The sequence below is a fragment of the Streptomyces hokutonensis genome (assembly GCF_042751305.1).
GTDB lineage: Bacteria > Actinomycetota > Actinomycetes > Streptomycetales > Streptomycetaceae > Streptomyces > Streptomyces hokutonensis_A.
Window position 1 is genome coordinate 683,545 of sequence record NZ_JBHYWD010000001.1, and the last position, 110,855, is coordinate 794,399.

Here is a 110,855-nt window from a genome sequence, read left to right on the forward strand (position 1 = left end):
ATCACCCGAGGCTCGGTGACCAGCGCGCGGGCGATCGCGACCCGCTGCCGCTGACCGCCGGAGAGCTGGTCGGGGCGGTGGCCGAGCCGGTCCCCGAGACCGACCGCCGTCAGCACCTCCCGGGCCCGCTCCCGGTCGACGCGCCGCCCGGCCAGCTTCAGCGGCAGCACGGTGTTCTGCGCCACGGTGAGCGTGTCGAGGAGGTTGTACTGCTGGAACACGAACCCGATCCGCCCCCGCCGGAACCTCGTCAGCTCGGCCTCGCTTCCGCCCGTCAGCTCCGCGCCGTCGACCATCACGATCCCGCCGTCCGGCCGGTCGAGCCCCGCCGCGCACTGCAACAGCGTCGACTTGCCGGACCCCGAAGGCCCCATCACCGCCGTGAAAGTGCCGCGCTCCAGGCTCAGCGTGACCCCGTCCAGCGCGGTCACCGCGCTGTCGTCATGGCCGTACGTCCTACTGACCTTGACCAGCCGCAGCGCCTCGGCGGCGGGTCCCTTGTCGTGTGTCCGTCGTGCGGTGCGAAACATCGCCATCACCCTCCGTGCGGCACGCCCTGTGCCTCGCCGACGACGCTACGGAGAGGACGGCCAAGGCACATTGGGCGCAGAACCCGTATCCCGGGGTGTACCCAGCGACACCCCGTACGGGTCACCAGAACGAGCCGCCCCACGGCCCGCCCGATGCAATGGTGAGGTGACCGCGCCCCCGGACGACTGCCTCGCCCGCAACGAGTGGATCTGCGGCGAATACCTCAGCACCCGCCGCCACATCCTCCTCGACGCGGTCGGCCAGCACCTCCAGTTGACCGCGATCTCGGTGCTCATCGGTCTGGCCGTCGCCCTGCCCCTCGCGGTGGTGGCCCGCCGCTGGGGCTGGGCCGCGGGACCCGTGCTCGCCGTCACGACGATCCTCTACACGATCCCGTCCCTGGCGATGTTCTCCCTGCTCCTGCCCGTCTACGGCCTCTCGGCCACCCTCGTCGTCGCCGGACTGGTCCTGTACTCGCTCACTCTGCTCGTCCGCAACATCCTCGCGGGCCTGCGCGCCGTACCCCAGGAGACCCGACAGGCCGCACGCGGCATGGGCTACGGCCCGATCCGCCTCCTTCTCACCGTGGAACTGCCCCTAGCGCTCCCCGCCGCGATGGCCGGTCTGCGCATCGCCACCGTCTCGGCGGTCTCGCTGGTCACGGTCGGCGCGATCGTCGGCTTCGGGGGACTCGGCAACCTCATCTACGCGGGCATGAACACCTACTTCAAGGCACAGGTGCTCACGGCGTCCGTGCTGTGCGTGGTGATCGCGATCGTCGCCGACCTGCTCCTGCTGCTCGTGCAACGACTCATCACCCCCTGGACCAGGGCGGTGCGCGGATGAACACCCTGACCGACGCCTGGCACTGGCTCACCGACCCCGCCCACTGGTCGGGCGACGACGGCATCTGGCACCGGCTCGCACAACACCTCGTCCTCACCGTCGTCTGCCTGGTCATCAGCTGTCTGATCGCGCTGCCGGTCGCGCTCGTCCTCGGGCACCTCGGCAAGGGCGGCGCGCTCGCCGTCAACATCTCCAACATCGGGCGCGCGGTGCCCACCTTCGCCGTCCTGGTCCTGCTGCTCCTGACCCCGATCGGCAAGTGGGGCGAGGGGCCCACGGTCGTCGCCCTCGTCCTGTTCGCCGTACCGCCGCTGCTCACCAACGCGTACGTCGGCATGCGCGAGGTCGACCGCGATGTGGTGCGGGCCGCGCGAGGCATGGGAATGACGGGACGTCAGATGCTGTTCCGCGTCGAACTGCCGCTCTCCCTGCCGCTGTTGATGAACGGCGTACGGATCGCGGCCGTCCAACTCGTCGCGACCGCCACGATCGCCGCACTGGCGGGCGGCGGCGGACTCGGCCGTATCATCACGGCCGGCTTCAACCTCGCCAACACGGCACAGGTGGTCGCCGGAGCCATCCTCGTCGCCGTGTTCGCCCTGCTCGTCGAAGGCGTCTTCGAGGTCGCCGAGCGACTGTCCCCCCGCTGGGCGAGGGGAGCGCGATGAGGCGGCACATGGCCGCGGCGGCCGTGCTGCTCCTGGCCGCCACCGGCTGCTCGACCGGACCCTCCCTGGAGAACCAGGGCGCCGTCACCGAGCCACCCGGCGACAGCCACCACCTCACCATCGGCTCGGCCGGATTCACCGAGAGCGACCTGCTCGCCCAGATGTACGCGCTGCTCCTGAAGCAGGCCGGCTACAAGACCTCCCTGCTCACCGTCGCCAACCGCGAACTCTACGAACCCGCCCTGGAATCAGGGCAGATCGACGTCGTACCCGAGTACGCGGCCACCTTCGCCGACTGGCTCAACGCCAAGACCAACGGCCCCGACGCCCCGGCCGTCGGCTCACCCGACCTCGCCACCACGGTGAAGGCACTGCGTCAACTCGCCACCCCACGTGGGCTGACCGTCCTCGACCCCGGAAAGGCCGTCGACCAGAACGCCTTCGCGGTGGCCCGCTCGTACGCCCGCGAGCACCACCTCAAGACCCTCAGCGACCTCGGCGCCTCGGGACTGAAGGTGCGGCTCGCGGCGGGCGACGAGTGCGTCCAACGGCCGTACTGCGAACCGGGGTTGAAGAAGACCTACGGCATCGACGTCGCCGCCGTCGATCCCAAGGGCGTCGGTACGACCCAGGCCAAGAGCGCGGTGCAGAGCGGTCAGGACCAGATGGTGCTGACCACGACCACCGACGCCACCCTCGACGACTTCGGCCTGGTCCTCCTCGCCGACGACAAGCACCTCCAGAACGCCGACTACGTCGTCCCGGTCGTCAACCGCTCCCGCGCGGGCAGCCCCGGCGTGACCAAGGCGCTGGGGAAGCTCAACGACGTCCTCACCACGGCCGACCTGGCATCGATGAATCAACAGGTCGACAGCTGGCGGCGGTTGGCGCAGGACGTGGCGCGGACGTATCTGAAGGACAAGGGTCTGTTGAGGTGAAGCTCGGAGGATTGTCAGTGGTGGCTTGTACCGTTCGGGCATGGGTGTCTATCTGATCGATGTCGGTGTTGGAGAGTGGCTGCGTGAGGACACGGGGGAAGGGGGAATGGGTGCGATCGCCAAGGGGCTCGACGCGGAGTTGGCCCGGCGAGGGCTGCCGCCGTACGCAGCCGCGCCTGAGCGGGACGGGCTGGGCTTCGAGGAGAAACTGAGCCCTTCCATGAAGGGTTTCGACGCGCTCTGCCGTGCTCGACTCACGCCTGGGGAACGTGAGTTGATCGGCGACTGGACGGTGCTGGTGCCGGTCTCGCTCGACGCGGAGATACGACTGCCGATCGGCTCCGCGTACGCGGACGAGACGGTGATCGCGGGAGCGCCCCAGGTGCTCGCCCTCGCCGAACGACTGGCGGCGGCCCTGGAGTTGCCCGCCGAGGTACCGGAGGCGACCGAGAACCTCGCGCTCACCTTCTGGTTCCTGGAGGGCGAGGCGGAGGAACTGGCCGCCACCCGCCCGGGCCGCTGGAGCGAGGACCTGGACACGGCCTTCTACGTGGCCCTGTACCTGCGAGCCGCCCAGCACTCACTGCGACTGGGCTGCCCCATCACCTACTCCTGAGCCGCGAAGCGACCCTCACGCGTCGGCCACCGAGTCGAAGTCCACCTGCCCGCGCGGCACTCCGAGTGCGTCCGCGTCCACGGAGCGCCGCAAGGCCTCGTGCAGCTTCGCCGGAGTCAGCACACCGAGGAAGCGCGCCCCGTCCAGCACGGCGACCCACCCGGCGTCGTGCTGGAGCATCACACCGAACGCCTGCTTCAGCGGGGCGCCCACCGGCACCCACGCGTTCATCCGGTGCGCGCGTTCGCCGACCGTGCCGCCGGCCGTGAGTTCGTCGGCCTTGACCCACCCCTGCAGTTCACCCTGCTCGTCGAGGACCACGGCCCACCGCGCGCCTTCGACCCGCAGGCGCTCGGCCGCCCGCGAGGCCTGTTCGTCGACCCGGGCGACCGGCGGCTGCTCCAGGTCCTCGGGTTCGATCGCGGTGACCGACAGCCGCTTCAGTCCCCGGTCCGCGCCCACGAACGACGCGACATAAGGCGTCGCCGGCTTGCCGAGCACCGCGCCGGGGGTGTCGTACTGCTCGATCCGCCCCTGCCCGTACACGGCGATACGGTCCCCGAGCCGCACCGCCTCCTCGATGTCGTGCGTGACCAGCAGCACCGTCTTGCGCACGGTGGCCTGCATCCGCAGGAACTCGTCCTGCAACTGCTCCCGCACCACGGGGTCGACGGCGCCGAACGGCTCGTCCATCAGCAGCACCGGCGGATCGGCGGCCAGCGCCCGGGCCACCCCGACCCGCTGCCGCTGACCGCCCGACAACTGCTCCGGGTAGCGCGATCCGTACGTCTTCGGGTCCAGGCCCACCAGATCGAGCAGCTCGGCGGCCCGCGCCCGCGCCTTCGCCCGCTTCCAGCCGACCAGGGACGGCACGGTCGCCGTGTTGTCGAGCACCGTGCGGTGCGGGAAGAGCCCCACCTGCTGGATGACATAGCCGATACGGCGGCGCAGTTGCACCGGGTCGACGGAGGCGATGTCCTCGCCGTTCACGAGGATCCGGCCGGAGGTGGGCTCGATGAGCCGGTTGACCATCATCATGGTCGTCGTCTTGCCGCAGCCGGACGGGCCCACGAGCGTGACGAGTTCGCCCTCGGACACCTCGAAGGACAGCCCGTCCACGGCCGTCGTACCGTCCGGATACCGCTTGCTGACCTGCTCGAACCGGATCATGACCTCACGCTAACGGCGCCGGTCCGACACCGCCCATCAACAGGGGCCTACTGGCTGGTGAGGTACTCGCTCCGGTTTTGAAATGTTTCAAATCCTGTGCCGTCAGGGATGTGGACACCTACCTTCAACCCCACTATTTTCGACCATCGAGCGAACTGAACCGATACAACTCCAGCGCTCGGCGGGCCGAAGGGACAGGGCATGAACGACGGAGTCACCGTTGCCGCCACCACGGTGTCGGGCCTCACGGTGGAGCACCGCACCGACCCCCTCGGCGTGGACGCGGACCACCCGAGGTTCGGGTGGCGCATGACGTCCGACGCGCGTGGCCGGCGCCAGACCGCGTACCGCATCCAGGTCGCCTCCTCACCCGCGCACCTGGCCGACGACCGGGCCGACGTCTGGGACAGCGGTCGCGTCGACTCGGCGGACTCGGTCGCGATCCGCTACGCGGGCCCCGGACTCCAGGCCTCGACCCGCTACCACTGGACGGTGACGGTGTGGGACGAGCACGGCCGAGCCACCCCCGCCACCGCCCATTTCGAGACCGGCCTGCTCAGCACCGACGGAGTCACCGGCTGGGACGGCGCACGGTGGATCGGCATGGCCGGCAAGTGTCCGAACAGCGCGGGCGCGCCCCTCCTGCGCCGCCAGACCGCGCTGACCGGCGAACGGGTGAGCGAGGCTCGGCTGTACGTGTCCGCACTCGGCGTGTACGAGGCCTACGTCAACGGCCGAAGGGTCGCGGTGCCGCACGACGGCGGCACGACCCACGAACTCCTCACCCCCGGCTGGACCAACTACGAGACCACCGTCGACTACTTCACCTACGACGTCACCGACCTGCTGACGGACCCGTCACAGGACCCCTCCCAGGTCACCCTCGCGGCCGTGCTCGGCAACGGCTGGTACAACAGCCGCATCTCCGAGAACAGCCCCTACTACTCGGCGGACGGCAACTCCCTTGCCCTGAAGGCGAAACTGCTCGTCCGCTACGCCGACGGCTCCACCCGGACGATCGTCACCGCACCCGGCGAGGACTGGCGAGCCACCGACACCGGCCCCTACCGCGCCGACGACATCTACGACGGCCAGACCTACGACGCCCGCAAGGAACTCCCGGGCTGGACGGCCAACGGCTACGACACCACCGCCTGGTCCGCCGTCGAGGAGCACAACCACCCTTTCCCCGAAGCCCGGTTGGTCGCCCATTCCGGCGAGAGTGCCCGCCTGGTGCCGAGTTGGGACCGCGAGCCGCGCTCGGTCACCGTCTACACGGGTGTGACCGACCAGCAGGGCAGCGCGAACGGCAGGGGCCGGATCGTCGTCGACCCCGCCCGCACGGTCACCGACCCCGACCTGGCGGCCACCGCCTCCGTCACCCTGCACCCCGGCGACACCGCCGTCATCGACCTCGGCCAGAACCTCGTCGGCGTGCCCCGCTACACCCTGCGCGGCCCGGTGGGCGCCCAAGTCGTCTGCGAACCGGGGGAGATGCTCAACGACGACAGCGCGGGCGCCGACGGTCCAATCGGTTCGGTCTACCGCGCCAACCTGCGCACCGCCCGCGCCACCAGCACCTACATCCTCAAGGGCGACCCGGCCGGTGAGACGCACGAGGACTCGCTGACCTTCTACGGCTTCCGCTATGTCTCGGTCACCGCGACCGACACCGTCACCCTCTCCGGACTCACGGGCCGGGTCGCCACCTCCGCCCTCCGTGACATCGGCACCGTCACCACCGACGACACCGACGTCAACCAGCTGATCAGCAACGTCCGTTGGGGCCAGCGCGGCAACTACCTCTGGATCCCCACCGACTGCCCCCAGCGCGACGAGCGCCTCGGCTGGACCGGTGACACCCAGCTCTTCGCCAACACCGGTCTCTACAACGCCGATTCGGTCACCTTCCTCAGCCACTTCCAGGACACCCTGATCGACTCACAGCACCGCTACGGCGCGAACGGCGCCCAGTTCCCCTGGGTCGCCCCCGGCCACCGCTACAGCCAGCCGCTCCCGGCGAGTGGCTGGGCGGACTGCGGAGTGGTCGTGCCCTGGACGGTGTGGCAGATGACCGGCGACACCTCGATCATCGACCGCAGTTGGGCGGCGATGACCAAGTACGTCGACTGGATCCGGCACCGCACCGGCGACACCTATGCAGGCCAGGGTGCGATCTTCGGCGACTGGCTCGCCTTCCAGATCACCAGCACCCAGCTCATCAGCGACGCCTACTACGGCTACAGCGCCCGCCTGATGGCCGACATGGCCCACGCCACCGGCCGCACCGCCGAGGCCGCCGCCCACGAGGAACTCTTCACCCGCATCAAGCGCGCCTTCATCACCAAGTACCTTGCGACCGACCCCGGTTCGGGCCGGATCACCGTCCGCTCCAGCCTCGGCGGCCCACCGCCGTACACACCCGGCAACAGCGCGGGCAAGACCGAGGACGACACCCAGACCGCCCTCCTCTGGATCCTCAAACTCGGCTTCTACGACACGGAGGACCAGCACCGCCAACTGGTCGCCCTGCTCGCCGACAACATCGGCAACAGCGAGGCCTACAAGGCGGCCCACCCCGACAGCACCCGCGTCGAGTACGCCGAGAACACCCTCTCCGTAGGCTTCCTCGGCGTGAACGTCATCGCGCCCGTCCTCACCGACGAGGGCCGCGTCGACCTGGCGTACCGGCTCCTCCACCAGAACGCGATGCCGTCCTGGCTCTACTCGGTGGCGAACGGCGCCACCACCGTCTGGGAGCGCTGGAACTCGTACTCCGAGGAGGACGGCTTCGGCCCGGTCGACATGAACTCCTTCAACCACTACTCCTACGGCGCGATCATGGAGTGGATGTACGAGAGCATGGCCGGCATCGCCAAGGACCCGACCCACCCCGGCTTCCGCCACTTCTTCCTCCGGCCGCACCTCGACCCCACCGGCAGGATCACCCATGTGACCGGATCGCACATTTCACCCTACGGCGAGATCTTCAGTGAATGGGCAGTGAGGGAGGGGGAGTTGGCGTACCGAGCGGTCGTCCCCGCCAACAGCACGGCGACCCTGCGCATCCCCGCCGCCGACCCGTCCACCGTCCGTGAGCACGGAACGCCCTTGGCCGAGGCAGCGGGCGTTCAGTTCCTCGGGTTCGCGGACGGCACCGCCTGCTTCGAACTCCCCTCGGGGCGCTACGAGTTGACCTCCGCGCTCGGCTGATCGCTCACCAGCACCACCTCCAGGGTGCGCGGACCGTGCACCCCCTCGACCCGGTCCAGCTCGATGTCACTGGTCGCCGACGGACCGGAGATCCAGGTCAACGGGCGGGTGGGGTCGAGGCGTTGGAGCGCCTGGGGCACCGAGGAGACCACCTGGTCCGGGACCCGTACGACACAGATGTGGTGGTCGGGGACGAGCGTGATCCGGCGGCGGCCCTGGTCGGGGCCGCCGTCCAGGACGATGGTGCCGGTCTCGGCGGCGGCCACCGCGCATGCGGTGACCACACTGTCGATCCGGTCCAGCTCGTGCGGGGTGTTCTCGGCCCGGTCCTCGATCTGCTCGACGTCGGAAGCGGCGAGCCAGGAAGGCTCCAGACCCGGCGGCACGACGACCGTCCTCGAACCCCGTCCGGCGAGCAACCCGGCGATCGTGGCGGCCAGTTCGGCCTCGGTGCACCGGTGCACGAGAGCCCGGTAGTCTGCCAGGTTCTCGGCGAGCAACTCCACCGTCTCGGCGACACTCCGGTCCCCGTGCTCCCGCAGATAGTCCCGCCGAACCGCCTCCTCGTACGGCGTGTCGTCCTCGCGCACATCCCCGAGCGCGCGCTGCACACGGCCCAGAATCCGTTCCCGGCTGCTCACTTGGCACCGTCCTTTCCGCCGTGCGTGCGCTGCCACCAGTCGCGGAACGGCTCCGCGGGCACGGCAGGCAGCTCCCGGGTACCGCTCCACGCCCTGCCGGGGCCGGGCAGCGTCCGGGGATGAAAGCGGCGGGTGCGGGAGGCGAGCCGCTGGCCGGTGCGCAGGGCGCCCGGGCGGGCGAACGTCCAGCGCGCCGCCCGCATGGCGGCCCGTTCGGCGGCATGCCCCTTCGCGGGCCGCAGCACCACCCTGTTCCCCTCGCGGGTGACCGGCCCGCCCTCCACGACCCGCTCCCGCAGATGCACCAGCACCTCGGGGATGTCGATGGCGACCGGACACACCTCGTAGCAGGCACCGCACAGCGACGAGGCGTACGGCAGCGAGGCGTCGATCTCGCTTGCCGTGCCCCGGAGTTGGGGGCTGAGGATCGCACCGATCGGCCCGGGGTAGACCGAGCCGTAGGCGTGGCCGCCGGCCCGCTCGTACACCGGGCAGACATTGAGGCATGCCGAGCAGCGGATGCAGCGCAGGGCCTGGCGGCCGACCTCGTCGGCCAGGGTGTCGCTGCGGCCGTTGTCGAGCAGCACCAGGTGGAAGACGCGCGGTCCGTCGCCGTCGGTCGTACCCGTCCAGGTGCTGGTGTACGGGTTCATGCGCTCGGCGGTCGAGGAGCGGGGGAGGGTCTGCAGGAACACCTCCAGGTCCTGCCAGGTGGGCACGATCTTCTCGATGCCGACGACCGAGATCAGCGTCTCGGGGAGGGTGAGGCACATCCGGCCGTTGCCCTCGGACTCGACGACGACGAGGGTGCCGGTGTCGGCGACCATGAAGTTGGCGCCGGAGACGCCGACCTTGGCGCGCAGGAACTTCTCGCGGAGGTGCAGGCGCGCGGCCTCGGCGAGTTCGGCCGGTGTGTCCGTCAGGCCTTCCGGGGCCGGGCGCCCCCACTCGCTCATCTCGCGGGCGAAGATCTCCCGGATCTCCCCGCGGTTGCGATGGATCGCGGGGACCAGGATGTGCGAGGGGCGGTCCTTGCCCAACTGCACGATCAGCTCGGCGAGATCGGTCTCGTAGGCGCGGATGCCCTCCGCCTCAAGCGCCTCGTTGAGCCCGATCTCCTGCGTGGCCATCGACTTGACCTTGACGACCTCCGACTCGCCCGTCTCCTGGACCAGTTGGACGACGATCCGGTTGGCCTCCTCCGCGTCGGCGGCCCAGTGGACGACACCGCCGGCCGCCGTCACCGACTCCTCCAACTGGACCAGATAACGGTCGAGATGACGGAGCGTTTGGTCCTTGATCTGCTTGCCGGCCTCGCGCAGCTCGGCCCAGTCCGACATCTCCGCCACGGCCTTGGCGCGTTTGGCGCGGATCGTGTGGGTGGCGTGCCGCAGGTTTCCGCGCAGGGTCTGGTTGTTGACGGCCTCGTGCGCGGCCACGGGGAAGGCCGGGAACGCGGGCATACCGACGAACGTGCCGCTCATGAGCGTGAGTCCTCTTCCGTGGCGGCCAGGATCTCGGCGATGTGCACGGGCCGCATCTCGGTGTGGAGCCGGGCCATCGTGCCCCCGATGTGCATCAGGCAGGAGTTGTCCGCGGCGCACAGCACCTCCGCGCCCGTCGACTGGGCATTGCGCACCTTGTCGGCGCCCATCGCCGCCGAGACATCGGCGTTCTTCACGGCGAACGTCCCGCCGAAGCCGCAGCACTCGTCGGCACCCGGCAGCTCGACCAACTCCAGCCCCTTGACGGCCTGGAGGAGCCTGAGCGGCCGGTCACCGAGCCCCAGACTGCGCAGCCCGTGGCAGGTGGGGTGATAGGTCACCCTGTGCGGATAGCAGGCACCGACATCCGTCACCCCGAGCACATCCACGAGGAACTCGGTCAGCTCGTACGTCTTCGGCACGACCGGCGCCAACGTGGCCGCGAGGGTGTCCCCGCGCCCCTCGGCCCGGGCCCTTTCCCCCATCCGGGGATACAGCTCCCGCACCATCGCCCCGCACGACCCGGACGGCGTGACGATCGCCTCGTACTCCCCGAAGACATCGGAGAAATGCCGGGCGAGCGGCTCGGCCTCATGGCGGTAGCCGGTGTTGTAGTGCGCCTGTCCGCAGCAGGTCTGCGCCATCGGGAAGTCGACCTCGACGCCCAGTCTGGTCAGCAGTTTCACCACGGCGCGCCCGGTATCCGGATACAGCGTGTCGTTGACGCAAGTCAGGAACAGGGCGACACGCATCGCGGCTCCTTAGTGGTCGATCATCGGATGGATGCAGCGTAGTCGGAGGTCGCCGTCTGGGGGAGCCCCCGGCCCAGCGAACGGCGAGCCGGAGGGCGTTGTCCCCGGGCCCTGATTCACCGCGCGGCGAGCCGGGCCTCCGCGGCCCGCCAGCGGGCGGTGTCGCCCTGCGGTTCGTACCGGGTCGACGGCTGGGTACGGGCGAGCAGCCCCCGCATCCCGGCCAGGTCACCGACGAGCCCGTGGGCCCGCGCCTGAACGAGCACGTTACCCAGCGCGGCGGCTTCCGTGGGCCCCGCCACCACAGGCAAGCCGCAGGCGTCGGCGGTCAGTTGGCACAGCAGCGCGTTGCGCGTACCGCCCCCGACGATGTGCACGACATCGACCGGATGGTCGGCGAGCACCCGGGCCTCGTCGACCGCTCGCCGATGAGCGAGCGCGAGCGAGTCGAGAATGCAACGTGTGATCTCGGCCCGGGACTCCGGCACCGGTTGCCCCGAGCCGCGGCAGGCATCCGCGATCCGCTCCGGCATCCGCCCCGGCGCCAGAAACACCGCGTCACCCGCGTCCACCACCGACCGCAGCGCCGGCACCCCGGCCGCCGCGCGCAGCAACTCGCCCAACTCCGGCTCGCCCCAGGCCCGTACACACTCCTGAAGCAGCCACAGCCCCATGATGTTGCGCAGATAGCGGACCGTACCGTCGAGCCCCAGCTCGTTGGTGAAGTTGGCGGCCCGGCTTGCTTCGCCGAGTACGGGCGCGTCGAGCTCAAGACCGGCCAGGGACCAGGTCCCGGTGCAGATGAAGGCGAACCGTTCCTCAACCGCGGGGACGGCGGCGACGGCTGACGCGGTGTCATGCGACCCGACCGCCGTCACCGGCACCGGTCCGCTCAGTCCCGTCTCCTCCAGCACCTCGGCCCGCAACACCCCCGCCGGATCGCCCGGCTGCCGCAGGGGCGCGAACAGCCCGAGGTCGATGCCGAGCCGCGAGGCGATGTCGTACGACCAGTCGCGCGTCCGGGGATCGATGAGTTGGGTGGTGGAGGCGTTGGTCAGCTCGGTGCCCTGCTCCCCGGTGAGCCAGTAGGACAGCAGATCGGGAATGAGCAACAGCCGATCAGCATAAGCGAGTTGAGCCGAATCACGAGCGGCCGTCAGCTGGTACAGGGTGTTGAAGGGCGCGTACTGCAGCCCGGTCGACGCGTACAACTCGCCCGGGGGAACGGTCGCCCAGACCTTCTCCGCGATCCCCTCCGTGCGAGGGTCCCGGTAGTGCACGGGATTGCCCAGCAAGGCCCCGTCCGTGTCCAACAGCCCGTAGTCCACGGCCCAGCTGTCGATGCCGACGGAGTCGAGAACCGGTCCCGCCGCCCGGAGCCCGTCGAGGACCCCCGCGTACAGCGCGAGGATGTCCCAGCGGAGCCCCTCGGGAGTGCGGACGGGCCGGTTGGGAAAGCGATGGGCCTCCGCCAACTCCAGGGAGTCCGGCCCCACACGGCCGACCATGACCCGCCCACTGGACGCACCGAGGTCGACCGCGGCGTACGTCTTCACGTCGGCGCTCACCGAAGGAAGGCTGCCGCAACGCCGGCGTCGACCGGGACGTGCAGTCCGGTGGTGTGGGTCAAGTCCCCACCGGTGAGGGCGAAGACGGCGTTGGCGACATGCTCGGGCAGCACCTCCCGCTTGAGGATGGTGCGCTGGGCGTAGAACTCGCCGAGCTTCTCCTCCTCGATCCCGTAGGTCGCCGCCCGCTGCGCACCCCAGCCGCCCGCGAAGATGCCCGAGCCGCGCACGACACCGTCCGGGTTGATCCCGTTGACCCGGATCCCGTGTTCGCCCAACTCGGCGGCCAGCAGCCGTACTTGATGGGCCTGGTCGGCCTTGGTGGCGGAGTAGGCGATGTTGTTGGGACCGGCGAACACGGCGTTCTTGGACGCGATGTAGAGGATGTCGCCGCCGAGCCCCTGCGCGATCATCGCCCGCGCAGCCTCACGCGAGACGAGGAACGAACCCCGCGCCATGATGTCGTGCTGCAGGTCCCAGTCCCGCGCCGACGTCTCCAGCAGGGGCTTGGAGATGGAGATCCCCGCGTTGTTGACGACGAGATCGACTCCACCGAAGGCGAGCAGCGCGGCCTTGAAGGCGTCGGCGATCTGCCCTTCATCCGTCACGTCGACAGTCACGGCGACGGCCTTGTCGGGCCCGCCCAACTCCTCCGAAACGGCCTGCGCACTCTCGGAGTTGAGATCCGCGACGACAACACACGCGCCCTCGTCGACCAGCCGCCGGGCGATCGCCTTCCCGATCCCACTCCCGGCACCCGTGACGAGCGCGACCCGAGTGGCGAGCGGCTTGGGCTTAGGCAACCGCTGCAACTTGGCCTCTTCCAGGGCCCAGTACTCGATGCGGAACTTCTCCGACTCCTCGATCGGCGCGTACGACGACACCGCCTCGGCTCCGCGCATCACATTGATGGCGTTGACGTAGAACTCGCCGGCCACGCGCGCCGTCTGCTTGTCCTTGCCGAAGGAGAACATGCCCACGCCCGGGATCAGCACGATCGCCGGGTCGGCGCCGCGCATCGCGGGGGAGTCGGGCAGGGCGTGCCGCTGGTAGTAGGCGGCATACTCCTCGCGATAGGCGGCGTGGAGTTCCTTCAGCCGCGCGATCGCCTCGTCCAGCGGAGCGGTGGGCGGCAGATCGAGAACGAGCGGCCTGACCTTGGTCCGCAGAAAGTGGTCGGGGCACGAGGTCCCGAGCGCCGAGAGTCGGGGGTGCTCGGCCCGCGCGAGGAAATCAAGCACGGCATCGGAATCGGTGAAGTGCCCCACCTGCGGCCGGTCTTGAGAGGCGACAGCACGAACGTACGGCGCGAGCGCGGCGGCCCGCTCCCGCCGCTCACCGTCGTCGAGCGGACCGTACCCCTCGACGACAGGCCCGAAGGGCTCGGGCCTCCCGCGCTCGACAAGGAACGCCTCGGCGGTACGAATGATGTGCAACGAGTTCCGCTCGCACTCCTCGGAACTCGCCCCCCAAGCGGTGATCCCATGCCCTCCGAGCACACAACCGATGGCCTGCGGATTGGCTTCCTTGACGGCGGCGATGTCCAGCCCCAGCTGGAACCCGGGCCGCCGCCACGGCACCCACACGACCGTGTCCCCGAAACACTCGGCGGTCAGCTTCTCCCCGTCGGCGGCACAGGCGAGCGCGATCCCGGAATCGGGATGCAGATGATCGACATGAGCCGCGTCCACGAGCCCATGCATGGCGGTGTCGATGGAGGGCGCCGCACCCCCCTTGCCATGCAGGCAGTAGTCGAACGCGGCGACCATCTCGTCCTCGCGGTCCACACCCGGGTACACGTCGACGAGCGCCCGCATCCGGTCCAGCCGCAACACGGCTAGCCCGCCCTCGGTGAGCGTCCCGAGGTCACCCCCGGACCCCTTCACCCACATCAACTCGACATCACCCCCGGTGACGGGGTCCGTGTCGGTGCCCTTGGCGGAAGCGTTCCCGCCGGCGTAGTTGGTGTTACGAGGGTCAGCGCCAAGCCGATGAGAACGGGCGAGGAGGTCGGCGGCTTCGGGGTGCGGTGCCATGACGTTCGGTCCTTTTCGAGAGAGGTGAGTCTTGTCCCCTAGGGGCGCGGGGCTGTATCTGTATGCGGCTCCGCCGCGTGGGCGCGACCAGCCACAACGGGCCCGCACCCGCAAACAACGAATTGCCGGCAGACGCTTACGCCCCCCACCCGGCCTGCTGCCCCCCAACCCGCTCAGCGACAATCCGCTCCTGCCACCCGCTGGAGCGATACGCCGCGATCGGGTCAGGGGCAAGTCCCTGCTCCTCCCGCAACTCCCGCAGCAGAGGCCGTACATCCGTGTTGTACGCGTCCATGATCACGGCGTTCGCGCCCAGCACATCCCCAGCCCGCTGCGCCGCACCCAGCGCATCCCGGTCCACAAGCAACGCCTTCGCCGTCGCTTCCTGCACGTTCATCACCGACCGGATGATCGCCGGAATCTTCGCCTCGATGTTGTGGCACTGATCCAGCATGAACGCCACATCGGCGGTGAACCCCCCACCCCGGATCACCTCGTACATGATCCGGAACAACTGGAAGGGATCCGCCGCCCCCACCATCAGATCGTCGTCCGCGTAGAAGCGCGAGTTGAAGTCGAACGCCCCGAGCTTCCCCTCCCGGAGCAGCGTCGCCACGATGAACTCGATGTTCGTGCCGGGCGCGTGATGCCCCGTGTCGACCACGACCTGTGCCTTCGGCCCGAGCTTCAGGCAATGGGCGTAGGCCGTCCCCCAGTCGGGAACATCGGTCGCATAGAACGCCGGCTCGAAGAACTTGTACTCCAGCAGCATCCGCTGCCCGTCCCCGAGCCGCTCGTACACCGCGGCCAGCGCCTCCGCCAACCGGTCCTGGCGCGCGCTCAGATCGTCCTGCCCGGGATAGTTCGTCCCGTCCGCGAACCACAGCTTCAGGTCGGCGGACCCCGTCGCGTCCATGATGTCGACGCACTCCAGCAGATGGTCGAGCGCCTTGCGCCGCACCGCCGCGTCGGGATGGCAGACGCTGCCGAGCCGGTAGTCGTCGTCCTGGAAGGTGTTGGAGTTGATCGCGCCGAGCTTCAGCCCGTGGTCGTCCGCGAACTTGGCCAGCGCCCCGAAGTCGTCGACCCGGTCCCAGGGAATGTGCAGGGCCACCGTCGGCGCCACGCCCGTGAACTCGTGGACCTTGGCGGCGTCCTCCAGTTTCTCCTGCGGAGTCCGCGGAACGCCCTCCTGGGCGAAGACCTTGAAACGGGTCCCCGAGTTCCCGTACGCCCACGACGGCGTCTCGACTGCCTGGGTCCTGAGAGCGGCCTTCACCGCGGCGAGATCGGTCACTTGTGGGCTCCTGTGACATGCGACGAAACGACGTGTGTATGAAACGATTCAGAGAGCGAAGTTATGAGCCTCCCGAAGGGGTGTCAAGCCCTACGGCGAAGCCCGTGCTCCGTGACTCCAATGTGACCTTTGGCTATCGAAAGTTTTTCGATGCGGACCCATTGACGTGACAAGGCTGGCGCGCCTAACGTCCCGGCAACCAAGTTGAAACCTTTCACGACGTCTGGACGGCTCTCCGCCGACGTCGTCGAGGAGCCCCTCATGACCCACCCGTCAGACGCGGGTCCGGCCCCGGTGCTCGCGCTCAAGGGCATCTCCAAGTCCTTCGGCGCGGTACGCGCCCTGCGGGACGTGTCCCTCGAACTGTTCCCAGGTGAGGTGCACGCACTCGCCGGTGAGAACGGCGCGGGCAAGTCCACTCTCATCAAGACCCTCGCCGGTGTGCACCGGCCCGACGCCGGCCAGGTGCTGCTCGACGGCGAACCCGTCCTCTTCCACGGCCCCGGTGACGCCCGCGACGCGGGAATCGCCGTGATCTACCAGGAACCGACCCTCTTCCCCGACCTGTCGATCGCCGAGAACATCTTCATGGGCCGCCAGCCCCGCCGCGCGCTGGGCCGGATCGACCACAAGGCCACGCATGCGGCGACCGCGGAGCTGATGAAGCGGCTCGGGGTGGAGCTGGATCCCGACCGCCCGGCGCGCGGCCTGTCCATCGCGGACCAGCAGATCGTGGAGATCGCCAAGGCGCTCTCCTTCGACGCCCGCGTCCTGATCATGGACGAGCCGACGGCCGCCCTCACCGGCAGCGAGGTGGCCCGCCTCTTCGGTGTCGTCCGCACGTTGCGCGAACAGGGCGCCGCCGTCCTGTTCATCTCGCACCGCCTGGAGGAGATCTTCCAGATCTGCCAGCAGGTCACCACCCTCCGCGACGGCGCCTGGATCTCCAGCGAGCCGGTCGAGGGAATGACCGAGGACGATCTCGTACGGCGCATGGTGGGCCGCGAGCTCGACGAGCTGTATCCCAAGCAGGACGTCGAACCGGGTGAAGTCGCCCTGAGCGTCAAGCGGTTGACCCGCGAGGGCGTCTTCACCGACGTCTCCTTCGACGTACGGCGCGGGGAGATCGTCGGTCTCGCCGGGCTGGTCGGCGCCGGCCGGACCGAGGTGGCGCGAGCCGTCTTCGGCATCGACCGCTGGGACGCCGGCGGCGTCGAGGTCGACGGGAAGGCGCTGACGAACGGCGCCCCCTCCACCGCGATGGCCGCGGGGCTCGCCCTGGTCCCCGAGGACCGGCGGGCCCAGGGCCTGGTGATGGACATGTCGATCGAGCGCAACATCGGACTCACGGGGCTTCGTACGACCGTGAAGGCCGGCCTCGTGGACCGGGGTGCCGAACGCAGCCGTTCCCTCGACTGGGCGGTGAAGCTGCACGTCAAGTACGCGCGGATCGCCGACACCGTCAACACCCTGTCCGGCGGCAACCAGCAGAAGGTCGTCCTCGCCAAGTGGCTCGCCACCGGCCCCAAGGTGCTGATCGTGGACGAGCCGACCCGTGGCATCGATGTCGGCACCAAGGCCGAAGTGCACCGGCTGCTCAGCGAGTTGGCCGCCGACGGCGTCGCCGTCCTGATGATCTCCTCCGATCTGCCCGAGATCCTCGGCATGGCCGACCGCGTGCTGGTGATGCACGAGGGCCGGCTCACCGCAGAGATCCCCCGTTCCGAAGCCACCGAGGAATCCGTGATGGCCGCAGCCACCGGGAGGGCCGCCGCATGAGCACGGCCTTCACGACGATCGAGTCCTTCGGGAGGGCCGCCGTATGACGGTCACGGCTCCCAACCCCGCGCCCGCCGCCGAGGCCCCAGGGTCGAGCGGTACCCGGCTGGTCGACCGGGTCTTCAAGATGCGCGAACTCGCCATCCTGGTCGTCTTTCTGGTGATGATCGGCATCACCCAGGCCGGCAACAGCCAGTTCCTGTCCGAGCAGGGCATCAAGGACCTGCTCCTCAACGCGACCATCCTGGTCCTGGTCGCCACCGGCCAGTCGCTGGTCGTCATCACCCGCAACGTCGACCTGTCGGTCGGCTCCACCCTCGGCATCACCGCCTTCGCCACCGGCGACTACCTCCACAGCGGCGGCAACGCGGTCGTCGCGATCCTGCTGGCGGTACTGCTCGGCATCGGACTCGGCCTGGTCAATGGGCTGTTGGTGAGTCTGGGGCAGGTGCCCGCCCTGGTCGTCACGCTCGGCACGCTCTACATCATCCGGGGCGTCGACTCCATCTGGGTCGGCTCACGGCAGATCACGGCCGCCGATCTCCCGGGCGGATTCGTGGACTTCGGCTCAGGCGGCCTCTCGGCCGTGCCCTGGCTGGCGCTGATCGCGCTCGCCGTACTCATCGTCACCGCCTACTACCTCAAACACTTCGGCAGCGGACGGGAGTTGTACGCCCTCGGCTCCAACCCCGAGGCCGCCAGACTCGCCGGCATCCCGGTCCGCAAGCGGATCCTCGCCGCGTACACCTTCTGCGGCGGGCTGACCGGACTCGCCGGCGCGATGTACCTGGCCCGCTTCGGCAACGTCGACTCCGGCACCGGCACCGGCTACGAACTCACCGTCGTCAGCGCGGTGGTTGTCGGTGGCGTGGTCTTCACCGGCGGCTCCGGCAGCGTCTACGGCGCGGCCCTCGGCGCGCTCCTGCTGACCTCCATCAACAGTGTGCTGCCCGCCCTCGGCGTCAGCTCCGTCTGGGTGCTCGCCATCAACGGCATCCTGCTCATCCTCGCCATCGCCGTCGACCGGATCGTCGCCCTGCGCGTGGCCACCGCACTGAAGAAGAGGAACGCCCGCCATGCCTGAGTCGTTGACGCGCGCGATCCGCTGGGACACGGTCGTCGGCGCCCTCCTCGTCGTCCTGCTGCTGTTCTCGTTCACCTCCGTCGACGGCTTCGGCAACGCGCTGAACCTGTCGTTCCTGATCGGCAACACCCTTCCCATCGCCCTGGTCGCGCTCCCGATGACCCTCTTGGTCGTCTCCGGCGAGATCGACCTGTCGGTCGCCTCCACGGCCGGCCTGTCCGGCGCGGTGATGGGCAAACTGTGGAACGACGGCATGGCGATCGAGACGATCATCCCGATCTGCCTGCTCCTGGGCCTGGCCTGCGGCCTGGTCAACGGGCTGCTCGTCACCCGGCTCGGACTGCCGTCCCTCGCCGTCACGATCGGCACGCTGGCCGCGTACCGGGGCATCGCGCAGATCGTGCTCGGTTCCGACGCGGTCACCGACTTCCCCACGCAGTACCTGGACTTCGCGGCCGGACGGCTCGGCAACACGTTCCTGCCGCGGGCCTTCCTGCCCTTCCTGGTGCTGCTCGCCATCGCCGTCGTGGCTCTGCATGCCACCCCGTTCGGGCGGTCGTTGTTCGCGATCGGGGCGAACGAGGAGGCGGCGCGGTTTGCCGGTATCCGGGTCAAGCGGCAGAAGCTGATCCTGTTCACCGTGACCGGGCTGATGGCTTCTCTCACCGGGATCTTCTGGGCGCTGCACTACGCCAGCGCTCGCTATGACAACGCGACCGGCCTCGAACTGTCCGTCGTGGCCGCGGTGTTGCTCGGTGGGATCGACTTCGACGGCGGGAAGGGGACGCTCGGCGGGGCGATCGCCGGGGTGTTTCTGCTCGGTGCGCTGCAGAACGTGATGAGCCTGCTGAATGTCTCCGCGCAGTCGCAGATCGTCGTCACCGGTGTGTTGCTCGTTGTTTCGGTGCTTGGGCCTCGGGTTGCTCGGCAAGTTGCTGTCGCCAGGGCCGCGGCTCGTTCCACTGGATAGGCCGTATCGCGGCTGCCGGCCTGTTGTGGCTGGTCGCGCCGTTCCCCGCGCCCCTTCGGGGCGCGCTTCCGCTCACCTTCGTATCAAAGGACCCCATGCCATGCGCAAAGCATCCCTTCGTCGTGCCTGTGCGGCCGTCGTCGCCGTCACTTCGCTCACCCTCGTCGCCACCGCCTGCGGTGGTACCACCAAGAAGGATGTGAAGGACGAGAACACCGGGTCGGCCGTCACCGGGGGCAAGGCGGACCCGAATGCCGCCCTCAAGAAGGGGCTCACCGTCGGGTTCCTGCCCAAGCAGGTCAACAACCCGTACTTCACCACGTCCGACAAGGGCGGCGAGAAGGCCCTCACCGAACTGGGCGAGAAGTACAAGGAGGTCGGACCGAGCAGCGCCACCGACACGGCGGGACAGGTGAGTTACGTCAACACGCTCACCCAGCAGCAGGTGAACGCGATCGCCGTCTCCGCGCAGGACCCGGGCGCCCTGTGCACCGCGCTCAAGCAGGCGATGAGCAACAAGATCAAGGTCGTCACCTACGACTCCGACACCAACCCCGAGTGCCGCAACGCCTTCGTCTCGCAGGCCAGCGCCGAGGACCTCGGCCGTACCCAGGTGCAGTTGCTCGCCCAGCAGATCGGCTACAAGGGCGAGATCGCGATCCTGTCGGCCGCGCAGACCGCGACGAACCAGAACACCTGGATCGGCTTCATGAAGGACGAGCTGAAGGACCCCAAGTACAAGAACATCAAGCTGGTCAAGGTCGCCTACGGCAACGACGACGCCCAGCAGTCCTTCCAGCAGACCCAGGGCCTCCTCCAGGAGCACCCGAACCTGAAGGGGATCATCTCCCCGACCACCGTCGGCATCAAGGCCGCCGCCCAGTACCTGTCCGGCTCCCAGTACAAGGGCAAGGTCAAGCTGACCGGCCTCGGCACCCCCAACGACATGCGCAAGTACGTCAAGAACGGCACCGTCGACGGCTTCGAGCTGTGGGACCCGGCGAAGCTCGGCGCCCTCGCCGCGCAGACGGCGGTGGCGCTGGTCTCGGGGCAGATCACCGGCAAGGAGGGCGAGACCTTCAAGGCCGGCGGGACGTCGTACACCATCGGCAAGGACGGCGTGATCAACCTCGGCAAGCCGACCGTCTTCGACGCGAAGAACATCGACCAGTTCAACTTCTAGCATTCATAGGGGTGTTGATGCAGCGCGTGTGTTTCCTGCTGAAGGTCCGGGCGGACCGCCTCGACGAGTACCGCGAGCGGCACGCCACCGTGTGGCCCGAGATGCTCGACGCGCTCTCGGCCACCGGCTGGCACAACTACTCGCTCTTCCTGCGCGAAGACGGCCTGCTGGTCGGCTACTTGGAGACCGAGGACTTCGCCGCCGCCCAGGCCGGCATGGAAGCCACCGACATCAACTCCCGCTGGCAGGCGGAGATGGCGCCGTTCTTCGAGTCCCTGGACGGCGCCCGTCCCGACGAAGCGATGAAGCCCCTCACCGAGGTCTTCCACCTCGCGTGATCCCCCCCACAGGAGCCGCTCACATGAGAAGACGCGCCGTGCTCGCGACCGCCATACTTGCGGCCGTGGCAACGCCGGGCATCGCACGGGCGGCCGACCCCGGCCCGTCCGTCACCAAGAAGAGCACCACCCAACTCGACGCCCAGGCCGTCTACTTCGTCTCCTACGACGGCCTGGTCAACAACAACTCGTTCCAGAAGAACGGCCTGTTGACCTACAAGGGCTACCAGTACGCGGCCTGGTACACGTCCACCAAGTACGCCGTCGTCGCCCGGCGAGTGCTCGGCGCCACCACCTGGTCGACGATCACCCTCTCGCACCAGCTCAAGAGCGACGACTCCCACAACGTCATCTCGATGGGTGTCTCGCGGGTCGACGGCCGTCTTCACCTCAACATGGACTCCCACAGCGACGGCTTCTTCTACGTCAAGTCGGTCGCCGGCCTCCTCGACAACCCGGCGTCCACCGCCTGGACTTCGGCCGTCCTCGGCGCCGTGCAGACCTCGCTGGACGGTGTGGCACTCACCTCGCAGTTCACCTACCCCCAGTTCATCGCCACCCCCGAAGGGGGGCTGCAACTCAGCTACCGCGTCGGGATCTCCGGCAACGGCCGCAACGCCCTTGCGGAGTACGACGGTTCGGCCTGGACCGCGCTGGGGGAGTGGAGTGCCTCGACCGGCACCTACACCAGCACGCACGGCTCCAGCACCGCCCGCAACATGTACCTCCACGGCATCGACTACGACGTCAACGGCCGCCTGCACTCCTTCTTCACCTGGCGCGAGCAGTCCGCCGCGGTGATGTGCAACAGCGGCGGCATCACCAACCACGACACCGGCTACGTCTACTCGACCGACCGGGGCCGCAGTTGGCGCAACGACGCCGGAACTGTCGTAGGGACGACAGGCAGTTCGGACACCGTCGCCGTCACGGACGCCGGACTCGTCGTCGACTCCCTCAACCCCGACCACTCCCTGATGAACCAGGAGAGCCAGACCACCGACTCGGCCGGCCTCCCGCACGCGATCATCAGCTACGTGCCCGGCCGCTTCGGCCAGTGCACCACCAACTACGTCACCGACCGCACCGCGAACGGCCGCGCCTTCCACGTCCGCAAGAACGCGTCGGGCACCTGGCAGAAGACCGAGATCCCCATCGCCCTCAACTCCAGCCAGCGCACCAAGCTGGTCCTGGACAAGTACGACAACGCCTACGCGGTCCTGCCCTACGGCCGTATCGCCGCCGCCTCGAAGGCCTCCGGGTACTCCGACTGGGCGCTGCTGTACGACGGGAGCGACCTGAACGCGTTCGGCGAGGTCGTCATCGACGAGCTGCGGGTGAAGGCGGACAACGTGCTGTCGTTCATGTACCAGGAGAAGTCGAGCGGTACGACCCCCTCGGCACTCCACGTCGTCGACTTCGCCCTGCCCGCGTGACCGGGACGGTCGCCGGAGTCGGCGAAGGTCATGACGGTAATGTGAAGACCTTCCCGCCGTCCCACGTCACCCTGGAGGTCTCCGCCTGATGGCCCAGCCGGTGGGTATCAAGGACGTCGCCCGCGCCGCCGGAGTCTCGGTCGGCACGGTCTCGAACGTCATCAACCGCCCGGACACCGTCGCCACGGAGACCCGGGCCCGGGTGCTGTCCGCGATCGACCGGCTCGGCTATGTCCGCAGCGAGTCGGCGCGCCAGCTGCGCGCGGGGCGCAGCCGGATCATGGGGCTGCTCGTCCTCGACATGGGCAACCCGTTCTTCGTGGACGTCGCCCGCGGCGCCGAGCGGGCCGCGCGCGAGGCCGGGCTCGGGGTGATGGTCTGCAACAGCGCGCAGAGTCCCGGCGAGGAGGCCGAGTACCTGTCGCTCTTCGCCGAACAGCGGGTGCGGGGCGTGCTGTTGACCCCGGCCGACGCGACCGGACGCAACATCGAGTCGTTCCGCCGGCACGGCATCCCCTTCGTGCTCGTCGACCGCGTCGCCGAGGGCACCACCGAGTGCTCGGTCTCCGTCGACGACGTCGCGGGCGGTGCGCTCGCCGTGCGGCACCTGATCGACGCCGGGCACCGCTCCATCGCGTACGTGAGCGGTCCGCCCGGCTTCAACCAGGTGCGGGACCGCCGTACGGGCGCAAAGAACGCGCTCGCGGAGGCCGGTCTCGACCCCGGCACGCTGCGCGAGCTGCCCACCGACCGGCTCGACGTGGCCGCCGGGCGGGACGCCGGCGCCCGGCTGCTGGGCCTCGCCGACCGGCCCACCGCCGTCTTCTGTGCCAACGACCTGCTCGCCCTCGGCGTGCTCCAGGCCATGTTCGCGGCCGGGGTCGGCGTCCCGGACGACCTCGCGATCGTCGGCTACGACGACATCGAGTTCGCCGCGGCGGCCGCCGTACCGCTCACCTCGGTCCGGCAGCCCGCCGTCACCATGGGCGCCCTGGCCGCCGAACTGCTCCTGGAGGAGACCGAGGCGGAGGCGGACACGACGGCTCGCCCGCACGAGCACCGGCGGGTCGTGCTCCAGCCGGAACTGGTGGTGCGCCGCTCCAGCCTCGCCGCCCGCTGATCCACCGGTCAGTAGGATTTCATGATCCAGGGGGTCGGATATCGGACGCACATGTGCTGGACTGTGACGCGGCCCGTCATTCGTCCGTACCAGGAGTCGCGTTGTCCGTCAGCTACCGTCAGCCCGGCGTCGTCCTCACCGACCGCCGCTTCACCGTGCCCCTCGACCACGAGGACCCCACGGGCGAGACCATCGAGCTCTACGCCCGTGAGGTCGTCGCGAGCGACAAGACGGACCGGGAGGACCTGCCGTGGCTGCTCTACCTCCAGGGCGGACCCGGATTCGGGGCGAATCGTTTCGTCGGGAGACAGGCCTGGCTCGGCCGCGCGCTTGACGAGTACCGCGTGCTCCTTCTCGACCAGCGCGGCACCGGTCACTCCACCCCGCTCAACCGGCAGACGCTCCCGCTGCGCGGCGGCCCCGCCGAGCAGGCCGAGCACCTCACGCATTTCCGCTCCGACTCCATCGTCAGGGACTGCGAGACCATCCGCCCGGCCCTCACCGGCGGCGCGCCCTGGACCGTCCTCGGCCAGAGTTTCGGCGGCTTCTGCACGGTGAACTACCTGTCCACCGCCCCCGAAGGCCTGCGCACCGCCCTGCTCACCGGCGGCCTGCCGTCCCTCGACGCGCACGCCGACGACGTCTACCGGGCGGCCTACCCGCGCATCGAACGCAAGGTCGCCGCCCACTACGACCGCTACCCGCAGGACGTGGAGCGCGCCCGCCGCATCGCCGAGTACCTGCTGAGCCACGAGCCGGTCCTCCCGAACGGCTACCGGCTCACCGCCGAGGCCTTCCAGTCCCTCGGCATCATGCTCGGCGGCAGCGAGGGCAGCCACCGCCTCCACTTCCTCCTCGAGAACGCCTTCGTCCGTACCCCGCAGGGCTTCGAGCTCTCCGACGCCTTCCAGGAAGAGGTCCAGAACTCCCTGTCGTACGCCGGGCACCCCCTCTACGCCCTCGTCCACGAGGCGTGCTACGCCCAGGACGCCCGCCCCACCGCCTGGTCGGCGGAGCGCGTCCGCGGCGAGTTCCCGCAGTTCGACGCGGCCAAGACCCTCGCGGGCGACGGCCCCCTCCTCTTCACCGGTGAGACCATCCACCCCTGGATGTTCGACTGCGACCCCGCGCTGCGGCCGCTCCGCGAGACCGCCGAACTCCTCGCCGCCCGCACCGACTGGCAGCCGCTCTACGACCCGGCGCGTCTCGCCGCCAACGAGGTGCCGGTCGCCGCGGCCGTCTACCACGACGACATGTACGTCGACGCGACCCACTCGCTCCGGACCGCCCGCTCCATCCGGGGCCTGCGCACCTGGGTCACCGACGAGTTCGAGCACGACGGCGTACGGGCCGGCGGCACGCGTGTCCTGGACCGGCTGCTGGCCCTCACGCGCGACGAGGTCTGAGTCCGCCGACGGGAGGTGGGTCCGGCGACGAGATGTGACTCGGTGATTTCCGACATAAGGTTCATTTCGATGAATACCAAGTCACTCCGCCGGGCCCGCCCGGCCGCACTGGTCCTCGCCTTCGTCGCGGTGGGCACCGTCGCGCTGGTGTCCTGCGGCGACGACAACAACAGCTCCGGCAGCAGCTCAGGGACCCCGACCCCGGACAAGGCCTCCTTCTCCGGAATGACACCGTCGGCCCTGAAGTCGGCCGCCTCCTCGGCGGTCGCGTCGGCCCGAGCCCAGGCCTCCGCGGCGGCGTCCTCCGCCTCGGCCGCCGCGTCCTCCTTCGAGGCCTCCGTGTCGGCCGAGGTCGCCCGCGCCGGCAAGGACGCGCAGAACGAACTCAAGAACGTCACCGGCCAGGGCAACGCGATGTCGGAGGTCGCCCTGACCGGCAAACCGCGCGCCCAGACCGGCGGGCTCCTCGCCGCCCTCGTCACCATCACCAACAAGACAGACAAGAAGGCGTCCTACGCCGTCCAGGTCGACTTCCTCGACTCCTCGGGGAAGGTGGTGGAGACGCGCTATGTCGGCGCCGAGAACCTCGCCCCCGGCGCGAAGGCCCAGCCGGTCGCCATCAGCACCAAGCCGCCGGAGCCGGTGCTGACCCCCAAGTTGGCCAAGGCGCAACGCTATTGACCAACGGGCGCTTCACCGCTCGGAGTTGAGCGCCGCCACCGCGCCGCCCGCGTCCCCGATCGTCGCGTAGTCCACGGCGACGAAGTTCACCGGCCGACCGCGCTCCCGCTCACAGCGGTGGACGCGGTCGAGCACGAACTGCCGGGCGTTGACCTCGCCCGCGTCCAGGCGGCTGCCGCCGTCGATGGTGATGAAGTGGTTGAGCAGGAACAGCCGTTTGTCGCTGCCACCGCGATGCGGAACGCAACTCATCGCGTCCGGCGTGCGGAACGCGAACGGGGTCTCCATGCCGTAGTCGTAGAAGTTGCGGTACCAGGGCGCCGGACCGTCGGCCTGCTCGGCGAAGACCACGAGCCTTCGGCCGCTGTCGATCAGGTCGCCCAGGGTCGGCCACGGCTTCGCGGGGTCCGGGTCGGGGGTGTGCAGCAGGTCGCTCAACCCGGCCTGCGCGAAGGCCCGTTGAGTGTCCTCGCCGCTGATCTCGTCCTGCACGATCAGGGTGATCACCTCGGTCGGATGGGCGCGCATCCAGTCCCCGATCTCGCGCAGCTCGGGCACCAGCGCGATCGCCCCCGCCCGGCACACCGAGTGGCACAACCACAGCCCCTCGCGCGGCGGGTTGACCTTGTTGACGGCCGCGGCGATGAACTTCCGCTGTTCCGCGGTGAAGTCGGACTCGGCGAGCCGAGCGGTGATCTCGTCCGGGCGCTCCCACCGGTAGGTGTCGATCTGCAGGGCGCGCACCCCGTCGTCCAACTGGGCGGTGATTCCCGGGTCCTGGAGCGGGCCGATGAACCGGTCGACGGTGGTGGACATCGCGTTGTGCGAGGTGAGGTAGGCGACCTCGTCGTAGGGCCGGTCGCAGAGGTCGGCGCCGCCCTCGCAGGTGCGGGACGCGGTGGGTGTGACGGCGTAGGGGATCAGCAGGACGCCGGCGACGGCGGCGCCGCCCGTGGCGAGGGCCAGCCGGCGGAGGCGGGGGAGGGCGGGGACGTGCGGCCGGACCTGGAGGGCCCAGCCCACGCCGGTCAGGAGGGCACCGGCCAGGACGGGGACGAGGGCGGTCGCCAGGGCGGTGGCCGTGAGCCGGTCAAGGGCGGTGCGCTGTACGTCGTCGACCAGCCGGGCCAGGCTCGGCGGCCAGGAACCCGGCGGATCGATCACCCGCCCCCCGCTGACCAGCCGGAAGAGGACGGCTATGAGACCGGCCAGCAGTCCACCGGCCGCGAGCGACCAGCCCACGGGGAGGAGCCGGCGGCCCGGGGACGTCGAGCCGCCGCCGATCCACAGCACCGCCAGCGCGGCGACGAGGAGCGCCGAGGCCAGGGCCTCCGCGAGGCCGAGGCCGACCGCCGTGTAGGTGTGGGCGCGGTGGATCGCGGCCAGGTCGAGGGTGCTCGTGAGGTTCCAGGTGCCGCCGCCCACGCTCGCCCGCAGCCGGTCGGCGGCCGTACGGGTGCGGTCCGACACGGCGGCGGGGGCCACGGTGGCGAGCGCGGTCGCGACATCGCCGTCCCGCAGCGCGGCCTCGACCGCCGGGCGCAGGGCGTCCCGGCCGGCGGCGGGCAGTCCGCTCACCAGCGTCGCGGCCGCCTGCTCCGCCTGTGCCTCGGACAGCTGGAGGGCGGGCAGCCCCTTAGGGATGTGCCCGGCGGTCACGGCTCCCAGGGCGGTGGACAGGTCGGCCGAGAAGCGCTCGAAGTCGGGCTCGGGCCGGTTCTGCACCGAGGCGACGAGATCGCCGAAGTAGATCTGCGCGAGGTCGTTGAGGTTGGCCAGCACCGGCCGCAGATCGACCTTGAGGACCAGCGAGTCGCGCTCGCCGCCCAGATAGCCCACCACGGCGTCGATCTGCTGCTGGGTGAGATCGCGGACCGTCTCCGGCGGCAGGACCAGCTTGAGGTTGGAGGTGACCTGCGCCTCCGGCACGGGCAGCCGGGCCAGCAGCCCCCGGGTGACCGCAGCAGTGCGTGGATCCACCAGCACCTGGCTGTAGAGCCGGTCGTAGGCCTTCTCCTCGTCCAGCGCCGACCGGTAGAAACCCGGTGAGACCACGGTCGAGCGGGCCGTGGCCGCGAGGGTGAGGACCGCCGTCGCGAGGACGGCCAGGACCAGGGCCGCGACACGCGGCAGTCTGCGGGACGCGATGCCGACCGGGTCCATGATTTCCCATCGTCGTCCCGCCCCACCCGCCCCGCAAACGGACACGGGACGCCGGAAATGGCGTGGCCGTGGCAGGGGGTGGACGTGTTGGGTGGGCGGTATGAACGACACGGAAGTCCTGGCGGACCGCTTCGAGGAACACCGCGGCCGGCTGCGCGCGGTGGCCTACCGCATGCTCGGCTCGCTGCCGGAGGCGGAGGACGCCGTCCAGGAGACCTGGCTGAAGCTGAGCCGCACCGACGCGGACGAGATCAGGAACCTCGGCGGCTGGCTCACCACGGTCACCGGCCGGGTCTGCCTCGACCTGCTGCGCGCCCGCACCGCGCGCCGCGAGGACCCCATCGACGAGACCTTCGTCCCGGACCCGCTGCTCAGACCCCTGACGGACCTGGACCCCGAGGAGGAGGTGTTCCAGGCCGACTCGGTGGGCCTTGCCCTCCTCGTCGTCCTGGAGACCCTGGAGCCCGCCGAACGGCTCGCCTTCGTCCTGCACGACCTGTTCGCGGTGCCCTTCGACGACATCGCCCCGATCGTGGAACGCAGCTCCGCCGCCACCCGCCAACTGGCCAGCAGGGCCCGCCGTCGGGTCCAGGGCGCTAGTCCGTCGACCGACCCGGATCTCGGCCGGCAGCGCGAGATCGTCGAGGCGTTCCTCGCCGCCGCACGCGAGGGAGACTTCGACGCCCTCGTCGCACTTCTGCACCCGGACGTGGCACTGCGCGCCGACTCCGGGGCCCTGGTGCGCGGCGCGGCGGCCTCCAAGGCGATGCGCGGAGCGCGCGCGATCGCCGAACAGGCCCTCATGTTCGCGCCGTTCGCCCGCCTCACCCAACTCGCCCTGGTCAACGGCTCGGTGGGTGTCGTCAACGCCCCCGATGGACAGCTGCTCTCCGTCATGGGCGTCACGATCGCCGACGGCCTGATCACCGAGATGTACATCCTGTCCGACCCGGACCGGCTGGCCCGCCTCGATGTGAACGGGTCAGTACGCTGAACGGCATGGAAGATCACATAGTTGACCGGGCCGAGCTGCGCGGCGACTGCGAGCGGTGTTTCGGGCTGTGCTGTGTCGCGCTGCCCTTCACCGCCGCGACGGACTTCGCGATCGACAAAGCGGCGGGGACACCGTGCCCGAACCTCCTGGGTGATCACCGCTGCGGAATCCACGCGAAGCTCCGGCAGACCGGCTTCACCGGCTGCACGGTCTACGACTGCTTCGGCGCCGGCCAGAAGGTCTCGCAGGTCACCTTCGGCGGGCGGGACTGGCGCACGGTCCCGAAGGCGGAGTCCCGTCGGATGTTCGACGTGTTCCCCGTCGTACGACAGCTGCACGAACTGCTCTGGTATCTGACCGAGGCGCTCACCCTGCCGGCCGCGGCGCCGGTCCACCCCGCGGTGCGCGAGGCGCTGCGCACGACCGACGCGCTCACGCGCGGCACGCCCGAAGAGCTCGGCGCGCTCGACGTGGGCGCCCACCGGCAGGAGGTCAATGTGCTGCTGCTGCGGACCAGCGAGCTGATGCGGGCCGGCGCGAAGGGGAAGAAGAAGGACCGGCGCGGTGCCGACCTCATGGGCGCCAGCCTCAAGGGCGCCGATCTGAGCCGGGCCAACCTGCGCGGCGCCTACCTCATCGCCGCCGATCTCACCGGGGCCGACCTGCGCGGCGCGGATCTGATCGGCGCCGATCTGCGGGACGCCGATCTCACGGACGCCGACCTGACCGGCGCGTTCTTCCTCACGCAGCCTCAGGTCAACGCGGCCCGGGGGAGCGCGGGGACCAGGCTGCCGGGGTCAGTCGTCCGCCCTGTGCACTGGGCAGCGGGCCTCTGAGGGGACCTCGTCCGGGACCGTGACCGGCGCGGTCACCGGCCCGGACGGGGTGCGCCGGTCCAGGTGGAGCCGCAGTCCCTCCGGCATCAGCGTCAGGCGCTCGGCCACGCGCAACCGGTAGGCGGGGTCCGGGCGCAGTTCGTAGCGGCGCAGCAGCAGGCCCAGGACGAGCGTTGCCTCGTGCAGCGCGAACTGGCGGCCGATGCACGCCCGCGCTCCCGTGCCGAACGGCTTGAAGGTGTGCGGGGCGCGGGAGCGGACGGCCTTGGCGTCGAAGCGGTCCGGGTCGAACTCCTCGGCGTCGGCGCCCCACACCTCGGGGTCGCGGTGCAGCATCGGCGTGAGGATCAGCGCCCAGGCGCCCCGCCGCACCGGGTGGTCCCCGGCGAGCTCGGTGTCGCGGGTGGCCTCGCGGGCGTAGGCGGGCGCGGTCGGCCACAGCCGCAGCGACTCGTCGAGCACCCGGCGGACGTAGCGCAGCTTGGCGACCTGCTCGTAGCCCGGCACCTCCGCGTCGCCCCAGACCTGGTCGATCTCCGCGCGGGCGCGGGCCGCGACCTCCGGGTGGCGGGCGAGGTAGTGCAGCGCGAAGGACAGGGAACCCGAGGTCGTCTCGTGGCCGGCGACCAGGAAGGTGATGACCTGGCGGCGGACGTTCTCGGCGGACAGCCGCTCGCCGGTCTCCGGGTGGGTCGTCTCCAGCATCCGGTCGAGCAGGTCGCCGTCACCGCCGTTCGTCGTACGGCGGGTGCGCACCATGTCGTCGACCGTGCGGTTGAGGTAGGCGATGTCGGCCTCGTTGCGCCGGGTCGCGGTGCGCAGGAGGAGCGGGGCCAGCGGTCCGGGCACGGAGTTGAGGCGCTGCGCGTAGCTGAGGGTGCCCACCATCGAGGTGACGAAGGGGTGCGGGCGGTCGCGTTCGAAGGAGCCGAAGTCATGGCCGAAGCCGGTGCGCGCGATCGTCTCCAGGGTCAGCTTGGTCATGTCGCCGGGCACGTCCACCGAGCGTCCGGCGGCCAGTTCGCGGTCCCAGTGGTCCGTCAGGCGCTCGGCCACGGCCAGCATCATCGGGTGGTAGCCGGCCATCGCCTCGCGGCTGAAACCGGGGGCCAGGACGTCGTGCGCCAGCTGCCAGTTGGGCTCGTGGTTGTACGCCGTGAACAGGCCGTCCCCGGCGATCGGCCGCAGATTGGCGACGCCGAGGCCGACGTGTTTCGCGAACCGCGACTCGTCCGCCATGTCGGCCACCAGGTCGGCGCCCCACACGAACACGAACTCCTTGCCGAAGGCCCTCCGGCGGAAGATCGGGCCCAGCTGGCGGGCGAAGCGCAGCGAGTCCTGGAGCGGGGTGCGCCGGTCGGCGCCGATGACGTCACCGAGGAACGGCAGCCGACGCGGCGGATGCGGGATCCGGTCCAGCTGGGGCCAGCCCTGCTCGGCGCCCCGGAATCCCTTCGGCAGCGCGGTCGGCGTCACCGTCGTCGTCTCCGCCATGACGCGATCTCCCTTGATCCACTCGCGGGTTCAGCCTGTTGTACGTGGGTTCAATAGCGGGTTTCAGTGTGATCCCGCTGTTGAACCGACGTCAAGTAAAGTGCGGGAATGGCCGCCAACCAGGGAGAGCGCACACGCCGCCGGCTCAGCACCGGTGAGCGTCGGGAGCAACTCCTCACGGTGGGCGCGCGGTTGTTCTCGGAGAGCCCCTACGACGAGGTGTGGATCGAGCAGGTCGCCGAGATCGCCGGGGTCTCCCGGGGGCTGCTCTACCACTACTTCCCGACCAAGCGGGACTTCTTCGCGGCCGTCGTCGAGCGCGAGAGCGAGCGGATGCTGCAGATGACGGCGGCCGTACCGGGCGTACCGGCCCGCGAACAGCTCGCCGCCGCCCTCGACACCTATCTGGAGTACGTGCACGCCCACGCCCACGGCTACCGCGCCTTCCATCGCGCCGACGCGGCCGGGGACCAGACCGTACGGCGGGTCTACCAGCGGGCGCTGGCGGCGCAGGAGCGGCAGATCCTGGCCGCGCTCGCCGCCGATCCCGAGTTCGGTCCTGCCGTGGAGGAGCGGCCCGACACGAAGCTCGCGGTGCGCGGCTGGCTGGCCTTCACCACCGCCGTCTGTCTGGAGTGGCTGCGCGGACCGGAGTTGAGCCGCGAGCAGGTGCGCGATCTGTGCGCGCGGGCGCTGTTGGGCGTCCTCGCTCCCTGAAGAGCGGTTGTGGAAATCGCGTGGCGTGGTTGGCGCGCGCCCCGATCTTCGGTAAGTTAGGCAAGGCTTACCTAAGGAGGTTCAGGGATGGGTGACAGCCAGACGTGGACGGCCGTGCCTGCCGCGGCCGAGCGGGCCCGCTCGGTGCTCGCCGCCGCATGGTCCTGCGCGGTGACCGCGGAGGGCGGTCGCGAGGAGTTCGTCGGCGCCCACAGCGTGGACGACGACGGCCGGGTACTCCTTCAAGTGCCCGAGGACAGCGCCCTGTTGGCCGCCGCGATCTGCGCGCCGCGCGGCGAGCCGTCCGCGGTGCTCGAGTTCGCGGACGTCGCACCCGTCCCCGTGCGCAACCGCATCCGGGCCCGGCTGTGGCTCGCCGGCTGGTTCGTCCCCGAGGACGGCCGACTGGCGTTCAGCCCCACGCGCGTGGTGCTGCGTCCGGCGACCGGCGCGGTGGTCATCGACCTCGACGAGTTCGCCGCCGCCGAACCCGACCCGCTGGCCCTCGCCGAGGCCCAGCTGCTGACCCACCTCGCCGACTGCCACTCCGACGCGGTCGAACGGCTCACCCGGCTCGTCGAGCCCGACAGCCTGCACGGCGCCGTCCGTGTCCAGCCACTCGCCGTCGACCGGCACGGACTGACCCTGCGCATCGAGCGCGCCCGCGCCCACGGCGACGTACGACTGCCGTTTCACGCGCCCGCCGACACGGTCGCGCACCTCACCGAACGGATGCATGTGCTGCTCACCCAGGCCAGTGCCGCGTCCTGCCCGCGTCCCCTACAGCGGCAGCGCACAGACGGCGACCGGTGACGCGAACGGCTCGCCCGCGAGCCGCAGTTGACCGGTCGCGCCGTCCACGTGGAACACACTGACCGTGCCCGACTTCTGGTTCGCGGCGAACAGCAGTGTCCCGTCCGGCGAGAAGGCGATCTGCCGGGGGAAGTCGCCGCTCACCGGCACGGTGTCGAGCAGTCGGAGCCGGGCGCCGTCCGCCTCGACGGCGTACCGCGCCAGGGTGTTGTCGCCCCTGTTGGCGAGATAGGCGTACGAACCGTTCGGCGTCACCAGGATCTGCGCCGGGTAGTTGGTGGTGCTGCCCGTGCTCCCGCTGGACTGCGGGCCGCCGATCGTGAGGGCGCCCGTGGCCGGGTCGTAGGCGCAGACCGCGACGGTGTCGTCGACCTCGTTGGCCAGGTAGGCGTACCGGCCGCCGGGGTGGAACGTGAGGTGGCGCGGGCCCGCACCCGCGCGGGTGTGCGCCTGGGAGACCTCGGTGAGCGTGCCCTTCGTGGTGTCCAGGCGGTAGGTGTAGACCGTGTCGGTGCCCAGGTCGACGGCGAGGACATGGCCGCCGTCGGGACTCGTCACGAACTGGTGCGCGTGCGGGCCGTCCTGGCCCGGGCCCGGCTGCGGACTGGAGTGCTTGACCAGAGCCGTGCGCTCGCCGAGCGCGCCCGACGTGCCGATCGGGTGCACGGCCACGCTGCCGGACGTGTAGTTGGCGCTGAGCAGCCAACGCCCGGTGGGATGCACCGAGAGATGGCAGGGGCCCGCGCCGCCGGTACTCCGCGAGCCGAGCACCTTGCGGTCCGCCAGGCGTACGGCGGTCACCGCGCCGGCGGTCTGTTCGTCGACCGCGTACAGCGTGCGGCCGTCGGGGTGCACGGCGAGGTACGACGGGTCGGCGACTCCGGTGAGCGTTCCGGCGCCGGTGATCTGGCCGGTCGCCGGGTCGTAGGTGGCCAGGCCGATGCCCGTGCCGCCGCCGTCGACCGAGGTGTAGGTGCCGAGGTAGAGGGGGTGGGGGCCGCCGGCCTTGCCGGCGGGGTGGGTGCTGGGGGCCGGCGCCGGGGTCGCCGCGGGAGTGGATTCGGGGTCTGCCGGGGCCGAGGCCGGTGCGGGAACCGCGACCACGGCCGCGGTTCCGCCCAGGGCGCCCAGGAAACGGCGTCGACTCCAACCGCCCTGTGACGCGTCCGCACCACTGCTCATGCCCACACCCTCAGGTCGTCGCTTGCCCCGGTCGTCACAGCAACCTTGGCTTGTGCGGCCCATCGAGCGCAAGAACGGCAACGTGCGTTGCGCAGGGTGCAATGAATGGGTGGTCTACCAGTCGCCGTCCTCCACCGGCTTGCCCTTGGCGTCCTTGAGAGGCTGCACCTGGCCGGGCGCGGGTTGCTGCCAGGGTTCGTGGTCGTCGCCGAGCCAGTCGCCCACCGGTTTCACCGCCCCCAGGGTGTCGGTGGGGGCGAGGTCCTCGGCGTCCTCGTCGTAGTAGTCGAACCAGGGCAGGCCCGCCTGGGTGTACGCGGCCCGGTCCACCGGAGACCGCGGCGGCTCCTCGCCGGTGATGCGGCGCCACTCCGGGGGCGTCACGAGGTGCACGAAGACCCGTCCGGCGGGCTCCTTCGCCCAGGACGTCAGCGGGCGGTCGTCCTCGTAGACCTCCTGGCGCATCGAACCGCCGACGCCGAGACCCATCCGAGGAGAGGCCCCCGGAGCGCTGCGCATGGGGGCGGCCGATGCGGCCATCGGCATGGGGGGTGCGCCGTAGCGTCCGGACGGCATGGTGATCGCCCTTGCCCTCTCCGACCGGCGCCGCTCGTCCTCGCGCCACTTGGCCAACTCCCGCTCGGTGAGCGGGAAGGACTGGAGCTGGACGCCGCCCCACACCTCCTCGCCCGTGACCTGCCCCTCGACCGTCGCGCCGAGGCCCAGCGGTACGGCCACGAACTGGCGGACCGTCCCCTTGCCGGAGTTGATGCCGTCGAGCCAGGGCTGACGCGGAAGTACGAGGTAGTTCTGCGGGTCGCGGGAGAGCCGGTCGCTCCACGGCTTCCCGGAGATCGCGCACACCTTGCCCACGCCGACCTGGAGGGCGGCGGGCTCCGCCGTGCCCGCGAAGCTCAGCCACATCGCCTCACGCAGATACACCGGCAGCATCACCCCGCCCCGCGCCCGCCACTCCTCGGGCACCGTGTCAGGGAAGTCCGCGACCCGCCGGACCGGGAACTCGCCGAGCCCGGGCGGCAGCGGATGCGTGCCCGTCTCGGGCAGGCGGAGCGTGCGGATGAACCGCACCGCCACCCCACCGGGCAGCCGCAAGGTGTTCCCGTCGATCCGTACGGTGCTGTCGGTCATGCGTCCGCCCCCGTCGCCGCGCTGCCGGAGGCGGTCCGCCCCCGGGTGACTCCGTCACCTAGAACGTTCGGCGCCCGTGCCCCGGTTCCTGCGCAGCCGCTCCGGCACACCCACCCGCTCCCGTAGCCACATCAGCCACGGCAGACGTTCGCGCTGCTCACCGGCGCACCGGTCGAGTTCCTCCAGCAGCCGACGAGACCGGTGCTCGGTGTCCAGTTCGTCCAGCATGCGGTTGACCTCGGTCAGCATGGCGCCCAGCAGCTGCCACTGGGCCGCGTCGCGCTGGACCTCCTCCAGGAGCAGCTGCGCCAGCTTGTCGCGGGTGGCCGCGGCCGTGTGCAGCTCGGCGGTGAGCCGTGACTCCGCCGACTCGGCGCTCACACTCACATCGGTGGTCACCAGCACCGCGAAACTGACCACGGCGTCCCCGACCTCGGACAGCAACTGTTCTACGGCGGCGCCTGTGGGCGGCGTGAACAGCGGCTCGGGGTCGCGCTGCTTCGCCAGGTCGGTGAAGGTGCGCGCGAGGACCCGCAGCACTACCGTGCAGATCTCCAGGGTGTCCAGGCCGGTCCGCAGCACCACCCGGTGCAGCAGCCCCTCCCGTACACGCGGATTGAGCCGCAGGCTGTCCTCGGCCTGCCGCAGGGCCGCGTCGACTTCGACGATGTCGTGGTCGAGACGGCGGGCCTCGTGCAGCCGCGCGGTGGCGTGGTCGACGGGGGTGCGGCCCGCCGCCTCCTCGCCCATGCGCCGCATCAGCCGCCGCAGCCGACGGGCCAGGCCCTCGATGGACTCGCCGGCCTCGTCCACCCACACGGGGGGAGCCAGCAGCAGATTGCAGCCGAACCCCACGACCGCGCCGATCAGGGTCTCCACCACCCGCGCCCACGCCGTGTTCCCGACCGTGGTGACCCCGAGGACCAGCATCGCGCTGATCGCCACCTCGGGAACGTACTCGTCAACTTTGACCAGTCGGCCGACGACCAGCGAGGCCACGATCAGCAGCGCCAGGCTCCACCAGGTCAGACCGACCAGCAGACTGAACGCGATGGCGACGAGCACGCCCGCGACCACGGCGTTCACTCGGCGGATGCCGTTGGTGAGGGTGGCGTAGAGCGTGACCTGGACGACGAGGAGTGCGGTCAGGGGAGCGGTCAGCGGGGCGGGCTCCGGGCTCAGGCGCAGCGCGACGACGTAGGCGATCGTCGCCGCGATCGCCGACCGCAGCGTCTGGACGATCACCGGGTCCCGGTACCGCCCCACGAACCGCACCAGTGGCGCGGTCCACTCCCGGACATCTCGCATCCTTGGCCTATTCCCTCCTCGCGGATCCGCTGAACGTACCCATTGCGGACCGAAACTGTCCGCATGACCTCCTAGATTGTCAGCACCGGACGGGACGAAGGGGAGGCCGACAGTTATGACGAACATCCAGGGCATCGAGGTACTGACCCGCTCGCACGACTACCTGCGCGAGGTGATCGCCGCCGTGCCCGGAAGCACGTGGTCGGCACCCACGCCGTGCACCGAGTGGACCGTACGCCAGGTTCTCAACCACGCCCGCATCGACCAGCAGGCCTACGGCCTGGTCCTCACCGGCGACCGGCCCGACTCCGACCCCTTCCACCCGGCGGACGCCCTGGACGGGGACCCGGTCGCCGAACTCGACCAGGTGCTCCGCGCGGTCGCCGAGGGCTATGCCGCACTGCCCGCCGACGCCGACCGGGTGCCGACCCCGCTCGGCCCGATGCCCCTCCCGATCGCCGCGGCGACAGCCGCCATGGACGCGGCCGTGCACGCCTGGGACATCGCCGTGGCCACCGGCCAGAACCGGCCACTGGCGGCGGACCTGGCGGAAGGCATCTGGCCGGCCGCGGACCGACTCGTCGACCAACTCCGCGACGCCTACCGGGTGTTCGCCCCCGCGCTCGAGGTGACGGCCGAGTACGACCGGGCCGAGACACTCCTCGCCTTCCTCGGCCGCGACCCGCACTGGACGCCTGCCGCGTCCTGACCCGGCTTCACCTGGTCACGGCCGCCCGGCTGCGCGACCGATAACCCGCGATCTTCGCGAGGTTGCCGCAGCGGTCCATCGAGCACCAGCGGCGGCGGCGGGCCTGGGAGTCGTCCAGGAACAGCAGGGAACACTCCGGGTTCTCGCACTCCTTGACCCGCTCCAGCAGCGGACCGCCCACCAGCAGGACGCCGTCCCGGGCCACCGTCGCCAGCGCCGCGCGCGCCGGATGCGCCGACTTCCAGCGCCGCTCGCCCAGTTGGGGCGCGAGATCCGGCCGTGCGGCGGCCTCGTTGACCCGCTCGACATCGGCCGCCGCCGGTTCCCGCCCGGCCATCGTGTCCCGTACGACCCGGTAGAGCGCCTCGCGCAGGATGCGCGCGTCGGCCAGCTCCCGGGCCGTGACCCGCACCGGATCCGTGTCCGTCGACAGCTCCGCCTCCGTGATCCAGGCGGCCAGGGCGGCCGGATCGGCGAGCCGTTCGACGGGGGTGGCGTGCCGTTTGCCGAGCGTCGCCACGAAGTTCAGGCACGGGCGTCCGCCGATGAACGGGAAGACGGGCGGGGTGGTCATGACAGCGAGGCTACCTCGCGCACACCGGTTCATGCGGTGTGTGCGAGGAATGTCGGCCGGCCTTGACACCGGTTCGTCCGGTGTCGCATGGTGACACCAGTTCAAGCGGTGTCGGCCGGGTTCGGTGGCCGCGACAGGGAGTGGGTGGCGGTATGCGTGCGGTACGGATCGACGAGTTCGGCGGGCCCGAGGTGCTGGTGCCGGTCGAGGTGCCCGACCCGGTCGCGGGTCCGGGCCAGGTGCTGGTGCGGCTCGCCGCGGCGGGCGTGAACCGCGCGGACGCCCTGATCAGGTCCGGCAATTACCACCGGGCCGGGCGCCCGCCGCTGATCCCGGGTGTCGAAGGGGCCGGAATCGTCGCCGCGTTGGGGGAGGGCGTCACCGGATTCTCGGTCGGTCAGCGGGTCGTGGCCCTCGACGGCGTGAACTCACCCGGTTTCTACGCCGAGTTGGCGGCCGTGCCCGCGACCCAGGTGGCCACCCTGCCCGACGGGATCGAGCTCGCGCACGCCGCCGCGCTGCCCGTCGCCTGGCTGTCGGCCTGGTACTGCCTGCGGCATCTCGCCCGGGTCACCAAGGAGGACACGGTGGTCGTGAAGGCCGCCGCGAGCGGGGTCGGCAGCGCGGCCGTACAGATCGCGGCCGAGGCCGGCGCCCGGGTTGTCGCACTCGCCGGATCACCCGAAAAGGCCGCCTGGGCGGGGGAGTTCGGTGCCCACGCGACCATCGACACCTCGGCGCACCCGGACGACGCCGAGGTCGACGAAGTGCTGCGGCTCACCGACGGGCGCGGCGCGGACGTCGTCCTCGACACCGTCGGCGGCCGGGCCTTCGGACGCAGCCTGCGCGAGATCGGGCACGGCGGCCGGGTCGTCGCCCTCGCCAATGTCGCCCTGGAGGCAAGCACCGTCGACACCCGCGACTTCTACCCGAAGAACGCGTCGATCCTCGGCTTCCAGCTCACCAACCTCCAGGTCCACGGCGGCTACGACCCCCGCCCCGACCTGCGTGAACTGGCCGAGCGGGTCGCCGCCGGCACCTACCGAGTGCCGATCGAGACCGTCGTACCCCTCGCCGAGGCACGTGCCGCCCACGAGCGGCTGGAGCGCCGCGACAACCGGGGCAAGATCGTCATCGCGGTACCGGGCGACTGACCTCAGACGTACAGCTTGTCGAGGAAGGCGGTCAGATTGCCCATCGTCCGCTCGATCTGCTGCTCCACGGTGAGGCTCTCCTCGATCCGGATCCCCGACTCGGGGATCTTCCGGCCGCGCACATAGAGGGAACAGGCGAGGTCGGTGCACATGTACAGGCCGACCGAGTTGCCCTCACGGCCCGCCGGGCCCGCCTTGCGCGCGGTCATCAGGGAGACGCCGCCGCCCGGGTGGGTCGTCACGCACAGCGAACACATGCTCCGGTGCAGAAAGCCGCGCTGCGCGGACGGGAACCGCAGGGTGACCCCGACCGGCCCGTCCGCCCGCTCGGCGACGAGACAGCTGCGGTCGGGCGCCCCCGGATCCCGCCAGCCCAGGAAGTCGAGATCGTCCCAGGGGCGGCTCTCGAGATCGCGGGGGACCGCCAGCCGCTTCGCCTCGCCCTTCGAGCAGTTGACAAATGAGTTGCGGATGTCCTGCTCGGTGAGTGATCTCATGGGGGAGTCTCCTGGGGCGGTGGCCGTAACCGAAACCTAGGGGGTCTAGGTTTCGGTCCAGGGTAGTGAGGTGAGCGGTGGGGGAGCCAATGGATTTCGGGGACGTCGGGGCACGCCGGACGCGGGCGTTGAGCCATGTCGCGGCCAGGTCGTCGGGCCCGGCCGTCGACTCGCGACTGCGCATCACCCTCAACTTCCACCCCGACCGTACGGCGGCCGGACGCCCGATCCTCGACGCGCTGGCCCAGGAGGGCACGTACCACTCGCAGTTCGTGACCGGCACCAGCAACGGCGGCCTCACCGCCCGCCCCGGCGGCGATCGCTGGCGCTGGGAGAGCCGGATCTTCGGCGGTGCCTACGACGGGGCGCCCGCCGCCGAGCGACCGGTGTACGGCGCGCTGAACTTCCGGCGTCAACTGGTTGGCGCCGCCCCGAGGTTCGGCTCCTCGCACCTCCGGCTGTCCGGCGCGGCCCTGGCCCGCGCCACCTTCTGCTACCCCGACAGCGCCGCCGGGCCGACCGACTTCGGCGTCGCCGCCGGCATGTCGCTGATCGCGCTCGCCGAGGCGGACGAGCAGGACGCCCTCAACGACTACATCGAGGCACAGGTGCACGGCGGTGTCGTTCTCGCCAGGGACGCCGAGGCCCTTGTCCTGGACGCGAGTTACCGCGGCACCCCCGTCGAGACCGCCGCCCGCCGCCTGCCCTGCCCGGTCGAATGGCACCCCGGATACCGGCTCACCGTGGGCGAGTTGAGGCGGCACGCGGACTACCGGGGCCAGGAGTACGCCGAACTCGGCGCCCGTATCGCGGAGAAGGGTGTCCTCGACCCCCGGATCATCGGGGACGCGGCCCGCACCGGCCGCCATGAACTCCAGGACCTGAAGATGGTCTGGCACACCCTGGCCCGCTTCGGGGCGCCGGCGGGAGCGGGGACCGCGGTGGACGAGGTGGACGGGCGCGGTCAGCCGGTGGCGTAGACGCGTTCGTGGATCCGCTCGGCGACCATGATGACGGTGACGTTGGTGGTGGACGAGGGCACCTCGGGGATGATCGACGTGTCGACGACCCGCAGTCCGTCCACCCCCTTGACCGCGCCGACGGAATCGACGACGGCCCGCGGATCGCCGGGCCCGCCCATCGGCACCGTCGAGGTGGGGTGGCCGTAGATCGCGGGGTTCGCGGCGATGATCCCGGACAGCGCCTTGTCGTCGGTCGCCGTGTCGCCGGGGCCGGCTCCGCCGCGACGAAGGGCGTGAAGAGCGGGTCGCGGGCGTTGGCGCGGCCGAGCTTGACGCCTTCGAGCAGGCGGCGGGAATCGCGGGCGGTGCCGAGGAAGTTCGCGTCGATGAGCGGGGCGAGGTCCGGGTCCCGGCCGGCCGGTTTCAGTGTTCCCGTGGACTCGCCGGCGGCTTCGCCGGAGGCGGTCCAGAGGAGGGAGCCGACCGCTCGGGCAAGGGCGTGTACCGGGGGACCGGTTCCGGCCACCTCGCTACCACTGCGGTGGGCGACACCGTGTACGCCCGCGTCCAGCCGTGCTGCGAGGCCTTCCGCATCGACGGCTCCACCCCGGTCGTGATGATCGCGGCGGGCACCGGGCTGGCCCCCTTCCGCGGCACCATCGCCGACCGCACGGCCGCCCTCGCCGGCGGCGCCCAACTCGCCCCCGCCCTCTGCTACTTCGGCTCCGACGCCCCCGACGCCGACTACCTCCACGCCGCCGAACTCCGCGCCGCCGAGGCCGACGAAGTGTGGGCCCTGCTGGACAAAGGTGCCCGGGTGTTCGTGTGCGGCGACGGAGCGCGCATGGCACCGGGCGTGCGGGAGGCGTTCCGTACCCTGTACCGGGAGCGCACGCCCGGCGCCGACGACCCGGCCGCCGAGCGGTGGCTCAACGGACTGGTGGCGGACGGGCGTTACGTCGAGGACGTGTACGCGGCCGGCTGACCGAACGGGAGAGGTGGGCGCACGGTGACGGACTCCTGGGAGCGGGCCCGGAGGATCCTCGGCGCGGCGGGCATCCCGCCGGACCGCCTCGCCCGCCTCCGCCCGATGGGCGGCGGCACCTACAACACCGTCGAGGACCTCACCCTCACCGACGGCACCCGCTACGTCCTCAAGACCGCCCCCACCGCCCCCGGCCTCGCCCACGAGCGCCAACTCCTCGTCTCCGAGGCCGACTTCTACGGAGCCGCCGCCAAGGCCGGGGTGGCGGCGCCGCGCGTGGTGGTCCTGGACGGCGACACCCTGCTCATGACGCTCTGCCCGGGCGAGCCCTGGGACGACTCCCTCACGGACGCCGAAGTACCACTCCTGCGCACGGAGTTGGGGCGACAGCTCGCCCGCCTGCACGAGATCACCGGCCCCGGCTTCGGCTACCCCTCCGGTGCCCTCGGCCCTCTCGCCCCCGACTGGCGGACCGCGTTCACCACGCTCTACGACGCCGTCCTCGACGACGCCCGCCGCTACCGGGCCTGGCTGCCGCTCCCCGCCGACGACATCGCCGGCACGGCCCGCTCCGCCTACGCCGCCCTGGACGAGATCACCGTCCCGCGTGCCGTCCACTTCGACCTCTGGCAGGGCAACATCCTGGTCGACCGCGCCTCCGGAACGCCCCGGATCGGCGGACTCATCGACGGCGAGCGCATGTTCTGGGGCGATCCCCTCGCCGACTTCGTGTCCGTGGCGCTGCTCGGCGACATCAGGAAGGACGACGCGTTCCTCGCGGGCTACCGGGAAGCGGGCGGCCGGGCCGAGTTCGACCGGCCTGCCTGCCTGCGCTACGCCCTCTACCGCAGCTACCTCTACCTGATCATGCTCGCCGAGGCGGTCCCCAGGGAGTTCGGCGCGGAGGAGAACCGCTGGCGGCGCGAGCGGGTCGGCCCCGAGCTGCTCGCCGCCCTCGGAGAGATCGACGGGACGGCTTCCACCACGTAGTGTGCATTCCACCGCCCCTTAGTTCAGGGCGTGAATTAAGAGGGTGCAGGGTTCGGAGGGAGCCATATGGCGGGGCGGAACGGGCGCACGGTACGCGACCTGAGGCGGGCCAACCGCACGGCCGTGCTGCAACGGCTGTACTTCGACGGACCCCTCAGCCGCTTCGAACTGGGCCCGGTGACCGGACTCAGCTCCGGCTCGGTCAGCAATGTCGTCGCGGACCTCGTCGCCGACGGCCTGGTCGAGGAGGCCGGCAGCGTCGACTCCGACGGCGGCCGTCCCCGCACCCTCCTCCAGGTCGCCCCGCACAGCGGCCACATGATCGGCGTCGACGTCGGCGAGACCCGGGTCCGCGTCGAGCTGTTCGACCTCACCCTCACCGAACTCGCCCGCGCCGAACGCCCGTTGGAGCAGCAGCGGTACGAGGTCGAGGTCATCGTCGGCCACATCCGCGACGGCATAGCCGAAGTCCTCGCCGCCGCCGACATCGCACCCGGACAGCTCCTCGGCGTAGGCATCGGCGTCCCCGGCATAGTCGAACACACCCCGGACCACGGCGCGGTGGTCCATGGCCAGACGATCGGCTGGGACGCGGTCCCCCTCGAGGAACTCCTCCGTTCCACCTCCCAACTCCCCGACGCCGTCCCGTACTTCATCGACAACGGGGCCAAGACCCTCGGCCAGGCCGAGATGTGGTTCGGCGGCGGGCGCGGCGCGCGCAACGCGATCGTCGTCCTCTTCGGCTCCGGCGTCGGCGCCTGCCTCGTGACCCCCGAGGTGGAGAACGGCCGGGCCGTCGAGTGGGGCCATCTGACCGTACGGGTCCGCGGTCGCCGCTGCCGCTGCGGAGCGCTCGGCTGTCTGGAGGCGTACGCGGGCGCCGAGTCGCTCCTCGACCGCTGGCGCGAGCAGGGCGGACGCCCGCCCGAGGGCACCGACGAGGAGACCGCGATGACCGCGCTGCTGGTCGCCGCCTACCCGGCGGACGGCGCCGAGGCCGACCCCGTCGCGCTCGCCGTCCTGGAGGAGACCGCCGAATACCTCGGCGCCGGCCTCTCCGATCTGATCAACCTCTTCCAGCCCGAGCGCATCCTCATCGGCGGCTGGGCCGGACTCCAGCTCGGCTCCCGCTTCCTGCCCGCCGTCCGCCACCACGCGATGGCATACGCCCTGCGCCATCCCGCCGGCCGCGTGACCATCGACCTGGGCCGCCTCGGCCCCGACGCGGTCACCGTCGGCGCCGCGATCCTCCCCCTCGCCGACTTCTTCGCCCGAGGCGGCCGCCGAGCCGAGCCCGAACCGGAGGGCCCACCGCCCGCCTGGCGCACGGCGCTGGAGGAGCGGGCCCCGCACTGAGGCGACGGCGGGTCGGGGGATGATCACCCCATGCGCGAAATCATCCTGATGTCCGACGCCCGGGTCGCCGCCGTCCCCGTCGAGGAGTGCGGGGAGGCCCTGGTGGACGTGAGCGGCGTACTGCTGGTCGACGGCCGCAAGAACAAGGACTCGGACAGCGGCGCCGAACTCCTCCTCCGCCGGGGCGTGTTGGACCGCCTCCTGAAGGCGGAGGCCCTGCTGCCCGCCGGCCTGCGCCTGCTGTTCGTCGAGGGGTACCGGCCGCCGGCCCTCCAGCGTCGCTACTTCGAGAGCTACGGCGCCGAGCTGCGCGCCGCCAACCCGGACTGGTCCGCCGAGCGGATCCGGACCGCCGCCAGTCGCTATGTGTCGCCGCCCGAGATCGCCCCACACACCGCCGGCGCGGCCGTCGACCTGACGCTCGCCGGTGCCGACGGGCGCGAACTCGACCTCGGTACCGCGATGAACGCCAACCCGGAGCAGAGTGACGGGGCCTGCTACACCGACGCCGAGAACATCACCGCCGAGGCCCGGGCCAACCGCACCGTACTGGGCAAGGCCCTCGGCGCGGTCGGTCTCGTCAACTACCCGACGGAGTGGTGGCATTGGTCCTACGGGGATCGCTACTGGGCGCTGGCGACCGGTACGCCCGCCGCCCTGTACGGGCCGCAGTAGACCCCGTAGAAACGGTGTGCTCGGGACTAACCCGCGAAAGCGTCCACACCGGTTAGGTCGGCGGACAGCTTCCAGAGACGTGCCGCCTGCTCGGGGTCGGTCGCCCAGGACTTGACGCCGGAGCGCTCCTCGCCGTCGGGGGCGGGCTCCGCGATGTCGCAGTCCTCGAGGTAGACGCCGCCCATGTCGGCCAGTTGGGGCGAGGTCGCCGCCCAGACCTCGGTGGCCGCGCCCTGCTGCGGGGTCTTGAAGCCCTCGGGGTTCAGCACGTTGCCCTGCTCGTCGATCCAGCCGCGCTCGACCATCTCCTCCTTCGGGAGGTGGCGCTGCAGCGGGGTGATGATGCCGCCGGGGTGGAGCGAGAAAGCCCGGACGCCGCGGTCGGCGGCGAGCCTGTCGAGGTGGACGGCGAAGAGGACGTTCGCGGTCTTCGCCTGGCCGTACGCCTCCCACTTGTCGTAGCCGCGGTTCCACTGGACGTCGTCCCAGCGCATCCCGGAGAAGTGATGGGCGCGCGAGGACACCGAGACCACGCGGGCGCCGCCCGGCTCGATGGCCGGCCACAGGCGGTTGACGAGGGCGAAGTGGCCGAGGTGGTTGGTGGCGAACTGCGCCTCCCAGCCGGGCCCGACCCGGGTCTCCGGGCAGGCCATGATCCCGGCGTTGTCGATCATGTAGTCGACGGTGCGGCCGGAGGCGAGGAACCGCTCGGCGAAGCCGCGCACGCTCTCCAGGTCGGCGAGGTCCAGCTCGTCCACCTCGACGCCGGGCAACCCGGCCACGGCCTCCCGGGCGGCGTCGGGGCGGCGCGCGGGGACGACCACGCGGGCTCCCGCCTTGGTGAGGGCGCGGGTGGCCTCCAGGCCGAGGCCCGAGTATCCGCCGGTGAGGATCGCGAGCTTCCCGCCGAGGTCGAGGCCCTCCAGGACGTCGTCGGCGGTGCTCTGCGCGTCGAATCCGGAACCGATCTTGTGCTGTGCAGTGGTCATACCTGGAACGCTACGAATTGAAGTGCGCTCGAAGTCAAGCGGAGCAGCCGCGCGCACCCGGACATGGGGAAGCCCCGACCGCGACGGGGGAATCACGGCCGGGGCGGCCAGGTGGTGGGCACGGAAGGCGGTCGCCTCGCGGCGAAAGGCTCCACAGGGCTTCAGCCGAACGATCTTCCCTGTGGGCGGAGGTTGAGGCCCGGGGACACTGTTCCCTCCGCACCCACGGTCTGTTCAACGGTGAACTGCCGACGAGTGTTCCTGTGCGGTCCGCCATGAGCGGTGATGTGCATCACTTGCCAGTGGTCCAGTCCAGTAGCTCGTCCGCGGACCAGGTCGTCAGCACCCGTTCGGCGGGCACTCCGCACTCCTCCGCCCGCGCACAGCCGTTGATCTGCCAGTCGAGCTGACCGGGCGCGTGCGCGTCGGTGTCGACCGAGAACAGCGCGCCCGCGTCCACCGCCTTTCGCAGCAGCCGCCGCGGCGGGTCGAGCCGCTCCGGACGGCTGTTGATCTCCACGGCCGTGCCCGACTCGGCACACGCGGCGAACACCTCGTCCGCGTCGAACGCCGACTCTGGCCGCGCGGCACCCCCGTCCCGCCCGACGAGCAGCCGCCCGGTGCAGTGCCCGAGGATGTCCGCGTGCGGATTCCGTACGGCGGCCACCATGCGGCGGGTCATGGCGCGGGCCTCCATACGCAGCTTGGAGTGCACGGAGACCACCACCACGTCGAGCCGCTCCAGCAGCTCCGGTTCCTGGTCCAGCGAGCCGTCGTCGAGGATGTCGCACTCGATGCCCGTGAGCAGCCGGAAGGGTGCCCAGGTCTCGTTCAGCGCGGCCACCGCGTCCAGCTGTTCGCGCAGCCGCTCGGGGGAGAGTCCGCGGGCCACGGTCAGCCGGGGCGAGTGGTCGGTCAGTACGGCCCACTCGTGGCCGAGCCGGGCCGCCGTACGGCCCATCTCCTCGATCGGGCTGCCGCCGTCCGACCAGTCGGAGTGGAGGTGGCAGTCCCCGCGCAGCAGGGCCCGCAGCTCTTCGCCGCCGGGCCCGGCCGGCGCGGGGGCTTCGGCCTCCAGTTGCTCCAGATAGGCGGGGACCTGTCCGTCCAGGGCCTCGCGGGTCACCTGCGCGGTCTTCGGGCCGATGCCTTTGAGGGACTCCAGCGTCCCGGCCGCCGCGCGTTCGGCGACCTCGCCCTCGGGGAGCTCCGCCAGGACCCTGGCCGCCGTACGGAAGGCGCGTACGCGGTAGGTCGGAGCCAGGGAGCGTTCCAGCAGGAAGGCGATCCGGTCCAGCGCCTGCACGGGATCCATCGGGCCTCCTCCCGCGAGAGGCCCCTGGCCAGGCACCTTGGACCACTCGCGACCGCGTGATGCGTTCTAGGCTCTATTGCATGACCGAAATCGCCAGCCCGCACATCTCGACTCCGCGGATCATGGTGCTCAAGGTGCAGCCGGGCACCCCGCCGTTCCGCATCGTGCAGATCGACGGGGAGATGGTCTGCGAGGCCACCGGGATCACCGATGTCCTGGAGGTCGCGGCCGTGTGCGGCATCACGGTCCGCGACCTGGACGACCCGGACGTGGTCCGCTGGGTCGGCGGGGACAAATTCACCTGGTTGCCGCACTAGCCCCTACGGATTCAGCCGACCGTCCACTTCTGGTTGGCGCCGCCGGAGCAGGTCCAGATCTGCAGCGGGGTGCCGTTGGCCGAGTTGTTTCCGGTGACGTCCAGGCACTTGTTGGCCTGCGGGTTGACGATGTCGTTCGCAGAGCTGACGGCCCACTTCTGGGCGGCGCTGCCGTTGCAGTCGTAGAGCTGGACCTTGGTGCCGTCCGCGGTGCCGCCGGCGTTCACGTCCAGGCACTTGCCGAGCGCGCGGATCGTGCCGTCGGAGCCGACGGTCCACTGCTGGGCGGCGGAGCCGTTGCAGTCGTAGAGCTGTACGGCGGTCCCGTTGGCGGAGTTCGCGCCGTTGACGTCGACGCACTTGCCGGCGAGGCCCTTGATCGCCACCCCGGTGGCCGTGTCGCTCGTGGTGACCGATACCGAGTCCACCACCAGCTGGGCCGGGAAGGCTGTGGCGCTGTTCGGGTCGCCCGGCCAGTCGCCGCCGACCGCGAGGTTGAGGATCAGGAAGAACGGCTTGTTGAACGCCCAGGTGTTGCCGCCCACGTCGGCGGGTGTGCGCGTCTCGTAGACGACACCGTCGACCGACCACTTGATCGAGTTGGGCGCCCAGTCGACGGCGAAGGTGTGGAAGGCGTCCGCGAAGGCGGCGCCGTTCGCGAGCGTGTAGGCGGCGCCTATGCCGTTGGCGCCGGAGTAGCCCGGACCGTGGATGGTGCCGTGGATCGTGGACGGCTCGTAGCCGACGTTCTCCATGACGTCGATCTCACCCGAGTTGGGCCAGCCGACCGAGCCGATGTCGGTACCGAGCATCCAGAACGCGGGCCACATGCCCTGCCCGCGCGGGATCTTCATCCGGGCCTCGACATGCCCGTACTGCGCGCTGAACTTCCCGGAGGTGTTCATCCGGGCCGAGGTGTACTGACAAGTGCCGTACCAGCACTGGTAGTTGGCGGGGTTCTCCTTCTTGGCCGTGATCACCAGATGGCCCTGGCCGTCCAGGGCCGCGTTGTTGGTGCCGGACGTGTAGTACTCACGCTCGTGGTTGTTGACGTTGTCGCCGGTCTCCAGTGTCCACTTCGAGGAGTTGACGGCACTGCCGGCCGCTCCGTCGAAGGTGTCGGAGAACGTGACGGCGTCGGCCTGCGCGTCCGACGTGGAGGCCGCCTGCGCCGGACCGATCGCGGCGGACGCGACCAGTACGGCGGACAGGGCGGCGAAGAGGCATCTGCGGAGTACGCGTGGGGAGGCCACGGCATTCCCTTCTGTGCGGCGGACGTGGGGACCGACACGCCGACTGAGGTGGGGGGTGAAAGCGTCGCCTCTTGATTTAAGGAGTGAGATAAGAAGAGCGTCAATACCTTGGTACGGACCAGTAGTTGAAAGTCACGGGCCAGTAGTTGATCGTTACGAAGCGGCCTTCGGTGCTTTGGGCGCCTTCGCTGCCTTTGACGTCCTCGCCGCCTTCTCGGCGGGCTTCCGCGCGTGTACCGCCCGGCCGAGCCGGCGCCCCAGCAGGACCCAACCGATCAGCGCGCCAGTGGTGTTGAGGATGACGTCGTCGATGTCGAAGGCCCGCCCGGTGATCAGCGCGCCCTGCGCGAACTCCACCAGGAGCATCACGGTCGCCGTCAGCAGCAGCACCTTCAGGATTCCGCGCGCCCGGGGTGCGAACACGGGCACCAGCACGCCGAACGGGATGCCGAGCACCACGTTCCCGCCGATCTGCTTGATGGCGTCGCGCATGGCCGGCTGGTCGAGATAGGCCTTCAGGGAGCGGCCGGGGTGCAGATTGGTGTGCACCAGCGCCTTCGACGCGGGGGACGGCTCCAGGGTCAGCTTGGCCAGTACGACGGCGAACGCCACCATGAAGACGAAGCCCAGCAGCATGGCCAACAGGCGGAGCGGGAGGGGGAGTCGGTGACGCTGGGGAGGTTCGGGCTTCGACTGTCGCGGGGCGCGGGCCGCTTTCGGCCCGGCCTCGGTCTTCGGCTCGGTCCTGATGCGGCGCAGACGTGCGGCGGTACGGCCCATGCGTGAGATCCTCCGGTCTTCAACTGCTCTGTCTCGCAGGGCGGTTACCCCCGATTCGGCGGAGGATGCGGTGGCGGGCGGACGGAACCCGTGTGCGGCGGACGTGCCCGCACACGGGTCTCCGGCGGCTGTTCAGGACGCGTACGAGATGGTCACGGTCGTGAAGCCCAGCGAGCCGAGCAGGCCCTTGAGCATGTTGGTGGTGTTGGTCTCGGCGCGGGTGGTCAGACCGCTGGTCTTCGCCGCCTCGGCGATGTGCTTGGAGGCGAGCTTCTGCACGGCCTGCTCGCTGTTGGGGTTGTCGGAGAAGATGTCGCCCAGGCGGTCCAGCAGACCGCGCTGCTTGGAGACCGTGTACGAGTGGTCCGGGTCCAGCGCCGGCTTGCCGAGCGTCGCGTGCGGCAGCTTGATGCTGGCCGAGGTGCGGTCGCCGTTGACCGTCACGTCCTGCTTGCCGAGCTTGCCCAGGTCGACATAGCCCTCCACGGTGCCCGCGCCGACGTACAGCGTGCGGGTGCCGCGGATCGCCTGGGGCAGGAACTTGGCGTCCTTCTCCAGGTCCACCACGACCTGGAAGTTGCCTGAGGCCGCGTCGTAACGGCTCATGTCCTGGATGGACTTGAGCAGCGCCGGACCCGAACGGTCGTGGGTCTCGGTGCCGAAGATGTCCCGCAGGCCCGGGAGCACGGCAAGCCGGAGCCCCGCGAACAGCACGGCGATCACAACGACGACGGCGGTGAGCACCTTCGCCCAGCCCGGCATGCGCCGGGTCGTACGGCTGATGGAAGTCGTCATGGGGACGGCCCTCCCTTCCTCGGTATCCGCATGCCCCTCAAATGCCCTGTCAGACCGACGCGTTGGTGGATCGGTCGCGCTGACGGGGGCACGGAGGGCGCACAAGCGGGAAAAGTCACTGTTCCGGCCCGCCAGGAGCCCTGGTCGACCGCGCAGACAGCATTTCCCGGCCGCCTCACCCCATGCGTCCCGTGACCTTTCCGGATCACGGTCCGCTCCATGTTGTGACACTGGCCGCGGACACCCCCAACACCCCTCAGTGCGAACGCAGTTCACGGTCACCGGACGGACGCGACCACCACACCCCCTCACCGTGCGTGAGACCGGGCAGGGCCGACTCCACGTCCCGTACCCGCCGGGCCGGCAGCTCACCGGTGATCAGCCAGGAGCCGACGCCCCCGGTCGTCCCCGTGAACTCGGCGCGACAGGACGCGAGGTGCGAGGTCACCGGCGCCAGCGCGTCCTGCGGGACCTCCGTCTCGAACGCGACGTACGGCTCGTACAGCCGCGTCCCCGCCAGCCGCAGCGCCCGGCGCAGCACGATCGGGGTGAGGCCCCGGAAGTCGCCGGCCGTGCTGAGCGGGCCGACGAAGCCGGACCGGGTGAGGGTGACCCGGTAGTCCGTCACGGGCGCGCCGTGCAGCCCGCCGAGCAGGGTCGCGTGGACGGTGTCCTCGACGGCCTGGTGGAACGCCCGGGGGAGCGCCCCGAGCTCGGTCTCGTACGCGAAGACCCCGCCGGAGCCTTGCTCTCCCGGTTCGACGCGCAGCCCGATCGTCGCCCAGTAGCGGGTGCCGTCGTGCCACGGCAGCTCGTCGCAGGCCTCGCCGGTCCCGGCCGGGCGTTCCAGGAACCGCACCCGGCTCGGCTCGAAGTCGGCCTCGACGCCGAAGTCCTGCACGAGGGTCGCCGCCAGGACCTCCTTCTGGACCTCGCCGTACAGCAGCAGCACGGTCGCCCCGGAGGCGGCGGGCCGCGCGTGCAGCAGCGGGTCCTGGTCGGCCAGCGCCAGCAGCGCCGAGCGCAGCGCCGCCGCCTGTTCGGGCCGCCGCGCCCGTACGACAGTCTCCAGCGTCGGCGGCGCGAACTGCGGTGTCCGTTCGGTGAGTTCGCCGAGCCGGTCGCCGACCCGGATGTCCTTGAGGCCGGTCAGCGCGCCGATGTTCCCGGCGGTGAGCGGGCCGGACCGGCCGATCACGTCGAGCCGCGTGACCCGTCCGGAGACCTCGACGGTCCGGCCGTCCGCCCCGCGCCGGCGGAACGTGAGCCGCTGCTGTGGGGCCACCTCACCGTCGTAGAGCCGCAGATACGCCGTCCGTTCGCGGCCGGGACCGGGACGGACCGCGAACACCGTGCCGCGAGGGGTGCCCGGGCGGCCCGGTGCGGGCGGGATCAACTGGACCAGTCGCGCGACGAGTTCGGGGATTCCCTGGCCGCCGAGGGCCGAGCCGAAGAGGAGTGGGTGGATCGAGCCGTCGGCGGTGCGGGTGGCGAGGACCTTGGTCAGGTCGTCCGGTGTGGGGTGCGGGCCGTCGACGACCGCCGCGAGGACGGACGGGTCGACGTCGGCGAGCGCCTCGGCCAGGCCCGGGTCGCCTGGCGGGCGCGGCAGCACGCGGGCGCCGGGTGTGCCGAGGCCCGTGACGTCCGTCAGCGGTACGACGTGCGGGGTCATCCGGCGCCGGATGTCCGTAAGAAGGTCCTCGGCGCGGGCGCCCGACCGGTCGATCTTGTTGACGAAGACGAGCGTGGGCAGCCTTAGCCGCCGCAGGGTCCGCAGCAGGACGCGGGTCTGCGCCTGGACACCCTCCACGGCGGACAGCAGCAGCACCGCGCCGTCGAGGACTTCCAGGGCGCGCTCGACCTCGGCGACGAAGTCCGCGTGGCCGGGGGTGTCGATCAGATTGATCTGGGTGTCGCCGACGGTGAACGCGGCGACGGCCGAGCGGATGGTGATCCCGCGCTGTCGCTCGATCGCGCCGTCGTCCGTACGGGTGTCACCGGTGTCGACGCTGCCGAGCCGGTCGATCGCGCCGTGGTCGAACAGCAGCCGCTCGGTGAGGCTGGTCTTACCGGCGTCGACGTGGGCCAGAATTCCGATGTTCAGGGTGTGCATGCGTGGTCGAGTCCTCGAGAACCGTCGTCCAGTGGGAAGGCTGGTGGATTCCGAGGCGTCGGCGCATCTGGGGCTCCTGACATGCGGGGGAATACTGGCGCCGCCATCATGGCGTGCAGGAGTGGGCGGCACGCAACCCGTTTTCGCGGGTCAGTAGCATGAACCACGGCCGGGAATGATCATGCGAGGAGCAGATCGTGCGAGACATCGCCGTGTTCAGCGGGAGTGCCCATCCCGAGTTGGCCAAGGAGGTCTGCGCGCATCTCGGTGTTCCGCTCAGTCCCACCCGGGTCAGCCGGTTCGCCAACGACTGCCTGGAGGTACAGCTCCAGGCCAACTGCCGGGAACGGGACGTCTTTCTGATCCAGCCGCTTGTCAAACCGGTTCAGGAGAACCTGGTGGAGCTGCTGTTGATGTGCGACGCGGCGCGCGGTGCCTCCGCCGGGCGGATCACCGTCGTCATGCCGCACTACTCCTACGCCCGCTCCGACAAGAAGGACGCCCCGCGCATCTCGCTCGGCGGACGGCTGGTCGCCGACCTGATGGTGGCGGCGGGCGCGAGCCGCGTCCTCGCCATGACCCTGCACTCGCCGCAGGTGCACGGCTTCTTCTCGGTGCCGGTCGACCATCTGCACGCGCTGCGCGAACTCGCCGCGCACTTCCGGCAGTACGACCTCTCCCGCACCACCGTCGTCTCCCCGGACCTCGGCAACGCCAAGGAGGCCGCCGCGTTCGCGCGGCTGATCGGCGCCCAGGTGGCGGCCGGCGCCAAGCAGCGGTACGCCGACGACCGGGTCGTCATCAGCTCCGTCATCGGTGAGATCGCCGACCGGGACGTGATCGTCCTGGACGACGAGATCGCCAAGGGCAGCACCGTGCTCGAACTCCTGGACCGGCTGCGGGACTTGGGCCCGCGCTCGATCCGGGTGGCCTGTACCCACGGCCTGTTCGCGGCGGGCGCGCTCAAGCGGATCGGGGAGCAGCCCGACGTACTGGAGATCGTCTGCACCAACACGGTGCCGGTGCCCGAGGAGGAGCGCACCGAGAAGCTGCGCATCCTGTCCATCGCCCCCGCGCTCGCCGAGGCCGTACGCCGCATTCACAACGGTGAGTCCGTCAGCGCCCTGTTCGACGCGCCGCCGAACGAATAGACATGAGGGGACGGAGCAACGCTCGGCAGCACCGAGGTGATCAGGAGGACTCGCCGTGGCGAAGGCGAAGTTCGAGCGGACGAAACCCCATGTGAACGTCGGCACCATCGGTCACATCGACCACGGCAAGACCACTCTCACGGCGGCCATCACGAAAGTGCTGCACGACCGGTTCCCCGACCTCAACCCCTTCACGCCGTTCGACCAGATCGACAAGGCGCCCGAGGAGCGGCAGCGCGGCATCACGATCTCGATCGCCCATGTCGAGTACCAGACCGAGCGCCGGCACTACGCGCACGTCGACTGCCCCGGGCACGCCGACTACATCAAGAACATGATCACCGGCGCCGCCCAGATGGACGGCGCGATCCTGGTCGTCGCTGCCACCGACGGACCCATGCCCCAGACCAAGGAACACGTGCTGCTGGCCCGGCAGGTCGGAGTGCCGTACATCGTCGTCGCCCTCAACAAGACGGACATGGTCGACGACGAGGAGATCCTGGAACTGGTCGAGCTGGAGGTGCGGGAGCTGCTCACCGAGTACGAGTTCCCCGGCGACGACCTCCCGGTGGTCAAGGTGTCCGCGCTGAAGGCCCTTGAGGGGGACCCCGAGTGGACCGCCTCGGTGCTCGAACTCCTCGACGCCGTGGACGAGTTCGTGCCCCAGCCGGTACGGGACGTGGACCGGCCGTTCCTGCTGCCGATCGAGGACGTCTTCACCATCACCGGACGCGGCACGGTCGTCACCGGCCGGATCGAGCGCGGGGTGCTGAAGGTCAACAACGAGGTGGAGATCATCGGCATCCACCCGCAGAAGACGAGGACGACCGTCACCGGCATCGAGATGTTCCGCAAACTCCTCGACGAGGGCCGGGCCGGCGAGAACGTCGGACTGCTGCTGCGCGGCGTGAAGCGCGAGGACGTGGAGCGCGGCCAGGTCGTCATCAAGCCCGGATCGGTCACCCCGCACGTGGAGTTCGAGGCCCGCGCCTACATCCTCTCCAAGGACGAGGGCGGCCGGCACACGCCCTTCTTCCACAACTACCGGCCGCAGTTCTACTTCCGCACGACGGACGTGACCGGTGTGGTGACCCTGCCGAAGGGCACCGAGATGGTCATGCCGGGCGACAACACGACCATGCACGTCGAGCTGATCCAGCCCATCGCGATGGAGGAGGGGCTGAAGTTCGCGATCCGTGAGGGCGGGCGGACGGTCGGCGCCGGTCAGGTCACCCGCATCGTCAGGTAGGCGTGGTCTCCGTCTGCTCCAGGGCCGCGTCCAGCGTGGGACGGGGCGGCAGGAGCTGCGCGAGTCCGGTGATCCGGAGGATGCGCAGCGTCAGCGGATGGGTGCAGACGAGGTGCAGCCTGCCGCCCCGGTCGAGCACCCGGAGCCGGGCACGGAAGAGCAGGCGGAGGCCCGAGCAGTCGAAGAACTCGACCTGCCGCAGGTCCAGCACCACACGTGCGCCCGGCCTGCCGGTCACCCGGTCCAGATACGGGATGATCTCCATCGCCGCGGCGATGTCGATCTCCCCGCGGAACTCCAGCACCGTGAACCCACGATCCTGGTGGATACGCAGATGCCGGGTGAGCGGCGCGGGTTCCTGCTGCACGACCACATCCCCTCCAACCGGCCCTCGGTGAAGCGGGGTTGAGCACAAAACCGTTCCCCGCCCTGCAAGTTACCCTCGATGGAGTGAATTTGAGCATGTTCGATTGACATATGTCTTCGAATCGAGCCAGAGCTTTCTGAGATGTTCCCGGTAGCCCTACGACAGCGCGTGCCAGGCCTTGGAAAGTGCCTGGCGGAACTGCTCGCTCTGGTGCGCTGTGAGCTCGCGCACCATCCGCTCCTCCAGCTCCCGCACCGGCCCCGCGCAACCCGCCAGCAGCTCGCGCCCCTCGCCGGTCAGCAGGATCAGCAGCTCCCGCCTGTTGCGCGGATTGCGCTCGCGGCGGATCAGTCCGCGGCCCTCCAGTGAGCGCACGAGGTCGGCGATGGACTGCGCGGTGACGAAGGAATCGCGGGCCAGCTGCGCCGCCGACAGGCCGTCGTGTCGCTCCAGGACCGTGAGCGCGGTGTACTGGAGTGCGGTGACGCCGTAGGGCCTGACCAGCTCGTCCAGGCGTGAGCGGACGACCAGCTCCACCTGCTTGATCATGTACAGCAGGGACGGGAGTGTCTTCGTCGCTTGCGCGCCAACCAGGGATTCAGCCATGGATTCACCCTAGAGCATTGACAGGAAACCTGTCCGTAATGAGACTGCGGACCAGACGAGAAACCAACAGGAATCCTGTTGGTTGAAATCTTGGCAACGATGCTGAGGAGTGGCGATGACCGCCTTCGAGATCGAACCCGGCCGCCTGTTCGTCGGGGGGCAGTGGCGCGAGGCCGCCGACGGAGCGCGCACCGAGGTGGTCGACCCGTCCCGGGGCCGGGTCGTCACCACCGTCGCCGAGGCCGGCCCCGCCGACGTCGACGCGGCCGTCCGCGCCGCCCGCGAGGCCTTCGACAGCGGCCGGTGGTCCGCGCTCAGCGGTCGCGAACGCGGCCGGATCCTGCACCGCGTCGCGGAACTCATCCGCGAGAACGCCGACGAACTCGCGCGGCTGGAGAGCCTCGACGTAGGCAAGCCCATCACTTTGTGCCACGCCGTCGACGTGACCAACGCGGCCAACGACTACGAGCACTACGCCGCCCTGGCCTTCTCCCTGGACGGCTCGACCCGCGACACCCCGCTCAACGCCCTCGCCTACACCAAGCGCGAACCGCTGGGCGTGGTCGCCGCGATCACCCCCTTCAACTTCCCCCTGATCCTTGCCGGTTCGAAGCTCGCCCCCGCCCTCGCGGCCGGCAACACCGTGGTCCACAAGCCCGCCGACGAGACCCCGCTCAGCGCCCTCTACATGGCCGGACTGCTCCAGCGCGCGGGCGTCCCGGACGGTGTCGTCAACGTCGTCACCGGTACCGGACCGGTCGCCGGAGAGGCCCTGCTGCGGCACGCGGGCGTCGACAAGATCGCCTTCACAGGTTCCACCGCCGTCGGCCGGCACGCCGCGAGCGTCGCCGGCGAGAACCTCAAGCCCGTGACCATGGAACTCGGCGGCAACGCGGCCCACATCGTCTTCGAGGACGCCGACCTGGAGAAGGCCGTCGGCGCGGTCATCAAGGGCTTCGTCTTCAACACCGGCCAGTTCTGCATGGGCGGCCCCCGCCTCCTGGTCGCCCGCCCGGTCTACAGCACCCTCCTCAACATCCTCGCCGAGGCCGTCCCCGGCGTACCGCTCGGCGACCCCCGGCTGCCCGAGACCGTCGTCGGCCCGATGGCGGGGGAGAGGCACCTCCACAAGGTCGAGGAGTACGTCGACCTCGCCCGCAAGGAGGGCGCCCGCATCGTCTGCGGCGGCGAACGCCTCGACCTCGACGGCGGCTACTACTACAAGCCCACGGTCATCGCCGACCTCGCCAACGACTCCCGGGTGATCCAGGAGGAGATCTTCGGCCCGGTCCTCACCGTGCAGCCCTTCGACACCGAGGACGAGGCCGTCGAACTCGCCAACTCCACGCCCTACGGCCTGGCTTCGGGCGTCCAGACCGGCAACCTCGCCCGCGCCCACCGCATCGCGGACCGCCTCCAGGCGGGCATCGTCTGGGTCAACGACTGGGCGATGCTCGACCCCAACGTCCCCTTCGGCGGCGTCAAGGACTCCGGCTTCGGCCGCGAGTACGGCCCCGAGGGCCTCGCCGCCTACACCCGGACCAAGTCCGTCGTCGTCTCCCTCGACTGACCACGCCCACCAAGGAGTTTCTGCGATGTCCACCACCACGCGCGCGGCCGTCGTCGAGTCGGGCGGCGCACCCTTCACGCTCACCGACGTCGAACTGGCCGAGCCCGGCCCGCACGAGGCGCTCGTCCGAGTCGTCGCAACCGGCCTGTGTCACACCGACCTCGGGGTCGCGAGCGGCGGACTGCCCTTCCCGCTCCCTGGAGTTCTCGGTCACGAGGGCGCCGGTGTCGTCGAGGAGGTCGGCTCCGCCGTCACCGGTGTCGCACCCGGCGACCATGTCGTGCTGTCCTTCACGTCCTGCGGCGACTGCGGCAACTGCCAGGGCGGGCACCCCGCCTACTGCGCGACCTGGCTGCCGCTGAACCTCATCGGCGGCCGCCGCGCCGACGGCAGCAGCACCATCAGCCGGGACGGGGAGCCGCTCGGCGGGCACTTCTTCGGTCAATCCTCGTTCGCCGAGCGGGCGTTGGTGGACGAGCGCAGCCTCGTCAAGGTCGACCCGGAGGTGCCGCTGGAGTCGATCGCCCCGCTGGGCTGCGGAGTCCAGACGGGAGTCGGCGCCGTCTGGAACGTCCTCAAGCCCCGGCTCGGCGACACGGTCGTGGTGCTCGGTGCCGGGGCGGTCGGCCTGTCGGCGGTGATGGCGGCCGCGCTCACCCCGGCCACCAGGATCATCGCCGTCGACCGGGTTGCCGAACGCCTGTCGCTGGCAAAGGAGTTGGGCGCCACCCACACCGTCAATGCGGCCGAGGCCGACCTCGGCGAGACCCTCGCGCTGCTGACCGACGGGCAGGGTGCCGACGGCATCGTCGAGACAACCGGCAGTGTCGCCGTCCTCCGCCAGGGCGCCGACGCGCTCGCCGCCCGGGGCACCCTGGTCGTCGTAGGAGCACCGCCGTTCGGCAGTGAAGTCGCCCTGGACGTCAACGGGTTGATCCCCGGGAAGCGCATCGAGGGCCTCACCCTCGGCGACAGCGAGACGCAGAGTTTCATCCCCGCGCTCGTGCAACTGGTGAAGGAGGGGCGGCTCCCGCTGCACCGCCTGATCAGCACCTATCCGTTCGCGGACATCGACCAGGCGGTACGGGACATGAGCGCGGGCAAGGCGATCAAGCCCGTGCTCACCTTCTGATCCGACCTGCTCAGTCGACCGTCAGCACCAGCTTGCCCGAAGTCCGGCCGGTGCCGCCGAGCCTGTGTGCCTCGGCGGCCTCGGCCAGCGGGAACGCCCCGGCGATCGTCGGGCGCAGCTTCCCCGCCTCGACGAGTTCCGCGATGGCCTCCATGTCGGCGCGGTCGGCGTCCACGAGCATCCGGACCGCCCGGACCCCGAGCCGCTCGGCCTCCTCCGGGAACTCCGCCGTACCGATCGGAATGATCGACACCACGACCCCGCCCGGCCGCAGCACACGCAGCGACTTGAGTCCGGTCTCGCCGCCGAGCGTGTCCAGGACCACGTCGACGTCCTTCACGGCCTCGGCGAAGTCGGTCTCGTGGTAGTCGATCGCCTCGTCCACGCCCAGCTCGCGCAGGAACTCGTGCTTGCCCGCGCTCGCCGTACCGATCACGTACGCGCCGCGCGCCTTGGCGATCTGCACGGCCACATGCCCGACCCCGCCGGCCGCCGCGTGGACCAGCACCCGCTGGCCCGGCCGGACGTCCGCGTTCTCCACCAGGGCCTGCCACGCGGTCAGCGCGACCAGGGGCAGCGCGCCCGCCTGGACGTGGTCGACCGCGGCCGGCTTGTGGACGAAGGCGCGGGCCGGAGCGGCGACGTACTCGGCGTGCGAGCCGTGGCCCCACGGGTAGGACAGCATCCCGAAGACCTCGTCGCCGGGCTGGAATCGGGCGACGCCGACACCGACGGCCTCGACGACACCGGAGACGTCCCAGCCGAGGACGAAGGGCGGCTCGCCGAGGAATCCGCCGGTCTCCCGGTGCTTCCAGTCGGTGGGGTTGAGCCCGGCGGCCCGCACCCTGATCAGGATCTCGTTGGCGCGCGGCGCAGGCCGCTCGACCTCGGCGACTTCGAGGACCTCGGGACCGCCGAGGACGTGCTGCGTGATGACGCGCATGGTGTTCACAGTGCTCATGTTCATTGAGCCTGCCGGGTTCCGCGCGGCAAGAAAATGGCACGATGGCCAACCTTCGATAGAATCGTGCCATGCAGCATGTGGAACGGGTCGTGGTCCTGGCGCTCGACGGCGTCTACCCCTTCGAGCTGGGCATCCCCAGCCGTATCCTCGGCGCCGCCGACGGCCGCTACGAGGTGCTGACCTGCACGGTCGACGGCCGCCCGGTGCGCACCAGCGCCGACTTCTCGGTCACGGTGGAGCACGGGCCGGAGATCCTCGAAACGGCGGACACGGTCGTGGTCGCCTCCATGGAGACCCCGCGCATCCCCGAGGGACTGCCGGCCGAGATCGCCGACGCCCTCGCCAGGATCCGCCCCGACGCCCGCATCGTCTCCATCTGCACGGCCGCCTTCGTGCTCGCCGCCGCCGGACTCCTCGACGGCCGCCGCGCCACCACCCACTGGCAGGTCGTGGACCACTTCCGGGCCCTGTATCCGCAGGTCGAACTGGACCCGGACGTGCTCTTCGTGCACGACGGCCGGATCCTCACCTCCGCGGGCGCGGCCTCCGGAGTCGACATCTGTCTACACATCGTGCGCACGGACCACGGCAGCGAACTCGCCAACACGGTCGCCCGCCGCTGTGTCGTCCCGCCGTTCCGCGACGGCGGCCAGGCCCAGTTCATCCAGCAGCCGGTCCCGGACTGCGGCGCCACCAGCACGGCCGCCACCCGTGACTGGGCCCTCGGCCACCTCGACGAACCCCTCGCCCTGAACGACCTGGCCCGCCATGCCGGGATGAGCCTGCGCACCTTCGCCCGCCGCTTCAACGACGAGGTCGGCCTCAGTCCCGGCCGCTGGCTGATCCAGCAGCGGGTCGCCCGCGCCCGCGACCTTCTGGAGGCCAGCGACCTGTCCGTCGACCAGATCGCCGGCCGCGTCGGCTTCGCGACCGGCGCCTCCCTGCGCCAGCATCTGCACGCGGCGATCGGGGTCTCCCCGCAGGCCTACCGGCGCACGTTCCAGGATGCTCGCTGAACCCAAACGTTTTGGCCCGCCCCCGCGTCGTAGGAACGACACACGAGGGGGCAGGGCATGCGCAGAGGGCTCACGGCGGTCGCCGTGCTGGCGGCCGTGACGGCGGTGGGGTGCGGTGACGGCGGGGGCGGGAAGGACGTCGTGGTCGCGGGCACCCCGCCGGCCACGCCTTACAGCGGACCGCTCTACATACCGGCCACCCCCACCGACAAGTCGGGTGCCGCCGGCCGGGCGCTGGAGTGCGACGGCGCGATCTACGAGAGCGGAGGTGCCGACGCCTGGAGCGAGGGCGACGGCGGCAAGACTCCGGAGGGCGGTCTGCGGGCGTACTTCAACATGGAGCAACCGGACGTGCCGCGCACGGGCTACCGCGTCGAGCGCAGGTCGGACGGGCGCGTCCTGTTCTCCTACGACGTCGACGGCCGCACGAAGGTCGCCGTCGTCGTCGCCAAGGACCGCGAGAACAGGCCGGGTTGGGGCCCGGAGAGCAGTGCCTCCTGCGATCCGGCCGAACTCCCGGCGGGCTTCGCCGAGGCGCAGGGATACGAGATCTGGACCGACCGGGACGGCCGTCGCGTGCCGACCACGGTGGTGAGCAGCTCGGTCGGGGCCGCGCACTGCGACTGGCAGAAGGCGCACTTCCTGCAGACCGGCGAAGGCAAGAAGGGGAGGCTGTATGCCCGCGATCCGGACAAGGTGCTCCCGTCCGAGATGCTCACCGCCCCGTACGACGGTGACGTCCGCATGCCGGCGAACGCCCGCGACACCGGATACCGGTACCACGACTGGCGGTTGTGGCTCACGGCCGACGCGTCGAAGGCGTACGTCCGCACCCCGCACGGCGTGGAGGCCTGGCCGGCGGTGAAGGACGGCCAGGGCTGTCAGTGAGCCGTCGTCACCGGCTCATGTGCAGCGCGACCAGCAACTGCCATACCTGGTCGGCGATCTCCTCCGGCGTGCCCTCCAACAGCCCGTGCAGCCAGTCGGCCAGGACCCCGCCGAAGGTCCCGGCGACGGCGGAGGCGACCAGCGGGGCGTCCGCAGCGCCCGCGAGTTCGCGCTCACGGAGGCTGTAGGCGCGCAGGTCCCGGTGCAGGACGCGGCCCAGCGGACCACCACCGCCGGGGCTCAACAGGGTGCGGTACAGGGCCGCGTGGGGGAGCAGGCCGGCGAAGAACTCCGGCAGCGCGGGTGGCGCGTGCACCGGGTCGGGCCGGCCGCGCCAGGCGTGCAGTGCCTCCACCGCGTCCCGTACGACATCGGCGCAGGCGTCGACCGCGAGCGCCTCCAGGCTGTCGTAGTGGACGTAGAACGTGGCCCGGCCGACCCCGGCCCGGCGCACCAGGGCGGCGACGCCGACCTCCTCCAGTGGGTGTTCGGCGCACTCGTCCAGGAGGGCCTGGCGCAGCCGTGCCCGGGTGCGGGCGGCCCGCGGGTCCCCGGGTTCGGCGCGGCTCACCGGGCGATCAGGACGGCGGCCAGGGCCAGCGCGCCGGGCAGCGCCTGTGCGAACAGGATGCGCCGGTTCGCCGTCACCGCGCCGTAGACGCCCGCGACCACGACGCAGCTGAGGAAGAACACCTGGGCGCGGAAGCCGGTCGGGTCGGCGGCGATCAGGCCCCAGATCAGACCCGCGGCGAGGAAGCCGTTGTACAGCCCTTGGTTGGCTGCCATGGGCGCGGTGGCTCTGGCCATGTCGGGATCGAAGCCGTGCAGACCCCGCCCGGGCTTCTTCTGCCACAGGAACATCTCCAGCACCAGGATGTACAGATGCAGCGCGGCCACCAGGCCCACCAGCACGTTCGCGAGCGTTTCCACGATCAGCCGACCCCTCGTCGTATTGGACAGGTGTCCACTATAGCTGGACACCTGTCCATCAGTGACCGCTTCAGGCCGCGTACACCTCTGTCCCTCCCACATAGGTGAGCGCCACCCGCGTCTGTGCGATCTCCTCCGGCGGAGCGGCGAACGGGTCGCGGTCCAGGACCACCAGATCCGCCAGCGCGCCCGCCGCGACCCGCCCGGTGTCGTCCAGATGGTTCGCGTACGCCGAACCGGCCGTGTACGCCGTGAGCGCCTCGGCGAGCCCGATCCGCTCGCCGGGCAGGAACACCGGCCCGGCGCTTCCGGGTTCGACCCGGTTGACCGCGACATGGATGCCCTGGAGCGGATCGGGACTGCTCACCGGCCAGTCGCTGCCCGCCGCGAGCGTGGCCCCGGACCGCAGCAGCGCCCCGAACGGGTACTGCCACAAGGCGCGTTCGGGCCCGAGGAACGGAATCGTCAGCTCGTCCATCTGCGGTTCGTGCGCGGCCCACAGCGGCTGGATGTTCGCGACCGCGCCGAGCCGCGCGAACCGCACCACGTCGTCCGGGTGCACCACCTGAAGGTGCGCCAGATGCGGCCGGGTGTCACTCGGCCCGTTCGCCTCCCGCGCCGCCTCGACCGCGTCCAGCGCGTTCCGTACGGCCCGGTCGCCCAGCGCGTGGAAGTGGCACTGGAAGCCGAGCGCGTCCAACTCGGTGACGTACTTGGGCAGTTGGTCCGGGTCGATGAAGCTGGTGCCCCGATTGGCCGTGGCGCAGCCGCACTTGTCGAGGTAGGGATCGAGGAGGGCGGCGGTGCCGGTCTCGGCGACCCCGTCCAGCATCAGCTTCACACTGCCCGCGCGGAACCGGCCGTGGCTCAACGCGGCCCGCCGCTCGGCGAGTTCGGGGATCTGCTCGGCCCCGCGCTCCCGGTCCCACCACAGCGCGCCGACCACGCGCGCGGTGAGCGAGCCGTCCCGGGCGGCCGTCAGATACGCGTCCGACGGATCGGCCATCCCCGCGAACCTCCCGACGATCGCGTCCTGCCAGGCCGTGATCCCGAGCGCGTGCAGATGCCGCTGGGCGTGCAGCAGCGCGGCCAGCCGGTCGGCGGGTGTGGTCGGTGGCGTGTGCCTGCCGACCAGCTGCATCGCCCCCTCCTGGAGCGTCCCGGCCGGCTCGCCCGACGCGTCCCGCTCGATCCGACCGTCCGCCGGATCGGGCGTGTCCCGCGTGATGCCCGCCAGCTCCAGGGCCCGGCTGTTGACCCACGCGCCGTGATGGTCCCGGTTGGGCAGATACACCGGCCGGTCCGGTACGACCGAGTCCAGCAGCTCCTTCGTCGGCGTACCGCCCTCGAACGCCTCCATCGACCACCCGCCCCCGGTGATCCACTCCCGCTCGGGATGCGCGTCCGCATAGGCCCGCACGGCGGCGAGCGTGTCCGCCGCGGTCTTCGTCCCCGTCAGATCGCACTGGGTGAGCTCAAGCCCCGCCGGCACCGGATGCACATGCGCGTCCTGGAACCCGGGGAGCAGCAACCGCCCCGCCAGATCGACGACTTGAGCGCCCGGCCCGGCGAGGTCGCGCACCTCGGCATGTCCTACGGCCGTGATGCGGTCGCCGGTGACGGCCACGGCGGTCGCCGTGCGGCCCTCGGGGGTGAGGACGGGGCCGTTGGTGAAGAGGAGGTCTGCGTGCATGGTCCGTTTCCTTGCGGGGGTCATGAAGAGGTGACGAGCAACTGCGGGGCGTCGGCGTCGGTGCCCCGACCGGACTGGAAGTAGGGCGACTTGCGTACCCACTTCGCCCAGGCGGCGGCCACGAAACCCGAGGCGATCATCACGGCCGGGGTGAGCAGCAGGAACCAGCCGTTGTCCGCGCTGACTTCGAGGTGGTCGGTGGAGGTGTAGAAGGACCAGGCCAGGTAGCCGCCGAGCCCGAGCAGGGCCACGGCGCTCAGCGCGGGCAGCACCACCGCGCGGATGCCCTGCCGCCAGTTCTCGCGGAGGAGGGAGCGGAAGCGTACGGCGGCGGCGAGGGCGGTGAGCGCGTAGGAGAGGGCGACGACGATACCCACGGCGTTCACCGTCGCCATGATCATGTCGGCGAGACGGGGGATCACCAGCGCCAGTGCGGCAACTGCCGTTGCCAGCGCGCCGATCAGCAGCGTGCCGAGGGCCGGTGTGCCGTAGCGCGAGCTGACCTTGGACCAGACCGGTCCGAGCGTGCGGTCGCGGCTCATCGCGAACATGCCCCGGGCGGTGGGGATCACGCCGGCCTGGAGCGAGGCGACCGCCGAGAACATCAGCGCGACCAGGGGGAGCGCGGCCAGCGGCTGGGACGCGAGACGGTCGCCGAAGTACGCCAGGCCCTGGGCGCCGTGGCCCGCCAACTCGCCCTCGGACAGCACCCGTTGGAAGGCGATCGAGCCGAGCAGGAACAGCCCCAGCATCGTCACGAGAGTGATCAGCCCGGCCCGGGACGCGTCGCGCGGGTCGCGCACCTCCTCGTTGACGGTGAACGCGGCCTCGAAGCCCCAGTAACAGAACACCGAGAGAAGCAGGCCCTGCGCGAGCGCCGACGCCGAGGGGATCGCGAAGGGGTCGAACCAGCTCAGGCTGAAGGAGTGCGGGCCGGTGACGATGCCGTAGCCGCAGAACCCGAGCAGGACGACGTACTCGAAGATCAGCAGACCGGTCTGGAGGCGGGCGGCGGTGCGGACGCCGGTGACCGCGGTGACGGTGACGGCGACCAGGACCACGATGCCGACCGCGGTCGTCTGCGCCGTCGAGCCGGGGTCGAGAGCGAGGCCGGCCAGCCGGTGCAGTCCGGCCTCCCCGGCGAGCTGGATCATGGCCGAGCCGGTGACCGCCGTGGTGTACGCGAGGAACGCGATCGTCGCGACGATGTTCACCCAGCCGACCAGGAAGCCGAGCCACGGAGTGAGTGAACGGCCCACCCACACATAGCCGTTGCCCGCGTTCGGCTCGACCTTGTTCAGCCGGGAGTAGGCGCCCGCGATGCCCAGGATCGGCAGGAACGCGAGCAGCATGATGGCCGGCAGATGCAGCCCGACCACCCCGGCGGTCACGCCCAGGCCAATGCCGATGCTGGTGGTCGCGGCGGTGCTGGACGCGGCGATGGCGACGCCGTCCAGCAGACCGAGGGACTTGCGCAGTGCGGGCCCCGACGGGGGTGGCGTGTCGATCATGGCGTGCTCTCCGCTCGCACCGGGGGGCCCGAACGGCCCCGGTGAACGCACATGAAACTGCGCGGGCCCTTAACAGGTCAACGGTGTTGTCATAAGGTGCGGGCACCACCCGGAATCGGGCATTGAGGAGGTGCCGTATGAGCGAGCGTGTCGTCCCGGCCGCCGACCGGCGGCGCAGACGCCCCACCAAGCAGGGCGTGGTGCTGTCCGAGGAACTGATCGTCGAGACTGCCCTCAGACTCATCGAGGAGCACGGCGCCGAGGCCCTCTCCGTGCGCCGGCTCGGCCGCGCCCTCGGCGCCGACCCCAGCTCCCTGTACCGCTACTTCCGGCACACCGACGACCTGATGCTGGCCGTCGCCGACGAGCTGATCGGCCGCACCCTGCGCACCTGGCACCCCACCGGCGACTGGCTGGCCGACCTGCGCGACCTGGGCCTGCGCATGCACGCGGGCGCGCTCGCGCACCCGCGAGCCGCGATGCTCAGCTCTTACCGGGTGACCGGGCGGGTGTACGAGATCCAGGCCGTGGAGACGATCCTCGGAGTGCTGCGCGGGGCCGGCTTCCCCGACGCCGAGGCGGTGCGGATCTACCACGCCTACGTCGACCAGGCCCTTGCCTTCGGCGCCCTCGACTCCGCGAACACGGCACTGCCGAAACCGGCCCGCGACGCGGAGGCCGCCGTATGGCAGGCAATGTACGCCCGGCTGCCCGCCGACACGCACCCGCACATCGCGGCCACGGCCCGCCACCTCGTGGCCACCATGCGGCACAGCTCCTACCCGGCGGCGCAGGACCTGCTGCTGAGCGCGGCGGCGGCGCGGCTCGCCGAGATCCGCCCGCCGTCGTGAACGTCGGCATCAACTGGCCGAACGGGGATACCCGTTGGGTGCGTGGCAACCGGACTCGACCCTTGCGCGCCTGAATTCTCGGAGGAACCATGGCACTCGTGACCGCAAGCTTCGTGGTGCTCGACGCGGGCGAGCCGGAGAAACTCGCCGTGTTCTACACGGAGTTGCTCGACGGCGAACAGACGGACATCTCGCTCGACCAGGTGGAGATCAGGGGCGCCGACGGCACCCGGCTGGCGTTCCGCCGCGACGTCGGCGCCATCCCGCCGAGCTGGCCCCGCGCCGAGAACAACCAGCAGGTCCACCTGGACTTCCTGGTGGAGGACCTGGACGAGGCGGAACGCAGGATCATCGGCCTCGGCGGACGCGCGCTGGAGACCAAGGACATGCCGGGCCCGTACCAGGAGCGCGTGTACGCGGACCCGGCCGGCCACTCCTTCACCATCCGCCCGGTACCGTCCACGACGTCCGAATAGCGCTGAGGTCTCTCGAAGCCGACGGGAGAATCCCAAGAGGATCCCTCGACTCCCCTACTCCCGGCCGCCCTTGTCCTTCGCCGGCCAGACACCGGTCGAACGCTCGATGGCCTTCGCTCCCGTGCGGTCCGCCGCGCTGCGCGCCACCGCGAACAGGGCGCCCTGGAGCGCGGCGGCGAGCAGGATCTCGCCCCAGCCGCGGTCCCGGTCCAGCGGATCGGGGGCGTCCTCCTCGTTCCGTATCGCTTTCCACGTGGCCCGGAAGGCACGGCCCGCGAGGGCGCCGCTCACTATGCCCAGGACGAGGCCGACGGGCTGGTAGACGAGGGGGAGTTTCTTCTTCTTGGTCTTGGCCACGGGGGTCTCCTTCTGTGCATGTGCCGGTCGGCACCCTGACGGTGCCATTGAAACCGGGGGTTCGGTAGAGGGTGTGAGCAGCACCCCGAGGGGCAGTCGGCGTAGATGAGCGACACAGCGTCCGACCGTACGACAGAGCAGGAACCCGACGGCGCCACGGACCGGAAGACCCGGGTCACCGTCCTCGTGGCCCTCGCCGCCAACCTGGTCATCGCGGCCGCCAAGGCCGTCGGCGGTCTGGTCGCGGGATCGCCCGCGCTGCTGTCGGAGGCCGCGCATTCGGTGGCGGACAGCCTCAACGAGGTCTTCCTCCTCGCCGCCCTGCGCCGCAGTCGTCGCCCCGCAGACCAGCGGCATCCCTTCGGCTACGGCAAGGAGCGGTTCTTCTGGTCGCTTCTCGCGGCCGTCGGGATCTTCGTCATGGGCGCCTGCTTCTCGGTGTTCCAGGGGATCGAGGCCCTGCGCAACGGCGCGGAGGAGACGTCCACCGGATATGTGGTCGGCCTGGTCGTGCTCGCCGTGTCCCTCGTCGTGGAGGGCGTCTCCCTGCTGCGGGCCCTGCACCAGGTGCGCGCCCAGGGCGGCGGCATGGAGGCCCTGCGCGACCCCGCGCTGCGGACGGTCGTCGCCGAGGACGGCACAGCCGTGCTCGGCGTGACCCTCGCGATCATCGGCATGGCGCTGCACATGATCACCGGCCAGGTGGTGTGGGAGGCCTCGGCGTCGATCGCGATCGGCATGCTGCTCGGCTACGTCGCCTACCGCCTGGGCCGTGACGCCCGCGACCAGCTCATCGGTGAGGCCGTCGACCCCGAACTGAGCGACAGGATCCGCTCGCTGCTGGCTGCGGAGCCCGAAATCGACAGCGTGGAAGCGCTGTTCACGATGCGGATGGGGCTCGACTCGACGATGGTCGCCGCCCGCGTCGACCTGGTACCCGGCATGGACAGCGAACGGGTCGAGGAGGTCTCCATGCGCATCAAGCGATCGCTCGGTCGGGCCGTGTCCGAGACCGGCGAGATCTTCCTCGACATCACCGACCGGCCCGCGCGCGAGGCAGCGGAAAGCCCCGCCGCGACGGGGGAGCGCGGCGGGGCCTGAACATCGGCTGCCCGGTGGGCAACGGTTCATGCGCCTCGGAACAAGAGATTTCCTCCCGGGCGCGGAACGGCTTCCGGCGTCAGCTTCCGTCGGCCGGTTCGAGGACGAACACGGGGATCTGCCGGTCCGTCTTCGTCTGGTACTCGGCGTACGGGGGATACGCGGCGACCGCCCGCTCCCACCACTCGGCCTTCTCCTCGCCGGTGACCTCACGGGCCGTCAGGTCCCACTTCTGCGGGCCGTCCTGAAGTTCCACCCGGGGGTCGGCCTGGATGTTGAAGTACCAGACCGGGTGCTTGGGCGCGCCACCCTGCGAGGCGACCACGGCATACCGTCCGTCGTGCTCGACCCGCATCAGCGGGGTCTTGCGGAGCTTCCCGCTCTTGGCGCCCACCGTCGTCAGCAGGATCACGGGCAGACCCGTGTCCATCAACGTCGTCCCCTTGGTACCACCGGAGCTCTCGTACAGCTCCACCTGGTCGCGCACCCACTGCGCCGGGCTGGGTTCGTACTCACCCTCAAGAGGCATGGCATCCGTCCCATCTCGCGTTCTACGACTGTCTGGCACCCGGATTCAACACCAGCCGACCCGCGATTCATCCACACCGCGACTCTCTTCGGCCAGGGCCCCTCGACCGGGTGACGACGTCAGAGGCAATCGCGCCGACGGTGGCGAGATCCGGCTGACCGCGAGGTCCACCGGACGGCCGTATCGCGCCAGACTCGCCCTGCACTTGACCGTTCGGGAGGGGCTGATCGTCCGTCACCGCATGTACGAGGACGGGGGCCGTGCGAAGCGGACCGTCAGGTTCAGCCAGATTGTAGGGACCACCGATCTGGCCGAACTTAAGGTGGCTCCATAGGTGCCTCGGGCATCTAATGAAGATCGGTACGACGCACTCTTCGTCTGCGAGGTCTTCCATGACGGATCTGACGGATCTGACAGCTCCGACCGACCTGACCGAACCCGTCGCCTTCCCCCAGAGCCGCACCTGCCCCTACCACCCGCCCACCGGCTACGACCCCCTCCGCGCCGCCCGCCCGCTGACCCGCGTCACGCTGTACGACGGCCGTACCGCATGGCTCGTCACCGGGCACACCGCCGCCCGCGCCCTGTTGGCCGACCAGCGGCTGTCCACGGACCGCACCCACCCCGACTTCCCCGTGATCAACGAACGCTTCGCGGCGGTCCGCGACCGGAGGGTCGCCCTGCTGGGTGAGAACGACCCCAAGCACCGCACCCAGCGGCGGATGATGATCCCCGGCTTCACCGTCAAGCGCGCCAACGAAATGCGGCCCGGTATCCAGCGGATCGTCGACGACCTGCTCGACGCGATGATCGCCCAGGGCCCGACCGCCGACCTGGTGTCCGCGTTCGCACTGCCCGTGCCGTCGATGGTGATCTGCGCACTGCTCGGCGTCCCCTACGCCGACCACGAGTTCTTCGAGGCCCAGTCCCGGCGGCTGCTGCGCGGCCCGAAGGCCGAGGACAGCCAGGACGCGCGCGATCAACTGGACGCGTATCTCGGTGAGTTGATCGACCGTAAGCAACAGGATCCGGGCGAGGGGCTGCTGGACGACCTCGTCCGCGAGCAGTTGAACGAAGGGGCCCTGGACCGAGCCGAGTTGATCTCCTTCGCGGTCATCCTCCTGGTCGCGGGCCACGAGACGACCGCCAACATGATCTCCCTGGGCACCTTCACCCTGCTGCAGCACCCCGACCGCCTGGCCGAACTCCGCGACGATCCGGGGCTGTTGCCGGACGCGGTCGAGGAACTGATGCGGTCGCTCTCCATCGTGGACGGTCTGACGCGGCTCGCCGTGGCGGACATCGAGGTGGAGGGTACGACGATCCGGGCCGGCGAGGGCGTCCTCTTCTCGACCGCCGTCATCAATCGCGACGAGGGCGTCTACAGCGCCCCGGACACCCTGGACTGGCACCGGCCGACCCGTCATCACGTCTCGTTCGGCTTCGGCATCCACCAGTGCCTCGGCCAGAACCTGGCCCGCGCCGAACTGGAGATCGCCCTGCGCAGCCTCTTCGACCGGCTGCCCACGCTGCGTCTGGCCGCACCGGCGGAGGAGATCCCCTTCAAACCGGGCGACACGATCCAGGGGATGCTGGAACTCCCCGTGACCTGGTAAGAGGCTGCGTTCCATGCACACCGAAATCCACATCGACAAAGACCTCTGCATCGGGGCGGGCCAGTGCGCCCTGGCCGCCCCGGGTGTCTTCACCCAGGACGACGACGGCTACAGCACGGTGCTGCCCGGCAAGGAGGACGGCGCCGGCGATCCGATGCTCCGCGAGGCGGCCCGCGCCTGCCCGGTGACCGCGATCACGGTGACCGAACCGACGGGCTGACCGGGAGCCGTCGTACGAGTCGGTCAGCCCGCCATCCCCAACACCGCCACCTCGACACCCCGCAACCGCCCCCGATCCGCGATCACCTCGTACGCCGCGACCCGCCCGCCCTCCACGGTCATCCGGAGAGCGAGCAGCAACCGTCCGCCCGGTGCGACCACGATGCCCACGTCCCCGCCGACGAGGGCGAGCGCGGCGAACCGGGCGCGGTCGCGCAGCCCCTCGTCGCCGCCGAGCTGACCCGGGGTGATGTCATGCTTCCACCTCGCAGGCCTGGAGGACCTGGCGGCGGCCTCCGTCGCCCGGGCCCGCGCCACGCTGACGGCACTCGCCGCCGCCTGGCCTCAGCCGGCCCGCAGCAGCGACCGGACCGCCTCGCGCGCCTCCGCCGCCGGTTCCGCGCTCCCGGTGATGCCCGCCGTGACCATGGCGCCCTCGGCCAGCAGGAACACCTGTCCGGTCAGTACGGCGGGCAGCCCGGCGTCCGAGACGAGACCGGCGAGATAGTCGCGGAACGCCCGCTTGTGCGCCCGGACTTGGGCCACCACCCGCTCCGAGCTCGCGCCCAGCTCGCCGTAGGAGTTGATCCACGCGCAGCCCCGGAAGCCGGCCTCGCCGAACCACTCCTCCAGCCAGTCGAAGACGGCCGGAATTCGCTCCCGTGGATCATCGTGCCGCTCGACGTGCTCGGCGAGGCGTCCGCGCCAGCGCAGGTCACGCCGTTCGAGATACGCCTCCACCAACTGGTCCTTCGCCGGGAAGAGTTGGTAGAGCCGCTTGAGGGAGAGCCCGGAGGCGGTGCGGACGGCGTCCATGCCGACGGCCTGTATGCCCCGGCCGTAGAACAGCGTCTCGGCGGCGTCCAGCGCCTGTTCCCGGGCGACTGCGCTGTCCATCAAACGACCCCTCCTTGACGTGAGAACGACCGTTCTCTAGGTTAGCAGTCGTCCGGAGAACGCTCGTTCTCGCTCTTTCCCTGCTCTGGAGACGACCATGGCCGACCGCCCGCCCCTTCCGCCCTTCACCCGCGAGACCGCTGCCCAGAAGGTGCAGGCCGCCGAGGACGCCTGGAACACCCGGGATCCGCGGCGGGTCGCGCTCGCGTACTCGGAGGACTCCGTCTGGCGCAACCGCGACACCTTCGTCACCGGTCGCGCCGAGATCGTCGACTTCCTCACCGCCAAGTGGGAACGCGAGCACGAGTACGCCCTGCGCAAGGACCTCTGGGCCTACGACGGCAACCGCATCGCGGTCCGCTTCCAGTACGAGTGCCGGGACGCCGACGGGCAGTGGTGGCGGTCGTACGGCAACGAGCTGTGGGAGTTCGACGAGCACGGGCTGATGACCCGGCGCGAGGCGAGCATCAACGACACGCGTATCGAGGAGAAGGAACGGCGCGTGTTCGGGGCACGCCCGGAAGCCGAACGCGGGCGGTCGTTCCCGCTTCAGTAGGGTTCCCGGATGACCGAACCGGACGGGAACCCCTTTCTCTACGTCGTCGTCTGCGCCGCCGGTGTCGCCGTGGACGTCGGCAGGCTGATAGCCGCCGCGCAGGAGCGGGACTGGGAGGTCGGCGTCTTCGCGACCCCCGTCGCGATGGGCGGCTTCTTCGACACGGCCGCCGTCGAGGCGCAGACCGGCCGCCCGATACGTTCGGCATGGCGAACTCCCGGGGATCCGCGGCCCTTTCCGCCCCCGGACGCCGTGGTCGTCGCGCCCGCCACCTTCAACACGATCAACAAATGGGCGGCCGGTACGGCGGACACCCTCGCCCTCGGCACCCTCTGCGAGGCGTACGGTCTCGGGGTCCCGACCGTCGTACTCCCTTGTGTGGGCGACGCGTTGGCCGCCCACCCCGCCTACCGGGCGAGCCTGGCCCGGCTGCGCGAGATGGGCGTCCGCTTCGGGGAGCCGTACTCCGGCGCGGCCCAAGAGGACGGCGGGCGGCCGGAGTTCGGCTGGACGAAGGCGCTGGACCTGCTCTAGGAACAGGTCACGGTCGGGCCGGCCAGCATGCCCCCGGTGTAGAGCGTCTGGCCCTGGGGCATCCAGTAGCCCAGCTTCGAAACCACCGTGGAACAGCGGGACTTGAGGGCGACCCGGACCACCACCGTGTCGGGATGCCCCGGCTGGAGATCGGTGAGCGCGCAGTCCAGGGCGTGCGGGAGCCGGTCCTGCGCGGGGTGGCGGCCGATCAGCGGGTTGACGCACCGGGTGTCGGTCGTGGTCAGTTCCGCTCCCGTGCCCTCCTCCGCGATGAGCCCGAACCGCGCGCTGCCGTCGCCCTCGTCGCTGTGCCGGTGGACCGTGTAGGTCAGCGTCGTCACGGAGTCCGGCGCCAGCGTGCTCCGGTCCACCTCGATGCCGTGCGTCGCCTTCGGCCTGGGCGCGGTCAGCGTGAGCGTCGCGTGGACCGTGCCCTCCACATCCACCCCTTCGGGCATCGAGCGGACGCGCACGGTGGCCGTGAAGTCGTACGTCCCCGGCCCCGGATACTGCCCCGACCCGGGCAGCGTGCCGGACGCGACCGTCTCGCCGGCCTGCCGCGCGGTCCAGGTGCCCGCGGTGCGGCACGCGTACTGGACGGTCGCCCGGAGCTGCCGGCAGGTCGCCGGCGCCGAGACCGCCATGGTCGGGGTGCCGCTGCCCGCGCACAGGCTGACCATGACATGCGCTCCACGCGGGCCGTGCAGGGTGCCCGCGGGCGCGCACAGCGTCGACGGCGGTTCGGGCGGGGGCGGCGCCGGATCCGTGTCGCCCCACGCGGGCGACACCAGGGCCAGCGGCAGCACGGCCACCCCCAGCAGGGTCCTCAGTCCGGTCCGACGTCTCGGCATCGCGTTCCTCCCGTACGGCCACGACCGGCCGGGCGCCGGTCGTCCGCACCGAGAATGCGCACCCGCGCAAGCCGCCCGACCGCTCCCACGCCGCGCGGCCGGGGCCGGTCACACCAACGCCGGACGCCGGTCGCTGCCCGAGGAGGGCGGCGCCCGCGGCTCTCCGAGTGCCCGCACCACGAGGCCGGGGACGGAGACGCAGGCAGCGTCGAGGGTCACGCACTTGCCCGACTTCGAGCACCCGCGAAGTCGTACGCTCCAAAGCGGTACCGAACTCGAAGGCAGGAGCAGCAACGATGCAGTACGTGAAGCTCGGTTCGACCGGCCTGGACGTCTCACGGATCTCTCTGGGCTGCATGACCTACGGCCTCCCGGACCGCGGCACCCACGAGTGGACCCTCGACGAGGAGGCGTCGCGCCCGCTGATCCGGCAGGCGCTGGAGGCCGGGATCAACTTCCTCGACACCGCGAACGTCTACTCCGACGGCACCAGCGAGGAGATCACCGGCCGGGCACTGCGCGACTTCGCCCGCCGTGACGAGGTCGTGCTGGCCACCAAGGTGCACGGCCGGACGCACCCGGGACCCAACGGCGCCGGACTGTCCCGCAAGGCGATCATGGCGGAGATCGACCACAGCCTCGAACGCCTCGGCACCGACTACGTCGACCTCTACCAGATCCACCGCGCCGACCCGCACACTCCCGTCGAGGAGACCATGGAGGCGCTGCACGACCTGGTGAAGGCGGGCAAGGTCCGCTACATCGGGGCGAGTTCGATGTTCGCGTGGCAGTTCGCCAAGCACCAGCACATCGCCGAGCGGCACGGCTGGACCAAGTTCGTGTCCATGCAGAACCACTACAACCTCCTGTACCGCGAGGAGGAGCGCGAGATGCTGCCGCTCTGCGCGGACCAGGGCGTCGGCGTGCTGCCCTGGAGCCCGCTGGCCCGGGGCCGCCTCACCCGGGACTGGGGCACCACCACCGAGCGCAGCAGCACGGACAACTTCGGCAACCGCCTCTACCAGGAGGGCGACCGGACCATCGTCGAGGCGGTCACCCGGATCGCCGGCGACCGCGGTGTCCCGCGCGCCCAGGTCGCCCTCGCCTGGCTGCTGCACCAGGGCACGGTGGCCGCACCGATCATCGGCGCGGCCAAGCCGCAGCACATCGAGGACGCCGTCGCCGCAGTCGAACTGGAGCTGAGCGACAAGGAGATCGAGGAGCTGGAGCGGCCCTACGTTCCGCACGCGATCAGCGGCCACTCCTGACGCATCGTCAACAGCCTTGGTTTCAGGCTGAGTTGATGTGGAGCGTCAGTGCGGGCCGGGCGGTGCGAACTCCGTGCCGCACGGTCCCGCGCCGGCGCTCTCCGCGAGCGGCACCCGTTCGCCGCTCATCGTGATCGTGCGGTAGAAACTCCCGATCCGGTCGGCCGAGCGGCCCACGTAGTGCCCGATGAACGAACGGCGGAAGCGGTCCGCGCTGCGATTGGGCTGCGAGCCGTGCACCAGACTGCCGTTGAAGAACAGGACGTCCCCGGGCGCCATGTCGACCGGCACGGCCGAGAGCCCGGGCGGCGGGGGAACGTACTCTCGCGCGAAGGACACCCCGGGATCCGCCTCCTCCGGGCAGAACACGTCCATGCGATGCGTGCCGGGCACGACCTCCAGGCCGCCGTTGTCCCGGTCGATCTCGTCGCAGGCGATCCACGCGGCCACACAGGTACCGGGCTCGGCCCGCAGATAGAAGTTGTCCTGGTGCAGCGCCTGGCCCCGGGCGCCGGGCGGCTTGAAGTAGAACATGCTCTGCGCGGCCAGCACCTCTTCGCCGAACAGGGTTTCCAGGACGTCCCGCAACCGCGGGTCCAGCAGGAAGCGCAGGGCGAGGTCGTCGATCTCGTGCGGGTGCATCACCCGCGGATAGGCCAGCAGCGGATCGTCGGAGGCGCGCGGCGCGAAGTGGCCGGGCACCGGACCCGCCGCGTGCAGCGCCGTGAACCGGTCGCGGAGTCGGTCGATTTCGTCGTAGCTGAACAATCCGCGCGCGACCGTGAACCCGTCCTCCTCGAACGCGCCGATGTCCGTGACTGTCATGCGGGACCTCCTCGGTGTGGTGACACTCCCACAGTGTCAGGCGGCCGGGCGCCCGCCTATTGGTTGGCCGTGAACGCTCTCGTCGGTGCCGGAGTGGCAGGTGTCAACTCCCGTGGCGGCAGCGCCCGGTCGGGCAATGGGCCCGGTGGCTCGAACATGACCTGGGAAGACGGGAGGAGTGGCGGTGTGCGCGCCCGAGGCGCCGGACGCGCCCGGCTGCCTCCGGCCAATGGTTTGGGGATTTCCCGTGTGGATACGGTGGCAATCCCATAACGGGCCCCATTGACGAATCGTCAAATGAAGGGTGCCGGAACGCAATGCACAAAACCACGGAAGACCTTGTTCCGTCTCGCTGACCTGTGCAAAGGTGTGCCTGTCGGCGTGCGGACATTAGATGATTCCCCTCTGCACGCACGAGGCTGCTCCCGTACGCCACCCCCCTTGCTTCAAAAGAGCTGCCCCAGGCGGATGTTGGAGATGCCATCAATCGGACGGGCGGACCCTGTCGGCTCGTCGGCGCAGTCGCATACCCGCCGGTATGGACTATATTCCGCGTTTCACCTGGAGGAATGCAGCCGTGACGGACCCAGGTCCCTCGAATTCCCCGACTTCCGCTCACCACTTCGAAGTGACCGACGAGCAGCTCAGCGCCGAGCTGAAGAAGTGGACGGGGACGACGCCAGCGCTGCAACCGGTCGGCGAACTGCTGGACCGGCACTGGGAAGCCGCCTTCGCCTATGCGGGGCTGTGCACCGACGGGCCGCACCACGCCGGAATGCTCACCACGGCCGCATTCACCCGGCTCTTCGGTGAATCCCTGCGGCAGTCCGGACCGACCGCCGCCTGGCGACCCCAGGTACTCGTCACCGTCCGCCGTATCGCCGCGGAATGGGACACCGACCGCCGGCAGGAAATGCTCCACCCGGACCTGCGCTCGGCGGCGGGCGACGGCGACCGCGTCGCGGCCCGGCTGCTCCCCGTGCCCGAACGGCGCCTGCTCTCCCGCGCGTTCCAGCGGCTGCCCCAGACCGCGCGCACCCTTCTGTGGCACCTCGAGGTCGAGAACGAGCCGGCCGCCATAGCCGCCGGACTCGTCGGCCTCGACGAGGAGGGCGCCCGTATCGAACTCGGCCGCGCCGTCGTCCGGTTGCGCGAGGAATGCCTCCTGGTCCACCGCGAACTCGCCCACGACGACGAGTGCCAGCTCTACATACGGCTGCTGGACGTCACCTTCCGGCGCGGCGGCGCGGAGGTCGACCCGGACCTCGGGATGCACCTCACGGTCTGCAAGCACTGCCGGTACACCGCGGACCAGCTCAACCAGTTCAACGCCGGACTCGGCGTGGCGCTCGCCGAAGCGGTGCTCGGCTGGGGTGCCCGCGCCTACCTGGAGGTCAGGGCCGGCAGCCGCAACCTGCCCGCGCAGATGTCGTCCGCCTCGGCCGAAGTCGCCCTGCGCTCCGGCCCGCGCCGCGGCGAACTCAGATCGGCCCACAAGGCGGCCCGGCGCGTCCGCCGCCGCAACCTCACCGCGGCCGTGCTCACCGTCAGCGGACTGGTCGTCCTCCCGCTCGTCCTGTGGTCCGCGGGCGGCTCCGACGGCGCCAAGAGCACCAACGAGAACAAGGCCGCAGGCGCCTCCGGCACCGGCAAGGAGTCCGCCAACCCCTCCTGGGTCGGCGCTGACGACACCACGCAGGGCACGCTCAGCGGCCGGCTGCACAACGTGGACTCCGGTCTGTGCATCGGCATCAAGGGCAACAAGCCCCTCAAGGACGCCGAGGCCGAACTGCAGACCTGCTCGTCGTCGGCCGGCCAGCAATGGTCGTACGAGACCGACGGACAGCTGCGCAGCACCGCCGACCCCGGCCTCTGCCTCGACTCGCACCTCGCCTACGAGGTGACGCTCGCCCCCTGCACGAGCGCGACCTCGGCGACCGCGAAGAACATCCGCTACGACTTCACGCTTCAGGGCATCCTCGTACCGCGCTGGAACCAGGACCAGGCGCTGACCCCGGCCTCCACCGACGGCGGCGGCGCGCTCGTCCTGAAGACGCGCGCGGACGGCACGACCCAGCGCTGGGTCTTCGACACGTCCAAGGCCGACCCGCAGATGCAGGTCGTCAACTGGGACACCGACAGCACCGACTCGCCGACCCCCACCACCAAGAAGGCAGCCCCGATGGCCACGCCCACCCCTTCGGCGACACCATCCCCGACGCCGAGCGCGTCGACCCCGCAGTCCACGCCGACGTCATCGTCCCCGACCGACTACTGCGAGGCCTACCCGACCTACTGCTCGGGCGGCGGCTGGGGCGGAGGCGGCGGATACGGCGGCGGGTACGGCGGTGGCGGGTACGGCGGCGGGTATGGCGGTGGCTATCCCGGCGGCCACTGAACCTCAGTGGTGCGGCGGTGGCGGAGGCGGCAGGGTCGAGATACCCGGCGCCGCCTCCGGCCAGACCAACAGCACCGGACAGGGCGCGTGATCTACGGCGAACCGCACGGCGGGCCCGAGACTGCGCGGGCCGAGCCGGGCCCGGTCGCCGTCGCGGGCCAGCACCAGCAGATCGGCGTCCCCGGCGGCGGCCACCACCTCCCGCTCCACCCGCCCGGCCCGCTCCAGCCGTTCGCACGGCCGCCCCAGCCGCTCGGCCGCCGCGTCCAGCAGCTGTGCCGCGGACGTGCTGCCCAGGTCCTCCAGCCGGGTCCCGGGATCACGCCCCGGACCGCCCCGCCCGAGCAGCCCGGCGAACGCCCCGTGCGCGACACCGGGCACATCCGGCCCGCTCACGTGCAGCAGCACCACCTCGGAATCCTCCGGCGTGTGCGTCCGTACGGCGTCCACACAGGCGGGCCAGGTGCCCTCGACCAGCCAGGCGATCACACGCATTCGGTCTCCCTCGGTGTCAGAGAACCTGGAGCGACAACCACAGTGCCACCGTCGCCGGTACGAGCGCCGACGGCACGGCGAGCAGCCCCAGCTTCGTGAACTCCTTGAGATCCACGCCGTGTTCGTGCTGATGCACGATCCGCCGCCACAGCAGCGTCGCGAGCGACCCGGCGTAGGTCAGGTTCGGCCCGATGTTCACCCCGAGCAGCACGGCGAGCACGGCCCCCGGCCCGGACTGCGCGGTCAGCGGCAGCAGCACCAGCACGGCCGGCAGATTGTTGATGAGATTCGCCAGTACGGCGGCCAGCGCGGCGATCCCGAGCAGGGCCGCGATCCCGGTCCCGCCGGGCAGCACGTGCCCGAGCGCGTCGGAGAGCCCGTTGTCCACCACCGCCCGCACCACGATCCCGAGCGCCAGCACGAATGCCAGGAAGGACGGCGCGGCGGCCTTCACGACCGTCAGCGGTGTCGCCTGCCGTCGCAGGAGCCCCCGGCCGGCCATGACGAGCGCCCCCGCGAACGCGGCCCACGCCGGGTCGATGCCGATCGCCGAGGTCAGCACGAACCCGGCGAGCGTGCAGGCGACGGTCGCCAGCGCGAACACCGGCAGCTCGGGTGTGTCGCCGGAGACCGTCGAGGGCGCTGCCGCCGCCAGATCGCGGGCGAAGAACTTCCGGAACACCAGGTACTCGGCTCCGATCGCGACCAGCCAGGGCAACGCCATCAGCCCGGCGAACCGGGTGAAGCTCAGGCCGCTCGCCGCGAAGGCGAGGAGGTTCGTGAGGTTGGAGACCGGCAGCAGCAGCGAGGCCGTGTTCGACAGATGCGTACAGGCGTAGACGTGCGGCTTGGGGCGCACACCCATCCGGGACGCGGTCGCGAACACGACCGGCGTCAGCAGCACGATCGTGGCGTCCAGACTCAGTACGGCCGTGATCGCGGAGGCCAGCGCGAACACCGCCGTCAGCAGCCGCCCCGGGCTGCCCTTCGCCCACTCGGCCATCCATGCCCCGCAGGCCCGGAACAGGCCCTCCACATCGCAGAAGTGGGCGAGCACCAGGACCGCGGCGAGGAACCCGACCACCGGCCCCAGCTGCTCGGCCTCCGCCCGCGCGTGGTCCAGCGAGATCGCCCCGGTCGCCACGGCGATCCCGGCGGCCGGGACCGCCATCACCGCCTCCGGCCACCCGAAGGGACGGACGACGGCCCACACCAGGACGGCGACGAGCAGGACGACGGACAGGGCTTCGGCGAGCGGGGTGTTCAGGGGACGGTCCTCCGGGACGCGGGCAAGTGTGCCCGCCCCATGTAACCAGGCCCCGGTGCCAAGCCCGCGCTCAGGCGCCCGTACCCGCGCTGAACACCGTCAGCCGCACGGAGGACGAGTTGCCCGACACGGGCACCGCGCCGGCCGTCCACGTCACCTTCAGCGGGTCCTTCTCGTCGGGCGGGGTCACCACCAGCGTGGTGGGGGTCGCCGTCTTCGCGCCGCTGATCTCCGGGTTGGAGAAGGTCAGCCCCGCCCAGGCGCTCTGCCCCGGCTTCAGCGTGACCGTGGTGGCGGTGCTGCCCGTCTCGCGCACGGGGTTCGGGCCCAGCTGGGTGCCGGACGCGTTCACGAACGCGGCGCCGGGGTAGCCGCGCACCGTGCAGGTACGGCCGGAGGAGTTGGTGAGGACGATCGGGAAGTTCTCCTGCCCGGCGCCCGGGTCGTTGCCGCCCACCGTGGCCTTCAGCTCGGAGGTGTGGCACCGGCTGCTGCTCGTGACGCCGGAGCCGGACGAGGCGGACGTGGAGGCACCCGACGAGGTGGAGGCCGAGTTCGAACCCGTGGCGGTGTCGGTTTCGGAGCCGGTCGAGGAGGTGACCGGCGTGCCGGATCCGTCGGCCGAGGGGTCGCCGCCGGCGGGGGCGGCCGTACCCGACTGGGTCTGCGGGCTGCTCACCGTGCCGCTCCCGCCGCCGCAGGCCGTCGTCAGGCCCAGTACGGCGACCGCGCTCACGAGCAGAGCCGCCCGGCGCAGGGACTGGGACGTGTTCGCCATCTTCAACACTCCTGGAAGTTCACCCCACAGCGCCTCGCGCGCTGTCACAGGGTTCCGATGCGCGTGCGCACCGAAAGGTTCGAGGGATCGACGAGTTCTTTTGCGACAGTGACTACGACAGTGGATCAGCTGACCCGGAGCGAGCGCAGTATGCGCGAGGTCGCGTCGCCGCTGTGCTGCCGTATCTGGACGTACACCTGGGGCTGCGCGGCCCCGCCCACCATGCGCAGCGCGGTCTCCGAGAGGGTGCCCGTACCGCCGGAGCAGTCGCTCCAGGTGCGGATCGTGCCGCTCCAGGTGGCGCTGGAGTAGGCGCGGCTGCCGTCGTAGTGGCAGCCGGAGTGGGCGATGCCGTCCACCTTGGCCGCAACGCTGCCGTGCTCGCTCAGCCCGACGAACACGCCGTTCACGTTTGCCGAGAGGTCCGGCCACTTCGCCAGGTCGTCGGCGACGGCCAGCCCCGGTTCCTGCCCGGCCGTGAGTCCGATCGAGTGCGGATTCCAGCCCGAGTCGCGCAGCTGACGGCCCCACGCGCCCGGCACCTCGACCACCACGCGCCCGGTGCTGTCCTTGACCGTCAGTACCGAACTCCCGGACGACGACGACAGGTTGAGCACCGCGACCGCTGTCCCGGCGGCCACGACGACGAACAGCCCCGCCATCAGCGCGACCCCCCGGTGCCGGCCGCGCGGCCTGTGCACCGGGGCGGCCTCGGCGGCCAGCCGCTCCAGCTCCTCCGCGAACGCCCGCGCCGTCGGCCAGCGCCGCGCCCGGTCCGGCTCCAGCGCCCGCAGCAGGGCCCGCTGCACCTCGGGGGAGAGGTCGGGCCGCAGCCGGTCCGGCCGTACGACCTGACCGGGAGCCCCGGGAACCGTGCCGGTGGCCAGCTCGTAGCCGAGCGCGCCCAGGCTGTACACGTCGGCCCGCTCGTCGATGCCCGAGCCGGGCTGGGCCTGCTCCGGCGGCTGATAGCCCGCCGAACCCGCGGCCAGGGTGAGACCCGAGGCCTGCGCGAGGCTCTTCGCCAGGCCCAGGTCGGCGAGCAGGACCCGCGCGGTGCCGTCCGGGGCGGTGCGCAGCAGCACATTCGTCGGCTTGATGTCCCGGTGCACGATCCCCGCCTCGTGCAGCGCGGCGGCGCCCCGGGCGGCCAGGGCGGTCAGCCGCAGAACCTCGGGCACGGGCAGCGGACCGGCGGCGAGCAGATCGGCGAAGGTGCCGGCGTCGGCGTACTCCATCACGAAGTACGGCCGTCCGTCGGGGAGTTCACCGATGTCGTAGACCTGCACCACACGGTTCGAACCGGCCCTGCGCAGCAGCCGGGCCTCGGAGAGGAAGCGCTCGCGGATGTCCATGCGGTGCGCCCAGTTCTCGGCGAGGACCTTCACGGCGACCGGGGCTTCGAGCTCGTCGTCGTGCGCGAGCCAGACCGTGCCGAACGCGCCGCTGCCCAGGCGGCGTTCAAGGCGGTAGCGGCCGATCTGTTCGACGTAGTGCATGGGACTATCATGCCTGCTCGGAGATCGAGGCGGAGGAGTGGATCCAGTGCAGGACACGGCGCCGACCGAGGAGCTGGCCAGGCGCGCGGCAGCCGGTGACTCGGCCGCTCTCGACGCGCTGCTCAGGACGATCCAGCCCGACGTGGTACGGCGGTGCGGGCGGTTCCTGCCCTGCCGGGAGGACGCCGAGGAGGCCGCGCAGGACGTACTGCTGCAAGTCGCCCGGAAGATCGGCACGTTCGAGGGCCGCAGCCTCTTCAGCACCTGGCTCTACACGGTCGTCGCCAACGGCGCCCGGCAGAAGTACCGCGAGCTGAAGCGGCGGGCCGCCGAGCAGCCGGCCGTGATCGACGTGTCGCAGCATGTCGACCCGCGCACCACGAGTGTGATCGCCGGATCGAAGATCGATCTCCTGGAGGCGATCGAGCGTCTTGAGCGCGAGTCCCCGCACCTGGTCGAACCGCTGGTGTACCGGGACATCTGCAAGCTGGAGTACGCCGAGATCGCCGAGCGCCTGGGCATCCCGCTCGGCACGCTGAAGTCGCGGCTGCACGAGGCCCGCCGCCAGGTCAGACCCTGGCTGACCTGACCGACCTCTCCTGACGTTCAGCCCTCGTCGAGCAGCGACAGCTCCGCCCAGATGGTCTTGCCGTCGGCCGTGTGCCGGCTGCCCCAGCGCTGGGTGAGCTGGGCGACCAGCAGCAGCCCGCGCCCGCCCTCGTCCCAGGTCTTGGCGCGGCGCAGGTGCGGGGCCGTGTGGTTGGTGTCGGACACCTCGCAGATCAGCGTGGTCGCGTCGTGGATGAGCCGGAGCCGGATGGGGTGCGCGCCGTAGCGGATGGCGTTGGTGACCAGCTCGCTGACCACCAGCTCGGCCGTGAACCCGGCCTCGCTGAGGTTCCAGGTGTCGAGCTGTTCGACGACCTGTTTGCGGATCGGGGCGACGAGTGACGGGTCCGCCGGGATGTCCCAGGTGGAGACCTGCTCGGCGGGCAGGCCCTGGGTGCGGGCCAGCAGCAGCGCCACGTCGTCGGCGGCTCCGCCCGGCGGGAGCACGGCGTGCAGGATCCGGTCGCAGGTCTCGTCCAGGGAGTCCGAGGAGGCGTACAGCGCGTCGAACAGCAGCCGGTGACTGTCGTCGAGGTCCCGCTCGCGGTTCTCGGTCAGCCCGTCGGTGTACAGCGCGAGCACGGTGCCCTCGGGCAGCTCGAACTCGGTTGATTCGAAGGGCAGTCCGCCGAGGCCCAGCGGTGGGCCCGCGGGCAGGTCGATGTGCTCGGGCGGGCCGCCGGGCCGGATCATGATCGGCGGCGGATGTCCGGCGCGGGCCAGCGTGCACCGCCGGGACACCGGGTCGTACACCGCGTACAGGCAGGTCGCCCCGACCTCGCCCGGGCTGCCCTCGCCGCCGGCCTCCGCGGACAGCCGTACGACCAGGTCGTCCAGGTGGGTCAGCAGTTCGTCCGGGGCCAGGTCGATGTCGGCGAGGGTGCGGACGGCCGTGCGCAGCCGGCCCATGGTGGCGGAGGCCTGGATGCCGTGGCCGACGACGTCCCCCACGACCATGGCGACCCGCATCCCGGACAACGGGATCACGTCGAACCAGTCGCCGCCGACTCCGGCACGCGCCGCCGGCAGATAGCGCGAGGCGGCCTCCAGGGCGGCCGTGCGCGGCAGTTTGCGGGGGAGCAGGCTGCGCTGGAGGGCGAGCGCGGTCTCGCGTTCGCGGGAGAAGCGGCGGGCGTTGTCGATGCAGACGGCGGCCCGGGCCGTGACCTCCTCGGCCAGCAGCACATCGTCCTCGGTGAACGGGTCGATGCGCCGGTACCGGGTCAGGACCGCCACGCCGAGGGTGACGCCCCGGGCCTGGATCGGTACCGCCATCGAGGAGTGGATGCCGTACTCCTGGACGCGTCTGGTGCGGGTCCCGTCCCAGGCCAGCCAGAGTTCGAGGTCGCGGCCCGAGGCCACCAGGGCGCGGCCCGCGACCAGCGCGTCGGCCTGCGGGGACCGGGCGGGGTACAGGTCCGACTGGCCCGGCTTGGCGACGGCCTCGGGGCTGCCCTGCTGCACCGAGGTGTGCGCGGTCCGGCGCAGCCGCACCGGCGCGGTGATCGCCGTCGGGAGCTCGCCGCCGTGCTCCTGCGGGTCCAGCAGGTCGATGCTAACGAAGTCGGCCAGCGCGGGCACGCAGACATCCGCGAGCTCCTGGGCCGTACGGGTGACGTCGAGGGTGGTGCCGATGCGGACGCTCGCCTCGTTGACCAGTTGCAGCCGCTCGCGCGCCAGGAAGTTCTCGGTGAAGTCGTGCGCGGCCAGACACACGCCTCGCACCCGGCCCTCGGCGTCGGTGATCGGCGCCATCCGGGCCAGCCAGGCGTGCGCTGCGTCCTCGCCGCCGGTTCGCATGTAGATCTGGAAGTCCTGGGCGGTGCCGGAGGTGAGCACGCGCAGCATGTACTGCTCGAGCTCCGCGCTCTGTGTCTTGCCGCCGATCTCGGTGATCCGCAGGCCCTGGATGCGCGCCTCGGGCAGACCGATCACCTCGGCCATCGCGTCGTTGACCCGGCTCAGCCGCAGGTGCTCGTCGTAGACCGCGATGGCGCACGGCGACTGGGTCAGCGCGGCGGTCGCGAGGGGGTCCTCGTCGGCGCGGGGGATGCCGCCCTCCAGCGGTGTCACGACGAGCCAGTCGCCCGGTCCGCCGTCCCTGGGGCGCCGGTGGTGGGCCAGCAGCCACACCGGCACGGCCCGGCCGTCCCGGTGCCACAGCGTGACCGTGCCGTCCCAGCGGGCACTGGAGGGAACGGGGAGGGCCCCGGTGCCACCGGCCAGCAGCCGTACGGCCGGGCGGCCCACGACCTCGCCCGCGGTGTGGCCGAGGAGTCGCTGTGCCCCCTCGTTCCACTCCACCAGAGTTCCGGCATCGTCGATGACAACCCGCGCCGTCGCGGCATCGTCGAACGGGTAGACCGGACTCATCCTCGCCACTCCATCGCGCGCACTCACAGTGAACAACCAGGCCACTTGTGTTCCAGCCTAGTGCGTCACAGCTCAGTGCGGACGAGAACCCCCAGGCCCGGGAAACCGGACGGTCAAGGGGGAAATCCGGTCGAAATGGCGCCAGGGACGCCTGGCCGCCCCCGCACCCTTGACGTTCCGGCCTGGCACCCCGTCAGAATCTGTTTGGTCACGATCAGTTGTGAGTACTTCTGGGCCCTGATGAGGGAGGGCCCCATGACGGTCACTCGCAGATCGGTTTTGATCGCCTCTACGGCCGAGCCGACGGCCGGGTCATTCCTGGCCGTCCCGGCCGCACGCGCCACCGGCGCCACGGCGGGCACGTCCGGCCGCCACACCGTCGCGCTGCGGGACGGCCGGCGCTTCGCGCTGGTCAAATCCGGGCCGCACGGTGACCGTCCGCTCGACACCCGCCCGGGACGTGGCCGAGACTCCGGCGCCGCGCTTCGGGGCCGACCACCCGGCACCCCCGAACTGCCCTGTGGCGGACGCCAGTTACTCGGGCCGCCCCGACTCTCCCGGCCGCCGTGCTCGACGGCGATCCGGCCACCGGCTGGTCGAATGCCTTCGCCGAGTCGGCCACGGCTCTGCTGCCCGCCTTCAGTGGTGCACGTGAGGAGGACTGGGTGCCGGTCGAGGGGATGGTCGTCGGCTGGGCCGCAGCCTCGGACGGTCCGACCGTCGTCGCCTTCGATGCGGTGCGGATCGGCAAGTTGGAGGCTCCCGCCGGACAGCGGCAGGCGCGCGGTCGCGGTCCGGACGGGAATCTGGCCTGTCCGAACCGTTGACGGGATGTCATGTCTCGAACAGCATGGCCTGGGTCCGCATCTGGGAGCGCTCCCATCATGCATGGCGTCGGAGCGCGCCCCCACCTCCCCGAGGAGCCCAGACGTGAAACGACGCAGAACGACCCTGCTCGCCGCCACGGCCCTCCTCGCGGCGGCCCTCACCGCCCTGCCGGCGGGCCCGGCCGGAGCCGACGAGGTCGAACAGGTCAGGAACGGCACCTTCGACACCACCACCGCACCCTGGTGGACGACGAGCAACGTGACCGCGGGCCTGTCCGGCGGACAGCTCTGCGCGGACGTGCCCGGCGGCACGACCAACCGCTGGGACGCCGCCGTCGGCCAGAACGACATCACGCTGGTCAAGGGCGAGTCGTACAAGTTCGCCTTCACGGCGTCGGGTTCACCCGAGGGACATGTGGCGCGGGCGATCGTCGGGCTGTCCGTGTCGCCGTACGACACCTACTACGAGATCAGCCCCGAGCTGAGCACGTCGGGCAACTCCTATGCCTACACGTTCACTTCGCCCGTCGACACCACGCAGGGGCAGGTCGCCTTCCAGGTTGGCGGGAGTGCGGACGGCTGGCATTTCTGCATGGACAATGTGTCCTTGCTGGGCGGTGTGCCGCCGGAAGTGTACGAGCCGGACACCGGGCCGCGTGTGCGGGTGAACCAGGTCGCGTATCTGCCGGGTGGCCCGAAGAATGCGACGCTGGTGACCGCGTCGACGGCCGTGCTCCCCTGGGAGTTGAGGAACGCGGCCGGGGCGGTGGTCGCGCACGGGCGGACCGTGCCGCGTGGCACCGACGTGGCGTCCGGGCAGAACGTGCAGTCCATCGACTTCGGTGCGTACCGGGGGCGCGGCGAGGGCTTCACGCTGGTGGCGGACGGGGAGACGAGCCGGCCCTTCGACATCGGGACCGCCGCCTATGAGCGGCTGCGGCTCGACTCGTTGAAGTACTACTACACGCAGCGCAGCGGCATCGCGATCCGCGACGACCTGCGCCCCGGCTACGCCCGCCCGGCCGGTCACCTGAACGTCGCCCCCAACCAGGGCGACGCGAACGTGCCCTGCCAACCCGGCCTGTGCGACTACACACTTGACGTCACCGGCGGCTGGTACGACGCGGGGGACCACGGCAAGTACGTCATCAACGGCGGTATCTCCACCTGGGAGTTGCTGAGCACCTACGAACGCTCACTGCTGGCCCGCACCGGACAGCCGGCCGAGCTGCGCGACGGAACCCTCGCCATCCCGGAGAGCGGCAACAAGGTGCCGGACGTGCTCGACGAGGCGCGCTGGGAGCTGGAGTTCCTGCTGAAGATGCAGGTGCCGGACGGACAGCCGCTGGCCGGTATGGCCCACGACAAGGTCCATGACGAGCAGTGGACCGGGCTGCCGCTGCTGCCGAGCCAGGACCCGCAGAAGCGCGAGCTGCACGCGCCGACCACGCAGGCGACGCTGAACCTGGCGGCGACGGCGGCGCAGGCGGCCCGTCTGTACCGGCCCTACGACCGGGAGTTCGCGGCGAAGGCGCTCAGGGCGGCGCGGAAGGCCTGGGCGGCGGCGCTCGCACACCCGACGGTGTACCCGGACCCGAACGACGGCACCGGCGGCGGCGCGTACCCCGACGACAACGCCACCGACGAGTTCTACTGGGCGGCGGCCGAGCTGTATCTCACCACCGGGGAACGGCAGTTCGCGGACCACGTCGTCAACTCGCCCCTCAACACAGCCGACATCTTCGGCAGCCTCGGCTTCGACTGGGCACGGACGGCCGCCCTCGGCCGACTCGACCTCGCCACCGTCCCAAGCCGGCTGCCCGGCCGCGACAAGCTCCGCCGCTCGGTGATCGAGGGCGCGGACACCTACCTGACCACGCTGCACAGCCAGCCCTACGGCATGCCGTACGCACCGCCCGGCAACCTCTACGACTGGGGCTCCAACAGCCAGATCCTCAACAACGCGCATGTCATCGCCACCGCGTACGACCTCACCGGCGCCGCGAAATACCGTGACGGCGCGCTCCAGAGCATGGACTACATTCTCGGCCGCAACGCCCTCAACATGTCGTACGTCACCGGATACGGGGAGGCCAACTCCCACAACGAGCACAGCCGTTGGTACGCCCACGAACTCGACGCGAGCCTCCCGAACCCGCCGAGCGGAACCCTGGCGGGCGGCCCCAACTCGTCCATCCAGGACCCCTACGCACAGAGCAAACTCACCGGCTGCGTCGGCCAGTTCTGCTACATCGACGACATCCAGTCCTGGTCGACGAACGAGACGGCGGTGAACTGGAACGCGGCGCTGGCCTGGATGGCCTCGTTCGCGGCTGATCAGGGCTGACGTTCGCGTTCCACCAGTTCCCTCGGGCGCTTGTGCGCGGTGAGTGTGTGGAGTTCCGCCGGGTCCAGTGGCCGGTGGACCTCCACGTACTCGCCGTGCGGCAGCCGCTTGATCACGCCCGTCTCGCGGCCGTGCAACACCAGTTCCGCGTCCCGGAGTTGGAGGCCCAGGCAGATGCGGCGGGTGACGGCGAACACCGCCACCCGCACCATCCATGTCACCGTGTTGATCGACAGATGGAGGCGGGTCGCCACGATGTCGTTGCCGCCGCCTGCCAGCAGGATCAGGTAGAGGCTGATCCACGCGACGCCCAGGCCCGTGCGGTTGGGGCGGTTGCGGGGCCGGTCCAGGAGATGGTGCTCGTCTTTGTCGCCCGTCCGCCAGGACTCCAGGAACGGGTAGGCGCCGATGAGGACGAGGAGGAGCGGGAAGACCACGATCGGGATCAGTACACCGAGCACCAACGTGTGGCCCCACAGAGTGACTTCCCGGCCCGGCATCACACGGACCAGGCCCTCCGCGAAGCCCAGGTACCAGTCGGGCTGGGCGCCCGTGGAGACCTGGTCGGCGCGGTAAGGGCCGTACGACCAGACGGGGTTGACGGAGGCCACCGCCGCGAGGAGGGTGAGCGCGCCGAAGACCAGGAAGAAGAAGCCGCCCGCCTTCGCCAGGTACACCGGCATGAACGGGGAGCCCACCACGTTGCGTTCGGTGCGGCCCGGGCCCGCGAACTGGGTGTGTTTGTGGTGGACGACCAGGATGAGGTGGACGACCACGAGGGCCGCCATGATGCCGGGGATCAGCAGCACGTGCAGTGAGTAGAAGCGGGACACGATGTCGTGGCCGGGGTACTCGCCGCCGAACAGGAACGTCGACAGATACGTCCCGACGACCGGGACCGAGAGCAGCGCGCCGTCCACGAAGCGCATCCCCGTGCCCGACAGCAGGTCGTCCGGGAGCGAGTAGCCGAAGAGGCCCTCGAACAGGCCGAGGAACAACAGGGTCCAGCCGAACAGCCAGTTGAGCTCGCGCGGCTTGCGGAACGAGCCCGTGAAGAAGTGCCGCATCATGTGCGTCAGCATCGCGGCGATGAACACCAGCGCCGCCCAGTGGTGCAACTGCCGGACCAGCAGCCCGCCGCGCACGTCGAAGCTGAGGTGCAGCGTCGAGGCGTAGGCGTCGGACATGCGGATGCCGTTCAGGGGGACGTAACTCCCGTGGTACGTCACCTCGTTCATGGACGGGTGGAAGAACAGGGTGAGGTACACGCCCGTGAGGATCAGCACCACGAAGCTGTACAGGCAGATCTCGCCGAGCAGGAACGACCAGTGGTCCGGGAACACCTTGCGCAGGTACTGCTTGCCCAGCGCGTAGATGCCGAGCCGGCCGTCGAACCAGTCGGCGACGCGCTCGCCCCGCGAGGACTCGGAAGGGCCGGAAGGGGTGGTCACCGGTCCTCCTCGTCGTCCTTGTGAACGTGCGTGAGCTTCTCCGGGTTGGTCACGATGTAGACCCCGGACACCTGGTCGCCCTCGGGCGTGAGGTCCATGACCATCACCGCGTACGGCGCGTCACCCTCGAACAGCACGGCCGCGTCGTCGCCGTTGACCCGTCGGAAGTGGAGCTCCAGATCCTGCGGACGGCGCCTGCCCGCGAAGGAGTTGATGAGGCGGACCGCCTTGTCGCGGCCGTGCACCGGGCGCAGTCCCGCCGGCTTCCGGTTGCCCCCGCTGTCCGTCCAGACCGTGACGTCCGGCGCGAGGATCTCCATCAGCGAGGCGATGTCCCCACCGATCGCCGCCCGCACGAAGCGTTCCGTCGCCTCCCGCCGCACCCGGGGATGCGCCTCGTACAACGGCCGTCGCGCGTGCACATGGGCCCGCGCCCGGTGCGCGAGCTGCCGTACGGCGGCCGGGGTGCGCTCGATGATGTCCGCGATCTCCGTGTGGGCGTACCCGAACACCTCGTTGAGGACGAAGACCGCGCGCTCCAGCGGGCTCAGCGACTCCAGGACGACCAGCATGGCCAGCGAGACCGACTCGGCGCGCAGCGCCGGATCGACGGGATCGTCGGCCGGGCCGAGCAGGGGTTCCGGCAGCCACGGACCGACGTATGTCTCGCGGCGGCGGCTGATCGTGGCGCGGCGCTGCAGCGCGTGGTTGACGGCGATCCGGACGAGATAGGCGCGCCGGTTGGTGATGGTGTCGAGCGGGGAACGGCGGGCGCGCGCCGTCCAGGACAGCCAGGTCTCCTGGAGGACGTCGTCGGTGTCGGCGACGCTGCCCAGCATGTTGTAGACGAGGCTGAACAACAGCTCCCGATGGTCCATGAAGTCATCGGTCGCCTCTTCGGTGACAGCGAACTCGGACATACCCGCGCCTCCCCAGTGCGTGCTCACTACTGCGAGGGCTGCCGGGGGCCGGAATGTGACAGCCGAGCGGGCGAATGTGACGTACGTCTCTGCGCATCGGCGCCGTGTCACACCTGCCGGCCGCCCCGGCCTCTTGACCGCGAGTCCTACGCAAGGAGACCGACATCGTGTTCAAGAAGTGGCACGGCAACCCCTGGGCGATCCTCGTCACGCTCTCGCTCGGGTTCTTCATGACCCTCCTCGACCTGACGATCGTGAACATCGCGATCCCCCGACTCGGCCAGGATCTGGGGGCGTCCCTGGACGAGATCCTCTGGGTCGTCAACGCCTACACCCTGGCGCTGGCCGTCCTGCTGATCACCGGCGGGCGCCTCGGCGACCTGCGCGGCAAACGCAATCTGTTCGCCGCCGGAGTCGCCCTGTTCACCCTGGCCAGCCTCGCCTGCGGGCTCGCGCAGGATCCGGCGCAGCTCATCGGGTTCCGCGCGGTGCAGGGCCTGGGCGCGGCGCTGCTCATGCCGCAGACCCTGTCGATCATCACCGAGGTGTTCCCGGCCGACCGGCGCGGTGTCGCGATGGGCATCTGGGGCGCCGTCGCCGGTGTGTCCGGCGCGCTCGGCCCGATCCTCGGCGGGGTGCTCATCACTCATCTGTCCTGGCGGTGGATCTTCTTCGTGAACCTGCCGATCGGCGCGCTGGTGCTCCTGCTGACCATGGCGATCATCCCGGGCGCCCAGCGCACGGTACGGCGCCGCTTCGACACCCTCGGCGTCACTCTCGCCTCAACTGCCCTGTTCTGCCTGGCCTTTGGGCTGACGGAGGGGCAGCGCTACGACTGGAACGCCTGGATCTGGGGCCTGTTGGGCGCGGCGGCCGTGTTCTTCGCGGCCTTCCTGCTGCACGAGCGCGGACAGCAGACCGGCGAACCCCTGGTCCCTTTCTCGCTGTTCCGGGACCGGAACTTCACGCTCGTCAACTTCGTCGGCGTCACCGTGTCGTTCGGCGTGGTCGGCATGTTCCTGCCCCTGACGATCTATCTCCAGTCCGTGCTGGGCTTCAGCGCCCAGAAGGCGGGCCTGGTCCTGCTGCCCGTAGCCCTCGGCTCGTTCGTCATGGCGGGACCCGCCGGAGCACTCGCGGACAAGCTCGGCGGCAAGTTCATCCTGATGGGCGGGCTGCTCGCCTGGGCAGGCGGTCTGATCTGGATCGTCGGAATCGCGGACGTGGGCACGGGCTGGCTGACCATCGCCTTCCCGCTCTTCCTCACCGGCCTCGGCGTCGGCTGCACCTTCGCCCCCCATGGCCACCGAGGTCATGCGAGGCGTCCCGCCCCGGCTCGCCGGCGCTGCCTCCGGAGTCACCAACGCGCTGCGCCAGGTCGGTTCGGTGCTCGCCGGTGCCGTCATCGGCGCGGTGCTGCAAGCCCAACTGGCCTCTTCCCTGACCGAACAGGCACAGGCCCGGGCCAGTCAACTCCCCGCCGCCTACCGGGAGTCCTTCGTCTCCGCGTTCTCCAGGTCCGAGTCCGACATCGGCGCCGGGCAGCAGGGCCGCGCCCCGTCCGGTGTCCCGCACGGCATCGCCGAGCGCATGCGCGCCCTCGGCGGCCAGGTCTTCGGCCACGGCTTCGTCCACGCCATGGGACCCGCCGTGTACGTCGCCGTCGCCGTCCTGCTGACCGGCGCGCTCGCCTGTCTCGCCGTACGACGGCACCAGGGGCCGTCCGCCAACCCGCACGCCCTGCCCGTGTCCGGGCCCGAACTGGAGGAAGCCGCACGATGACCATCGACTTCACGCCCATGTACGCCTCCCACGACGCCTTCCGGCGCGACCTGGAGCGGCTCGCCGGGGCGATCGCGGTCGGCCGGGCGCACACCGCCCCGGTCCTCGCCGGGTGGGAGAACTTCAAGCACCAACTCCACGTCCACCACACCGCCGAGGACAGCGACCTGTGGCCGCGGGTCCGGACGCGGGTCGGCGGGCGTACGCGCGACCTCCGGATGCTCGACGAGATGGAGGCCGAACACGCCCGTATCGACCCGCTGTTGGCCGCCGTGGACGCTGCGCTGGCCGACCGGGCCTTTGAACTCGCTGATCTGGTAAGGGCGTTGTGGGCCACCCTTGACGATCACCTCAAGCACGAGGAGGACAGTGCGCTGCCGTTGATGGGGGAGGTGCTGACCGACGCGGACTGGGCCGCGTTCACCGGGCGGCTGCGGGAGACGCAGGGGCTGCGTGGGGCCGCGGTGTTCGTGCCCTGGCTCGTGGACGGGGTGTCGGCGGGGGATCGGGAACGGTTCCTGGGGGCGTTTCCGCCGCCGGTGCGGGTACTGAACCGGATTTTCTGGGAGGGGAGTTATCGGCGGCGGGGACTTTGGGGCGTCCGGAAAGTGCGGGCCGGTGGGGGCTGGTCGCGCAGTTCCCCGCGCCCCTAGAGGACCTGGCTTCGCCGGTCCATCTCATGACGCGTCGTGGAACACCAGGCCCAACGCGCACCGCCTGCCGGACCGTACCGTGCTCACCCCATGGCGCATCGCCCCCGCCGACCAGCCGCGCTTCGACCGTACCGGGCGGTCCCTCGTGGTGAACACCAGGCCGTGGCCCTGCCGCAGCGGGGTCGCGGTGCCGCGGGACTGGGCCCGGGGCCGCTGTTCGACCATCAGGAACTCGCCGCCCGTGTAGTCGGTGCCGTACTCGTCGAGACCGATCACCACCTGGAGCGGGAAGACCAACTCGCCGAACACATCGCGGTGCAGGGCGTTCCAGTCGCCCTCGCCGTAGCGGAGCAGGATCTGCGCCGAGCGGTCCTGACCGGCCTCGTGGCAGCGCGCGAGCCACTCGTCCAGGTCGTCCGGCCAGGGGGCCGGGCGGCCCAGGCGGGCCGCCCAGTCGCGGGCCATCGGCAGCAGCCGCGGGTAGAGCGCGGCGCGCAACGCGGCCACCGGTGCGGGCAGGTCATGCGTGAAGTAGCGGTACTCGCCGGAGCCGAAACGGTGCCGGGCCATGTCCACTGTGGTGCGGAACAACTCTGGTTTCTCGTACAGCGCGGACACGTCCCGGCACTCGGCGGGCGTCAACAGCTGCGCGGTCGGCGCGCTGCCGTACAGGTCCAACTCCTCTTTCAGAGCAGACCAGTTGGTGACATCCACGGGTACTTCCTCCCTCAGCCGAGCATCGGTTGCAGCGCACCCTCGTGCGTCAGCAGCAGCACCTTGTGCTCGACACCGGCGGCGTACCCCCGCATCGAGCCGTCCGCGCCGATCACCCGATGGCAAGGGCGCACCACCAGCAGCGGGTTGGCGCCGATCGCCGCGCCCACCGCCCGGACCTCGGCGCGCGGCACCCCCAGCCGCTCGGCGAGCGCGCCGTAGGTCGTCGTGGTGCCGTAGGGAATCTCGTCGAGGGCCCGCCACACCCGCTGCTGGAACTCCGTTCCCTCGGCGGCGAACGGGAGTCGGAAGCGGGTGAGGTGTCCGGCGAAGTAGGCCGAGAGTTGCCGGGCCGCCTCGGTGAAGGCCGGGTTGTCGCGGTGCTCGTCGGCGCCGGTGCCCGGGCGGTCCGCGAGCCGGAGGGAGGTGAGTTTCGTACCGTCGGAAGACTGTTCGCCGGTGAGGAGCAGTTCGCCCAGTGGGCTGTCGAGGCGTGTGCGGATGGTGTTCATACGGTCGAGTCTGCTCCGGGACGGCCGTCGGGTCCGGCGGTATTCGGACATGGCGCTGAGGCCCGCCCGGTACCGTCAGGCGTACCTCCTGACCTGGCGGTATTTACTGGTAAGTACCTGAGCGGTACCGTGAGGTCATGCCAGCTCTCAACGTGGAGTTCAGCGATCGCGAGCTAGAGGACCTGCGGCAGATCGCCAAGGAGCGCGGTACGTCGATGAAGGCCCTCGTCCGGGAGGCCGCCGCCGCCGACATCGCCCGGCACCGGGCGCTGCAGGAGGGCGCGGAGGCCTTCCGCCGTTTCTTCGCGACGCACGCCGACGAGTTCGCCGCGGCCTTCCCGGAGGACGAACCGGCGGCCAAGGGCGAGGGGCGGGTCGCCTGACGCATGCCCGCCATCCATATCGACGTGCCGTGGCTCCTCCAGCGCCATGAGGAGGTCCTGCCGGACCAGCCCACCATCAACGACTTCTCGGCGTTGGTGGCGGCCGTCGCCCGGCATCGCGTCGACCCGCCCCGCCTCGGTGTCGACTCCGACCCCGCCTGGCGGGCCACCGCCCTGCTGCACACCCTCGCCCTGCTCAAGCCGCTGCCGTCCGCCAACGCCCGCTTCGCCTGCGCCACGGCGGTCGCCTACATGTTCGTCAGCGGCGTCGGCATCGATCCGCCCTACGGCGCCCTCGTCGACCTGACCCGCGATCTCATCTCCGGGAAGACGGACGTGTACGGGGCGGCGGAACGGCTGCGCTCCTGGCAGATCTGAGCGTCACCGGTCCTCGTGCGCCGGTGACGTCTCCCCGGGTACGCCGTCTCCGGACGCGGCGAGGCTGCCGAGCAGGCTCAGCAGTTCCGCGCTGCGGCTGCCCGGCTCGGCGTGGAAGACGACCACGCTCAGGGCGTCCGTGCCCGGGATCTCGAACTTGTTCGACCGCAGCTCGAAGTCGCCGACCAGCGGATGGCTGAGGAGACTGGTCCGCCCGACCATCGGCCGTACCTCGTGCCGGCTCCACAGCAGCCGGAACCGCTCACTGCGCACGGACAACTCGCCCACCAGCTCCACCAGCCGCGGATCGTCGACGTCCGGACCGATGTGGCCGCGCAGCGTCGCCACGCCCTCGGCGGTCAACTCCTCCCAGTCGCGGCGCAGTTCGTGCTCGGCGGGGTCGAGGAACACCGCCCGCAACAGGTTCACACCCGGTACGTAGTTCGGGGACAGCGCCCGGGCAAGCGCGTTCGCCGCCAGACAGTCCGTGAACCGGTTCTGCACATACGCGGGATGACCCGACCAGGTGTCCAGCAGTTCGCGCACGCTCGCCGGCACCGCCTCCGGCTTCCTGGCCCGTCTGCGCGACGCGGCCGGCCGATCCGGCTGCGCCAGGCTCAGCAGATGGGCACTCGCGGCGGCGTCCAGGCGCAGCACCCGGGCCAGCGCCTCCAGCACCTGCGCCGACGGATTGCGGTCCCGGCCCTGCTCAAGCCGCAGGTAGTAGTCGGAGCTGATGCCGGCCAGCAGGGCGACCTCCTCCCGGCGCAGCCCCGGCACCCGGCGCAGCCCGCCGCCGCTCAGGCCCACGTCCTCGGGCCGGACCCGCTCCCTGCGGGCCCGCAGAAACTCACCGAGCGCGTTCTTACCGTCCACACGACCACCGTAGATCCGAATCCGCGCAGGTGGGTGTCCCCGTCACTACCAGGAACATCCGGGTACTGCCTGCCCGGCCGCGACGAGCGCAGAGTCGGTCACAGGACACCCCACCTACCGAAAGGCGCGCCACCATGGCCGACACCGTCTCCGGCGGCACCCTCACCCCCGCCGAGGGCCTCACCCTCACCCGCATGGGATACGGCGCCATGCAACTGGCCGGCCCCCACGTCTTCGGCCCGCCGAAGGACCGCACCGAAGCGGTGGCCGTCCTCCGCGAGGCCGTCGAGCGGGGCATCACCCACATCGACACCAGCGACTTCTACGGCCCGGTCGTCGTCAACGAGATCATCAAGGAGGCCCTCCACCCCTACCCCGACGACCTGCACATCGTGACCAAGGTCGGCGCCCGGCGCGGCCCCGACGGCAGCTGGATCATGTCCCGCCACCCCGAGGACCTCAAGGCGCAGGTCTACGACAACCTCCGCAACCTCGGGCTCGACGCGCTGGACGTGGTCAACCTCCGGCTCGGCGACCACGACACACCGGACGAGGAGTCGATCGGCGAGAAGTTCGGCGCCCTGGCCGAGCTGCGGAAGGCGGGGCTGATCCGGCACCTCGGGCTCAGCGTGGTCTCCGCCACGCAGCTGGCCGAGGCACAGGCCATCGCGCCGGTCGTGACCGTGCAGAACCTCTACAACCTGGCCAACCGGCAGGACGACGCCCTCGTCGAGCAGTGCGCCGCGGAGAACATCGCGTTCGCCGCCTACTTCCCGCTCGGCGGGTTCACCCCGCTGCAGTCGAAGACCCTCGCCGAGGTCGCCGCCCGGCTGGACACCTCGCCCCAACAGGTCGCCCTGGCCTGGCTGTTGCAGCGTTCGGCCACCACCGTCCTGATCCCGGGCACCTCGTCCCGCGCCCATCTGCGCGAGAACATCGCCGCCGCGGATCTGGTGCTGCCCGCTGACGCGATCGCCGAACTCGACACCATCGGCGGCGAGGCCGGGAACCGCTGACGGGAGGGCGGGGGTGGGCCGCCCCCGCCCTCGGGGCCGCCGACCGAGGGCGGGAGGAGCAGGGTCGGCGGCCGTTTGGCGCGGGAGAGCCGCCGTCCAGCGCGTGGCCTCCGAGAAGGGCCGGTTCCAGTGGACCGCGCGGTGCCGTGCGCCGGGAGCGTGCGCGACGCACCGGAGTGTGCGCATGGTTCACACGGGGCGCATGGAAAGCCGAAAGCCGGTGCCGGTGAACCGAGTTGCCGGCGCATCTGACTTTCTTTCAAAGGTATGGATGTTGCCCAAGTGCCTTGTTGGGTTCAGTGGGTTGTGCAAGGGTGAAACGCCCGCGCGAGGGTAATGCCCGGGGCTCATTCACCTGTTGATGAACCGAATCCGAGGAATCCACTCCGTGTCCATCCCTCCCCCTCCTCGTCCTCCTTACCCTCCGCCGGACGGCGGGGCTCCCGAGGAATCCGACGAGACCCTGGCCGCGCGGCTGCGGGGCCGTCCGGAGGGTGAGGCCGCGCATTCCGTCGCGCTGCTGATGGCGCGGCACTGGCAGCCGGTCCAGGATTACGCGGGAGTCTGCCTCGCCGCCACGGGCAGTGTCCCCGCCATGGCCACCGCGGCCGCCTTCCACCAGGTGTTCGACCGGCTGACGTTCGGCGAACACGGCACGGCCCTGCGGCCCCGGCTGCTGCTGACCGTGCGCGACACGATCCGGGAGTGGGCGGCGGAGGAGCGAATAGCCGGTGTTCTGCCGGACCTGGAGAAAGCCTCCGGGGGCCGCGCGATGCGTTCTGCCAAGTCCATGACAGCCGAAAATCGCAAGCTCGCCGAGCGGTCTTTCCAGACCCTTCAGCCCTTCGCCCAGTGTCTGCTGTGGCACACCGAGGTCGAGGCCGAGTCGATAACCGTGCCGGCGGCACTGCTCGGCATGGATACCGACACCGCGTCGGCCGCTCTCCAGCAGGCGCGCGAAAAATTCCGCGAGGGCTGTGTACGCGCCCACCGGGAACTCGCGCCGACCAAGGATTGCCGCTTCTACAACCGTCTCCTCGACGTTCCGATTCGACGCGGCGGCGCACTGCTGCCCGATGTCCAGCAGCATCTGTCCCAGTGCCGCTACTGCCGATTCGCCGCCGAACAACTGAGTTATTTCGAAGGCGGACTGGGAGTCCTCCTCGCAGAGGCGGTCCTCGGCTGGGGAGCCCGCCCCTACCTCGCCTCGCGCCCCGGCCGCGCCCGCCCCGACACCCGGACGCGGACCGCCGCCCGGCACGGCGGACACGGCGGCGGCTCGGGACGGCACCGTCTGCTCTCCCGGCTCCCCGCGCCCGGCCGCCGCATCGTGGACGCGGCCAGGTCGCCGCGATCGTCCCGCTCGTTCTTCGTCGGTGCCGGACTGATCGGCGCCGGAGTCGTCGCGAGCGTCGTCGCCGTCAGCCTGTGGCCCGACCACGGCGGCACCGCCGACCCGGTCGCCTCCACCAGCGGGAGCGGACACGTGTCAGCGTCGGCGCCCGGCACGGCCCGGCTCCCCGCCGTACCCCGGGAGACAAGGCTGCGCAACGCCGCCGCCGACCTGTGCCTGGACATCCGGGGCACCGTGAAGGCCGGCGCCGACACCGTTCTCGCGACATGCTCCTCGGCCGGGACCCAGGAGTGGTCGTACGGGACCGACGGCCTGTTGCGCAGCGTGGCGGACTCCGGGCTGTGTCTGGACTCGCACGCGGACGCCGGTGTCGTCGTCCTCGGCACCTGCGCGGACGCGGAGGCCAAGCGAGGCAACGACGTCCGCTACGACCTCACCGTGCAGGGAGAGTTGCTGCCCCGCTGGGACTCCGGGCTCGCGCTCACCTCGACCACCAAGGACCCCGGCGCCGACATCGTCCTCAAGGTCCGAGACGGCTCCACCTCACAGCGCTGGCTGACCGACTCGGTGTCGGCCAGCCCCGGTTCACTGTCGATCGCCGGCACGGGAGCCCCGTCCCCGCGCCCCGCGCACAACGCGGACCGGCTCAGCTGACGACATCACGCGGCCGCCTACCCGTCAGGAAACCGGCCGCGTTCTGTACGGCGGCCAGTGCGATCCGGACGACGGTCTCCCGGGTCACACCGCCGACGTGCGGCGAGAGCACTACGTTCGGCGCTTTCAGCAACCGCAGTGCGGGGGTGGGCGGTTCGGGGTCGAAGACATCGAGTCCCGCACCTGCCAGGGCGCCCGCTTCGAGGGCGTCCGCCAGCGCGTCCTGGTCGATCAGGGCGCCCCGCGCGGTGTTGATCACGAACGCGGTCGGCCTGAGCAGCGCCAGCCGTTCGGCGTTCAGGAGATGCCGGGTCTCGTCGGTGAGCGGCGCGTGCAGGGTGACGTAGTCGGACAGGCGCAGCAACTCGTCCAGCGGGACATGACGGGCGCCGCCGAGCCGCGCCGTCGTTTCCTCGGGAACGGGACGCCGGCCGGCGTAGACGACGGTCATGTCGAACGCGGCTGCCCTGCGGGCGACTTGCTGTCCGATGGCACCCAGTCCCACGATGCCGAGCGTCTTGCCGGACAGCTCGGTCAGCGAGCTCTGCAGCCGGGGCAGCGCCCAGTCGCCGTCGGCGAGCGCGGTGTGCGCGGGGACGATCCGCTTGGCGAGCGCCAGCATCAGGGCGAAGGTCTGCTCGGCCACGTTCTGTTCCTCGGCGCCGCTGGAGCCGATGTTGCAGACGAGCACGCCTTTGGCCCGCGCGGCGTCAAGGTCGACGTAGTCGAAGCCGTGGCTCGCGCACTGCACCAGCTCCAACTCCGGCGCTGCGGCGAGGTGTTCGGCGGTCACGGGGGAGAGCGCGGTGATCACGACGTGCGCCGCGCGCAGGGCCGCAGGGTCCTCGTCCACCGCCTCCACGACGGTGACGTGTATTTCGTCGGGCAGCAGTGTCGCCAGTCCGGCGCCCGCCGTACGACCGCCGATGTGGGGTGGGACGACGGCAAGGACGTTCTTTGTGGGGGGCATGCGGAATCCTCGTCGCGGTCGGGGTGTGTGCCTCAGGAGCGGGTGGTCGACTCGTCCAGGACGCGGGCCAGTTCGCGGGGCCGGGAGAACATCGGCCAGTGGCCCGTCTCCATGCGGACCAGCTTCCAGCGCCCGCTCGCGACCAGTTCGTCCGCGGGGGTCGGCAACTCGTCGCCGTCGAGCAGGCACTTGACGTAGGTAGCCGGGAGGTCTGCCAACGGGCGGGCGAGGACCGCCGGTTCGGTGAGGGTGGCACCGGGGTGCGGGGTCCCGTCGGTGACGATGCGGGCGATCTGCTCGTCCGTGAGGTCCTGACCGGCGAAGTCGGCCGGGTCCGGGGGCGGCCAGACACCACTGTTCTCGGCGAGGGACTTTGTGATGTGGTCACTCGGGAAGCTGTCCAGGAACGACTCTCCGTCCACCGGCACGTTCGAGTCGACGAACACCACACGGGCCAGCCGGTCGCCGATCCGCTCGGCGGCCTGGCCGACAGGGACCCCGGAGTAGCTGTGCCCGACCAGGACGACGTCCCGGAGATCGAGGCGCTCGACCTCGTCGACGATGTCCTGGACATGGGTCTGCTGCCCGGCCGGAACGCCCTGCTTCTCCGCGAGCCCGGAGAGGGTGAGGGCATGCACCTCGTGCCCGGCCGCGCGCAGCTCGGGCACCACCTCGTCCCACGCCCACGCACCGAGCCACGCGCCTGCCACCACAACGAATTGAGTCATGGGGCAAACGTAAACGGTGGGTCTGACAACGGCTCTCCGGGGCGGATCAGAGGGCCCGCGCGACAGCCCGGACCGGCGCGCCGTCCGCCCCCGGCAGCCGTAGCGGAAACAGGAACAGCTCCACATCCGGGACAGCCACCAACTGCTCAAGCCCCGTGAGGTTCTCGGCGATCACTCCGCCCGCGCCGCACAGCACGCGATGCGCGGGCAGGCCGAAGTCGGCCGTCGTATCGCCTGGTTCGGGCGTCGGATCGACACTGAGCGCGTCGACCGCGACCGTACGGACGCCCGCGCCGACGAGGACTTCGGCGGCCTCCGGGGTGAGCCACGGGTGGGCGAGGTAGTGGTCGGTGCCCCAGTGTGCCGACCAGCCGGTGGCGAGCAACAGCGGCGAACCCGGGCGCAGTCGACTCAGCGCAGGCACCAGCAGTCCGGGCGTGATCGGCGCCCTGGCCGGCAGCCCCCGTACGTCGGCCACCACCGCGTGTCCGGCGAAGCGGTCCAGGGGCAGTTCGTCGAGGCGGGGCCAGCTGTCGTCCACGTGGTAGGGGGCGTCGACATGGGTGCCCGACTGTGAACCCAGGTGCAGGCGAAGGACGTTGACGCCGTCCTGGGGGACGGTCAGGGCGGGGGAGACCTCGACGGCCGGGTCACCGGGATACACGGGCATCCCGGTGACGACGGGCACCGACAGGTCGATCCAGGCCGGCATCAGCTGCTCTCGGCGGCCAGCGCGGGAGCCACCGGTGTCGCTCCGGGTCCGGTGATCGGCGGTACCGGAACCTCGACGGTACGGGCCAACCGAGCCCCTTCCGGCCCGTACACCGCGCGGGGTTCGGGGAAGAGCCTGAGCAGCGACAGGAACAGCACGGCGGCCACCGCAAGAGACAGCGGCAGGCTGATGTCGACTCCGTTCGCCAGGTCGCCGAGCGGGCCGACGAACTGCCCCGGGATGTTGGTGAACAGCACGCCCACCACGGCGGCCACCCACCAGGCGGTCATGCCGCGCCAGTTCCAGCCGTGTGAGAACCAGTAACGCCCGCCGCGCTGACGGCGGTTGAAGACCTGGAGGGCGTCCGGGTCGTACCAGCCGCGCCGGGTGTAGAAGCCCAGCATCATCACGACCATCCACGGGGTCGTACAGGTGATGATCATCGTGGCGAAGGTGGAGATCGACTGCACGAGGTCGAGGCCGAAGCGCCCGATGAAGATGAACGCGATGGACAACACGCCGACCAGCAGTGTCGCCTGGACCCGTGACAGCCGGGGGAACACGGACGAGAAGTCGAGCCCGGTGCCGTAGAGCGAGGTCGTGCCCGTCGACATGCCACCGATCAGGGCCAGCAGACAGACCGGCAGGAAGAACCAGCTCGGCGAGATCGCGAGCAGTCCGCCCACGAAGTCGGGGGCCGACGGGTCGACGTACTTGGGTGCCTTCGTGGCGATGATGCTCGCGGTCGCCAGACCGAAGACGAACGGCAGCAGCGTCGCGATCTGGGACAGGAACGCGGCCCCGATCACCTTGCGGCGCGGGGTGTTCGCCGGGATGTAGCGCGACCAGTCGCCGAGGAACGCGCCGAACGACACCGGGTTGGAGAGCACGATCAGCGCCGCGCCGATGAACGACGGCCAGAACAGCGACTGGGTCGCCGCGTCCGCCGAGGACGTGAAGACCCCGGCGTACGACGGGTCGAAGTCACCGGCGAAGGCGATCGCGCCGAGGAGGAACAGGACCGTCGCGGAGGTCACGGCGATCTTGTTGACGAACAGCATGAACCGGAAGCCGTAGACGCAGACCGCGAGGACAAGTCCGGCGAACAGCGCGTACGCGACGACGTATGACAGCGTGCTCTGCTCCAGGCCGAACAGCCGGTGCGCCCCGCCGACGAGGGCGTCGCCGGAGCTCCACACCGAGATGGAGAAGAACGCGACGGCGGTGAGCAGGGACAGGAACGAACCGACGACCCGGCCGTGTACGCCCAGGTGCGCGGAGGAGGCGACCGCGTTGTTCGTGCCGTTGACCGGGCCGAAGACCGCCATCGGGCACAGGATCAGGGCGCCCACGACGACTCCGAGGAGCGTGGCCGCGAGGCCCTGCCAGAAGGAGAGGCCGAACAGGATGGGGAAGGCGCCGAGGACGCAGGTGGAGAAGGTGTTGGCGCCGCCGAACGCGACCCGGAACAGGTCGAGCGGGGTGGCGGTGCGGTCCGCGTCGGGTATGCGCTCGACGCCGTAGGTCTCGACCTCGGTCAGGGACTGGCTCGGCGCGGCGGGGGAGGGGGCGGGCTGCGAGGACAAGGGGGCTCCAGCGGGGGACGGCGGTGGAGCGCGGGTTGGCGCGGTGGCGGTGGGACGGCTGTTCACGCGCGCGGGGTGGGCGGGGTGAGCGGATGCCGTCCTCAGGGTGTCCGGTGACGCTACGGTCGGCCGCGATGCCCGCGCCAGAGGACGGTTCATCCATCTTTCGTTCCGTGGGTGGAGGAATCGTCCACCCTGATGTCACTCGCTGTCGGTCGGGGTGTCCTCCGGTTCGGTGTCGGGGCCCTGGGCGCGGACGCGCTGGACGTGTTCGAGGGAGTCGCGCAGTTCGGCGAGCCAGTCGTCGGTGTGGCGCTGGACGAGGCGCACGCACCAGGCGAGGGCGTCGCTGCGGCTGCGGGCGACGCCGGCGGCGATGAGGGTGTCGAGGACCTGGCGCTCGGGCTGGCGCAGCCGGGTCATGACGGGGGCGGAGATGTGGGTGAACAGGGAGCGTTCCCCGGCGCACTCCACACCCCACGAGACCTTCCTGCGGAACCGGTGCTCGGCCTCGCGGGCGACCGCGATCCGGGTCTCCCGGGTGCGCTCGCGGAACTCCTGGACGCGGCCCTGGACCGCCGCCTCCTTCTCGGCGTCCGAGACGCCCTCGGCGAGCTTGGGCGCGGGGATGCGGCCGATGACCGTGACCTCCTCGCGGTCCGCCGTGACCTCGACCAGCTCCTCGAAGAGGTCGTCGGGCAGACGGCCGGTGAACCAGCCGCGAAGCTTCTCCTGCTGCTCTGTCGTAATCATGTAATGACGATTACTCGCGAGCAGTCCGAACGCAAGGGGCTGCGGCGGAGTGCGCCGAGAGCTGAAGCGGAATGTTTCGGGACTGTTTCAGGACGATTGGCGAGGGCGGGTAAACCGGCCAACCGGCCCGATTCGGAGATCGGGAAGCCCGTGGTTCCGGGGTTCGCGCGTTCGAATTCTGTGACTTCGCGCCACTGATTCAACACGCAAGGTTACTGAAACCTGTGGGTCTGATGTGTGTTCCGGCGGCGGACTCGGCAGAGTGGCGCCCGCCGGTTCGGCACCGACCGAGCGGGACCGGCATCTAGCGGAAGGATGCACACAATGCGGAACACCGCGCGCTGGGCAGCGACTCTGGGCCTGACGGCCACCGCCGTCTGCGGGCCCCTCACCGGGACCGCCCTCGCGGCCCACGGCACCGGCCCGTCCGCGCTCTACGCCCCGTCGGCCCTGGTGCTGACCGTGGGCCACGGGGACGACGCCGCCCTCGCGACACCGGAACGCGCCGTGACCCTCACCTGCGCGCCCACCTCCTCCGGCACCCACCCGTCGGCCGCCCAGGCCTGCGCCGAACTGCGCGGAATCGGGGGCGACTTCGACGCCCTGGCCGCCCGGAGCGATGTGCTCTGCAACAAGCTCTACCGTCCCGTCGTCGTCACCGTCGAGGGTGTCTGGCAGGGCAAGCGCGTCTCCTACGAGCGCGTCTTCTCCAACGAGTGCGTGAAGGACTCCTACGGGTACGGAGGTGTCTTCACGTTCTGAGAGACCGGGGTCGCACGGTCTCCGTGAGCATCAGGAAGGGTCCGTAGCTGGGGAGTGCGCGCCCCTGTCGCGGAGTACTGCGATCCCGCAGCAGGGGTCGGCCGGGCGGTGTGGGGTCGCCCGAGCCGGCCCCTGCTTTCATTGCGGTTTCTCCGTCTCGGCGGGCATGGCACGCAGCGGCGGAAAGCGGCCGAGCAGACCCGAGGCCCGCAACAGCCGGTCGATGCGCGGCCCGTCGGAGACGATCCGCAGCCGCCCGCCGCGCTCCCTCGCCCGCCCCTCGGCCCGGCACAGGACGCGCAGCCCCGAACAGTCCAGGAACTCGACGGGCCGCAGATCCACCAGTACATCGGGCTCCGCGACCGCCGTCGCGGCGTCCAGGTGCTCGACGACCAGACCGGCGGTCGCCATGTCGATCTCCCCCGAGACCTCGACCACCGTGAAGGGGCCGTACGACCGCGTGAGGGCACAGGAGTTGGCCGCGGGACTGTCGCGTTCGTCCGCTTCCGCTGTCATGGCCGCTCCACCTCGGCACTGGGCGCATTCGGTCTCGGTAGTTACCCCGGAGAGGCCCTGAGCATCCATGACACGCCGCCCGCAAGATCTGGTTCACTCGACATGGTGAACTTCGGTCAGAAAGGTTGACTTTCTGTCAATAGGCGATCGAGTCCTGGCTTCAGGGTCGAAGCCGCGGCCACCACCCCGGCACCGCCTCGCGGTAACGGTCGTAGTCGGCTTCGAATCTGCGCCCCAGGTCGGGCTCCTCGTACCAGCGCGCGAACGCCCACATCAACAGCCCCGCGCAGCCGCCGTAGACGAACAGGACGGGCCGCGCGAGCAGCAGGGCCTGGCCGGCGATCGTCGCGTCCACCGCCACATACATCGGGTTGCGGACGTAGCGGTACAGGCCGCCCACGACCAGCCGCTCCGTCGGCGCGACCGGTGCCGGAGTGCCGAGCCCCTCGGTCACGAACCGCGCGAAGGCCGTGAGCAGTACGGCCGCGCCGGCCGCGAGCGGTACGAGGCCCAGCAGCCGCAGCGGCTGCCACCAGTCACCGGCCCGCCACCCGGTCAGCCACCACGGCAGCAGGACGGCCACGGTGCCCGGGGCCAGCGCCAGGAAGAGCGAACTGCCGTATGCGGCCACCGATTTACGCATACCGCCACCATCGCGTCGTAGCGGAGCCGAAGAGAAGAGGGGCCGCCGTCTCCCTGCGGACGGCGACCCCTCGGTCCTTTGCGGCTCACCTCTCGGCGGAGCCGATCACATGTGGACGACCGGTGCGGCGTCCGCGTCCTGCTCCGGAACCCCGCGGCGGTAGAGCGCGAGTGCGATCAGCGTGCCCGCGGCGAAGAAGCCCGCCGACCACCAGAACGCGGTGGTGTAGCTCTCGATCGTCGCCTGCGCCTGGACCAGCTTGCTGGACGCGTCCTTCCCGGCCAGGTAGTCCGTCGCGGCGCTCGCGGCCAGCGTGTTCAGCAGTGCCGTACCGATCGAACCGCCCACCTGCTGCATGGCGTTGACCGTCGCCGAGGCGACGCCCGCGTCCTCGGCGGCCACCCCGCTCGTGGCGAGTTGCATCGCCGGCGGCATCACCATGCCGAGGCCCGCGCCGATCACGATCAGCTGCGGCAGGACGTGGGTCGCGTAGGAGGAGCCGACCCCGATGCCGGTCAGCCAGGCCATGCCGACCATGGCGATGGCGAAGCCCAGCGGAATGACGACCTTCGGGCCGAGACGCGGCACCAGGACCGTGGTGCCCACCTGCGCCATGACCATCAGCGCGCCGATCATCGGCAGGAACGCGACACCGGTCTTGGTCGGGCTGAAGCCCAGGTTGAGCTGGAGGTAGTAGGTGAGGAACAGGAACACACCGAACATGCCCGCACCGGTGATCAGCACGGCGAGGAACGAGGCGCCCCGGTTGCGGTCGAGCAGGATGCGCAGTGGCAGCAGCGGGTGCTCGGCGCGGTTCTGCCACCACACGAAGGCCGCCAGCAGGACGACACCCGCGATCAGGAAGCCCCAGGTCTGCGACGAACCCCAGTCGTGCGTCTCGGCGTTGGAGAAACCGTAGACGAGGGAGAACAGACCGCCGGCGACCAGCACCGTGCCCGGCACGTCCAGCTTGGAGCCCGCGGCGTCGCGGTGGTTGGAGAGCAGGAGCCAGCCGCCCGCGAAGGCGACGAAGGCGATGGCGACGTTGACGTAGAGCGTCCAGCGCCAGTCGAAGGCGTCGGTCAGCAAACCGCCGAGCAGCAGGCCCACCGCACCGCCGGCGCCCGCGATGGCGCCGTACACGCTGAAGGCCCGGGCGCGCTCGCGGGCGTCCGTGAACGTCGTGTTGAGCAGCGAGAGGGCGGCCGGCGCGAGCAGCGCGCCCGCGACACCCTGGAGGGCGCGTGCGGTGACCAGCATGCCGAAGCTGTTGGCGGCACCGCCGAGGGCGGAGGCGCCGGCGAATCCGACGACGCCGACGAGGAAGGCGGTCTTGCGCCCGAAGAGGTCGGCGATCCGGCCGCCGAGCAGCAGCAGGGAGGCGAACGCCAGGGCGTACGCGGTGACGATCCACTGCCGGTTGCCGTCGGAGAAACCGAGGTCCTTCTGGGCGGACGGCAGGGCGATGTTCACGATGGTGGCGTCGAGGACGACCATCAGCTGAGCCACGGCGACGGTCGCGAGGATCCACCACCGCTTCGAGGAGGGCGCGGGATGCGCCTCCGTGACACCTGACTGGGTGCCTTCGGTCAGTGTCTTCTGGGACATCGGGAACCACTCCAGGGAAGTCGTTCGGGGTTTACCAAAACGTAAACGAAACGGTTTCGTACACATCGACACTAGAGCACTTTCAGCGAAACGGCAACGTTTCGCTGGGGATGGGGATCCAGGCATGCGCTAGGGCAGGTTCGAGGTCGACGGGGCCGGGCTGTACTACGAGGTGCGCGGCAGCGGCCCGGCGTTGTTGATGGTCGGCGGGGCCGGGGGAGACGCCGGCTACTACGACGGCGTCGCGGAGATCCTTTCCGACGCATTCATGGTGATCTCCTGCGACCGGCGCGGCAACTCGCGCAGCACCGGCCGGTCATCGACACCGATGGACCTCGCCGTGCAGGCGGCCGACGCCCGCGCGCTCGTCGACGGCCTGGCCGGCGGGCGGGCGCTGGTGTTCGGCAACAGCGGGGGCGCGATCATCGGACTCACGCCGGCCGCACCGCACCCGGAGGTGATGACGGGCCTGATCGCCCATGAACCGCCCGCCGTGAACGTCCTGCCCGAAGACGACCCCGGGCGCGGCTTCTTCGCCGAACTCGCCGAACTCGCCGCGCTGTACGCGCAGGGCGGGGCGCCGGCGGCGGGGCGCCGGTTCGCCGAGGCCACCCGCGGCGAGGGCACGTACCGCTGGCCCGCCGAGCTCTGGAAGCGGTTCCTGGGAAACCAGGACCACCTCTTCGGCACGGAGTGGTCCGGCTTCGCCGGCTTCCGGCCCGACGAGACCGCGCTCAAGTCGGCCCCGTTTCCCATCGTGTTGGGCGCGGGAGCCGGGGACCGGGGCACGTACTACGCCCGCCCGTCGATCGAGATCGCCCGCCGGATCGGGGCGCCATGGGCCGAATTCCCCGGCATCCACATGGAGTTCCTGCGCCACCCGGACCGATTCGCGGCGGCGGTACGGGTGTTGGCGACCCAGCTGCACAGCCGTGGTGGTGACGTCCCTGAACGCTGGGAGTGCGCAGGTCGGTGAGGGTGGGGCGGTGGTTAGGATCGCCGGCATGGCGCTACGACCTGTGCATGTGACCGTAAAGGCCCTCGACGCCCCGGCGGTCGGCCGGTTCTGGGCTGCGGCGCTCGGCTGGAGTGCCTACAGTCCCGGCGCCACGACCTACGTCGGTCCCGCCGGCGGTCTCGTCTGGCCGGACCCGGTTTTCCTCGGTATCGATGTCGTGCCCGTGCCGGAACCCAGGACGGCGACGAAGAACCGGGTCCACCTGGACCTCGCCACCACCTCCGCGGCCCATCAGGCGGAGCTGGTCGCGCGCCTGAAGTCGCTCGGCGCGACACCTGTCGACGTGGAGCAGGGTGAGGTGCCGTGGACCGTGCTCGCCGACCCGGAGGGCAACGAGTTCTGTGTGCTGGAGCCCCGGGACGTCTACCGGGACACCGGGCCGGTCGCCGCGGTGGTGGTCGACTGCGAGGATCCGTTGGCCACGGGCAGGTTCTGGGCCGGGGCGACGGACTGGTCGCCGCACGGGCTCGCCGACGACCACACGGTGCTGCGCTCCGCCAAGGGGCCCGGCAAGGATTCCGGTCCGTACCTGGAGTTCCTTCGCGTGCCGGGTGCGAAGACCGTGCCGGACCGCGTCCATCTCGACCTGCTGCCGTACCCCGGCGACGACAGGGCGGCGGAGGTGGCCCGGCTGCGGGCGCTCGGCGCCACCGACCTCGACGTCGGCCAGGGCGACGTCCCGTGGACCTGCCTGACCGACCCGGAAGGCCACGAGTTCTGCGTCCTCGCGCTGTCCTGACCTGGACCGTCTTGGCCCAGGCCGGCGAAGGCCCCTCGTCCGTGGCCTGCCGGAGTCATGTATGCCTTGACGGGCATATAACCGCAGGGGCATATTGGCGAGCATGTTCGACGCCTCGCTCTGGACCGCCCTCGCCGATCCCCACCGGCGGGCCATCGTCGCCCTGCTCCTGGAGCGGCCCCGGCCCGTCGGCGAGATAGGGGAGGCCTGCGGTCTGAGCCAGCCCAGCACGTCGAAGCACCTGCGGGTGCTGCGGGACGCGGGCCTGGTCCGGGTACGGCAGGACGCGCAGCGCCGCCTCTACGCCCTCGACCCCGCCCCGATCGCCGCACTCGACGCCTGGCTCGCCCCCTACCGCGAGCTGTGGAACCGCAGCCTGGACCAGCTGGGCCGGCGCCTCGACGAGACGTCGGACGACGATGCCCGGAACCCCGTCCCGAAGGACTGATCCACCATGTCCGTCGTTCTCACCGGCACCTATCTCACCCTCGAAGACGGCCGCCCCGCCGTCCGTTTCAGCCGCGTCTACGACCAACCCCTCGACCGCGTCTGGCAGTTCGTGACCGACCCCGACGAGCTCGCCCAGTGGTTCCCCTCACGCGCCGAGTTCGAGCTGCACCCCGGCGGCACGGTCACTTTCAGCGGCGACCCGAACATGCCGGAGTCGACCGGTCGCGTCATCGCCGTCGACCCGCCCCGGCACCTCTCCTTCGAATGGGGTGGCGACGAGCTGCACTTCGACCTGGAGGAGATTGAGGAGAAGCGCACCCGCTTCACGCTCACCAACGTCCTGAGCGCCGAGGACACCGCGTCCCGGAACGGGGCCGGGTGGGAGGTGTGCTTGACCGCGCTGGACGCGAAGGCCCGCGGCGAGCGCGTCGAGGGACCTCACGCGGGGGCCGGGGCACCCTGGAAGGAGTTCTACGACGGCTACTTGGCGGCCGGGATTCCCTCCGGCGCACCTGTGCCGGGCCTGGACTGACCCGCTCACGCCATCTGCCGCCGCACCAGCTCGTGCAGCCGGCCGCCCGTGTCCGCCAACAGCTGCGCGGGCGGGCCCTGTTGGGCGACCTTGCCGTCCTCCATGACGACCACGCGGTCGGCGTCCAGGACGGTCGACAGGCGGTGCGCGATGACGATCCGGGTGGCGTTGAGGGCCTTGGTGCTCTCGATCACCGTGCGCTGGGTCTCGTTGTCGAGTGCGCTGGTCGCCTCGTCGAAGAAGAGGATGCGCGGTCGGCGGATCAACGCCTGCGCGATCATCAGGCGTTGACGCTGGCCGCCCGAGACCGCGCCGCTGCCCGCGACGATGGTGTGCAGGCCCATCGGCATCCGCTTGATGTCCTCGGCGAGCCCCGCCATCCTGGCCGCCGCCATCGCCTCCTCCGGCGTGAACGGCTCGGTGCCGCAGATGACGTCCAGGATGGAACCGGTGAACGGCTGCGCGTGCTGGAGCACCACCCCGCACTGCCGCCGTACCGCCGACTGGTCGAGGGCGCCCAGGTCCTGGCCGTCGTAGAGGACGCTGCCGGAGACCGGTTTGTCGAAGCCGATGAGGAGGCGCAGCAGGGTGGACTTGCCGCAGCCGCTGGGACCGACGATCGCCACGAACTCGCCCGCGCGCACCTGGAACGACACGTCGTCGAGGACGAGGGGGCCGTCGTCGGCGTAGCGGAAGGACAGGCGGCGGGCCTCGATCGCGCCGGAGAGCTGGCCTGGGCGGGTGCTCGCGGTGCGGACCTCCGGGGCCGCGTCGAGGACCGGCCTGATCTCCTCGAACAGCGGCAGCGCGGAGACCACCGAGACGAAGGCGCCGGTGAGTTGGGTGACGGAGGTCAGGACCATCGTCACCGAGGTGTTGAAGGTGAGGAAGGCGGCGGCCGACATCGAGCCGCGTGCCGGGCCGGCGAGCAGCATGAACATCAGCAGGGTGCAGACGGGCAGATACACCGCGCCCATCACCGTGGTGAGGTTCTTGATCCGGCCGACCTTCTGCTGGAGTTCACGGCTGCGCGCGAACTCGGAGGCCCAGGCCGCGTAGGCGTAGTTCTCGGCCGCCGCGACCCGCAACTTCGGCAGTCCGCGCAGGGTTTGGAACGCCTGGTTGTTCAGCTTGTTGCCGAGCACGACCAGCTTGCGCTGCCAGCGCACCTGCCACAGGCCGAGGCCCAGGAACACGGCCGCGATCACCACGAGCATGCCGATCGCCGCGAACGCCATCGACGGGCTGTACCAGAACAGCAGCCCCAGGTTCATCACGCCGACCGTCACCGACTGGGCGACGACCGGGCCGACTCCCGCCAGCAGACGGCGGATCGAGCTGATGCCCATCGCCGCGCTCGCCAGCTCACCCGTCGAGCGTTCGGTGAAGAACTTCGTCGGCAGCCTCAACAGGCGGTCCCAGACAGCCGGTTGGAGCGTGGCCTCGATCCTGCCCTCCAGGCGGAGCATGGTGAGGTTCTCCAGCAGCATGAAGGCTGCCGCCACCACACTCGTC

At 70.7% G+C, this 110,855-nt stretch carries 107 protein-coding genes and 3 pseudogenes (2 of these 110 only partly in view); 56 read left to right on the forward strand and 54 right to left on the reverse strand.

What is annotated here, in order from left to right:
- Positions 1-530: the 5' portion of an ABC transporter ATP-binding protein gene (locus tag ACFXC1_RS03135; protein ID WP_381237997.1), read on the reverse strand. 253 nt of this gene lie to the left of the window's left edge; the window shows 530 of its 783 coding nt (coding positions 1-530); it begins with the start codon at positions 528-530; the stop codon falls past the left edge of the window.
- A 166-nt stretch (positions 531-696) separates the two neighbouring features.
- Between ACFXC1_RS03135 and ACFXC1_RS03140 the strand changes: the two genes are divergently transcribed.
- Genes ACFXC1_RS03140 through ACFXC1_RS03155 form a run of 4 tightly spaced genes read left to right on the forward strand, consistent with a single transcriptional unit; the run spans position 697 to position 3,599 of the window.
- Entirely contained in the window at positions 697-1,377 is a 681-nt protein-coding gene (locus ACFXC1_RS03140) for an ABC transporter permease (RefSeq protein ID WP_381237999.1), read from the forward strand.
- The gene (locus tag ACFXC1_RS03145) at positions 1,374-2,045 is read left to right on the forward strand and encodes an ABC transporter permease (protein WP_381238001.1); all 672 of its coding nucleotides are present in this window, start codon (positions 1,374-1,376) and stop codon (positions 2,043-2,045) included. The genes ACFXC1_RS03140 and ACFXC1_RS03145 overlap by 4 nt, the downstream gene beginning before the upstream one ends.
- Positions 2,042-2,983 (forward strand): ABC transporter substrate-binding protein, encoded by a 942-nt coding sequence (locus ACFXC1_RS03150; RefSeq protein WP_381238004.1) that lies wholly within the window; start codon positions 2,042-2,044, stop codon positions 2,981-2,983. The genes ACFXC1_RS03145 and ACFXC1_RS03150 overlap by 4 nt, the downstream gene beginning before the upstream one ends.
- Positions 2,984-3,023: 40 nt before the next feature.
- Entirely contained in the window at positions 3,024-3,599 is a 576-nt protein-coding gene (locus tag ACFXC1_RS03155; RefSeq protein ID WP_381238007.1) for a hypothetical protein, read from the forward strand.
- A gap of 15 nt (positions 3,600-3,614) precedes the next feature.
- Here ACFXC1_RS03155 and ACFXC1_RS03160 read toward each other — a convergent pair whose 3' ends face one another.
- Complete coding sequence (locus tag ACFXC1_RS03160; RefSeq protein WP_381238010.1) at positions 3,615-4,769, reverse strand: betaine/proline/choline family ABC transporter ATP-binding protein; 1,155 nt, start codon at positions 4,767-4,769, stop codon at positions 3,615-3,617.
- Between the two features lie 201 nt (positions 4,770-4,970).
- Between ACFXC1_RS03160 and ACFXC1_RS03165 the strand changes: the two genes are divergently transcribed.
- On the forward strand, positions 4,971-7,982 hold the full coding sequence (locus ACFXC1_RS03165) for a family 78 glycoside hydrolase catalytic domain (protein WP_381238011.1): 3,012 nt from the start codon (positions 4,971-4,973) through the stop codon (positions 7,980-7,982).
- Here ACFXC1_RS03165 and ACFXC1_RS03170 read toward each other — a convergent pair.
- From ACFXC1_RS03170 to rhaI, 6 genes are all read right to left on the reverse strand, one after another.
- Positions 7,955-8,623 carry a LutC/YkgG family protein gene (locus ACFXC1_RS03170; protein ID WP_381238014.1) on the reverse strand — a complete coding sequence of 223 codons (669 nt, stop codon included), beginning with the start codon at positions 8,621-8,623 and terminating at the stop codon, positions 7,955-7,957. The two genes, ACFXC1_RS03165 and ACFXC1_RS03170, sit on opposite strands and share 28 nt — an antisense overlap.
- Positions 8,620-10,107, reverse strand: a complete 1,488-nt coding sequence (locus ACFXC1_RS03175; protein ID WP_381238016.1) for a LutB/LldF family L-lactate oxidation iron-sulfur protein — start codon at positions 10,105-10,107, stop codon at positions 8,620-8,622. The genes ACFXC1_RS03170 and ACFXC1_RS03175 overlap by 4 nt, the downstream gene beginning before the upstream one ends.
- Positions 10,104-10,859, reverse strand: a complete 756-nt coding sequence (locus ACFXC1_RS03180; protein ID WP_381238019.1) for a (Fe-S)-binding protein — start codon at positions 10,857-10,859, stop codon at positions 10,104-10,106. Before ACFXC1_RS03180 ends, ACFXC1_RS03175 begins: the two co-directional genes overlap by 4 nt.
- A 116-nt stretch (positions 10,860-10,975) precedes the next feature.
- Complete coding sequence (locus tag ACFXC1_RS03185) at positions 10,976-12,415, reverse strand: rhamnulokinase (protein WP_381239418.1); 1,440 nt, start codon at positions 12,413-12,415, stop codon at positions 10,976-10,978.
- Between the two features lie 8 nt (positions 12,416-12,423).
- Positions 12,424-14,463 (reverse strand): bifunctional aldolase/short-chain dehydrogenase, encoded by a 2,040-nt coding sequence (locus ACFXC1_RS03190; RefSeq protein ID WP_381238021.1) that lies wholly within the window; start codon positions 14,461-14,463, stop codon positions 12,424-12,426.
- 136 nt (positions 14,464-14,599) lie between these two features.
- Positions 14,600-15,760 carry an L-rhamnose isomerase gene (gene rhaI / locus ACFXC1_RS03195; protein ID WP_381238023.1) on the reverse strand — a complete coding sequence of 387 codons (1,161 nt, stop codon included), beginning with the start codon at positions 15,758-15,760 and terminating at the stop codon, positions 14,600-14,602.
- Between the two features lie 261 nt (positions 15,761-16,021).
- Here rhaI and ACFXC1_RS03200 point away from each other — a divergent pair, with 261 nt between their 5' ends.
- The 9 genes from ACFXC1_RS03200 (at position 16,022) to ACFXC1_RS03240 (ending at position 25,757) form a co-directional block, all read left to right on the forward strand.
- A complete protein-coding gene (locus ACFXC1_RS03200; RefSeq protein ID WP_381238026.1) occupies positions 16,022-17,539 on the forward strand; it encodes a sugar ABC transporter ATP-binding protein in 1,518 nt (505 codons plus the stop codon).
- A 43-nt stretch (positions 17,540-17,582) separates the two neighbouring features.
- On the forward strand, positions 17,583-18,623 hold the full coding sequence (locus ACFXC1_RS03205; RefSeq protein ID WP_381238027.1) for an ABC transporter permease: 1,041 nt from the start codon (positions 17,583-17,585) through the stop codon (positions 18,621-18,623).
- Entirely contained in the window at positions 18,616-19,593 is a 978-nt protein-coding gene (locus ACFXC1_RS03210) for an ABC transporter permease (RefSeq protein WP_381238030.1), read from the forward strand. The genes ACFXC1_RS03205 and ACFXC1_RS03210 overlap by 8 nt, the downstream gene beginning before the upstream one ends.
- A gap of 100 nt (positions 19,594-19,693) precedes the next feature.
- Positions 19,694-20,776 carry a rhamnose ABC transporter substrate-binding protein gene (gene rhaS, locus ACFXC1_RS03215; protein WP_381238033.1) on the forward strand — a complete coding sequence of 361 codons (1,083 nt, stop codon included), beginning with the start codon at positions 19,694-19,696 and terminating at the stop codon, positions 20,774-20,776.
- Between the two features lie 17 nt (positions 20,777-20,793).
- Entirely contained in the window at positions 20,794-21,114 is a 321-nt protein-coding gene (locus ACFXC1_RS03220) for an L-rhamnose mutarotase (protein WP_381238036.1), read from the forward strand.
- A 23-nt stretch (positions 21,115-21,137) separates the two neighbouring features.
- Positions 21,138-22,550: a BNR repeat-containing protein gene (locus ACFXC1_RS03225; protein ID WP_381238039.1), complete on the forward strand. Its 1,413-nt coding sequence runs from the start codon at positions 21,138-21,140 to the stop codon at positions 22,548-22,550.
- 88 nt (positions 22,551-22,638) lie between these two features.
- Complete coding sequence (locus ACFXC1_RS03230) at positions 22,639-23,670, forward strand: LacI family DNA-binding transcriptional regulator (RefSeq protein ID WP_381238041.1); 1,032 nt, start codon at positions 22,639-22,641, stop codon at positions 23,668-23,670.
- A 101-nt stretch (positions 23,671-23,771) separates the two neighbouring features.
- A complete protein-coding gene (locus tag ACFXC1_RS03235; RefSeq protein ID WP_381238044.1) occupies positions 23,772-25,076 on the forward strand; it encodes an alpha/beta fold hydrolase in 1,305 nt (434 codons plus the stop codon).
- A gap of 69 nt (positions 25,077-25,145) precedes the next feature.
- A complete protein-coding gene (locus ACFXC1_RS03240) occupies positions 25,146-25,757 on the forward strand; it encodes an FxLYD domain-containing protein (RefSeq protein WP_381238047.1) in 612 nt (203 codons plus the stop codon).
- A gap of 12 nt (positions 25,758-25,769) precedes the next feature.
- Here ACFXC1_RS03240 and ACFXC1_RS03245 read toward each other — a convergent pair whose 3' ends face one another.
- Positions 25,770-27,920 (reverse strand): PI-PLC domain-containing protein, encoded by a 2,151-nt coding sequence (locus ACFXC1_RS03245; protein WP_381238049.1) that lies wholly within the window; start codon positions 27,918-27,920, stop codon positions 25,770-25,772.
- 100 nt (positions 27,921-28,020) lie between these two features.
- On the opposite strand from ACFXC1_RS03245, the gene sigJ (ACFXC1_RS03250) reads away from it, so the two are divergent.
- Complete coding sequence (gene sigJ, locus ACFXC1_RS03250) at positions 28,021-28,914, forward strand: RNA polymerase sigma factor SigJ (protein WP_381238052.1); 894 nt, start codon at positions 28,021-28,023, stop codon at positions 28,912-28,914.
- 5 nt (positions 28,915-28,919) lie between these two features.
- Positions 28,920-29,750, forward strand: a complete 831-nt coding sequence (locus ACFXC1_RS03255) for a pentapeptide repeat-containing protein (protein ID WP_381238055.1) — start codon at positions 28,920-28,922, stop codon at positions 29,748-29,750.
- Here the strand turns inward: ACFXC1_RS03255 and ACFXC1_RS03260 are convergent.
- The gene (locus ACFXC1_RS03260; protein ID WP_381238058.1) at positions 29,712-31,244 is read right to left on the reverse strand and encodes a cytochrome P450; all 1,533 of its coding nucleotides are present in this window, start codon (positions 31,242-31,244) and stop codon (positions 29,712-29,714) included. The genes ACFXC1_RS03255 and ACFXC1_RS03260 overlap by 39 nt on opposite strands.
- A gap of 108 nt (positions 31,245-31,352) precedes the next feature.
- Here ACFXC1_RS03260 and ACFXC1_RS03265 point away from each other — a divergent pair, with 108 nt between their 5' ends.
- Positions 31,353-31,961 carry a TetR/AcrR family transcriptional regulator gene (locus ACFXC1_RS03265; RefSeq protein ID WP_381238060.1) on the forward strand — a complete coding sequence of 203 codons (609 nt, stop codon included), beginning with the start codon at positions 31,353-31,355 and terminating at the stop codon, positions 31,959-31,961.
- An 87-nt stretch (positions 31,962-32,048) separates the two neighbouring features.
- Positions 32,049-32,774: a DUF2470 domain-containing protein gene (locus ACFXC1_RS03270; protein ID WP_381238063.1), complete on the forward strand. Its 726-nt coding sequence runs from the start codon at positions 32,049-32,051 to the stop codon at positions 32,772-32,774.
- On the opposite strand, the gene ACFXC1_RS03275 is transcribed toward ACFXC1_RS03270, so the two are convergent.
- The 3 genes from ACFXC1_RS03275 to ACFXC1_RS03285 all read right to left on the reverse strand — a co-directional run bounded on the left by ACFXC1_RS03275 (position 32,742) and on the right by ACFXC1_RS03285 (position 36,413).
- Positions 32,742-33,956, reverse strand: a complete 1,215-nt coding sequence (locus tag ACFXC1_RS03275) for a lactonase family protein (protein WP_381238066.1) — start codon at positions 33,954-33,956, stop codon at positions 32,742-32,744. The two genes, ACFXC1_RS03270 and ACFXC1_RS03275, sit on opposite strands and share 33 nt — an antisense overlap.
- Before the next feature lie 114 nt (positions 33,957-34,070).
- A complete protein-coding gene (locus tag ACFXC1_RS03280; RefSeq protein ID WP_381238068.1) occupies positions 34,071-35,105 on the reverse strand; it encodes a hypothetical protein in 1,035 nt (344 codons plus the stop codon).
- 54 nt (positions 35,106-35,159) lie between these two features.
- The gene (locus tag ACFXC1_RS03285; RefSeq protein ID WP_381238071.1) at positions 35,160-36,413 is read right to left on the reverse strand and encodes an FUSC family protein; all 1,254 of its coding nucleotides are present in this window, start codon (positions 36,411-36,413) and stop codon (positions 35,160-35,162) included.
- A gap of 115 nt (positions 36,414-36,528) precedes the next feature.
- Between ACFXC1_RS03285 and ACFXC1_RS03290 the strand changes: the two genes are divergently transcribed.
- Entirely contained in the window at positions 36,529-37,122 is a 594-nt protein-coding gene (locus ACFXC1_RS03290; RefSeq protein ID WP_381238072.1) for a TIGR03086 family metal-binding protein, read from the forward strand.
- 7 nt (positions 37,123-37,129) lie between these two features.
- Here the strand turns inward: ACFXC1_RS03290 and ACFXC1_RS03295 are convergent, their stop codons facing one another.
- Positions 37,130-37,696, reverse strand: a complete 567-nt coding sequence (locus ACFXC1_RS03295; protein WP_381238074.1) for a CGNR zinc finger domain-containing protein — start codon at positions 37,694-37,696, stop codon at positions 37,130-37,132.
- A 152-nt stretch (positions 37,697-37,848) separates the two neighbouring features.
- Between ACFXC1_RS03295 and ACFXC1_RS03300 the strand changes: the two genes are divergently transcribed.
- Complete coding sequence (locus ACFXC1_RS03300; protein WP_381238076.1) at positions 37,849-38,850, forward strand: quinone oxidoreductase family protein; 1,002 nt, start codon at positions 37,849-37,851, stop codon at positions 38,848-38,850.
- A gap of 2 nt (positions 38,851-38,852) precedes the next feature.
- Here the strand turns inward: ACFXC1_RS03300 and ACFXC1_RS03305 are convergent, their stop codons facing one another.
- The gene (locus ACFXC1_RS03305; RefSeq protein WP_381238078.1) at positions 38,853-39,347 is read right to left on the reverse strand and encodes an FBP domain-containing protein; all 495 of its coding nucleotides are present in this window, start codon (positions 39,345-39,347) and stop codon (positions 38,853-38,855) included.
- A gap of 89 nt (positions 39,348-39,436) precedes the next feature.
- Here ACFXC1_RS03305 and ACFXC1_RS03310 point away from each other — a divergent pair, with 89 nt between their 5' ends.
- Positions 39,437-40,327 (forward strand): DUF3626 domain-containing protein, encoded by an 891-nt coding sequence (locus tag ACFXC1_RS03310; RefSeq protein WP_381238080.1) that lies wholly within the window; start codon positions 39,437-39,439, stop codon positions 40,325-40,327.
- Here the strand turns inward: ACFXC1_RS03310 and ACFXC1_RS03315 are convergent.
- On the reverse strand, positions 40,312-40,779 hold the full coding sequence (locus ACFXC1_RS03315) for a GMC family oxidoreductase (protein ID WP_381239421.1): 468 nt from the start codon (positions 40,777-40,779) through the stop codon (positions 40,312-40,314). The two genes, ACFXC1_RS03310 and ACFXC1_RS03315, sit on opposite strands and share 16 nt — an antisense overlap.
- Positions 40,780-40,781: 2 nt before the next feature.
- On the opposite strand from ACFXC1_RS03315, the pseudogene ACFXC1_RS03320 reads away from it, so the two are divergent.
- From ACFXC1_RS03320 to ACFXC1_RS03335, 4 genes and pseudogenes are all read left to right on the forward strand, one after another.
- Positions 40,782-41,294, forward strand: a pseudogene (locus ACFXC1_RS03320) (ferredoxin reductase domain-containing protein); the annotation flags it as partial.
- A gap of 24 nt (positions 41,295-41,318) precedes the next feature.
- Complete coding sequence (locus ACFXC1_RS03325) at positions 41,319-42,284, forward strand: phosphotransferase family protein (RefSeq protein WP_381238082.1); 966 nt, start codon at positions 41,319-41,321, stop codon at positions 42,282-42,284.
- A gap of 66 nt (positions 42,285-42,350) precedes the next feature.
- On the forward strand, positions 42,351-43,640 hold the full coding sequence (locus ACFXC1_RS03330; RefSeq protein ID WP_381238084.1) for an ROK family transcriptional regulator: 1,290 nt from the start codon (positions 42,351-42,353) through the stop codon (positions 43,638-43,640).
- Between the two features lie 30 nt (positions 43,641-43,670).
- Positions 43,671-44,315, forward strand: a complete 645-nt coding sequence (locus tag ACFXC1_RS03335; protein WP_381238087.1) for a M15 family metallopeptidase — start codon at positions 43,671-43,673, stop codon at positions 44,313-44,315.
- A gap of 26 nt (positions 44,316-44,341) precedes the next feature.
- Here ACFXC1_RS03335 and ACFXC1_RS03340 read toward each other — a convergent pair whose 3' ends face one another.
- Together ACFXC1_RS03340 and ACFXC1_RS03345 are read right to left on the reverse strand one after the other, a co-directional pair.
- Complete coding sequence (locus ACFXC1_RS03340) at positions 44,342-45,304, reverse strand: SDR family NAD(P)-dependent oxidoreductase (RefSeq protein WP_381238090.1); 963 nt, start codon at positions 45,302-45,304, stop codon at positions 44,342-44,344.
- Positions 45,305-45,596: 292 nt separating this feature from the next.
- A complete protein-coding gene (locus ACFXC1_RS03345) occupies positions 45,597-46,619 on the reverse strand; it encodes a PHP domain-containing protein (protein ID WP_381238092.1) in 1,023 nt (340 codons plus the stop codon).
- An 80-nt stretch (positions 46,620-46,699) separates the two neighbouring features.
- Between ACFXC1_RS03345 and ACFXC1_RS03350 the strand changes: the two genes are divergently transcribed.
- A complete protein-coding gene (locus ACFXC1_RS03350; protein ID WP_200709944.1) occupies positions 46,700-46,936 on the forward strand; it encodes a hypothetical protein in 237 nt (78 codons plus the stop codon).
- An 11-nt stretch (positions 46,937-46,947) separates the two neighbouring features.
- Here the strand turns inward: ACFXC1_RS03350 and ACFXC1_RS03355 are convergent, their stop codons facing one another.
- The 4 genes from ACFXC1_RS03355 to otr(A) form a co-directional block, all read right to left on the reverse strand.
- The gene (locus ACFXC1_RS03355; protein WP_381238095.1) at positions 46,948-48,189 is read right to left on the reverse strand and encodes a ricin-type beta-trefoil lectin domain protein; all 1,242 of its coding nucleotides are present in this window, start codon (positions 48,187-48,189) and stop codon (positions 46,948-46,950) included.
- 153 nt (positions 48,190-48,342) lie between these two features.
- Entirely contained in the window at positions 48,343-48,969 is a 627-nt protein-coding gene (locus ACFXC1_RS03360) for a VanZ family protein (protein ID WP_381238098.1), read from the reverse strand.
- A gap of 132 nt (positions 48,970-49,101) precedes the next feature.
- Positions 49,102-49,764, reverse strand: a complete 663-nt coding sequence (locus ACFXC1_RS03365; protein ID WP_381238101.1) for a DUF4230 domain-containing protein — start codon at positions 49,762-49,764, stop codon at positions 49,102-49,104.
- Positions 49,765-50,020: 256 nt separating this feature from the next.
- On the reverse strand, positions 50,021-51,880 hold the full coding sequence (otr(A), locus tag ACFXC1_RS03370) for a tetracycline resistance ribosomal protection protein Otr(A) (protein WP_381238104.1): 1,860 nt from the start codon (positions 51,878-51,880) through the stop codon (positions 50,021-50,023).
- A gap of 197 nt (positions 51,881-52,077) precedes the next feature.
- Here otr(A) and ACFXC1_RS03375 point away from each other — a divergent pair, with 197 nt between their 5' ends.
- Positions 52,078-53,031, forward strand: a complete 954-nt coding sequence (locus tag ACFXC1_RS03375) for a ribose-phosphate diphosphokinase (RefSeq protein WP_381238106.1) — start codon at positions 52,078-52,080, stop codon at positions 53,029-53,031.
- A 55-nt stretch (positions 53,032-53,086) separates the two neighbouring features.
- A complete protein-coding gene (gene tuf / locus ACFXC1_RS03380; protein ID WP_381238109.1) occupies positions 53,087-54,280 on the forward strand; it encodes an elongation factor Tu in 1,194 nt (397 codons plus the stop codon).
- Here the strand turns inward: tuf and ACFXC1_RS03385 are convergent.
- Both ACFXC1_RS03385 and ACFXC1_RS03390 read right to left on the reverse strand, forming a co-directional pair.
- Positions 54,273-54,653, reverse strand: a complete 381-nt coding sequence (locus ACFXC1_RS03385) for an anti-sigma factor antagonist (RefSeq protein ID WP_381238112.1) — start codon at positions 54,651-54,653, stop codon at positions 54,273-54,275. The genes tuf and ACFXC1_RS03385 overlap by 8 nt on opposite strands.
- Positions 54,654-54,803: 150 nt before the next feature.
- Positions 54,804-55,253 (reverse strand): MarR family winged helix-turn-helix transcriptional regulator, encoded by a 450-nt coding sequence (locus ACFXC1_RS03390; RefSeq protein ID WP_381238115.1) that lies wholly within the window; start codon positions 55,251-55,253, stop codon positions 54,804-54,806.
- Positions 55,254-55,368: 115 nt separating this feature from the next.
- Here ACFXC1_RS03390 and ACFXC1_RS03395 point away from each other — a divergent pair, with 115 nt between their 5' ends.
- Together ACFXC1_RS03395 and ACFXC1_RS03400 are read left to right on the forward strand one after the other, a co-directional pair.
- Complete coding sequence (locus ACFXC1_RS03395) at positions 55,369-56,823, forward strand: aldehyde dehydrogenase family protein (RefSeq protein ID WP_381238118.1); 1,455 nt, start codon at positions 55,369-55,371, stop codon at positions 56,821-56,823.
- Between the two features lie 25 nt (positions 56,824-56,848).
- The gene (locus tag ACFXC1_RS03400) at positions 56,849-57,955 is read left to right on the forward strand and encodes an NAD(P)-dependent alcohol dehydrogenase (protein ID WP_381238119.1); all 1,107 of its coding nucleotides are present in this window, start codon (positions 56,849-56,851) and stop codon (positions 57,953-57,955) included.
- A 10-nt stretch (positions 57,956-57,965) separates the two neighbouring features.
- Here the strand turns inward: ACFXC1_RS03400 and ACFXC1_RS03405 are convergent, their stop codons facing one another.
- Positions 57,966-58,916, reverse strand: coding sequence for an NADP-dependent oxidoreductase (locus ACFXC1_RS03405; RefSeq protein WP_381238121.1), 951 nt, complete (start codon positions 58,914-58,916; stop codon positions 57,966-57,968).
- A gap of 71 nt (positions 58,917-58,987) precedes the next feature.
- Here ACFXC1_RS03405 and ACFXC1_RS03410 point away from each other — a divergent pair, with 71 nt between their 5' ends.
- Both ACFXC1_RS03410 and ACFXC1_RS03415 read left to right on the forward strand, forming a co-directional pair.
- Positions 58,988-59,935: a GlxA family transcriptional regulator gene (locus tag ACFXC1_RS03410; protein WP_381238123.1), complete on the forward strand. Its 948-nt coding sequence runs from the start codon at positions 58,988-58,990 to the stop codon at positions 59,933-59,935.
- 57 nt (positions 59,936-59,992) lie between these two features.
- The gene (locus tag ACFXC1_RS03415) at positions 59,993-60,823 is read left to right on the forward strand and encodes a hypothetical protein (protein WP_381238125.1); all 831 of its coding nucleotides are present in this window, start codon (positions 59,993-59,995) and stop codon (positions 60,821-60,823) included.
- 7 nt (positions 60,824-60,830) lie between these two features.
- Here ACFXC1_RS03415 and ACFXC1_RS03420 read toward each other — a convergent pair whose 3' ends face one another.
- The 4 genes from ACFXC1_RS03420 to ACFXC1_RS03435 all read right to left on the reverse strand — a co-directional run bounded on the left by ACFXC1_RS03420 (position 60,831) and on the right by ACFXC1_RS03435 (position 64,957).
- Complete coding sequence (locus tag ACFXC1_RS03420) at positions 60,831-61,394, reverse strand: TetR/AcrR family transcriptional regulator (protein ID WP_381238127.1); 564 nt, start codon at positions 61,392-61,394, stop codon at positions 60,831-60,833.
- Positions 61,391-61,753: a DUF1304 domain-containing protein gene (locus tag ACFXC1_RS03425; protein ID WP_381238129.1), complete on the reverse strand. Its 363-nt coding sequence runs from the start codon at positions 61,751-61,753 to the stop codon at positions 61,391-61,393. The genes ACFXC1_RS03420 and ACFXC1_RS03425 overlap by 4 nt, the downstream gene beginning before the upstream one ends.
- Before the next feature lie 70 nt (positions 61,754-61,823).
- The gene (locus tag ACFXC1_RS03430) at positions 61,824-63,446 is read right to left on the reverse strand and encodes an amidohydrolase (protein ID WP_381238131.1); all 1,623 of its coding nucleotides are present in this window, start codon (positions 63,444-63,446) and stop codon (positions 61,824-61,826) included.
- Positions 63,447-63,466: 20 nt separating this feature from the next.
- Positions 63,467-64,957, reverse strand: a complete 1,491-nt coding sequence (locus ACFXC1_RS03435) for an APC family permease (RefSeq protein ID WP_381238133.1) — start codon at positions 64,955-64,957, stop codon at positions 63,467-63,469.
- A 137-nt stretch (positions 64,958-65,094) separates the two neighbouring features.
- On the opposite strand from ACFXC1_RS03435, the gene ACFXC1_RS03440 reads away from it, so the two are divergent.
- Entirely contained in the window at positions 65,095-65,808 is a 714-nt protein-coding gene (locus tag ACFXC1_RS03440; protein WP_381238135.1) for a TetR/AcrR family transcriptional regulator, read from the forward strand.
- Between the two features lie 89 nt (positions 65,809-65,897).
- Positions 65,898-66,284 (forward strand): VOC family protein, encoded by a 387-nt coding sequence (locus ACFXC1_RS03445; RefSeq protein WP_381238137.1) that lies wholly within the window; start codon positions 65,898-65,900, stop codon positions 66,282-66,284.
- 54 nt (positions 66,285-66,338) lie between these two features.
- Here the strand turns inward: ACFXC1_RS03445 and ACFXC1_RS03450 are convergent, their stop codons facing one another.
- Positions 66,339-66,641, reverse strand: a complete 303-nt coding sequence (locus tag ACFXC1_RS03450; protein ID WP_381238139.1) for a DUF4235 domain-containing protein — start codon at positions 66,639-66,641, stop codon at positions 66,339-66,341.
- Positions 66,642-66,746: 105 nt separating this feature from the next.
- Here ACFXC1_RS03450 and ACFXC1_RS03455 point away from each other — a divergent pair, with 105 nt between their 5' ends.
- The gene (locus ACFXC1_RS03455) at positions 66,747-67,742 is read left to right on the forward strand and encodes a cation diffusion facilitator family transporter (protein ID WP_381238142.1); all 996 of its coding nucleotides are present in this window, start codon (positions 66,747-66,749) and stop codon (positions 67,740-67,742) included.
- A 79-nt stretch (positions 67,743-67,821) separates the two neighbouring features.
- On the opposite strand, the gene ACFXC1_RS03460 is transcribed toward ACFXC1_RS03455, so the two are convergent.
- Complete coding sequence (locus ACFXC1_RS03460; RefSeq protein ID WP_381238145.1) at positions 67,822-68,271, reverse strand: nitroreductase family deazaflavin-dependent oxidoreductase; 450 nt, start codon at positions 68,269-68,271, stop codon at positions 67,822-67,824.
- A 392-nt stretch (positions 68,272-68,663) separates the two neighbouring features.
- On the opposite strand from ACFXC1_RS03460, the gene ACFXC1_RS03465 reads away from it, so the two are divergent.
- Together ACFXC1_RS03465 and ACFXC1_RS03470 are read left to right on the forward strand one after the other, a co-directional pair.
- Positions 68,664-69,887 (forward strand): cytochrome P450, encoded by a 1,224-nt coding sequence (locus tag ACFXC1_RS03465; RefSeq protein WP_381238148.1) that lies wholly within the window; start codon positions 68,664-68,666, stop codon positions 69,885-69,887.
- A gap of 13 nt (positions 69,888-69,900) precedes the next feature.
- The gene (locus ACFXC1_RS03470; protein ID WP_362979158.1) at positions 69,901-70,107 is read left to right on the forward strand and encodes a ferredoxin; all 207 of its coding nucleotides are present in this window, start codon (positions 69,901-69,903) and stop codon (positions 70,105-70,107) included.
- 23 nt (positions 70,108-70,130) lie between these two features.
- Here ACFXC1_RS03470 and ACFXC1_RS03475 read toward each other — a convergent pair whose 3' ends face one another.
- Both ACFXC1_RS03475 and ACFXC1_RS03480 read right to left on the reverse strand, forming a co-directional pair.
- Positions 70,131-70,424, reverse strand: a complete 294-nt coding sequence (locus ACFXC1_RS03475; protein ID WP_381238151.1) for a hypothetical protein — start codon at positions 70,422-70,424, stop codon at positions 70,131-70,133.
- Between the two features lie 27 nt (positions 70,425-70,451).
- Positions 70,452-71,003 (reverse strand): TetR/AcrR family transcriptional regulator, encoded by a 552-nt coding sequence (locus ACFXC1_RS03480; RefSeq protein ID WP_381238154.1) that lies wholly within the window; start codon positions 71,001-71,003, stop codon positions 70,452-70,454.
- Between the two features lie 97 nt (positions 71,004-71,100).
- Here ACFXC1_RS03480 and ACFXC1_RS03485 point away from each other — a divergent pair, with 97 nt between their 5' ends.
- Both ACFXC1_RS03485 and ACFXC1_RS03490 read left to right on the forward strand, forming a co-directional pair.
- Positions 71,101-71,559: a nuclear transport factor 2 family protein gene (locus ACFXC1_RS03485; protein WP_381238157.1), complete on the forward strand. Its 459-nt coding sequence runs from the start codon at positions 71,101-71,103 to the stop codon at positions 71,557-71,559.
- A 9-nt stretch (positions 71,560-71,568) separates the two neighbouring features.
- Positions 71,569-72,093, forward strand: a complete 525-nt coding sequence (locus ACFXC1_RS03490) for a flavoprotein (protein ID WP_381238160.1) — start codon at positions 71,569-71,571, stop codon at positions 72,091-72,093.
- On the opposite strand, the gene ACFXC1_RS03495 is transcribed toward ACFXC1_RS03490, so the two are convergent.
- Positions 72,090-72,944: a hypothetical protein gene (locus tag ACFXC1_RS03495; RefSeq protein WP_381238163.1), complete on the reverse strand. Its 855-nt coding sequence runs from the start codon at positions 72,942-72,944 to the stop codon at positions 72,090-72,092. The two genes, ACFXC1_RS03490 and ACFXC1_RS03495, sit on opposite strands and share 4 nt — an antisense overlap.
- Before the next feature lie 296 nt (positions 72,945-73,240).
- On the opposite strand from ACFXC1_RS03495, the gene ACFXC1_RS03500 reads away from it, so the two are divergent.
- Positions 73,241-74,212: an aldo/keto reductase gene (locus tag ACFXC1_RS03500; protein WP_381238166.1), complete on the forward strand. Its 972-nt coding sequence runs from the start codon at positions 73,241-73,243 to the stop codon at positions 74,210-74,212.
- 45 nt (positions 74,213-74,257) lie between these two features.
- Here the strand turns inward: ACFXC1_RS03500 and ACFXC1_RS03505 are convergent, their stop codons facing one another.
- Complete coding sequence (locus ACFXC1_RS03505) at positions 74,258-75,037, reverse strand: phytanoyl-CoA dioxygenase family protein (RefSeq protein ID WP_381238169.1); 780 nt, start codon at positions 75,035-75,037, stop codon at positions 74,258-74,260.
- Between the two features lie 628 nt (positions 75,038-75,665).
- On the opposite strand from ACFXC1_RS03505, the gene ACFXC1_RS03510 reads away from it, so the two are divergent.
- A complete protein-coding gene (locus ACFXC1_RS03510) occupies positions 75,666-77,435 on the forward strand; it encodes a ricin-type beta-trefoil lectin domain protein (RefSeq protein WP_463293212.1) in 1,770 nt (589 codons plus the stop codon).
- Positions 77,436-77,438: 3 nt separating this feature from the next.
- On the opposite strand, the gene ACFXC1_RS03515 is transcribed toward ACFXC1_RS03510, so the two are convergent.
- From ACFXC1_RS03515 to ACFXC1_RS03530, 4 genes are all read right to left on the reverse strand, one after another.
- Positions 77,439-77,930 carry a universal stress protein gene (locus tag ACFXC1_RS03515; RefSeq protein WP_381238175.1) on the reverse strand — a complete coding sequence of 164 codons (492 nt, stop codon included), beginning with the start codon at positions 77,928-77,930 and terminating at the stop codon, positions 77,439-77,441.
- Between the two features lie 16 nt (positions 77,931-77,946).
- Positions 77,947-79,197 carry an arsenic transporter gene (locus ACFXC1_RS03520; RefSeq protein ID WP_381239423.1) on the reverse strand — a complete coding sequence of 417 codons (1,251 nt, stop codon included), beginning with the start codon at positions 79,195-79,197 and terminating at the stop codon, positions 77,947-77,949.
- A gap of 70 nt (positions 79,198-79,267) precedes the next feature.
- The gene (locus tag ACFXC1_RS03525; protein WP_381238178.1) at positions 79,268-79,975 is read right to left on the reverse strand and encodes a DUF4232 domain-containing protein; all 708 of its coding nucleotides are present in this window, start codon (positions 79,973-79,975) and stop codon (positions 79,268-79,270) included.
- Positions 79,976-80,100: 125 nt separating this feature from the next.
- Positions 80,101-81,474, reverse strand: coding sequence for a serine/threonine-protein kinase (locus ACFXC1_RS03530; RefSeq protein WP_381238181.1), 1,374 nt, complete (start codon positions 81,472-81,474; stop codon positions 80,101-80,103).
- Positions 81,475-81,520: 46 nt separating this feature from the next.
- Here ACFXC1_RS03530 and ACFXC1_RS03535 point away from each other — a divergent pair, with 46 nt between their 5' ends.
- Complete coding sequence (locus ACFXC1_RS03535; protein WP_381238184.1) at positions 81,521-82,063, forward strand: RNA polymerase sigma factor; 543 nt, start codon at positions 81,521-81,523, stop codon at positions 82,061-82,063.
- Positions 82,064-82,080: 17 nt separating this feature from the next.
- Here ACFXC1_RS03535 and ACFXC1_RS03540 read toward each other — a convergent pair whose 3' ends face one another.
- A complete protein-coding gene (locus tag ACFXC1_RS03540) occupies positions 82,081-84,456 on the reverse strand; it encodes a SpoIIE family protein phosphatase (protein WP_381238187.1) in 2,376 nt (791 codons plus the stop codon).
- A gap of 427 nt (positions 84,457-84,883) precedes the next feature.
- Between ACFXC1_RS03540 and ACFXC1_RS03545 the strand changes: the two are divergent.
- Positions 84,884-85,283, forward strand: a pseudogene (locus ACFXC1_RS03545) (glycoside hydrolase family 2 TIM barrel-domain containing protein); the annotation flags it as partial.
- Between the two features lie 103 nt (positions 85,284-85,386).
- Positions 85,387-87,630 (forward strand): glycoside hydrolase family 9 protein, encoded by a 2,244-nt coding sequence (locus ACFXC1_RS03550; RefSeq protein WP_381238190.1) that lies wholly within the window; start codon positions 85,387-85,389, stop codon positions 87,628-87,630.
- On the opposite strand, the gene qcrB is transcribed toward ACFXC1_RS03550, so the two are convergent.
- Positions 87,621-89,081, reverse strand: coding sequence for a cytochrome bc1 complex cytochrome b subunit (gene qcrB / locus ACFXC1_RS03555; RefSeq protein WP_381238193.1), 1,461 nt, complete (start codon positions 89,079-89,081; stop codon positions 87,621-87,623). The genes ACFXC1_RS03550 and qcrB overlap by 10 nt on opposite strands.
- Positions 89,078-90,001: an RNA polymerase sigma factor SigJ gene (gene sigJ / locus ACFXC1_RS03560; protein ID WP_381238196.1), complete on the reverse strand. Its 924-nt coding sequence runs from the start codon at positions 89,999-90,001 to the stop codon at positions 89,078-89,080. Before sigJ (ACFXC1_RS03560) ends, qcrB begins: the two co-directional genes overlap by 4 nt.
- Positions 90,002-90,231: 230 nt before the next feature.
- Here sigJ (ACFXC1_RS03560) and ACFXC1_RS03565 point away from each other — a divergent pair.
- The 3 genes and pseudogenes from ACFXC1_RS03565 to ACFXC1_RS03575 all read left to right on the forward strand — a co-directional run.
- Positions 90,232-91,239: pseudogene (locus ACFXC1_RS03565) on the forward strand (DHA2 family efflux MFS transporter permease subunit); the annotation flags it as partial.
- Between the two features lie 61 nt (positions 91,240-91,300).
- Positions 91,301-91,783, forward strand: coding sequence for a hypothetical protein (locus tag ACFXC1_RS03570; RefSeq protein WP_381239491.1), 483 nt, complete (start codon positions 91,301-91,303; stop codon positions 91,781-91,783).
- Positions 91,780-92,436 (forward strand): hemerythrin domain-containing protein, encoded by a 657-nt coding sequence (locus ACFXC1_RS03575; RefSeq protein WP_381239426.1) that lies wholly within the window; start codon positions 91,780-91,782, stop codon positions 92,434-92,436. Before ACFXC1_RS03570 ends, ACFXC1_RS03575 begins: the two co-directional genes overlap by 4 nt.
- 24 nt (positions 92,437-92,460) lie before the next feature.
- On the opposite strand, the gene ACFXC1_RS03580 is transcribed toward ACFXC1_RS03575, so the two are convergent.
- A complete protein-coding gene (locus tag ACFXC1_RS03580) occupies positions 92,461-93,150 on the reverse strand; it encodes a 2OG-Fe(II) oxygenase (RefSeq protein WP_381238199.1) in 690 nt (229 codons plus the stop codon).
- Positions 93,151-93,164: 14 nt separating this feature from the next.
- Positions 93,165-93,662: a methylated-DNA--[protein]-cysteine S-methyltransferase gene (locus ACFXC1_RS03585; RefSeq protein ID WP_381238202.1), complete on the reverse strand. Its 498-nt coding sequence runs from the start codon at positions 93,660-93,662 to the stop codon at positions 93,165-93,167.
- Positions 93,663-93,799: 137 nt separating this feature from the next.
- On the opposite strand from ACFXC1_RS03585, the gene ACFXC1_RS03590 reads away from it, so the two are divergent.
- Together ACFXC1_RS03590 and ACFXC1_RS03595 are read left to right on the forward strand one after the other, a co-directional pair.
- Complete coding sequence (locus ACFXC1_RS03590) at positions 93,800-94,045, forward strand: hypothetical protein (protein ID WP_019068554.1); 246 nt, start codon at positions 93,800-93,802, stop codon at positions 94,043-94,045.
- 3 nt (positions 94,046-94,048) lie between these two features.
- Positions 94,049-94,423 (forward strand): hypothetical protein, encoded by a 375-nt coding sequence (locus ACFXC1_RS03595; RefSeq protein ID WP_019068555.1) that lies wholly within the window; start codon positions 94,049-94,051, stop codon positions 94,421-94,423.
- A gap of 3 nt (positions 94,424-94,426) precedes the next feature.
- Here the strand turns inward: ACFXC1_RS03595 and ACFXC1_RS03600 are convergent, their stop codons facing one another.
- Entirely contained in the window at positions 94,427-95,299 is an 873-nt protein-coding gene (locus ACFXC1_RS03600) for a helix-turn-helix transcriptional regulator (protein ID WP_381238207.1), read from the reverse strand.
- 134 nt (positions 95,300-95,433) lie between these two features.
- Here ACFXC1_RS03600 and ACFXC1_RS03605 point away from each other — a divergent pair, with 134 nt between their 5' ends.
- Together ACFXC1_RS03605 and ACFXC1_RS03610 are read left to right on the forward strand one after the other, a co-directional pair.
- Positions 95,434-96,315 (forward strand): oxidoreductase, encoded by an 882-nt coding sequence (locus ACFXC1_RS03605; protein ID WP_381238210.1) that lies wholly within the window; start codon positions 95,434-95,436, stop codon positions 96,313-96,315.
- Positions 96,316-96,703: 388 nt separating this feature from the next.
- Positions 96,704-98,323, forward strand: a complete 1,620-nt coding sequence (locus ACFXC1_RS03610; RefSeq protein ID WP_381238213.1) for an RICIN domain-containing protein — start codon at positions 96,704-96,706, stop codon at positions 98,321-98,323.
- Here the strand turns inward: ACFXC1_RS03610 and ACFXC1_RS03615 are convergent.
- From ACFXC1_RS03615 to ACFXC1_RS03635, 5 genes are all read right to left on the reverse strand, one after another.
- Entirely contained in the window at positions 98,316-99,293 is a 978-nt protein-coding gene (locus ACFXC1_RS03615) for a 2-hydroxyacid dehydrogenase (protein WP_381238216.1), read from the reverse strand. The genes ACFXC1_RS03610 and ACFXC1_RS03615 overlap by 8 nt on opposite strands.
- Positions 99,294-99,325: 32 nt before the next feature.
- Positions 99,326-100,021, reverse strand: a complete 696-nt coding sequence (locus ACFXC1_RS03620; protein ID WP_381238219.1) for an alpha/beta fold hydrolase — start codon at positions 100,019-100,021, stop codon at positions 99,326-99,328.
- A gap of 46 nt (positions 100,022-100,067) precedes the next feature.
- Positions 100,068-100,733, reverse strand: a complete 666-nt coding sequence (locus tag ACFXC1_RS03625; RefSeq protein WP_381238222.1) for a cyclase family protein — start codon at positions 100,731-100,733, stop codon at positions 100,068-100,070.
- The gene (locus tag ACFXC1_RS03630) at positions 100,733-102,319 is read right to left on the reverse strand and encodes a purine-cytosine permease family protein (protein ID WP_381238225.1); all 1,587 of its coding nucleotides are present in this window, start codon (positions 102,317-102,319) and stop codon (positions 100,733-100,735) included. Before ACFXC1_RS03630 ends, ACFXC1_RS03625 begins: the two co-directional genes overlap by 1 nt.
- A gap of 201 nt (positions 102,320-102,520) precedes the next feature.
- Positions 102,521-103,072, reverse strand: coding sequence for a hypothetical protein (locus tag ACFXC1_RS03635; RefSeq protein ID WP_381238228.1), 552 nt, complete (start codon positions 103,070-103,072; stop codon positions 102,521-102,523).
- A 324-nt stretch (positions 103,073-103,396) separates the two neighbouring features.
- Between ACFXC1_RS03635 and ACFXC1_RS03640 the strand changes: the two genes are divergently transcribed.
- A complete protein-coding gene (locus ACFXC1_RS03640; protein ID WP_381238230.1) occupies positions 103,397-103,834 on the forward strand; it encodes a protease inhibitor in 438 nt (145 codons plus the stop codon).
- A gap of 138 nt (positions 103,835-103,972) precedes the next feature.
- On the opposite strand, the gene ACFXC1_RS03645 is transcribed toward ACFXC1_RS03640, so the two are convergent.
- From ACFXC1_RS03645 to ACFXC1_RS03655, 3 genes are all read right to left on the reverse strand, one after another.
- Entirely contained in the window at positions 103,973-104,350 is a 378-nt protein-coding gene (locus tag ACFXC1_RS03645) for an STAS domain-containing protein (protein ID WP_381238233.1), read from the reverse strand.
- A 160-nt stretch (positions 104,351-104,510) separates the two neighbouring features.
- Entirely contained in the window at positions 104,511-104,993 is a 483-nt protein-coding gene (locus tag ACFXC1_RS03650) for a methyltransferase family protein (protein ID WP_381238234.1), read from the reverse strand.
- A 105-nt stretch (positions 104,994-105,098) separates the two neighbouring features.
- Complete coding sequence (locus ACFXC1_RS03655; protein WP_381238237.1) at positions 105,099-106,601, reverse strand: MFS transporter; 1,503 nt, start codon at positions 106,599-106,601, stop codon at positions 105,099-105,101.
- A 172-nt stretch (positions 106,602-106,773) separates the two neighbouring features.
- On the opposite strand from ACFXC1_RS03655, the gene ACFXC1_RS03660 reads away from it, so the two are divergent.
- From ACFXC1_RS03660 to ACFXC1_RS03675, 4 genes are all read left to right on the forward strand, one after another.
- Positions 106,774-107,577 carry an alpha/beta fold hydrolase gene (locus ACFXC1_RS03660; protein WP_381238240.1) on the forward strand — a complete coding sequence of 268 codons (804 nt, stop codon included), beginning with the start codon at positions 106,774-106,776 and terminating at the stop codon, positions 107,575-107,577.
- A 28-nt stretch (positions 107,578-107,605) separates the two neighbouring features.
- The gene (locus ACFXC1_RS03665; RefSeq protein WP_381238242.1) at positions 107,606-108,358 is read left to right on the forward strand and encodes a VOC family protein; all 753 of its coding nucleotides are present in this window, start codon (positions 107,606-107,608) and stop codon (positions 108,356-108,358) included.
- A gap of 103 nt (positions 108,359-108,461) precedes the next feature.
- Complete coding sequence (locus ACFXC1_RS03670) at positions 108,462-108,806, forward strand: ArsR/SmtB family transcription factor (protein ID WP_381238245.1); 345 nt, start codon at positions 108,462-108,464, stop codon at positions 108,804-108,806.
- Between the two features lie 6 nt (positions 108,807-108,812).
- Positions 108,813-109,340 (forward strand): SRPBCC family protein, encoded by a 528-nt coding sequence (locus tag ACFXC1_RS03675; protein WP_381238247.1) that lies wholly within the window; start codon positions 108,813-108,815, stop codon positions 109,338-109,340.
- Positions 109,341-109,345: 5 nt separating this feature from the next.
- Here the strand turns inward: ACFXC1_RS03675 and ACFXC1_RS03680 are convergent, their stop codons facing one another.
- On the reverse strand, positions 109,346-110,855 hold the 3' portion of the coding sequence (locus ACFXC1_RS03680; protein WP_381238250.1) for an NHLP bacteriocin export ABC transporter permease/ATPase subunit. It continues 1,307 nt past the right edge of the window; only the last 1,510 of its 2,817 coding nucleotides appear in the window; its start codon lies off the right edge, out of view; its stop codon occupies positions 109,346-109,348.

Bases quoted from the DNA above. Each gene is read 5' to 3' on its own strand.
- ACFXC1_RS03490 (WP_381238160.1), top strand. From the start codon at position 71,569: ATGACCGAACCGGACGGGAACCCCTTTCTCTACGTCGTCGTCTGCGCC.
- ACFXC1_RS03670 (WP_381238245.1), top strand. From the start codon at position 108,462: ATGTTCGACGCCTCGCTCTGGACCGCCCTCGCCGATCCCCACCGGCGG.
- ACFXC1_RS03665 (WP_381238242.1), top strand. From the start codon at position 107,606: ATGGCGCTACGACCTGTGCATGTGACCGTAAAGGCCCTCGACGCCCCG.
- ACFXC1_RS03255 (WP_381238055.1), top strand. From the start codon at position 28,920: ATGGAAGATCACATAGTTGACCGGGCCGAGCTGCGCGGCGACTGCGAG.
- ACFXC1_RS03515 (WP_381238175.1), bottom strand. From the start codon at position 77,930: ATGCGTGTGATCGCCTGGCTGGTCGAGGGCACCTGGCCCGCCTGTGTG.
- ACFXC1_RS03335 (WP_381238087.1), top strand. From the start codon at position 43,671: ATGCGCGAAATCATCCTGATGTCCGACGCCCGGGTCGCCGCCGTCCCC.
- ACFXC1_RS03395 (WP_381238118.1), top strand. From the start codon at position 55,369: ATGACCGCCTTCGAGATCGAACCCGGCCGCCTGTTCGTCGGGGGGCAG.
- ACFXC1_RS03210 (WP_381238030.1), top strand. From the start codon at position 18,616: ATGCCTGAGTCGTTGACGCGCGCGATCCGCTGGGACACGGTCGTCGGC.
- ACFXC1_RS03570 (WP_381239491.1), top strand. From the start codon at position 91,301: ATGGCCACCGAGGTCATGCGAGGCGTCCCGCCCCGGCTCGCCGGCGCT.
- ACFXC1_RS03655 (WP_381238237.1), bottom strand. From the start codon at position 106,601: ATGTCCCAGAAGACACTGACCGAAGGCACCCAGTCAGGTGTCACGGAG.
- ACFXC1_RS03360 (WP_381238098.1), bottom strand. From the start codon at position 48,969: ATGGGCCGTACCGCCGCACGTCTGCGCCGCATCAGGACCGAGCCGAAG.
- ACFXC1_RS03625 (WP_381238222.1), bottom strand. From the start codon at position 100,733: ATGCCGGCCTGGATCGACCTGTCGGTGCCCGTCGTCACCGGGATGCCC.
- ACFXC1_RS03590 (WP_019068554.1), top strand. From the start codon at position 93,800: ATGCCAGCTCTCAACGTGGAGTTCAGCGATCGCGAGCTAGAGGACCTG.
- ACFXC1_RS03165 (WP_381238011.1), top strand. From the start codon at position 4,971: ATGAACGACGGAGTCACCGTTGCCGCCACCACGGTGTCGGGCCTCACG.
- ACFXC1_RS03305 (WP_381238078.1), bottom strand. From the start codon at position 39,347: ATGAGATCACTCACCGAGCAGGACATCCGCAACTCATTTGTCAACTGC.
- ACFXC1_RS03585 (WP_381238202.1), bottom strand. From the start codon at position 93,662: ATGAACACCATCCGCACACGCCTCGACAGCCCACTGGGCGAACTGCTC.
- ACFXC1_RS03225 (WP_381238039.1), top strand. From the start codon at position 21,138: ATGAGAAGACGCGCCGTGCTCGCGACCGCCATACTTGCGGCCGTGGCA.
- ACFXC1_RS03330 (WP_381238084.1), top strand. From the start codon at position 42,351: ATGGCGGGGCGGAACGGGCGCACGGTACGCGACCTGAGGCGGGCCAAC.
- ACFXC1_RS03200 (WP_381238026.1), top strand. From the start codon at position 16,022: ATGACCCACCCGTCAGACGCGGGTCCGGCCCCGGTGCTCGCGCTCAAG.
- rhaS (WP_381238033.1), top strand. From the start codon at position 19,694: ATGCGCAAAGCATCCCTTCGTCGTGCCTGTGCGGCCGTCGTCGCCGTC.
- ACFXC1_RS03160 (WP_381238010.1), bottom strand. From the start codon at position 4,769: ATGATCCGGTTCGAGCAGGTCAGCAAGCGGTATCCGGACGGTACGACG.
- ACFXC1_RS03400 (WP_381238119.1), top strand. From the start codon at position 56,849: ATGTCCACCACCACGCGCGCGGCCGTCGTCGAGTCGGGCGGCGCACCC.
- ACFXC1_RS03640 (WP_381238230.1), top strand. From the start codon at position 103,397: ATGCGGAACACCGCGCGCTGGGCAGCGACTCTGGGCCTGACGGCCACC.
- ACFXC1_RS03415 (WP_381238125.1), top strand. From the start codon at position 59,993: ATGCGCAGAGGGCTCACGGCGGTCGCCGTGCTGGCGGCCGTGACGGCG.
- ACFXC1_RS03300 (WP_381238076.1), top strand. From the start codon at position 37,849: ATGCGTGCGGTACGGATCGACGAGTTCGGCGGGCCCGAGGTGCTGGTG.
- ACFXC1_RS03435 (WP_381238133.1), bottom strand. From the start codon at position 64,957: ATGATCGACACGCCACCCCCGTCGGGGCCCGCACTGCGCAAGTCCCTC.
- ACFXC1_RS03405 (WP_381238121.1), bottom strand. From the start codon at position 58,916: ATGAGCACTGTGAACACCATGCGCGTCATCACGCAGCACGTCCTCGGC.
- ACFXC1_RS03230 (WP_381238041.1), top strand. From the start codon at position 22,639: ATGGCCCAGCCGGTGGGTATCAAGGACGTCGCCCGCGCCGCCGGAGTC.
- ACFXC1_RS03615 (WP_381238216.1), bottom strand. From the start codon at position 99,293: ATGCCCCCCACAAAGAACGTCCTTGCCGTCGTCCCACCCCACATCGGC.
- ACFXC1_RS03290 (WP_381238072.1), top strand. From the start codon at position 36,529: ATGACGAACATCCAGGGCATCGAGGTACTGACCCGCTCGCACGACTAC.
- ACFXC1_RS03575 (WP_381239426.1), top strand. From the start codon at position 91,780: ATGACCATCGACTTCACGCCCATGTACGCCTCCCACGACGCCTTCCGG.
- sigJ (WP_381238052.1), top strand. From the start codon at position 28,021: ATGAACGACACGGAAGTCCTGGCGGACCGCTTCGAGGAACACCGCGGC.
- ACFXC1_RS03525 (WP_381238178.1), bottom strand. From the start codon at position 79,975: ATGGCGAACACGTCCCAGTCCCTGCGCCGGGCGGCTCTGCTCGTGAGC.
- sigJ (WP_381238196.1), bottom strand. From the start codon at position 90,001: ATGTCCGAGTTCGCTGTCACCGAAGAGGCGACCGATGACTTCATGGAC.
- ACFXC1_RS03650 (WP_381238234.1), bottom strand. From the start codon at position 104,993: ATGCGTAAATCGGTGGCCGCATACGGCAGTTCGCTCTTCCTGGCGCTG.
- ACFXC1_RS03310 (WP_381238080.1), top strand. From the start codon at position 39,437: ATGGATTTCGGGGACGTCGGGGCACGCCGGACGCGGGCGTTGAGCCAT.
- ACFXC1_RS03605 (WP_381238210.1), top strand. From the start codon at position 95,434: ATGGCCGACACCGTCTCCGGCGGCACCCTCACCCCCGCCGAGGGCCTC.
- ACFXC1_RS03150 (WP_381238004.1), top strand. From the start codon at position 2,042: ATGAGGCGGCACATGGCCGCGGCGGCCGTGCTGCTCCTGGCCGCCACC.
- ACFXC1_RS03265 (WP_381238060.1), top strand. From the start codon at position 31,353: ATGGCCGCCAACCAGGGAGAGCGCACACGCCGCCGGCTCAGCACCGGT.
- ACFXC1_RS03530 (WP_381238181.1), bottom strand. From the start codon at position 81,474: ATGCACTACGTCGAACAGATCGGCCGCTACCGCCTTGAACGCCGCCTG.
- ACFXC1_RS03220 (WP_381238036.1), top strand. From the start codon at position 20,794: ATGCAGCGCGTGTGTTTCCTGCTGAAGGTCCGGGCGGACCGCCTCGAC.
- ACFXC1_RS03495 (WP_381238163.1), bottom strand. From the start codon at position 72,944: ATGCCGAGACGTCGGACCGGACTGAGGACCCTGCTGGGGGTGGCCGTG.
- ACFXC1_RS03500 (WP_381238166.1), top strand. From the start codon at position 73,241: ATGCAGTACGTGAAGCTCGGTTCGACCGGCCTGGACGTCTCACGGATC.
- ACFXC1_RS03285 (WP_381238071.1), bottom strand. From the start codon at position 36,413: ATGCGAGATGTCCGGGAGTGGACCGCGCCACTGGTGCGGTTCGTGGGG.
- ACFXC1_RS03145 (WP_381238001.1), top strand. From the start codon at position 1,374: ATGAACACCCTGACCGACGCCTGGCACTGGCTCACCGACCCCGCCCAC.
- ACFXC1_RS03455 (WP_381238142.1), top strand. From the start codon at position 66,747: ATGAGCGACACAGCGTCCGACCGTACGACAGAGCAGGAACCCGACGGC.
- ACFXC1_RS03205 (WP_381238027.1), top strand. From the start codon at position 17,583: ATGACGGTCACGGCTCCCAACCCCGCGCCCGCCGCCGAGGCCCCAGGG.
- ACFXC1_RS03470 (WP_362979158.1), top strand. From the start codon at position 69,901: ATGCACACCGAAATCCACATCGACAAAGACCTCTGCATCGGGGCGGGC.
- ACFXC1_RS03465 (WP_381238148.1), top strand. From the start codon at position 68,664: ATGACGGATCTGACGGATCTGACAGCTCCGACCGACCTGACCGAACCC.
- ACFXC1_RS03270 (WP_381238063.1), top strand. From the start codon at position 32,049: ATGGGTGACAGCCAGACGTGGACGGCCGTGCCTGCCGCGGCCGAGCGG.
- ACFXC1_RS03505 (WP_381238169.1), bottom strand. From the start codon at position 75,037: ATGACAGTCACGGACATCGGCGCGTTCGAGGAGGACGGGTTCACGGTC.
- ACFXC1_RS03340 (WP_381238090.1), bottom strand. From the start codon at position 45,304: ATGACCACTGCACAGCACAAGATCGGTTCCGGATTCGACGCGCAGAGC.
- ACFXC1_RS03260 (WP_381238058.1), bottom strand. From the start codon at position 31,244: ATGGCGGAGACGACGACGGTGACGCCGACCGCGCTGCCGAAGGGATTC.
- ACFXC1_RS03245 (WP_381238049.1), bottom strand. From the start codon at position 27,920: ATGGACCCGGTCGGCATCGCGTCCCGCAGACTGCCGCGTGTCGCGGCC.
- ACFXC1_RS03620 (WP_381238219.1), bottom strand. From the start codon at position 100,021: ATGACTCAATTCGTTGTGGTGGCAGGCGCGTGGCTCGGTGCGTGGGCG.
- ACFXC1_RS03155 (WP_381238007.1), top strand. From the start codon at position 3,024: ATGGGTGTCTATCTGATCGATGTCGGTGTTGGAGAGTGGCTGCGTGAG.
- ACFXC1_RS03410 (WP_381238123.1), top strand. From the start codon at position 58,988: ATGCAGCATGTGGAACGGGTCGTGGTCCTGGCGCTCGACGGCGTCTAC.
- ACFXC1_RS03595 (WP_019068555.1), top strand. From the start codon at position 94,049: ATGCCCGCCATCCATATCGACGTGCCGTGGCTCCTCCAGCGCCATGAG.
- ACFXC1_RS03365 (WP_381238101.1), bottom strand. From the start codon at position 49,764: ATGACGACTTCCATCAGCCGTACGACCCGGCGCATGCCGGGCTGGGCG.
- ACFXC1_RS03675 (WP_381238247.1), top strand. From the start codon at position 108,813: ATGTCCGTCGTTCTCACCGGCACCTATCTCACCCTCGAAGACGGCCGC.
- ACFXC1_RS03445 (WP_381238137.1), top strand. From the start codon at position 65,898: ATGGCACTCGTGACCGCAAGCTTCGTGGTGCTCGACGCGGGCGAGCCG.
- ACFXC1_RS03190 (WP_381238021.1), bottom strand. From the start codon at position 14,463: ATGGCACCGCACCCCGAAGCCGCCGACCTCCTCGCCCGTTCTCATCGG.
- ACFXC1_RS03280 (WP_381238068.1), bottom strand. From the start codon at position 35,105: ATGACCGACAGCACCGTACGGATCGACGGGAACACCTTGCGGCTGCCC.
- ACFXC1_RS03345 (WP_381238092.1), bottom strand. From the start codon at position 46,619: ATGGATCCCGTGCAGGCGCTGGACCGGATCGCCTTCCTGCTGGAACGC.
- ACFXC1_RS03460 (WP_381238145.1), bottom strand. From the start codon at position 68,271: ATGCCTCTTGAGGGTGAGTACGAACCCAGCCCGGCGCAGTGGGTGCGC.
- ACFXC1_RS03485 (WP_381238157.1), top strand. From the start codon at position 71,101: ATGGCCGACCGCCCGCCCCTTCCGCCCTTCACCCGCGAGACCGCTGCC.
- ACFXC1_RS03645 (WP_381238233.1), bottom strand. From the start codon at position 104,350: ATGACAGCGGAAGCGGACGAACGCGACAGTCCCGCGGCCAACTCCTGT.
- ACFXC1_RS03440 (WP_381238135.1), top strand. From the start codon at position 65,095: ATGAGCGAGCGTGTCGTCCCGGCCGCCGACCGGCGGCGCAGACGCCCC.
- ACFXC1_RS03430 (WP_381238131.1), bottom strand. From the start codon at position 63,446: ATGCACGCAGACCTCCTCTTCACCAACGGCCCCGTCCTCACCCCCGAG.
- ACFXC1_RS03480 (WP_381238154.1), bottom strand. From the start codon at position 71,003: ATGGACAGCGCAGTCGCCCGGGAACAGGCGCTGGACGCCGCCGAGACG.
- ACFXC1_RS03540 (WP_381238187.1), bottom strand. From the start codon at position 84,456: ATGAGTCCGGTCTACCCGTTCGACGATGCCGCGACGGCGCGGGTTGTC.
- ACFXC1_RS03175 (WP_381238016.1), bottom strand. From the start codon at position 10,107: ATGAGCGGCACGTTCGTCGGTATGCCCGCGTTCCCGGCCTTCCCCGTG.
- ACFXC1_RS03240 (WP_381238047.1), top strand. From the start codon at position 25,146: ATGAATACCAAGTCACTCCGCCGGGCCCGCCCGGCCGCACTGGTCCTC.
- ACFXC1_RS03390 (WP_381238115.1), bottom strand. From the start codon at position 55,253: ATGGCTGAATCCCTGGTTGGCGCGCAAGCGACGAAGACACTCCCGTCC.
- ACFXC1_RS03635 (WP_381238228.1), bottom strand. From the start codon at position 103,072: ATGATTACGACAGAGCAGCAGGAGAAGCTTCGCGGCTGGTTCACCGGC.
- ACFXC1_RS03275 (WP_381238066.1), bottom strand. From the start codon at position 33,956: ATGAGCAGTGGTGCGGACGCGTCACAGGGCGGTTGGAGTCGACGCCGT.
- ACFXC1_RS03350 (WP_200709944.1), top strand. From the start codon at position 46,700: ATGACCGAAATCGCCAGCCCGCACATCTCGACTCCGCGGATCATGGTG.
- ACFXC1_RS03295 (WP_381238074.1), bottom strand. From the start codon at position 37,696: ATGACCACCCCGCCCGTCTTCCCGTTCATCGGCGGACGCCCGTGCCTG.
- ACFXC1_RS03180 (WP_381238019.1), bottom strand. From the start codon at position 10,859: ATGCGTGTCGCCCTGTTCCTGACTTGCGTCAACGACACGCTGTATCCG.